General features: G+C 69.8%; 118 protein-coding genes and 1 tRNA gene (2 of these 119 cut by a window edge). 33 read left to right on the top strand and 86 right to left on the bottom strand.

Features of this window, described 5'->3' with window-relative positions:
• The 34 genes from rpmJ to rpsL all read right to left on the bottom strand — a co-directional run.
• Positions 1-7 carry the beginning of a 50S ribosomal protein L36 gene (gene rpmJ, locus ACH34R_RS05140; protein ID WP_003956441.1) on the bottom strand. 107 nt of this gene lie to the left of the window's left edge, so the window shows 7 of its 114 coding nt (coding positions 1-7); the start codon lies at positions 5-7; its stop codon lies off the left edge, out of view.
• A 23-nt stretch (positions 8-30) separates the two neighbouring features.
• A complete protein-coding gene (gene infA, locus ACH34R_RS05135; protein ID WP_093259037.1) occupies positions 31-252 on the bottom strand; it encodes a translation initiation factor IF-1 in 222 nt (73 codons plus the stop codon).
• A 607-nt stretch (positions 253-859) separates the two neighbouring features.
• Positions 860-1,222, bottom strand: coding sequence for a YybH family protein (locus ACH34R_RS05130; RefSeq protein ID WP_397560109.1), 363 nt, complete (start codon positions 1,220-1,222; stop codon positions 860-862).
• A 153-nt stretch (positions 1,223-1,375) separates the two neighbouring features.
• Positions 1,376-1,678 (bottom strand): hypothetical protein, encoded by a 303-nt coding sequence (locus ACH34R_RS05125; RefSeq protein ID WP_397560107.1) that lies wholly within the window; start codon positions 1,676-1,678, stop codon positions 1,376-1,378.
• A gap of 576 nt (positions 1,679-2,254) precedes the next feature.
• Entirely contained in the window at positions 2,255-2,707 is a 453-nt protein-coding gene (locus ACH34R_RS05120; RefSeq protein WP_397560106.1) for a hypothetical protein, read from the bottom strand.
• 151 nt (positions 2,708-2,858) lie between these two features.
• Positions 2,859-3,254 (bottom strand): DUF1707 domain-containing protein, encoded by a 396-nt coding sequence (locus ACH34R_RS05115; RefSeq protein WP_397560105.1) that lies wholly within the window; start codon positions 3,252-3,254, stop codon positions 2,859-2,861.
• A gap of 19 nt (positions 3,255-3,273) precedes the next feature.
• A complete protein-coding gene (gene map / locus ACH34R_RS05110; RefSeq protein WP_397560104.1) occupies positions 3,274-4,134 on the bottom strand; it encodes a type I methionyl aminopeptidase in 861 nt (286 codons plus the stop codon).
• A 186-nt stretch (positions 4,135-4,320) separates the two neighbouring features.
• Positions 4,321-4,971: an adenylate kinase gene (locus tag ACH34R_RS05105; protein WP_397560103.1), complete on the bottom strand. Its 651-nt coding sequence runs from the start codon at positions 4,969-4,971 to the stop codon at positions 4,321-4,323.
• Positions 4,971-6,182 (bottom strand): preprotein translocase subunit SecY, encoded by a 1,212-nt coding sequence (gene secY, locus ACH34R_RS05100; protein WP_397560459.1) that lies wholly within the window; start codon positions 6,180-6,182, stop codon positions 4,971-4,973. The genes ACH34R_RS05105 and secY overlap by 1 nt, the downstream gene beginning before the upstream one ends.
• A 316-nt stretch (positions 6,183-6,498) precedes the next feature.
• The gene (rplO, locus tag ACH34R_RS05095) at positions 6,499-6,960 is read right to left on the bottom strand and encodes a 50S ribosomal protein L15 (protein ID WP_397560101.1); all 462 of its coding nucleotides are present in this window, start codon (positions 6,958-6,960) and stop codon (positions 6,499-6,501) included.
• 2 nt (positions 6,961-6,962) lie between these two features.
• Complete coding sequence (rpmD, locus tag ACH34R_RS05090; protein WP_111166669.1) at positions 6,963-7,145, bottom strand: 50S ribosomal protein L30; 183 nt, start codon at positions 7,143-7,145, stop codon at positions 6,963-6,965.
• 2 nt (positions 7,146-7,147) lie between these two features.
• The gene (gene rpsE / locus ACH34R_RS05085) at positions 7,148-7,780 is read right to left on the bottom strand and encodes a 30S ribosomal protein S5 (RefSeq protein WP_111166668.1); all 633 of its coding nucleotides are present in this window, start codon (positions 7,778-7,780) and stop codon (positions 7,148-7,150) included.
• Between the two features lie 40 nt (positions 7,781-7,820).
• Positions 7,821-8,204, bottom strand: a complete 384-nt coding sequence (rplR, locus tag ACH34R_RS05080) for a 50S ribosomal protein L18 (RefSeq protein ID WP_397560099.1) — start codon at positions 8,202-8,204, stop codon at positions 7,821-7,823.
• 2 nt (positions 8,205-8,206) lie between these two features.
• Positions 8,207-8,749 carry a 50S ribosomal protein L6 gene (gene rplF / locus ACH34R_RS05075; RefSeq protein ID WP_397560098.1) on the bottom strand — a complete coding sequence of 181 codons (543 nt, stop codon included), beginning with the start codon at positions 8,747-8,749 and terminating at the stop codon, positions 8,207-8,209.
• Between the two features lie 19 nt (positions 8,750-8,768).
• The gene (gene rpsH, locus ACH34R_RS05070; protein ID WP_111166665.1) at positions 8,769-9,167 is read right to left on the bottom strand and encodes a 30S ribosomal protein S8; all 399 of its coding nucleotides are present in this window, start codon (positions 9,165-9,167) and stop codon (positions 8,769-8,771) included.
• A 117-nt stretch (positions 9,168-9,284) separates the two neighbouring features.
• A complete protein-coding gene (locus tag ACH34R_RS05065; protein WP_111166664.1) occupies positions 9,285-9,470 on the bottom strand; it encodes a type Z 30S ribosomal protein S14 in 186 nt (61 codons plus the stop codon).
• Between the two features lie 13 nt (positions 9,471-9,483).
• On the bottom strand, positions 9,484-10,053 hold the full coding sequence (gene rplE, locus ACH34R_RS05060; protein WP_397560097.1) for a 50S ribosomal protein L5: 570 nt from the start codon (positions 10,051-10,053) through the stop codon (positions 9,484-9,486).
• Positions 10,053-10,352, bottom strand: coding sequence for a 50S ribosomal protein L24 (gene rplX / locus ACH34R_RS05055; protein ID WP_199536821.1), 300 nt, complete (start codon positions 10,350-10,352; stop codon positions 10,053-10,055). Before rplX ends, rplE begins: the two co-directional genes overlap by 1 nt.
• Before the next feature lie 35 nt (positions 10,353-10,387).
• Positions 10,388-10,756, bottom strand: a complete 369-nt coding sequence (gene rplN, locus ACH34R_RS05050) for a 50S ribosomal protein L14 (protein WP_111166661.1) — start codon at positions 10,754-10,756, stop codon at positions 10,388-10,390.
• 178 nt (positions 10,757-10,934) lie between these two features.
• Entirely contained in the window at positions 10,935-11,231 is a 297-nt protein-coding gene (gene rpsQ / locus ACH34R_RS05045) for a 30S ribosomal protein S17 (protein WP_111166660.1), read from the bottom strand.
• A complete protein-coding gene (gene rpmC / locus ACH34R_RS05040) occupies positions 11,224-11,469 on the bottom strand; it encodes a 50S ribosomal protein L29 (protein ID WP_111166685.1) in 246 nt (81 codons plus the stop codon). Before rpmC ends, rpsQ begins: the two co-directional genes overlap by 8 nt.
• Positions 11,469-11,888, bottom strand: coding sequence for a 50S ribosomal protein L16 (rplP, locus tag ACH34R_RS05035; RefSeq protein WP_111166659.1), 420 nt, complete (start codon positions 11,886-11,888; stop codon positions 11,469-11,471). The genes rpmC and rplP overlap by 1 nt, the downstream gene beginning before the upstream one ends.
• A gap of 2 nt (positions 11,889-11,890) precedes the next feature.
• Positions 11,891-12,739: a 30S ribosomal protein S3 gene (gene rpsC / locus ACH34R_RS05030; protein ID WP_397560095.1), complete on the bottom strand. Its 849-nt coding sequence runs from the start codon at positions 12,737-12,739 to the stop codon at positions 11,891-11,893.
• Complete coding sequence (gene rplV / locus ACH34R_RS05025) at positions 12,739-13,107, bottom strand: 50S ribosomal protein L22 (protein ID WP_111166657.1); 369 nt, start codon at positions 13,105-13,107, stop codon at positions 12,739-12,741. The genes rpsC and rplV overlap by 1 nt, the downstream gene beginning before the upstream one ends.
• Positions 13,108-13,133: 26 nt before the next feature.
• The gene (gene rpsS / locus ACH34R_RS05020; RefSeq protein WP_101783544.1) at positions 13,134-13,412 is read right to left on the bottom strand and encodes a 30S ribosomal protein S19; all 279 of its coding nucleotides are present in this window, start codon (positions 13,410-13,412) and stop codon (positions 13,134-13,136) included.
• Positions 13,413-13,423: 11 nt separating this feature from the next.
• Complete coding sequence (gene rplB / locus ACH34R_RS05015) at positions 13,424-14,260, bottom strand: 50S ribosomal protein L2 (protein WP_111166656.1); 837 nt, start codon at positions 14,258-14,260, stop codon at positions 13,424-13,426.
• Positions 14,261-14,312: 52 nt separating this feature from the next.
• Positions 14,313-14,636: a 50S ribosomal protein L23 gene (gene rplW / locus ACH34R_RS05010; RefSeq protein WP_111166655.1), complete on the bottom strand. Its 324-nt coding sequence runs from the start codon at positions 14,634-14,636 to the stop codon at positions 14,313-14,315.
• Positions 14,636-15,283 (bottom strand): 50S ribosomal protein L4, encoded by a 648-nt coding sequence (gene rplD, locus ACH34R_RS05005; protein WP_397560093.1) that lies wholly within the window; start codon positions 15,281-15,283, stop codon positions 14,636-14,638. Before rplD ends, rplW begins: the two co-directional genes overlap by 1 nt.
• On the bottom strand, positions 15,280-15,933 hold the full coding sequence (gene rplC / locus ACH34R_RS05000) for a 50S ribosomal protein L3 (RefSeq protein ID WP_397560091.1): 654 nt from the start codon (positions 15,931-15,933) through the stop codon (positions 15,280-15,282). Before rplC ends, rplD begins: the two co-directional genes overlap by 4 nt.
• A gap of 14 nt (positions 15,934-15,947) precedes the next feature.
• Positions 15,948-16,256 carry a 30S ribosomal protein S10 gene (gene rpsJ, locus ACH34R_RS04995; RefSeq protein WP_111166652.1) on the bottom strand — a complete coding sequence of 103 codons (309 nt, stop codon included), beginning with the start codon at positions 16,254-16,256 and terminating at the stop codon, positions 15,948-15,950.
• Positions 16,257-16,491: 235 nt separating this feature from the next.
• A complete protein-coding gene (gene tuf, locus ACH34R_RS04990) occupies positions 16,492-17,685 on the bottom strand; it encodes an elongation factor Tu (RefSeq protein ID WP_397560090.1) in 1,194 nt (397 codons plus the stop codon).
• A gap of 62 nt (positions 17,686-17,747) precedes the next feature.
• The gene (fusA, locus tag ACH34R_RS04985) at positions 17,748-19,847 is read right to left on the bottom strand and encodes an elongation factor G (protein WP_397560089.1); all 2,100 of its coding nucleotides are present in this window, start codon (positions 19,845-19,847) and stop codon (positions 17,748-17,750) included.
• A gap of 75 nt (positions 19,848-19,922) precedes the next feature.
• On the bottom strand, positions 19,923-20,393 hold the full coding sequence (gene rpsG / locus ACH34R_RS04980; RefSeq protein ID WP_111166649.1) for a 30S ribosomal protein S7: 471 nt from the start codon (positions 20,391-20,393) through the stop codon (positions 19,923-19,925).
• 1 nt (position 20,394) lies between these two features.
• Positions 20,395-20,769, bottom strand: a complete 375-nt coding sequence (gene rpsL / locus ACH34R_RS04975) for a 30S ribosomal protein S12 (RefSeq protein WP_111166648.1) — start codon at positions 20,767-20,769, stop codon at positions 20,395-20,397.
• A 1,249-nt stretch (positions 20,770-22,018) separates the two neighbouring features.
• On the opposite strand from rpsL, the gene ACH34R_RS04970 reads away from it, so the two are divergent.
• From ACH34R_RS04970 to ACH34R_RS04955, 4 genes are all read left to right on the top strand, one after another.
• Positions 22,019-22,813: a class I SAM-dependent methyltransferase gene (locus ACH34R_RS04970; RefSeq protein WP_397560088.1), complete on the top strand. Its 795-nt coding sequence runs from the start codon at positions 22,019-22,021 to the stop codon at positions 22,811-22,813.
• Between the two features lie 53 nt (positions 22,814-22,866).
• Positions 22,867-23,172 carry a hypothetical protein gene (locus ACH34R_RS04965; RefSeq protein WP_397560087.1) on the top strand — a complete coding sequence of 102 codons (306 nt, stop codon included), beginning with the start codon at positions 22,867-22,869 and terminating at the stop codon, positions 23,170-23,172.
• A 175-nt stretch (positions 23,173-23,347) separates the two neighbouring features.
• The gene (locus ACH34R_RS04960) at positions 23,348-23,476 is read left to right on the top strand and encodes a hypothetical protein (protein WP_397560086.1); all 129 of its coding nucleotides are present in this window, start codon (positions 23,348-23,350) and stop codon (positions 23,474-23,476) included.
• 223 nt (positions 23,477-23,699) lie between these two features.
• The gene (locus ACH34R_RS04955) at positions 23,700-25,697 is read left to right on the top strand and encodes a M14 family zinc carboxypeptidase (protein WP_397560085.1); all 1,998 of its coding nucleotides are present in this window, start codon (positions 23,700-23,702) and stop codon (positions 25,695-25,697) included.
• Between the two features lie 55 nt (positions 25,698-25,752).
• On the opposite strand, the gene ACH34R_RS04950 is transcribed toward ACH34R_RS04955, so the two are convergent.
• The 13 genes from ACH34R_RS04950 to ACH34R_RS04890 form a co-directional block, all read right to left on the bottom strand.
• Positions 25,753-26,085 carry a MarR family winged helix-turn-helix transcriptional regulator gene (locus ACH34R_RS04950; RefSeq protein ID WP_397560458.1) on the bottom strand — a complete coding sequence of 111 codons (333 nt, stop codon included), beginning with the start codon at positions 26,083-26,085 and terminating at the stop codon, positions 25,753-25,755.
• An 815-nt stretch (positions 26,086-26,900) separates the two neighbouring features.
• The gene (locus ACH34R_RS04945; RefSeq protein ID WP_397560084.1) at positions 26,901-27,896 is read right to left on the bottom strand and encodes a cyclase family protein; all 996 of its coding nucleotides are present in this window, start codon (positions 27,894-27,896) and stop codon (positions 26,901-26,903) included.
• 419 nt (positions 27,897-28,315) lie between these two features.
• Complete coding sequence (locus ACH34R_RS04940) at positions 28,316-29,191, bottom strand: DUF3037 domain-containing protein (RefSeq protein ID WP_397560083.1); 876 nt, start codon at positions 29,189-29,191, stop codon at positions 28,316-28,318.
• A 6-nt stretch (positions 29,192-29,197) separates the two neighbouring features.
• Positions 29,198-29,614, bottom strand: a complete 417-nt coding sequence (locus ACH34R_RS04935) for a hypothetical protein (RefSeq protein ID WP_397560081.1) — start codon at positions 29,612-29,614, stop codon at positions 29,198-29,200.
• The gene (locus tag ACH34R_RS04930; protein WP_397560079.1) at positions 29,565-30,350 is read right to left on the bottom strand and encodes a HipA family kinase; all 786 of its coding nucleotides are present in this window, start codon (positions 30,348-30,350) and stop codon (positions 29,565-29,567) included. Before ACH34R_RS04930 ends, ACH34R_RS04935 begins: the two co-directional genes overlap by 50 nt.
• A 35-nt stretch (positions 30,351-30,385) precedes the next feature.
• Positions 30,386-34,261: a DNA-directed RNA polymerase subunit beta' gene (locus ACH34R_RS04925; RefSeq protein ID WP_397560077.1), complete on the bottom strand. Its 3,876-nt coding sequence runs from the start codon at positions 34,259-34,261 to the stop codon at positions 30,386-30,388.
• A 17-nt stretch (positions 34,262-34,278) separates the two neighbouring features.
• Positions 34,279-37,755 carry a DNA-directed RNA polymerase subunit beta gene (rpoB, locus tag ACH34R_RS04920; RefSeq protein ID WP_397560076.1) on the bottom strand — a complete coding sequence of 1,159 codons (3,477 nt, stop codon included), beginning with the start codon at positions 37,753-37,755 and terminating at the stop codon, positions 34,279-34,281.
• Between the two features lie 466 nt (positions 37,756-38,221).
• Positions 38,222-38,785, bottom strand: a complete 564-nt coding sequence (locus tag ACH34R_RS04915; protein WP_397560075.1) for a hypothetical protein — start codon at positions 38,783-38,785, stop codon at positions 38,222-38,224.
• A complete protein-coding gene (locus ACH34R_RS04910; RefSeq protein WP_397560074.1) occupies positions 38,782-39,261 on the bottom strand; it encodes a hypothetical protein in 480 nt (159 codons plus the stop codon). Before ACH34R_RS04910 ends, ACH34R_RS04915 begins: the two co-directional genes overlap by 4 nt.
• 195 nt (positions 39,262-39,456) lie before the next feature.
• Positions 39,457-40,368 (bottom strand): ABC transporter ATP-binding protein, encoded by a 912-nt coding sequence (locus tag ACH34R_RS04905; protein ID WP_397560073.1) that lies wholly within the window; start codon positions 40,366-40,368, stop codon positions 39,457-39,459.
• A 217-nt stretch (positions 40,369-40,585) separates the two neighbouring features.
• The gene (gene rplL, locus ACH34R_RS04900; protein ID WP_397560072.1) at positions 40,586-40,978 is read right to left on the bottom strand and encodes a 50S ribosomal protein L7/L12; all 393 of its coding nucleotides are present in this window, start codon (positions 40,976-40,978) and stop codon (positions 40,586-40,588) included.
• A gap of 72 nt (positions 40,979-41,050) precedes the next feature.
• Complete coding sequence (rplJ, locus tag ACH34R_RS04895) at positions 41,051-41,608, bottom strand: 50S ribosomal protein L10 (RefSeq protein WP_111168290.1); 558 nt, start codon at positions 41,606-41,608, stop codon at positions 41,051-41,053.
• Positions 41,609-41,842: 234 nt separating this feature from the next.
• Entirely contained in the window at positions 41,843-43,015 is a 1,173-nt protein-coding gene (locus tag ACH34R_RS04890; RefSeq protein ID WP_397560071.1) for an epoxide hydrolase family protein, read from the bottom strand.
• Positions 43,016-43,078: 63 nt separating this feature from the next.
• On the opposite strand from ACH34R_RS04890, the gene ACH34R_RS04885 reads away from it, so the two are divergent.
• A complete protein-coding gene (locus ACH34R_RS04885) occupies positions 43,079-44,038 on the top strand; it encodes a helix-turn-helix transcriptional regulator (protein WP_397560070.1) in 960 nt (319 codons plus the stop codon).
• A gap of 12 nt (positions 44,039-44,050) precedes the next feature.
• On the opposite strand, the gene ACH34R_RS04880 is transcribed toward ACH34R_RS04885, so the two are convergent.
• Complete coding sequence (locus ACH34R_RS04880) at positions 44,051-44,959, bottom strand: AraC family transcriptional regulator (RefSeq protein WP_397560069.1); 909 nt, start codon at positions 44,957-44,959, stop codon at positions 44,051-44,053.
• Positions 44,960-45,045: 86 nt separating this feature from the next.
• Here ACH34R_RS04880 and ACH34R_RS04875 point away from each other — a divergent pair, with 86 nt between their 5' ends.
• The 4 genes from ACH34R_RS04875 (at position 45,046) to ACH34R_RS04860 (ending at position 47,653) form a co-directional block, all read left to right on the top strand.
• Entirely contained in the window at positions 45,046-45,870 is an 825-nt protein-coding gene (locus ACH34R_RS04875) for an NAD(P)H-binding protein (protein ID WP_397560068.1), read from the top strand.
• Positions 45,871-45,908: 38 nt separating this feature from the next.
• Complete coding sequence (locus ACH34R_RS04870) at positions 45,909-46,262, top strand: MmcQ/YjbR family DNA-binding protein (protein ID WP_397560067.1); 354 nt, start codon at positions 45,909-45,911, stop codon at positions 46,260-46,262.
• Between the two features lie 2 nt (positions 46,263-46,264).
• Positions 46,265-47,107: an alpha/beta fold hydrolase gene (locus tag ACH34R_RS04865; protein WP_397560066.1), complete on the top strand. Its 843-nt coding sequence runs from the start codon at positions 46,265-46,267 to the stop codon at positions 47,105-47,107.
• A gap of 81 nt (positions 47,108-47,188) precedes the next feature.
• Positions 47,189-47,653: a nitroreductase family deazaflavin-dependent oxidoreductase gene (locus tag ACH34R_RS04860; protein ID WP_397560065.1), complete on the top strand. Its 465-nt coding sequence runs from the start codon at positions 47,189-47,191 to the stop codon at positions 47,651-47,653.
• A 139-nt stretch (positions 47,654-47,792) separates the two neighbouring features.
• On the opposite strand, the gene ACH34R_RS04855 is transcribed toward ACH34R_RS04860, so the two are convergent.
• Complete coding sequence (locus ACH34R_RS04855; protein WP_397560064.1) at positions 47,793-48,596, bottom strand: DUF1396 domain-containing protein; 804 nt, start codon at positions 48,594-48,596, stop codon at positions 47,793-47,795.
• A gap of 260 nt (positions 48,597-48,856) precedes the next feature.
• Between ACH34R_RS04855 and ACH34R_RS04850 the strand changes: the two genes are divergently transcribed.
• Entirely contained in the window at positions 48,857-49,447 is a 591-nt protein-coding gene (locus ACH34R_RS04850) for an SDR family NAD(P)-dependent oxidoreductase (protein WP_397560063.1), read from the top strand.
• 1,286 nt (positions 49,448-50,733) lie between these two features.
• Here the strand turns inward: ACH34R_RS04850 and rplA are convergent.
• The 5 genes from rplA to ACH34R_RS04825 form a co-directional block, all read right to left on the bottom strand.
• Positions 50,734-51,453: a 50S ribosomal protein L1 gene (rplA, locus tag ACH34R_RS04845; protein WP_397560062.1), complete on the bottom strand. Its 720-nt coding sequence runs from the start codon at positions 51,451-51,453 to the stop codon at positions 50,734-50,736.
• Positions 51,454-51,546: 93 nt separating this feature from the next.
• A complete protein-coding gene (gene rplK / locus ACH34R_RS04840) occupies positions 51,547-51,978 on the bottom strand; it encodes a 50S ribosomal protein L11 (RefSeq protein ID WP_111167750.1) in 432 nt (143 codons plus the stop codon).
• A gap of 90 nt (positions 51,979-52,068) precedes the next feature.
• Positions 52,069-52,857 (bottom strand): transcription termination/antitermination protein NusG, encoded by a 789-nt coding sequence (nusG, locus tag ACH34R_RS04835; protein ID WP_111167751.1) that lies wholly within the window; start codon positions 52,855-52,857, stop codon positions 52,069-52,071.
• Between the two features lie 77 nt (positions 52,858-52,934).
• Positions 52,935-53,183, bottom strand: a complete 249-nt coding sequence (gene secE, locus ACH34R_RS04830; protein ID WP_111167752.1) for a preprotein translocase subunit SecE — start codon at positions 53,181-53,183, stop codon at positions 52,935-52,937.
• 76 nt (positions 53,184-53,259) lie between these two features.
• A tRNA-Trp gene (locus tag ACH34R_RS04825) sits at positions 53,260-53,332 on the bottom strand.
• A gap of 268 nt (positions 53,333-53,600) precedes the next feature.
• On the opposite strand from ACH34R_RS04825, the gene ACH34R_RS04820 reads away from it, so the two are divergent.
• Positions 53,601-54,806 carry a pyridoxal phosphate-dependent aminotransferase gene (locus ACH34R_RS04820; RefSeq protein ID WP_397560061.1) on the top strand — a complete coding sequence of 402 codons (1,206 nt, stop codon included), beginning with the start codon at positions 53,601-53,603 and terminating at the stop codon, positions 54,804-54,806.
• A gap of 47 nt (positions 54,807-54,853) precedes the next feature.
• Here the strand turns inward: ACH34R_RS04820 and ACH34R_RS04815 are convergent, their stop codons facing one another.
• Both ACH34R_RS04815 and ACH34R_RS04810 read right to left on the bottom strand, forming a co-directional pair.
• Positions 54,854-55,933 (bottom strand): PASTA domain-containing protein, encoded by a 1,080-nt coding sequence (locus ACH34R_RS04815; protein ID WP_397560060.1) that lies wholly within the window; start codon positions 55,931-55,933, stop codon positions 54,854-54,856.
• Positions 55,930-56,430 (bottom strand): SigE family RNA polymerase sigma factor, encoded by a 501-nt coding sequence (locus tag ACH34R_RS04810; RefSeq protein WP_397560059.1) that lies wholly within the window; start codon positions 56,428-56,430, stop codon positions 55,930-55,932. The genes ACH34R_RS04815 and ACH34R_RS04810 overlap by 4 nt, the downstream gene beginning before the upstream one ends.
• A 78-nt stretch (positions 56,431-56,508) precedes the next feature.
• Here ACH34R_RS04810 and ACH34R_RS04805 point away from each other — a divergent pair, with 78 nt between their 5' ends.
• The 6 genes from ACH34R_RS04805 to ACH34R_RS04780 all read left to right on the top strand — a co-directional run bounded on the left by ACH34R_RS04805 (position 56,509) and on the right by ACH34R_RS04780 (position 63,815).
• Complete coding sequence (locus ACH34R_RS04805) at positions 56,509-57,546, top strand: adenosine deaminase (RefSeq protein ID WP_397560058.1); 1,038 nt, start codon at positions 56,509-56,511, stop codon at positions 57,544-57,546.
• A gap of 150 nt (positions 57,547-57,696) precedes the next feature.
• Entirely contained in the window at positions 57,697-58,440 is a 744-nt protein-coding gene (locus tag ACH34R_RS04800) for a class I SAM-dependent methyltransferase (RefSeq protein ID WP_397560057.1), read from the top strand.
• A gap of 29 nt (positions 58,441-58,469) precedes the next feature.
• Complete coding sequence (locus ACH34R_RS04795) at positions 58,470-60,341, top strand: acyl-CoA dehydrogenase family protein (RefSeq protein WP_397560056.1); 1,872 nt, start codon at positions 58,470-58,472, stop codon at positions 60,339-60,341.
• A 308-nt stretch (positions 60,342-60,649) separates the two neighbouring features.
• Positions 60,650-61,915, top strand: a complete 1,266-nt coding sequence (locus ACH34R_RS04790; protein ID WP_397560055.1) for an extracellular solute-binding protein — start codon at positions 60,650-60,652, stop codon at positions 61,913-61,915.
• 158 nt (positions 61,916-62,073) lie between these two features.
• Positions 62,074-62,970 carry a carbohydrate ABC transporter permease gene (locus tag ACH34R_RS04785; RefSeq protein WP_397560054.1) on the top strand — a complete coding sequence of 299 codons (897 nt, stop codon included), beginning with the start codon at positions 62,074-62,076 and terminating at the stop codon, positions 62,968-62,970.
• The gene (locus ACH34R_RS04780) at positions 62,970-63,815 is read left to right on the top strand and encodes a carbohydrate ABC transporter permease (RefSeq protein ID WP_397560053.1); all 846 of its coding nucleotides are present in this window, start codon (positions 62,970-62,972) and stop codon (positions 63,813-63,815) included. The genes ACH34R_RS04785 and ACH34R_RS04780 overlap by 1 nt, the downstream gene beginning before the upstream one ends.
• 430 nt (positions 63,816-64,245) lie before the next feature.
• Here ACH34R_RS04780 and ACH34R_RS04775 read toward each other — a convergent pair whose 3' ends face one another.
• The 8 genes from ACH34R_RS04775 to ACH34R_RS04740 all read right to left on the bottom strand — a co-directional run bounded on the left by ACH34R_RS04775 (position 64,246) and on the right by ACH34R_RS04740 (position 72,006).
• Entirely contained in the window at positions 64,246-65,391 is a 1,146-nt protein-coding gene (locus ACH34R_RS04775) for an acetyl-CoA C-acetyltransferase (protein WP_397560052.1), read from the bottom strand.
• A 72-nt stretch (positions 65,392-65,463) separates the two neighbouring features.
• Positions 65,464-65,847, bottom strand: a complete 384-nt coding sequence (locus ACH34R_RS04770; RefSeq protein ID WP_397560051.1) for a hypothetical protein — start codon at positions 65,845-65,847, stop codon at positions 65,464-65,466.
• Positions 65,844-67,136, bottom strand: coding sequence for a hypothetical protein (locus ACH34R_RS04765; RefSeq protein ID WP_397560050.1), 1,293 nt, complete (start codon positions 67,134-67,136; stop codon positions 65,844-65,846). The genes ACH34R_RS04770 and ACH34R_RS04765 overlap by 4 nt, the downstream gene beginning before the upstream one ends.
• Positions 67,133-68,191: a hypothetical protein gene (locus ACH34R_RS04760; protein ID WP_397560049.1), complete on the bottom strand. Its 1,059-nt coding sequence runs from the start codon at positions 68,189-68,191 to the stop codon at positions 67,133-67,135. Before ACH34R_RS04760 ends, ACH34R_RS04765 begins: the two co-directional genes overlap by 4 nt.
• Positions 68,192-68,313: 122 nt before the next feature.
• On the bottom strand, positions 68,314-68,961 hold the full coding sequence (locus ACH34R_RS04755; RefSeq protein ID WP_397560048.1) for a response regulator: 648 nt from the start codon (positions 68,959-68,961) through the stop codon (positions 68,314-68,316).
• Positions 68,952-70,646, bottom strand: a complete 1,695-nt coding sequence (locus ACH34R_RS04750) for a sensor histidine kinase (RefSeq protein WP_397560047.1) — start codon at positions 70,644-70,646, stop codon at positions 68,952-68,954. Before ACH34R_RS04750 ends, ACH34R_RS04755 begins: the two co-directional genes overlap by 10 nt.
• A gap of 46 nt (positions 70,647-70,692) precedes the next feature.
• Positions 70,693-71,559, bottom strand: coding sequence for a class F sortase (locus tag ACH34R_RS04745; RefSeq protein WP_397560046.1), 867 nt, complete (start codon positions 71,557-71,559; stop codon positions 70,693-70,695).
• A 15-nt stretch (positions 71,560-71,574) separates the two neighbouring features.
• Entirely contained in the window at positions 71,575-72,006 is a 432-nt protein-coding gene (locus ACH34R_RS04740; RefSeq protein WP_397560045.1) for a hypothetical protein, read from the bottom strand.
• 22 nt (positions 72,007-72,028) lie between these two features.
• Between ACH34R_RS04740 and ACH34R_RS04735 the strand changes: the two genes are divergently transcribed.
• A complete protein-coding gene (locus tag ACH34R_RS04735) occupies positions 72,029-72,340 on the top strand; it encodes a hypothetical protein (RefSeq protein ID WP_397560044.1) in 312 nt (103 codons plus the stop codon).
• A gap of 297 nt (positions 72,341-72,637) precedes the next feature.
• On the opposite strand, the gene ACH34R_RS04730 is transcribed toward ACH34R_RS04735, so the two are convergent.
• Together ACH34R_RS04730 and ACH34R_RS04725 are read right to left on the bottom strand one after the other, a co-directional pair.
• Positions 72,638-73,456 carry a class F sortase gene (locus tag ACH34R_RS04730; RefSeq protein WP_397560043.1) on the bottom strand — a complete coding sequence of 273 codons (819 nt, stop codon included), beginning with the start codon at positions 73,454-73,456 and terminating at the stop codon, positions 72,638-72,640.
• Entirely contained in the window at positions 73,453-74,727 is a 1,275-nt protein-coding gene (locus ACH34R_RS04725; RefSeq protein ID WP_397560042.1) for a hypothetical protein, read from the bottom strand. The genes ACH34R_RS04730 and ACH34R_RS04725 overlap by 4 nt, the downstream gene beginning before the upstream one ends.
• 203 nt (positions 74,728-74,930) lie before the next feature.
• Between ACH34R_RS04725 and ACH34R_RS04720 the strand changes: the two genes are divergently transcribed.
• On the top strand, positions 74,931-76,082 hold the full coding sequence (locus ACH34R_RS04720; protein ID WP_397560041.1) for an acyl-CoA dehydrogenase family protein: 1,152 nt from the start codon (positions 74,931-74,933) through the stop codon (positions 76,080-76,082).
• A 15-nt stretch (positions 76,083-76,097) separates the two neighbouring features.
• On the opposite strand, the gene ACH34R_RS04715 is transcribed toward ACH34R_RS04720, so the two are convergent.
• Positions 76,098-76,529, bottom strand: a complete 432-nt coding sequence (locus tag ACH34R_RS04715) for a hypothetical protein (RefSeq protein WP_397560040.1) — start codon at positions 76,527-76,529, stop codon at positions 76,098-76,100.
• 67 nt (positions 76,530-76,596) lie between these two features.
• Positions 76,597-77,895 carry a YibE/F family protein gene (locus ACH34R_RS04710; protein ID WP_397560039.1) on the bottom strand — a complete coding sequence of 433 codons (1,299 nt, stop codon included), beginning with the start codon at positions 77,893-77,895 and terminating at the stop codon, positions 76,597-76,599.
• A 175-nt stretch (positions 77,896-78,070) separates the two neighbouring features.
• Between ACH34R_RS04710 and ACH34R_RS04705 the strand changes: the two genes are divergently transcribed.
• Together ACH34R_RS04705 and ACH34R_RS04700 are read left to right on the top strand one after the other, a co-directional pair.
• Positions 78,071-78,238 (top strand): hypothetical protein, encoded by a 168-nt coding sequence (locus tag ACH34R_RS04705; protein WP_397560038.1) that lies wholly within the window; start codon positions 78,071-78,073, stop codon positions 78,236-78,238.
• A gap of 39 nt (positions 78,239-78,277) precedes the next feature.
• Positions 78,278-79,249 carry an SMI1/KNR4 family protein gene (locus tag ACH34R_RS04700; RefSeq protein ID WP_397560037.1) on the top strand — a complete coding sequence of 324 codons (972 nt, stop codon included), beginning with the start codon at positions 78,278-78,280 and terminating at the stop codon, positions 79,247-79,249.
• 7 nt (positions 79,250-79,256) lie between these two features.
• On the opposite strand, the gene ACH34R_RS04695 is transcribed toward ACH34R_RS04700, so the two are convergent.
• Together ACH34R_RS04695 and ACH34R_RS04690 are read right to left on the bottom strand one after the other, a co-directional pair.
• Entirely contained in the window at positions 79,257-81,488 is a 2,232-nt protein-coding gene (locus ACH34R_RS04695; RefSeq protein ID WP_397560036.1) for a SpoIIE family protein phosphatase, read from the bottom strand.
• Positions 81,489-81,605: 117 nt separating this feature from the next.
• On the bottom strand, positions 81,606-82,310 hold the full coding sequence (locus tag ACH34R_RS04690) for a metal-dependent transcriptional regulator (RefSeq protein ID WP_111168980.1): 705 nt from the start codon (positions 82,308-82,310) through the stop codon (positions 81,606-81,608).
• A 79-nt stretch (positions 82,311-82,389) separates the two neighbouring features.
• Between ACH34R_RS04690 and ACH34R_RS04685 the strand changes: the two genes are divergently transcribed.
• On the top strand, positions 82,390-83,070 hold the full coding sequence (locus tag ACH34R_RS04685; RefSeq protein ID WP_397560457.1) for a UdgX family uracil-DNA binding protein: 681 nt from the start codon (positions 82,390-82,392) through the stop codon (positions 83,068-83,070).
• 1 nt (position 83,071) lies between these two features.
• Here the strand turns inward: ACH34R_RS04685 and ACH34R_RS04680 are convergent, their stop codons facing one another.
• Entirely contained in the window at positions 83,072-84,268 is a 1,197-nt protein-coding gene (locus ACH34R_RS04680) for an MFS transporter (protein WP_397560035.1), read from the bottom strand.
• Between the two features lie 265 nt (positions 84,269-84,533).
• Here ACH34R_RS04680 and ACH34R_RS04675 point away from each other — a divergent pair, with 265 nt between their 5' ends.
• Complete coding sequence (locus ACH34R_RS04675) at positions 84,534-84,926, top strand: SHOCT domain-containing protein (protein WP_397560034.1); 393 nt, start codon at positions 84,534-84,536, stop codon at positions 84,924-84,926.
• A gap of 113 nt (positions 84,927-85,039) precedes the next feature.
• Here the strand turns inward: ACH34R_RS04675 and ACH34R_RS04670 are convergent, their stop codons facing one another.
• A complete protein-coding gene (locus ACH34R_RS04670) occupies positions 85,040-85,294 on the bottom strand; it encodes a hypothetical protein (protein ID WP_397560033.1) in 255 nt (84 codons plus the stop codon).
• Between the two features lie 129 nt (positions 85,295-85,423).
• A complete protein-coding gene (gene pdxH / locus ACH34R_RS04665) occupies positions 85,424-86,077 on the bottom strand; it encodes a pyridoxamine 5'-phosphate oxidase (RefSeq protein WP_397560032.1) in 654 nt (217 codons plus the stop codon).
• 169 nt (positions 86,078-86,246) lie between these two features.
• Between pdxH and ACH34R_RS04660 the strand changes: the two genes are divergently transcribed.
• A complete protein-coding gene (locus tag ACH34R_RS04660) occupies positions 86,247-87,353 on the top strand; it encodes a citrate synthase 2 (RefSeq protein WP_397560031.1) in 1,107 nt (368 codons plus the stop codon).
• A gap of 60 nt (positions 87,354-87,413) precedes the next feature.
• Here ACH34R_RS04660 and ACH34R_RS04655 read toward each other — a convergent pair whose 3' ends face one another.
• The gene (locus ACH34R_RS04655; RefSeq protein WP_397560030.1) at positions 87,414-89,858 is read right to left on the bottom strand and encodes an ABC transporter substrate-binding protein; all 2,445 of its coding nucleotides are present in this window, start codon (positions 89,856-89,858) and stop codon (positions 87,414-87,416) included.
• 250 nt (positions 89,859-90,108) lie between these two features.
• Here ACH34R_RS04655 and serC point away from each other — a divergent pair, with 250 nt between their 5' ends.
• The gene (serC, locus tag ACH34R_RS04650; protein WP_397560029.1) at positions 90,109-91,221 is read left to right on the top strand and encodes a phosphoserine transaminase; all 1,113 of its coding nucleotides are present in this window, start codon (positions 90,109-90,111) and stop codon (positions 91,219-91,221) included.
• Positions 91,222-91,248: 27 nt separating this feature from the next.
• Here the strand turns inward: serC and ACH34R_RS04645 are convergent, their stop codons facing one another.
• The 8 genes from ACH34R_RS04645 to ACH34R_RS04610 form a co-directional block, all read right to left on the bottom strand.
• On the bottom strand, positions 91,249-91,890 hold the full coding sequence (locus tag ACH34R_RS04645; protein WP_397560028.1) for a rhomboid family intramembrane serine protease: 642 nt from the start codon (positions 91,888-91,890) through the stop codon (positions 91,249-91,251).
• A 160-nt stretch (positions 91,891-92,050) separates the two neighbouring features.
• Complete coding sequence (locus ACH34R_RS04640; RefSeq protein WP_397560027.1) at positions 92,051-92,815, bottom strand: crotonase/enoyl-CoA hydratase family protein; 765 nt, start codon at positions 92,813-92,815, stop codon at positions 92,051-92,053.
• Between the two features lie 65 nt (positions 92,816-92,880).
• Positions 92,881-93,657 (bottom strand): SDR family NAD(P)-dependent oxidoreductase, encoded by a 777-nt coding sequence (locus tag ACH34R_RS04635; RefSeq protein ID WP_397560026.1) that lies wholly within the window; start codon positions 93,655-93,657, stop codon positions 92,881-92,883.
• A 56-nt stretch (positions 93,658-93,713) separates the two neighbouring features.
• Entirely contained in the window at positions 93,714-94,055 is a 342-nt protein-coding gene (locus ACH34R_RS04630) for an STAS domain-containing protein (protein ID WP_113979295.1), read from the bottom strand.
• A gap of 54 nt (positions 94,056-94,109) precedes the next feature.
• A complete protein-coding gene (locus tag ACH34R_RS04625; RefSeq protein ID WP_397560025.1) occupies positions 94,110-94,874 on the bottom strand; it encodes an energy-coupling factor ABC transporter ATP-binding protein in 765 nt (254 codons plus the stop codon).
• Complete coding sequence (gene cbiQ, locus ACH34R_RS04620; RefSeq protein WP_397560024.1) at positions 94,871-95,629, bottom strand: cobalt ECF transporter T component CbiQ; 759 nt, start codon at positions 95,627-95,629, stop codon at positions 94,871-94,873. The genes ACH34R_RS04625 and cbiQ overlap by 4 nt, the downstream gene beginning before the upstream one ends.
• A gap of 4 nt (positions 95,630-95,633) precedes the next feature.
• Positions 95,634-96,656, bottom strand: a complete 1,023-nt coding sequence (locus tag ACH34R_RS04615) for an energy-coupling factor ABC transporter permease (protein WP_397560456.1) — start codon at positions 96,654-96,656, stop codon at positions 95,634-95,636.
• A 108-nt stretch (positions 96,657-96,764) separates the two neighbouring features.
• Positions 96,765-98,525, bottom strand: a complete 1,761-nt coding sequence (locus ACH34R_RS04610) for a glycosyltransferase (protein ID WP_397560023.1) — start codon at positions 98,523-98,525, stop codon at positions 96,765-96,767.
• Between the two features lie 147 nt (positions 98,526-98,672).
• Between ACH34R_RS04610 and ACH34R_RS04605 the strand changes: the two genes are divergently transcribed.
• Positions 98,673-99,497, top strand: a complete 825-nt coding sequence (locus ACH34R_RS04605; RefSeq protein WP_397560022.1) for an MBL fold metallo-hydrolase — start codon at positions 98,673-98,675, stop codon at positions 99,495-99,497.
• A gap of 76 nt (positions 99,498-99,573) precedes the next feature.
• Here the strand turns inward: ACH34R_RS04605 and ACH34R_RS04600 are convergent, their stop codons facing one another.
• The 4 genes from ACH34R_RS04600 to ACH34R_RS04585 form a co-directional block, all read right to left on the bottom strand.
• Positions 99,574-99,918 carry a hypothetical protein gene (locus tag ACH34R_RS04600; RefSeq protein WP_397560021.1) on the bottom strand — a complete coding sequence of 115 codons (345 nt, stop codon included), beginning with the start codon at positions 99,916-99,918 and terminating at the stop codon, positions 99,574-99,576.
• A 129-nt stretch (positions 99,919-100,047) separates the two neighbouring features.
• Positions 100,048-101,013 (bottom strand): SDR family NAD(P)-dependent oxidoreductase, encoded by a 966-nt coding sequence (locus ACH34R_RS04595; RefSeq protein WP_397560020.1) that lies wholly within the window; start codon positions 101,011-101,013, stop codon positions 100,048-100,050.
• A gap of 10 nt (positions 101,014-101,023) precedes the next feature.
• Positions 101,024-102,886 (bottom strand): ABC transporter ATP-binding protein, encoded by a 1,863-nt coding sequence (locus ACH34R_RS04590; protein ID WP_397560019.1) that lies wholly within the window; start codon positions 102,884-102,886, stop codon positions 101,024-101,026.
• Complete coding sequence (locus ACH34R_RS04585) at positions 102,883-104,598, bottom strand: ABC transporter ATP-binding protein (protein WP_397560018.1); 1,716 nt, start codon at positions 104,596-104,598, stop codon at positions 102,883-102,885. The genes ACH34R_RS04590 and ACH34R_RS04585 overlap by 4 nt, the downstream gene beginning before the upstream one ends.
• Before the next feature lie 238 nt (positions 104,599-104,836).
• Here ACH34R_RS04585 and ACH34R_RS04580 point away from each other — a divergent pair, with 238 nt between their 5' ends.
• The 7 genes from ACH34R_RS04580 to ACH34R_RS04550 all read left to right on the top strand — a co-directional run.
• The gene (locus ACH34R_RS04580) at positions 104,837-105,244 is read left to right on the top strand and encodes a PadR family transcriptional regulator (RefSeq protein WP_397560017.1); all 408 of its coding nucleotides are present in this window, start codon (positions 104,837-104,839) and stop codon (positions 105,242-105,244) included.
• Positions 105,241-106,149, top strand: a complete 909-nt coding sequence (locus tag ACH34R_RS04575) for a hypothetical protein (protein WP_397560016.1) — start codon at positions 105,241-105,243, stop codon at positions 106,147-106,149. Before ACH34R_RS04580 ends, ACH34R_RS04575 begins: the two co-directional genes overlap by 4 nt.
• A gap of 31 nt (positions 106,150-106,180) precedes the next feature.
• Positions 106,181-107,077 carry a hypothetical protein gene (locus ACH34R_RS04570; RefSeq protein WP_397560015.1) on the top strand — a complete coding sequence of 299 codons (897 nt, stop codon included), beginning with the start codon at positions 106,181-106,183 and terminating at the stop codon, positions 107,075-107,077.
• 2 nt (positions 107,078-107,079) lie between these two features.
• Positions 107,080-108,525, top strand: a complete 1,446-nt coding sequence (locus ACH34R_RS04565; RefSeq protein ID WP_397560014.1) for a peptidoglycan-binding protein — start codon at positions 107,080-107,082, stop codon at positions 108,523-108,525.
• Positions 108,518-109,216: an ABC transporter ATP-binding protein gene (locus ACH34R_RS04560; RefSeq protein WP_397560013.1), complete on the top strand. Its 699-nt coding sequence runs from the start codon at positions 108,518-108,520 to the stop codon at positions 109,214-109,216. The genes ACH34R_RS04565 and ACH34R_RS04560 overlap by 8 nt, the downstream gene beginning before the upstream one ends.
• Complete coding sequence (locus tag ACH34R_RS04555; protein WP_397560012.1) at positions 109,217-110,395, top strand: ABC transporter permease; 1,179 nt, start codon at positions 109,217-109,219, stop codon at positions 110,393-110,395. It abuts the gene before it with no gap.
• Positions 110,396-110,478: 83 nt separating this feature from the next.
• A protein-coding gene (locus tag ACH34R_RS04550; RefSeq protein ID WP_397560011.1) for an NmrA family NAD(P)-binding protein crosses the window boundary here: on the top strand, positions 110,479-110,993 show its 5' portion. 307 nt of this gene lie beyond the right edge of the window; only the first 515 of its 822 coding nucleotides appear in the window; its start codon is at positions 110,479-110,481; the stop codon falls past the right edge of the window.

Genomic DNA, 110,993 nt, shown 5'->3' with positions numbered 1-110,993 from the left:
CCTTCATCGTCCCTGTCGTTCCTCAGACGCTTACTTGTATCGGTAGACGATCCGCCCACGACTCAGGTCGTAGGGGCTCAGTTCGACGACAACCCGGTCGTCGGGCAGGATCCGGATGTAGTGCATCCGCATCCTCCCGCTGATGTGGGCCAGGACCTTGTGCCCGTTGTCGAGCTCCACCCGGAACATGGCGTTCGGGAGCGACTCGACCACAGTGCCCTCGATCTCGATGGCGCCGTCTTTTTTGGGCATGTCCCTCGCGTTTCACTGATCGGTCATCTGAGGCATCGGATCACTTCGCAGCCGCGACCACGCGCACAGTGAGAGGGCGGCGCCCGAAGGCCGCCATGACGCCGTGGTCAGTAAGTGAACCGACAAAGAAGTGTACGCCACCGCCGCGGAAAACGCGAAACGCACGCGGGACCGGTGCCAGCACACCACCACAGCAAAGGATACCCCAACACGGCCCACCTCCGACGCACCCCGCGGGAACCCGTGTCCACCTGAGGAAATCCGTGTCCTCTTGCGGGAATCCGTGTCCACCCGCCCCAGCACCGCCGATACTCGGGCGGGCGGACACGGACCCTCACGAAAGATCCATTACCCGCACTCTTCCCCGCCAAATGCGATCATCGGCAAAGTGTGCGTCTGAGTACCCTCGTTGTCCTGCGAATCGGGCCCATAGCACTGGACCACCACGAAGCCACCCCCACCCACCGAGGCCCTGACCACACTGACCACCCTTGGGATGCGCGGGGGCAGGGCAATCGCCGCTCAACCACCCGGGGCGGCCGGACCAGGACGCTCGGCCGTACCGACCGCCGCCAGATCCCAAGCCGTAGGGCGGGGGGCTTGGCCGCTAAGAGACCCGGGGCTGGTCGAGGACCCAGAGCCAGGTTCCATCCGGCTGGCGGCGGGCCACTTCGACCGTGACGGCGCCGTCGCCCAGCCGTACCGACGTCATCGCCAGGTCACCGCTGCGCAACGTCGGCAGTTGCGTCCCGGGCGTGAACACCGGCCGCCCCGCCACGATCCGCGCATACGCCGCCCGGATCTCCGAACTCCCGGTGGCCGCCCCACCGCCGGGCAACGCGAGCACCGCGTCCGGCTCATAGAGCGCCACCAGCCCGTCCACATCGCCGGCGTTCAACCGTTCCACGACGAAGCGGCTGAGGTCTTCGGGCACCACGGCCCGTGCGTGCGATCGGCCTTCGTCGGTCATCTGCCTTCTCCTGTCAGATTGCATCTGCCGGGATCCTGGCAGAAGGGTCTGACAATCCGATGTCCGCGAGAGCCCGCCGATGACTTGGTGGGCCCCCCGATCGGCCGGGCCACGCCCGCGCCAGTGCCCACCAAGTCCGTCGATTTCGCCGGATCAGCCTTGCACGTTCGTGAAGACCCGCCTGGTCTCGTACGGCGGAAGCCGGACCGAGGAGACCTCACCGGCAGCCTTCCATGGCCCGGTCACCAGGATCACCCCGGCGTACGGGTGCCACTGCGTGACGGCGACGCTGTGCTGGCCGGTGCCACCTGTGCAGGAGCTGTGGGCATAGCCATTGGAGAGCCAGGCGGTGCAGCCGGTGGGGGCCGCCATGGCGGGCGAGGGGGCGAGGACGGCGGCACCGATGGCGAGAGCGGCCGATCCGGCGACGGTCGCGAGCTGACGACGAAGGCTCATATCGAGTCTCCCTGGAGCTTGGGGGGTTGCAGAAGGACGCGCCTTCTTTTAGGAAAGTTTCCTAAAAGAGAGGCTAGATCCTCACGATCACCTCGTCAATGGCCTCTGGACCGTTCTATGCCCTCACCACGCGTACGCCGAGCGGGCCCCACCCGGGCTAGCCGGTGCCAGGTACGCGAAACACCGGACACCAGAGCGCCACCAGACACAGACCAGCGGCGAGTAGCAGGCCCTGCCGTACCCCTACGCGCAACTCCCACCGGCACCGGGCCGGCTCGGGACGAACGACGCGCGGCCCGACGTCGGGCGAAGCCCGACACAAGAAAGCGACCGAGCGTCAGTGAGGCCCTTGGGGTGCGCGAAGCGCAGCCCAGCCAGAGGAACACGTCCGGGCGTCAGCGAGGCCCTTGCGGTACGCGAGACGCGACCCGCGGCCCCGACCGGAGGGGCGTGGCTGGCGCGCCCGCGTAAAGGAGACATGGAGGGCTCGGGCTGAGGCGGAGCCGGGTGAGCCCTCTCGATGTCGTATCCCCAGGTCAACCCCCCATGGATCCCCGGGATCATCGTGCGCCGAGATCAGAACACGTCGTGCCAGCCGCCGCAGCCGCTGGTCGGGGTGTCGCCCTCGCACACCCTCACGTCGAAGTCCCGCTTGAACGGGAACGGGTTGAAGTGCTTGTGCCCGAACGTCTTGTAGTAGCTCTTGTGGAACTTGCCGAACCGGTCATACCACTTGAACCACACATAGCTGTAGTCCCTGTCATTGCGGTGCCGATCCACCAGATCACCTGCGAAGTAGTACTTACCGCCCGCCTTGTACCAGTACCCCTTGAAGTACGACTCCCGCGCGAAGCTCTCGTGCCCCTGAGAGAAGTACGGCCCGAAGTGGTGCTTGGCACCCCATCCAGCCCATCCCGCAGTCGCCGCCGCACTGGCGTGAGCCGCCGGAGCGACCGTAATGCCGGCAGTGAGAACCGAGAGCGACCCGGCCAGCGCCGCGCCGGCCAGAAGATAGCGCGTTTTACCCATCGTTCTTCCTCCTGTGAGTGTTCGAGAGCCCTTCACCTTCCGGGCGACACTCACGTTAGGAAGCTTTCCGGCCACGTTCCGGGTAGGAATTCACATTCGCGGCCGAGCGCGCACTATTACCGTTTCAGCGAGTACCGTTTCAGCGAGCCGGCTACCCCTCCAGGCGCTTCCGCCGCTCCTGCCCGAAAACCGTGTTGACGAGCAGGATCACGCCCCACGGCCCCATGATCCACAATGGCCACGGATAGACCCCGTCTCCCCCGGTGACGCTGATAATGAGCCAGATGACCCAGTTGACGCCGCTCACCGCCGCCCAGCCTGCCCAGGCCCCCCGCAGGCCGTCCTTCTCCTTCTGGGCCCGCTTCTCGGCGCGCTTGGCCTGCTTCTCAAGCTCGCGCCCGGCGGTGTAGGAGCGCATGTCGATATCGGGCAGGTCGGCGGTGATGACCTGCAACTCCCCGTACGTCTTGCTGGCGTACAGCCGCTCCAGCCGCTCGTCGAACTCCTCCACGCTCAGCCGCCCCTGGGCGTAGTGCTCGCGCAGCATCCCTGCTATGCGGTCGCGGTCAGAGTCGGATGCCCTCATCTCCGGGCTTGACGCCATCTTCATCCACTCCCGAGCTGAGAAGTCCGCTGAGGCGCTCTTTGCCACCGTCCAGGGAGGTAAGCACCCAAGGCCCATTATGTGTCACCGCAACGCTGTGCTCGAAGTGCGCGGACGGCTTTCCGTCCATGGTGACCACGGTCCAGTCGTCGGCGAGTACGCGGGTGCGGTCGGTGCCCATGTTGACCATCGGCTCGATGGCCAGGCACATGCCCGCCTCGAACTTCGGGCCCCTGCCCGGCCTGCCGTGGTTGGCCACCCACGGGTCCATGTGCATCTCGGTGCCGATGCCGTGCCCGCCGTACTCCTGAGGTATGCCGTAACGGCCCTGAGAGCGCACGTAACGCTCGATCTCCCAACCGATGTCCGAGAGATGCCGACCGACCGTCAGCGCGGCTATACCGCGCCACATGGCCTCCTCCGTCACCCGCATCAGCTCGGTCAGCTCGGGCGCCACCTCGCCGACGGGGACGGTGATCGCCGAGTCGCCGTGCCAGCCCTCCAGGATCGCGCCGCAGTCGATGGAGATGATGTCGCCCTCGCGCAGTACGTGGGCGTCGGTGGGGATGCCGTGCACCACCTCGTCGTTGACGGACGCGCAGATCGTCGCCGGGAACCCCTGGTAGCCCTTGAAGGACGGGATCGCGCCGGCCTCCCTGATCGCCTTCTCGGCGATGGCGTCGAGATCGATCGGGGTCATGCCCGGCTCGACGGATTCGCGTAGGAGCTGGAGGGTCCGCCCGACGACCAGTCCGGCCGCCCGCATCTTCTCCAGTTGCTCGGGTGACTTGACCTGGATCCCATGCCGGTTCTTCCTGAACACTGCGACACCTCCTGGGGCTGTCATGAGGACGGTACGACCACGGCGGCGGCTCCCCGGGAGAACGGACATCAGGAGTCCCCAATTCCCCCCGATTGTGCCCTAAACGCCAACACGCCACTCACGGCGCCGGCCGATGAGTGGCGTGCCCGTCATCCGGACGGGTCGGTGAACCACATGATCCATGGGCTAGTCGATGAAGGGACGTAGGTGCTCCATCGCGCGCTGGGTGATCTCCTCGACCGGACCGGTCGCGTCCACCCCGGCGAGGATGCGCTCGTCGGCGTAGAAGGCGATCAGCGGTGCGGTCTGCTCCTGGTAGACCTCCAGACGGTGCCGGATGGTCTCCTCACGGTCGTCGTCTCGCTGGAAGAGCCGCCCGCCACAGGCATCGCACACGTCGTCCAGCTTGTCGTCGAACTCGACGTGCCAGATGCGCCCGCACTGGCTGCAGGTGCGCCGACCGGCCAGCCTGCGGACCACCTCGTCGTCATCGACGACGAGCTCCAGGACGATGTCGAGACCGGTGTTCCACTCGGCGAGCATCTTCTTGAGGATCTCCGCCTGTGGGACGTTTCGAGGGAAGCCGTCGAGCAGGAAGCCGTCCTGCGCGTCGTCTTCGGAGAGCCGGTCGCGCACCATCGCGATGGTGACCTCGTCGGGGACGAGGTCACCGCGGTCCATGTAGGTCTTGGCGAGCTTGCCAAGCTCCGTGCCGCCGGAAACGTTGGCACGGAAGATGTCACCTGTCGAGATCTTCGGGATGGACAGGTTGGATGCGATGAACTGGGCCTGCGTCCCCTTACCCGCTCCGGGGGGCCCTACCAGGACGACGCGCACTACTTCAGGAAACCCTCGTAGTTACGCTGCTGTAGCTGGCTCTCGATCTGCTTCACGGTGTCAAGCCCAACGCCAACCATGATCAGGATGCTCGTCCCTCCGAACGGGAAGTTCTGGCTAGCCCCGGCCACCGCGAGTGCGACGATCGGGACCATCGAGATCAGGCCCAGATAGAGCGCACCGGGTGCGGTGAGACGAGTGAGCACATAGTTGAGGTACTCAGCCGTCGGCCGGCCCGGACGGATGCCCGGGATGAACCCACCGTACTTCTTCATGTTGTCCGCGACTTCAGGGGGGTTGAAGGTGATGGACACGTAGAAGTAAGTGAAGAAGATGATCAGCACGAAGAACGTGGCCATGTAGACCGGTGTGTCACCGGTGACCAGGTGCTGCGAGATCCACTGGATGACGACGTTCTGCTGCGCCTGAGTCGCGAACAGCGTCGTGACGAGCTGCGGGAGGTAGAGCAGCGAGGAGGCGAAGATGACCGGGATGATGCCCGCCTGGTTCACCTTCAGCGGGATGTAGGTGGAGGTCCCGCCGTACATCCTGCGGCCCACCATGCGCTTGGCGTACTGGACCGGGATGCGCCGCTGGGCCTGCTCCACGAAGACCACCGCGGCGATCATGAAGATGCCGACCACCATCACGATGGCGAAGGTGAAGGCGTTGCGGCGGAAGATGTTCAGCAGCTCGGACGGGAAGACCGCGATGACCTGGGTGAAGATCAGGATGGACATCCCGTTGCCGACGCCGCGGTCGGTGATCAGCTCGCCCAGCCACATGATCACGGCGGTACCGGCCGTCATCGTGATGACCATGGTCACCACGGTGAAGACGTCGTCGTTGAGCAGGACCGGCTCGTTACAGCCCTGGAAGAGCTGGCCGCTGCGGGCGAGCGCCACGAAGGCGGTGGACTGCAGTACCGCGAGACCGATGGTCAGGTAACGCGTGTACTGTGTGATCTTGCTGGTGCCCGCCTGGCCCTCCTTCTTGAGGGCTTCGAGGCGCGGGATCACCACGACGAGAAGCTGCAGGATGATGCTCGCGGTGATATAGGGCATGATGCCCAGCGCGAACACCGACAGTTTCAGCAGCGCACCGCCGCTGAACAACTGCACCATGCCGTAGATGTTTCCTGCGTCGCCCGCCTGCGCCTGTTCCAGGCATCGGCGGACATTCTCGGCGTGGACGCCGGGGGTCGGAAGCACCGAGCCAAGCCGGAACAGCGCGATGATGCCCAGGGTAAAGAGCAACTTCTTGCGCAGGTCCGGTGTACGGAACGCCCGGGTAATCGCGGTCAGCACGGTCCCTCCTGCGCGCCTTTACGGCGGGTTCGGTCAGCGATGGTGCGGGGGTGATCCACGGTGGTCCATGGAGTGTCTGTCATTGAGATTGTCAGAGGCGAGGGCCCCCCGGGGAAAATCCCGAAGGAATTTCCTCGGCGGAAACTCCCCGCCGCCCAGCGAACTCTAACGCACTACGGGCGCGGAGGCCCATAACGAACCTCCGCGCCTCGCGCATACGTCACAGCTCGGTGGTCGAGCCCCCGGCAGCGGCGATCTTCTCCTTGGCGCTCGCGGAGAACGCGTGTACGGAAACGTTCACCGCGACGGAGATCTCACCGGTCCCCAGGACCTTCACGGGCTGATTCTTGCGGACCGCGCCCTTCGCCACCAGACCCTCGACGGTGACTTCGCCGCCCTCGGGGAACAGTTCGCCGAGCCGGTCCAGGTTGACGACCTGATAGGTCGTCTTGAACAGCGCGTTGGAAAAGCCCTTCAGCTTCGGCAGCCTGCGCTGCAGCGGCACCTGGCCGCCCTCGAAGCCGAGCGGCATGGTCTTGCGCGCCTTGCTGCCCTTCGTACCCCGGCCGGCGGTCTTGCCCTTGGAGCCCTCGCCCCGGCCCTTACGGACCTTGGGACGGTTGGCGCCCTTGGCGGGCCGCAGGTCGTGGATGCGCAGATGAGTGTTCTCGGACTCTGACATGACTAGTCGACCTCTTCCACCTCGACGAGGTGCGTCACCACGGCGATCATCCCGCGGATCTGCGGGCGGTCTTCCTTGATGACGACGTCGCCGATCCGCTTCAGGCCAAGCGAGCGCAGCGAGTCGCGCTGGTTCTGCCTGCCACCGATCTTCGACTTGACCTGCTTGATCTTCAGGCGCGCCATCGTCAGCTCACCGCCTTCGCCGCCGCGGCCGCCTCGGCCATGCCCTCGGCACGGGCCTTCAGCATGGCCTTGGGCACGACGTCCTCGATCGGCAGGCCACGGCGCGCGGCGATCTCCTCGGGGCGGGACAGCCCCTTGAGCGCCGCCACGGTGGCGTGCACGATGTTGATCGGGTTGTCCGAGCCGAGCGACTTGGACAGCACGTCGTGGATGCCGGCGCACTCCAGTACGGCGCGCACCGGGCCACCCGCGATGACACCGGTACCGGCCGAGGCCGGGCGCAGGAGGACGACGCCCGCGGCGTCCTCGCCCTGCACGGTGTGCGGGATGGTGCCCTGGATGCGCGGCACCTTGAAGAAGTGCTTCTTGGCCTCCTCGACGCCCTTGGCGATGGCCGCGGGCACCTCCTTGGCCTTGCCGTACCCGACGCCGACCATGCCGTTGCCGTCACCGACGACGACCAGGGCGGTGAAGCTGAAGCGACGACCGCCCTTCACGACCTTGGCCACTCGGTTGATCTTCACGACGCGCTCGATGTACGAGACGCCCTTGTCGGCGGCGCCACCCCGGCGATCGTCACGACGGTCCCGCCGCTCGCCACCGGTGCCGCCACCGCGACGCGGAGCTGCAGCCATCAGTGGTTCCTCTTCTCGTTGCTCATGGGACGGGAGACCATCAGAAGTCCAACCCGCCTTCCCTGGCGCTGTCCGCCAGCGCGGCGATACGCCCCGCGTAGCGGTTCCCACCACGGTCGAGGACGACCGCGGTGATGCCAGCGGCCTTGGCCCGCGCAGCGAGAAGCTCGCCGACCCTCTTGGCCTTGGCGGTCTTGTCGCCTTCCACCTCGCGCAGCGCGGCGTCCATGGTGGACGCGCTCACCAGCGTGTGGTGCTGGCTATCGTCGATGATCTGCACGAACATGTGCCTCGTCGAGCGGTTGACGACCATGCGCGGCCGAGCGGTGGTGCCCACGACCTTCTTGCGCACTCGGCGGTGCCGGCGGGCCCGCGAGACCGCGCGGGCGGCCGTGTGCTTGCCGAACGCGACCTTCGGAGCCATGCCTACTTACCAGCCTTTCCAACCTTGCGGCGGATCTGTTCGCCCTGGTAACGCACGCCCTTGCCCTTATAAGGGTCGGGCTTGCGCAACTTGCGGATATTCGCGGCGACCTCGCCGACCTTCTGCTTGTCGATGCCGTCCACGTGCAGCAGAGTCGGCCTCTCTACGCGGAAGGTGATGCCGTCCGGCGCGTTGACGATCACCGGGTGGCTGAAGCCGAGCGCGAACTCTAGCTGCGTCGGGCCCTTGGCCTGAACGCGGTAACCGACTCCGACGATCTCCAGCGCCTTGGTGTAGCCCTGAGTGACCCCGGCGACCATGTTGGCGATCAGCGTCCGCGAGAGGCCGTGCAGGGCACGGACCTTGTTCTCGTCGTTCGGGCGCGACACCGTGAGAGTGCCGTCCTCGTCGCGGGCCACCGTGATGGGCTCGACCACCGTGTGCGAAAGCGTGCCCTTGGGCCCCTTGACGGTGACGGCCCTGCCGTCGATGCTGACCTCGACACCGCCCGGAACGGGGATGGGCAGCCGTCCGATTCTCGACATGCTGTGATTCCTCCCCTCGTTACCAGACGTAGGCGAGGACTTCCCCGCCCACGCCACGCTTGCCGGCCTGCTTGTCCGTCATGAGCCCGCCGGACGTCGAGATGATCGCGATGCCCAGCCCGCCCAGAACCCGTGGCAGGTTGCCCTTCTTTGCATAGACCCGCAGCCCGGGCTTGGAGACCCGGCGCAGTCCGGCGATGGACCGCTCTCGGGTCGGCCCGAACTTCAGCTCCACCACGAGGTTCTTTCCGACCTTGGCGTCTTCGACGTTCCAGGCCTGGATGTAACCCTCCTGCTGGAGGATCTCGGCGATGTGCGCCTTGATCTTGGAATACGGCATGGCCACGGTGTCGTGGTACGCCGAATTCGCGTTTCGCAGACGAGTCAGCATGTCTGCGATCGGGTCGGTCATCGTCATGGCCGGTGGCCCTCCCCGCCGCGGTTTCCCCTAGGGACCTTCGGCGTGGTCGTGGGCGCCGCGTTCGGCGCCCGGTGAATATGAGTTACCTGTTGTCGTACGGCCGGCGCCCGGAGGCTACCAGCTCGACTTCGTGATGCCGGGCAATTCGCCACGGTGCGCCATCTCTCGGAAGCACACCCGGCACAACCCGAACTTGCGGTAGACGGCCCGCGGACGCCCGCACCGGGAGCACCGCGTGTACGACCGCACATTGAACTTCGGCTTTCGCGCCGCCTTGGCGATCAGCGCCTTCTTGGCCATGATCCGCTCTCTCCTATGCTTCCTTGAAGGGGAATCCGAGGAGCTTCAGCAGCGCCCGGCCCTGTTCGTCGTTGGTCGCGGTGGTCACGACGGTGATGTCCATGCCCCGCTGCCGATCGACCTTGTCCTGGTCGACCTCGTGGAACATGACCTGCTCGGTGAGCCCGAAAGTGTAGTTGCCGTTGCCGTCGAACTGCTTGGGCGACAGGCCGCGGAAGTCGCGGATACGCGGCAGCGCGGTGGACAGCAGCCGGTCGAGGAACTCCCACATCCGGTCGCCGCGCAGCGTGACGTGCGCGCCGATCGGCATGCCCTCACGCAGCTTGAACTGCGCGATGGACTTGCGGGCGCGAGCCACAGCGGGCTTCTGGCCGGTGATCGCCGCGAGGTCGCGGACCGCGCCCTCGATCAGCTTGGAGTCACGGGCCGCCTCGCCGACGCCCATGTTGACCTTGATCTTGACCAGGCCGGGCACCTGCATGACGTTCTGGATCTCGAACTGCTCACGCAGCTTGCCGGCGATCTCCGCGCGGTAGCGCTGCTTGAGGCGCGGAATGGTGCGCTCTTCGGTCGTGACGGTCATCAGTCCTCACCCGATTCGTCGGCCGCATCAGCCTTCTTCGCGGGCTTCTTCTCGTCGGCCGGCTTCTCATCCTTGAGCTTCTTGACGTTGCTCACGTGGATGGGAGCCTCCATGGTCTGCACTCCACCGGTCTTGGCGCCGCGCGGCCCCTGGTGGGTCTCCTTGGAGTGCTTCTTGACCAGGTTCACGCCCTCGACCACCACGCGCTGCCTGCGCGGGTAGGCGGCGATCACCCGGCCCTTGGCGCCCTTGTCGTCGCCCGCGATGACCTGGACCAGGTCGCCCTTCTTGACGTGCAGCGCGCCCGGCTGCACCTTCTTGGTGGCCTTCGGCATCACAGCACCTCCGGGGCGAGCGAAATGATGCGCATGAACTTCTTGTCGCGCAGTTCACGGCCGACCGGGCCGAAGATGCGCGTACCGCGCGGATCGCCGCTGTCCTTGATCAGGACGGCGGCGTTCTCGTCGAAGCGGATGTAGGAGCCGTCCGGGCGGCGCCGTTCCTTGCGGGTGCGCACCACGACGGCCCGGACGACCTCACCCTTCTTGACGCCGCCGCCGGGAAGGGCGTCCTTCACCGTGGCGACGATGATGTCGCCTATGCCCGCGTAGCGCCGGCCCGAGCCACCGAGCACCCGGATGCAAAGGATCTCCTTCGCCCCGGTGTTGTCGGCGACCTTGAGCCGCGACTCCTGCTGGATCACGTCTACTCCTGTGTGTCTCGCCGGTTCTCGCCCTGACCGGGCGAGCCTTGCGGAACCTGCTGTTGTCTTGATCCCCCGGCCTCAGTGGAGCCCCACCGCAGCCGCGGGCGGCGCGAAGCCGACCGGCTCCGCGCCCTTGGACGCCTCCGTGGGGCGGACCCCACGGAGCCGCGTATCGCTACTTGGCCTTCTCCAGGACCTCGACGACGCGCCAGCGCTTGGTCGCCGACAGCGGCCGGGTCTCCATGAGCAGGACCCGGTCGCCGACGCCGCACTCGTTGGCCTCGTCGTGCGCCTTGTACTTGGTGGTGCGCCGGATGACCTTGCCGTAAAGGGCGTGCTTGACGCGGTCCTCGACGGCGACGACGACGGTCTTGTCCATCTTGTCGCTGACGACCACGCCCTCGCGGGTCTTCCGGTAGTTCCTCGTGCGCGTCGTGCCCTGCACGGCGTCGCTCTCCGTGGCCTCAGCCATCGCTCGGCTCCTTCACGTCCGTCACGTCCGTGATGATGCCAAGCTCGCGCTCCCGCATCACGGTGTAGATACGGGCGATCTCCCGCCGGACGGCGCGCAGCCGCCCGTGGCTTTCCAACTGGCCGGTCGCCGCCTGGAAGCGGAGGTTGAACAGCTCCTCCTTGGCCTCCTTCAGCTTGGCGACCAGCTCGTCCTTGGTCTGGTCCCGCAGCTCGGCGGCGGTCACACCCTGTGCCATCACGCCTCACCCACTTCACGCTTGACGAACCGGCACTTCATCGGCAGCTTGTGCATGGCGCGGCGCAGCGCCTCCTTGGCGACCGGCTCGGCCACGCCGGACAGCTCGAACATCACGCGTCCGGGCTTGACGTTGGCGATCCACCACTCCGGCGAGCCCTTACCGGAACCCATGCGGGTCTCGGCGGGCTTCTTGGTCAGCGGCCGGTCGGGGAAGATGTTGATCCACACCTTGCCGCCACGACGGATGTGCCGGGTCATCGCGATACGAGCGGCCTCGATCTGGCGGTTGGTCACGTAGCTGTGCTCAAGCGCCTGGATGCCGTACTCGCCGAAGGAGACCTTCGTGCCGCCCTTGGCCATGCCGTGCCGGTCCGGTCGGTGCTGCTTGCGGTGCTTGACCTTACGCGGAACAAGCATGGTCAGCTCCCCTCAGCCGGCTGCTCCGCCGGGCCTGACTCGGGCGCCCCTGCGGGCGCGCTGGATTCGGTCTTCGGGCCGCCACCGCGACCGCCGCGCGGGCCGCCCTCACGGCCGCCACCGCCGCCGCCACCGCCGCGACCGCCACGGCCGCGCTGCGGGCGGTCGGAGCGGTCCCTGCGCTGCCCGGCGCGTGCGCCGGCCGCGGCCTCGCGCTCGGCGCGGGAGGTCGGGGCCTCGCCCTTGTAGATCCACACCTTCACGCCGATCCGGCCGAAGGTGGTGCGGGCCTCGTAGAAGCCGTAGTCGATGTCGGCGCGCAGCGTGTGCAGCGGCACTCGGCCCTCGCGGTAGAACTCCGAGCGCGACATCTCAGCGCCGCCGAGGCGGCCCGAGCACTGCACCCGGATGCCCTTGGCGCCGCTCTTCATCGCCGACTGCATGGCCTTGCGCATCGCCCGCCGGAAGGAGACCCGGCTGGACAACTGCTCGGCCACGCCCTGGGCGACGAGCTGGGCGTCGATCTCGGGGTTCTTGACCTCGAGGATGTTGAGCTGGACCTGCTTCTTGGTCAGCTTCTCCAGGTCGCCGCGGATGCGGTCGGCCTCGGCGCCGCGGCGGCCGATGACGATGCCCGGCCGGGCGGTGTGGATGTCCACCTGCACCCGGTCGGTGGTCCGCTCGATCTCCACCTTGGAGATGCCGGCCCGCTCCATGCCGCGCTGCAGCATGCGGCGGATCGACACGTCTTCGGCGACGTAGGACTTGTACAGTTTGTCGGCGTACCACCGGCTCTTGAAGTCGGTCGTGATGCCGAGGCGGAACCCGTGCGGGTTAACCTTCTGGCCCACTAGCGGGTCCTTCCCTTCGGCTTGCCCTGACCGTCCGGCCTGGGCTCGACGATCACGGTGATGTGGCTCGTCCGCTTGTTGATCCGGTACGCACGGCCCTGCGCGCGGGGACGGAACCGCTTGAGCGTCGGCCCCTCGTCCACGTACGCGCGGCTCACCACCAGCGTCTCGCGGTCGAGCTTGAGGTTGTGCTCGGCGTTCGCCACGGCGCTGCTGAGCACCTTGTAGACGGGCTCGCTCGCGGCCTGCGGGGCGAACTGAAGTACGGCCTGCGCCTCCGAAGCGGGCAGCCCGCGAATGAGGTCCACCACACGGCGGGCCTTCTGGGGCGTGACACGGACGAACCGCGCCTGAGCCCTGGCTTCCATCGCTTACTCCTCGTTTCTGAAAGGCGCTACCGCCGGCTACGCCGGTCTTCCTTGACGTGGCTGCGGAACGTCCGCGTCGGAGCGAACTCACCCAGCTTGTGACCGATCATCGCCTCGGTGATGAACACCGGGACGTGCTTGCGGCCGTCGTGCACGGCGATCGTGTGGCCGAGCATGTCGGGCACGATCATGGAGCGACGCGACCACGTCTTGATGACGTTCTTGGTCCCCTTCTCGTTCTGGGCGTCCACCTTCTTGGCCAGGTGGTCGTCCACGAAGGGGCCCTTCTTAAGGCTACGTGGCATCTTGGTTGCTCCTACCGCTTCTTCCGCTTGCTCCGACGACGGATGATCAGCCGGTCGCTGGACTTGTTGGCCTGGCGGGTACGGCCCTCCGGCTTGCCCTTGGGGTTGACCGGGTGGCGACCGCCCGAGGTCTTGCCCTCACCACCGCCGTGCGGGTGGTCGACCGGGTTCATGGCCACACCACGGACCGAGGGGCGCTTGCCCTTCCAGCGTGCGCGTCCGGCCTTGCCGAGGTTGATGTTGCCCTGCTCGGCGTTGCCGACCTGGCCCACCGAGGCCCGGCAGCGGACGTCGACCATGCGCATTTCACCGGACGGCATGCGCAGCGTCGCGTACTGCCCTTCCTTGGCCAGGAGCTGGATCTGCACCCCGGCGGAACGGCCCAGCTTGGCGCCGCCGCCCGGCTTCAGTTCCACCGCGTGGATGAAGGTACCGGTCGGGATGTTGCGCAGCGGCAGGCAGTTGCCCGGCTTGATGTCGGCCGTGGGGCCGTTCTCGATCCGGTCGCCCTGCTTGAGGCCGGCCGGCGCGATGATGTATCGCTTCTCACCGTCGGCGTAGTGCAGCAGCGCGATGCGCGAGGTGCGGTTGGGGTCGTACTCGATGTGCGCGACCTTCGCCGGTACGCCGTCCTTGTCGTTGCGCCGGAAGTCGATGATCCGGTAGGCGCGCTTGTGTCCGCCGCCTTGGTGGCGCGCGGTCACTCTGCCGTGGACGTTACGGCCGCCCTTGTTGTGCAAGGGGGCAAGCAACGACTTCTCGGGGGTGCTGCGCGTGATCTCGGAGAAGTCCGAGACACTCGCGCCGCGCCGACCCGGAGTCGTCGGCTTGTACTTACGGATGCCCATCTCTTTCGTTCATCCTTTGTCGGTGCTGGCTATGGCGGGTTCGCGGCGGCGCTCAGCCGACCTGACCGAAGATGTCGATCCGGTCGTCGCCCGCCAGGCTCACGATCGCCCGCTTCGTGTCGGGGCGCTTGCCGTAGCGCTGCGTCTGGTTGCGCTTGGTCTGCGGGGTCCGCTTGCGCTTGCCCTGCCGGTTGATGGTGTTCACGCCGGTGACCTTGACGCCGAAGATCTGCTCGACCGCGATCTTGATCTGGGTCTTGTTCGCCGTCTTCTTCACCAGGAACGTGTACTTGTTGAACTCATCGATCAGGCCGTAGCTCTTCTCAGAGACGATCGGCTGGATGATGATGTCGCGCGGGTCGTCGACCTTGTCCATCAGGCGTCCTCCTGCCCGCTCTGGCTCAGCCGTGCCACGACCTGGTCGTACGCCCCCTGGGTGAAGACCACGTCGTCGTTGACGAGCACGTCGTAGGTGTTGAGCTGCCCGGCGTCCAGCAGGTGGACCTCGGGCACGTTGCGCAGGCTCAGCCAGGTGAGCTGGTCGGTCTCCTCGACGACGACCAGGAGCTTGCCGGCCTGCGAGACCTTGCGCAGCGCGGTGAGCGCCGCCTTGGTCTTCGGCGTCTCGCCCTCGACCAGGCCGCTCACCACGTACACGCGGCCGTGCGAGGCGCGGTCGGACAGGGCGCCGCGCAGCGCCGCCGCCTTCATCTTCTTGGGGGTGCGCTGGGAGTAGTCGCGCGGCACGGGGCCGTGCACGACACCGCCGCCGGCGAACTGCGGCGCGCGGGTCGAGCCCTGGCGGGCCCGGCCGGTGCCCTTCTGGCGGTACGGCTTCTTGCCGCCGCCACGGACCTCGCCCCGGCTCTTCGCCTTGTGGGTGCCCTGCCGCCGGGCGGCGAGCTGGGCCACGACCACCTGGTGGATCAGCGGCACGTTGACCTTGGCGCCGAAGATGTCCTCCGGCAGCTCAACCGTGCCGACCTTGGCGCCGGCGCGGTCGAGGACGTCGACGGAAGTCACTTCGCGGCCCCCTTCTTAACGGCGGTGCGGACCAGGACCAGGCTGCCGTTGGCGCCGGGGATCGCACCCTTGATCAGGATGAGGTTCTTCTCGACGTCCACGGCGTGGACCTTCAGGCTCTGCACGGTGGTCCGGACGTTGCCCATCCGGCCCGCCATGCGCAGGCCCTTGAAGACCCGGCCCGGGGTGGCGCACCCGCCGATGGAGCCGGGCGAGCGGTGCTTGCGCTGCGTGCCGTGCGAGGCGCCGAGGCCGCCGAAGCCGTGTCGCTTCATGACGCCGGCGAAGCCCTTGCCCTTGCTCTTGCCGGTCACGTCGACGAACTGGCCGGCCTCGAAGGCGTCGGCGAGGATCTCCTGGCCGATGGTGTACTGCTCGGCGTCGTCGGTACGGACCTCGGTGAAGTAGCGACGCGGGGTGATGTCGTGCTTGCGCAGGTAGTCACCCAGCGGCTTGTTGACCTTGCGCGGGTCGACCTGTCCGAAACCGAGCTGGATGGCGGAGTAGCCGTCTCTGTCCTGGGTGCGGACCCTGGTCACCACGCACGGACCGGCCTCGACGACGGTCACCGGAACCATCCGGTTGTCCTGGTCGAAGACCTGGGTCATGCCGAGCTTCTTGCCCAGGACGCCCTTGATCTGCTTAGCCATGTCAGTGCGTTCCCTCAGTACTTGATCGAGATATCGACGCCGGACGGGAGATCCAGTCGCATGAGCGCGTCGACGGTCTTCGCGGTCGGGTCGAAGATGTCGATCAGCCGCTTGTGCGTCCGCATCTCAAAGTGCTCGCGGCTGTCCTTGTACTTGTGCGGCGAGCGGATGACGCAGTACACGTTCTTCTCGGTCGGCAGCGGCACCGGGCCTGCGACCTTCGCGCCGGTCCGTGTCACCGTCTCGACGATCTTCTTGGCCGAGCTGTCAATGACCTCATGGTCGTAGGCCTTGAGCCGGATGCGGATCTTCTGTCCCGCCATAGTGGCCTCGGTGTCCTTCGCTGTCGTCCTGTAAAAGCATCGTGCGGCGATGCGCCGCCTTCGGTGGCCCGCCGGCCCCATCCGTGATCTTGCAGGTGTTTCGAGCGAGTCGAAACCACTGCGAGATCACGGGCCGTGGGCCCGCGTGCCGAGGGACGCCCGCCGATGTGGCGGGCCCCCTCGTGGTTCGGCGGTCGGCCCCGATTCGGGGGCCGACCGCCACCCCGCGGTCGTGTTACTTGAGGATCTTGATGACGTTTCCGGCGCCGACGGTCCGGCCACCCTCGCGGATCGCGAACTTGAGGCCTTCCTCCATCGCGATCGGCTGGATGAGCGTGACGGTCATCTCGGTGTTGTCACCGGGCATGACCATCTCGGTGCCCTCGGGAAGCTGCACCACGCCGGTCACGTCCGTCGTCCGGAAGTAGAACTGCGGACGGTAGTTGTTGAAGAACGGCGTGTGCCGCCCGCCCTCGTCCTTGGCCAGGATGTAGACCTGGGCGGTGAACTCGGTGTGCGGGGTCGTGGTGCCCGGCTTGATGACACACTGGCCACGCTCGACCTGGTCGCGCTTGATACCGCGGAGCAGGAGCGCCGCGTTGTCGCCCGCGTGACCCTCGTCCAGCATCTTGTTGAACATCTCGATGCTGGTGACGGTCGTGGTGGTCTTCTCCTCCTGGATGCCGATGATGTCGACGGTCTCGTTGACCTTGACGACACCACGCTCGATCCGGCCGGTGACGACGGTGCCGCGACCGGTGATCGAGAAGACGTCCTCGATCGGCATCAGGAACGGCTTGTCGATGGCGCGCGGCGGCTCGGGCACGCTCTCGTCCACGGCGTCCATCAGCTCGATGATGGAGTCGGCCCACTTGGCGTCGCCCTCCAGCGCCTTCAGCGCGGAGACGCGGATCACGGGCAGGTCGTCGCCGGGGAACTCCTGAGCGGTCAGCAGCTCGCGGACCTCAAGCTCGACGAGTTCCAGAATCTCCTCGTCGTCCACCATGTCGGCCTTGTTCAGGGCGACCACGATGTACGGCACGCCGACCTGGCGAGCCAGGAGCACGTGCTCCTTGGTCTGCGGCATCGGGCCATCGGTGGCGGCGACCACGAGAATCGCGCCGTCCATCTGCGCGGCACCGGTGATCATGTTCTTCACGTAGTCGGCGTGTCCGGGACAGTCGACGTGCGCGTAGTGCCGCTTCTCAGTCTGGTACTCGACGTGCGCGATGGAGATGGTGATGCCGCGCGCCTTCTCCTCGGGCGCCTTGTCGATCTTGTCGAACGGAGTCGCCTTGTTGAGCTCAGGGAAGCGCTCGTGGAGCACCTTGGTGATCGCCGCGGTCAGAGTGGTCTTGCCGTGGTCGATGTGCCCAATGGTGCCGATGTTCATGTGCGGCTTGGTCCGCTCGAACTTGGCCTTGGCCACTGCTCTTTCTCCTTAGAGATTCTGACTTGACTTTCGTCTTCTCACTCAGGCTAGGGGGAGTACTACTCGCCCCGAGCCTTCGCGACGATCTCCTGAGCGATGCCCGGAGGCACTTCCGCGTAGGAGTCGAACTGCATGCTGTAGACCGCCCGGCCCTGGGTCCTGCTGCGCAGGTCGCCCACGTAACCGAACATCTCCGACAGCGGGACGAGGGCCTGGATGACCTTGGCTCCAGCCCGGTCGTCCATGGACTGGATCTGCCCGCGGCGGCCGTTGAGGTCACCGATGACATCACCCATGTAGTCTTCGGGCGTCGTCACCTCGACCGACATGAGCGGTTCGAGGAGCACTGCGTTCGCCTTGCGAGCGGCGTCCTTGAACGCCATCGACCCGGCGATCTTGAACGCCATTTCCGAGGAGTCGACGTCGTGCGCCGCCCCGTCCTGGAGCGTGACCTTGACGCCCACCATCGGGTAGCCGGCCAGGACACCGAATTCGGCGGCCTCCTGCGCGCCCGCGTCGACCGACGGGATGTACTCCCTCGGGACGCGGCCACCGGTGACCTTGTTCTCGAACTCGTAGCCGTCGTTGCCCTCGCCCAGCGGCTCCAGGTCGATGATCACCCGCGCGAACTGGCCGGAACCACCGGTCTGCTTCTTGTGGGTGTACTCGACCTTCTCCACCTTGCGGCGGATGGTCTCGCGGTAGGCGACCTGCGGGCGGCCGACGTTGGCCTCGACCCTGAACTCGCGGCGCATCCGGTCGACCAGGATCTCCAGGTGCAGCTCGCCCATGCCCCAGATGACCGTCTGACCGGTCTCCTCGTCCCTGCGGACCTGGAAGGAGGGGTCCTCCTCGGCCAGCCGCTGGATGGCGGTGCTGAGCTTCTCCTGGTCACCCTTGGTCTTGGGCTCGATGGCCACGTTGATGACCGGGGCCGGGAACGTCATCGACTCCAGGACCACCTGGTCGGACGGGTCGCACAGCGTGTCGCCCGTGGTGGTGTCCTTGAGGCCCATGACGGCGACGATCTGCCCGGCGGTCGCGGTGGGCCGCTCCTCACGCTTGTTGGCGTGCATCTGGTAGATCTTGCCGATCCGCTCTTTGCGGCCCTTGCCGGAGTTGATGACCTGCGAGCCGGCCTCCAGCGCGCCGGAGTAGATCCGCAGGTACGTGAGCTTGCCCAGGTGCGGGTCGCTCATGATCTTGAAGGCCAGCGCCGCGAACGGCTCCTTGGGGTCGGCGTGCCGCTCGACGATCTCCTCCTCATTGCCGACCGCGTGGCCCTTGAAGGCCGGGATGTCGGTCGGGGCGGGGAGGTAGGCGACGATGGCGTCGAGAAGCGGCTGCACGCCCTTGTTCTTGAAGGCGGTGCCGGTGAGGACCGGGTTGACGCTGCCGGACAGAGTGGCTCGCCGGATGGCCGCGACCAGCTGCTCCTCGGTCGGCTCGACGGCCTCGAGGTACATCTCCATCAGCTCGTCGTCGTTCTCGGCGATGGTCTCGACCAGCTTGTCGCGCCATTCGCGAGCGGCGTCGGCGTGGTCGGCCGGGATGTCGACGACGTCGTACATCTCGCCCTTGGCCGCCTCTTCGCTCCAGAGCAGGCCCTTCATCTGGACCAGGTCGATGACGCCGCGGAAGCCGGCCTCGACGCCCCACGGGAGCTGGAGGACGGCCGGGATCGCGCTCAGGCGGCTGACCATCATGTCGACACAGCGGTGGAACTCCGCACCGACGCGGTCCATCTTGTTCACGAAACAGATGCGCGGAACGTTGTAGCGGTCGGCCTGCCGCCAGACCGTCTCCGACTGCGGCTCAACGCCCGCGACCCCGTCGAACACGGCGACGGCGCCGTCGAGCACCCGCAGGTTGCGCTCGACCTCGATGGTGAAGTCGACGTGCCCCGGAGTGTCGATGATGTTGATGGTGTGACCGGCCCACTCGCAGGTCGTCGCGGCAGACGTGATCGTGATGCCGCGCTCCTGCTCCTGCTCCATCCAGTCCATCGTGGCAGCGCCATCGTGGACCTCACCGATCTTGTAATTGATACCGGTGTAGAACAGGATGCGCTCGGTCGTCGTGGTCTTGCCCGCGTCGATATGGGCAATGATCCCAATGTTGCGGACCTTGGCCAGGTCAAGAGCGGTCGTTGCGGCCACTTCTCTCGCGTCCTCGTCGTCTCGTCTCGTAGGGCCGGGCTCGAGTGGGTGACACTCGTGCCCGGCCTGTGGGCACTACCAGCGGTAGTGGGCGAAGGCCTTGTTGGACTCGGCCATCTTGTGCGTGTCCTCGCGCCGCTTGACGCTGGCTCCGAGGCCGTTGCTCGCGTCGAGCAGCTCGTTCATCAGCCGCTCGGTCATGGTCTTCTCGCGGCGGGCGCGGGAGTACTGCACCAGCCAGCGCAGCGCCAGCGTGGTGCTGCGCGCGGCGCGCACTTCGACCGGCACCTGGTAGGTGGCGCCACCGACCCGGCGGCTGCGCACCTCAAGAGTGGGCTTGACGTTGTCGAGCGCCCGCTTGAGAGTGACCACGGGGTCGTTGCCGGTCTTCTCCCGGCAACCCTCGAGGGCGTTGTAGACGATGCTCTGGGCGAGCGAACGCTTGCCGCTCAGCAACACCTTGTTGATGAGAGCGGTCACCAGCGGGGAGCTGTAGACCGGGTCGGCCATGAGCTGGCGGCGACCTGCGGGACCCTTACGCGGCATCTCAGCCCTTCTCCCTCTTCGCGCCGTAGTGGCTGCGGCCCTGCTTGCGGTTGCGGACACCCTGGGTGTCCAGCGAGCCGCGGATGATCTTGTATCGAACACCCGGCAGGTCCTTCACACGGCCGCCGCGCACGAGCACGATCGAGTGCTCTTGGAGGTTGTGGCCGACACCCGGGATATACGCGGTCACCTCGATGCCGTTGGTGAGCCGGACACGAGCCACCTTCCGCAGGGCGGAGTTGGGCTTCTTGGGCGTGGTCGTGTAAACGCGCGTGCAAACGCCCCGCCGCTGCGGGCTTCCCTTGAGGGCCGGGGTCTTGGTCTTACTGACCTTGTCCTGGCGGCCCTTGCGGACCAACTGCTGAATCGTGGGCACCGCGTCTCCGTTCGTGCAATCTGGCCGGTGTTTCGGTTAATGCATTGCTGCATTCGCAGGCCCTGCCGGTGTCTTGACCTGCTGTTCTGCTTGCTTCGCCGCCCCCCGCGCTCGGGCGTGTCGCGCACTTTCGCGGGCAACACGCACGGCCATAGGCCGGACTGTGGGGAGAGACCATGCCTGGCCCCGCGCTCCCGAGAACAGGAGCCTTGCCGAGCGCATGCATGAGAGCCCATGTAGCCATGGGCACGAACGCATAGCCTACCCAGGCCCGTGTAGCACGTCAAAACGGCCGGTCACACGGGCCGTGGCGCCAAGCGACCACCGTGTTGACCATGGTCCCCGGACGACTCCGCGCCGTGCGGCGCGGCGTCACCTATTCCGGGCTCTGTGCCAAGTATAACGGCGCTCGCCACTGCTCATCGCGCTTTCATGGTAGGGGCGACGGTCGCCGCGGCCGTCCGGCCGGGTGAACGTGATTGATCAAGAAGACGTCCTAAAGGCAGTACATCCCGACAGGAGCACCTATGACCCAGCCGCCTCCACCCTCACACTCCCCCGACCCCGGCCAGCCTCCCCACCCGCCCTATCCACCGCAACGCCCCGGCGGCCCGGCAGGCGCGGGAGGCGGGGGCCGGCCCGGACCCGGCGGTGCGGGCGGCCCCGGACGGCCCCATGGCCCAGCCGGTCCGGGCGGTCCGGGGGCCCCAGGCGGTCCGAGCGGCCCAGGGGCCCCAAGCGGTCCGGGCGGGCCGCGGACCCCAAGCGGTCCGGGCGGCCCAGGCGGTCCGGGCGGTGCTGCTGGTCGTGGAGGCGCCGGCGGGCCGGGGCCAGGTGGTCCCCTTGGTCCGGGCGGGCCTGGAGGGGGGCAGCGGGGGTACGGCGGGCGGGCGCCCGGGGGGCCGTACCGGCCGCGCAAAGCGCTTCGGGGACTGCGGTTCTGGCTGGTCGTGGTCGGCGTGCCCCTGCTGGTGTTATTCGGATGCACCGCGCTCGTGATCAGTTCCGTGCGCTCACCCGGCCAGGACCGCAACGACCTCCCCCCGTACACCGGACGGCCGTCCACCCCCGCGACCTCGTCCCAGGCCCCGCCCCCGGGCGCGTACCGGCACCCGGGCGCATCGCTTCAGCCGCCCAGGACGCCGCACGGTCCCGCGGCGAACCCCTCCGGCTGGACGACGTAACCCTTGTGCCCGCCGATGGTTCGGGCGCCGCGACCTCCGCCCGGCCGCCGCTAGGCTCCGGGATCATGGCCGACGACCAGCGCGAGAAACTGCGCGCGACCTTCACCGAGGACCCCGCGCTCTACGACCGGGTCCGTCCGGGCTACCCCGAGGCGATGTTCGACGACCTGGCGGGCGTGGCGGGGCTCGGTACCGGCTCCCTGGTCCTGGAGATCGGACCGGGGACCGGGCAGGCGACCGTCCCGATGGCCCGGCGCGGCTGGGAGGTCGTGGCGGTCGAGCTGGGCGCCGCGATGGCCGAGCGCGCCCGCCGCAACCTGCGCGTGTTCCCGCAGGTCGAGGTGGTGACATCGGCGTTCGAGGACTGGCCGCTGCCCGCCCGGCCGTTCGACGCGGTGGTGTCGGCGACGGCCTTCCACTGGATCGATCCCGACGTGCGGATCGCGAAGTCCGCGCAGGCGCTGCGCCCCGGCGGCGTGCTGGCCACGGTCGCCACCCACCATGTCCTGGGCGGCAGCGTCGACTTCTTCCACGAGGTGCAGGCGTGCTACGAGCGGTTCGACCCGGCGACGCCGCCCGGGCTGCGCCTGTCCCCCGCCGCCGAGATCCCCTATGACCGGGAAGAGGTGGAGACCTCGGGGGGCTTCGACCCGCCGGCGTTCTTCAGGTACGAGTGGGAGCTGGCCTACTCGACCGAGCACTACATCGACCTGCTGCGCACCTACTCCGGGCACCGCGCGCTGGGGTCCGCCGCCCGCTCGGGCCTGCTGAACTGCGTGGCCGCGCTCGCCGACGCGCGGTACGGCGGGCGCGTGGTCAAGCGGTACCTCACCGAACTGCGGGTCTCCCGCCGCCGGTAGTTTCATCCCCGCAGGTGGGGCAGGTGGGCGGGGACGCAGGATCGGGGGGGAACATGATCCGAACACTCCACAAGATGGGCGTCCGTTCAGGTGCCATGTACGCGGCCGGGATCATCTCGGTCGGCCTGTCGTTCGCCACGTGGCTCACGTCCCGGCAATTGGAGGGCGCCGGCCTGGATCGGGCGGACCGCTGGGGGATCTTCATCGGGGAGTGGGCGCCCACGTTCGTCGCCATGGGGGTCGCACTGCGCGTCGAGGAGACGCACTGCGAGGAGTCGGGCGGTACGCACGACTTCACCCACGAACACCGCCACCAACGCCGCCAAGAACAGCGGGAGCCGTCCATCACCGGTACCTGACCGCCCACAGGTAAAGCCAAGAACGCCCACGTGAGTTCGCTCGCCCGATCTCACGTGGGCCCCGTCATGTGTTCCGGGCCGCATATCCCGTAAGAAACCGGCTGATCCGCCCACTTCCCCTATTAGTGGCGCATCCAGGGAAGAAGATCCCAGGTGTGCCGATATCGCCGGGACGGTGGCGGCACGCGCCGCCGTACCGCGCGTCCTGGCGATCCTGCCCGAGGACGACCGCGCCGCGAGCCGCCCGCTCTCAGCGGCGTACGCGCCCGGGCCGTACGGGCTGCCCCGCCTCCACCGGCGGTGAGCGAGCCGAAAACCACAAGTAAGCAGGCATTCGCCGAAGAATGCTTGAATAGTTGTTCAGGTGATATCCCAAGAAAGCCGGTCAAATGACGCTGTCCGGCTTTCTTCACATTTTCCTTAGTGAGGGCTTGTAGGTCCCGCCGCGTCGGCTTTCAATGATCTCCATAGCGGTGATCCAGGAGGAGCCGATGCGTGCATTGCGGGTATCCGCAGTCGTTTTGACAATGGTTCTCACCACATTTCTGACCTCGGAGCCGTCGATCCCGGCGGTGGCCGGGCCGGCCGATCCGGAGCCGGCGTCCATCGTCGTGCTCTCCGTCCCCGACCGGGCCGCGCTGGAACGGCTGGTCGCCTCGGGCACCGACCTGACCGCGCGGGTGCGGCCCCAGGCCGACGGCAGCATCCAGGTGGACGCGGTCGTCACACCGAGCGAACTGGCCGGTCTGCGTTCGCTGGGCGCGACGCTCGCGCCCGGTACTCCGCCGCCCGCCAAGCGGGCCCCACAGACCTCGGCCGCACCCGACCAGATCGTGATCGAGCGGGCGGTCTGGTACAAGTCCGGCGGCCGGCACTTCCTGTCGGTCGAGGCGTCCAGCAGCGGCGGGGCGGCGGCCTCGCTCAGCGTGGCCTGGAAGGGCAAGAAGGGCACCAGCGGGGAAGCACCGCTCGTCGGCTTCGAGAACTTCGGGGTCTACCTGGGCCATGAGGTCGTGTCGCCGGTCCTGGCCGAGCAGGAGCCCCTCTGGGTGACCGTCACCTCGGCGAGCGGCGGTAAGGCGCAGGCCAAGGTCACCCGGTGGCCGGGCGGCGAGCGTCCCGACCGCCACGGCCGTGGTTACGAGAAGGACTTCATCAGCCAGTACATGCCGCCCGCGCAGCTCAACGAGCGGATCAAGGCGCTGCACCGGCGCTACCCCAAGCTCACCGACATCATCGCGCTGCCGAACCTCACCAACGGCTACCGCCGGCACGCCCAGGCCCAGCTCGGCACCCCGCCCAACGCCCTCACCCTGACCTCGCACGCCTACGGCTCCGAGGGCGGCAACGACCTGTCCGCCGAGATCGTCACCCCCGGCACGCCCGACCGGGCGCTCGCCGTCCAGATGAACGGCAAGCAGCTCACCGTCAGCCTGGCCACCGACGCCTCCGGCGCCCCCGCCAGCACGGTCGCCCAGGTCGTCGCGGCGATCAACGCCACCAAGGGCACCCGCATCCAGGCGTCGCCCTATCGCACGGACCCGGGCGCGGGCATCCTGGCACCGGTACCGCTCACCCAGCTCACCGACTCCCTCAAGGCCCCCGCCGACGTCTCCCGCGACCCCGCGCGGGTGCTGGCGCTGCGCATCGGCGTGCACCGCGACGGCTCGCGCACCGGCGTGCTCGCCTACTCCCAGGAGCACGCCAGGGAGTGGGTGACGCCGCTGGTCACCATCGAGGCGGCGGAACGGCTGCTGCGCAACTACGACAACGACCGCGCCACCCGCCGGCTGCTGCGCGAGACCGAGGTCTTCATCGTGCCGACGGTCAACCCCGACGGGGCCAACTACAGCTTCTACGACTACAACTTCCAGCGTAAGAACATGACGAACCACTGCCCCGCGCAGCAGTCCGACCCGGCGCAGCGCGACACCTGGGGCGTGGACATCAACCGCAACTATGCCGCGGGCTCCCTCCATGACGGATATTTCGGGGCGTCGAGCAACTGCCAGTCCGGGACCTTCGCCGGCCCCGCCGAGCATTCCGAGCCCGAGAGCCGTAACGTCATCTGGCTGGCGCAGACGTTCCGCAACATCAAGTTCGCCCTGAACGTGCACAGCTACGGCGGCTACTTCATGTGGCCGCCCGGCTCCTACAAGCAGGAGGGCCGCGTCACCCTCCCCCGTCCGACCGCCGAACAGGAGGCGTACTTCCTGCGCTCCGCGCGCACCATCGAAGAGGCCATCGCCGCCGAACGGGGCACCGTCACCTGGCCGCAGAAGACCGGCCCGGTCACCGACGTCCTGTACTCCGCGGCGGGCAACTCGGCCGACGAGCTGTGGTACGACTACGGCATCTTCGGCTGGGACTTCGAGGTCGGCAACGACATCTACAACCCCGAGACCGGCCGCTGGGAGGGCGTGGGCTTCCAACCGGCGTTCGAGGAGGCCCATGCCGAGGCGATGGAGTTCGCCTCCGGCCTGATCTCGCTGGTCGGCGTCGCCGCCGACTATCGGGAACGCTGACGCGTAGGTCTTTCTGAGCGTTCACCCGGGCGTACGGCCCGGGTGAACGCTTTGATCACTCCGCCGGGTCTTGCAGCGGGGGAGCCACCGCACGGTTGAGCAGCTCGTGCAGGGTGCGCTGCTCCTCGACGCTCAGTCCGCCCAGCGGTGACCGCTCGACCAGGAGTTCGAGCAGGCGGGCCCGCAGCTCCATGCCCGCCGGCGTGAGGAAGAGCTGCTTGGTACGCCGGTCCGTGGGGTGCGGGCGACGTTCGATCAGGCCGCCCTGCTCCAGCTTGTCCACGATGAACGTGGCGTTGGACGGCTCACAGCCCAGCCGGACGGCCAGTTCCCGCATGGCCATCGGCCCCGTCATCTCGCGCAGCGCGGTGGCCTGCGGGGCGGTCAGACCAAGCGTGGCGGCCCGCTGGCGTACATGATCTATACCTTGACCTCATCGCCGACCGCCCCGATCATGACCGCGAAGGAAGCGTCCCAGTGCCGAACACCCCGTCGATCTCCGACGACCGCCTGCGCCGGCACTCGGACAGCCTGCCGGAGTACTTTCCATGCCCGAGAATCCACGTATGGCGATCATGATCGCCACCCCACGTCTGCACTCGCCGCTCCCGCCGGTTGAGCGCGCGAAGCACGGCCTACATGCGGCCCTGACGCGCGGCGAGAGAGGGCTTGCCGTACGTCGCCGCCCCGACCGCCGTTCTAGGTCTGCCATCCGCATGCCGCCAATGAACAGGCAGACCAACGATCGAGGGGCGGACATTCATGAGATCCCCCGAACCTGACCCGCCGCGCGAGGGCCCGCAGCCGCCACGTCTTCGACCAGGTGAACGCCCGCGTGCGGCATTCGGAACACCTGATCCGCCGCTCACCCGCCTCCAAACGAGCCGCCCGGTCCTATCAGGGCGGGCCGCCAGACGGTGGATCCAACGTCAGTGCGGCCGTTTCCTGACCGGTCTGGGCATCGGGGGGCCGTACCGGGGTGCACCGATTCGTCTTCGCCACCGGCGCCTGCACTCGGCACTCGGCTACCGGTCACCCCTGGCAGTACTCAACCAGTACCTTTCCCCCCAAACAGCCGCATAGGCTCGGCCCATAAAATGGCGGTCCGCAATTTCCGTGGCCCCTCACAGCCATCGCACGCCGGCCCCCTTAGGCACTCGTGCCGCCTGGCTCCCGACCAGCTCGCCGGGTATGACCACGCGGTCAGAATGTGGCGATCGGGTTGACCGGGCTGCCGGACGTACCGGCGAAGCGGACCGGCGCGACGGCGAGGTGGAAGTCCCATTGACCGAGCTGGGCGGCCGTCGTCGCGCACGCCTCCAGGTCGCAGTTGTCGAGCATCCACAGCCCCATGGCGACGAGGCTCACGGCGTGGACCGGCATCAGCACGTCTTCGTACCCAGATGGCTGAACGTCCTGGGGGGTGTCAGCGCCGATCAACGCGACCTCCCGTTCATGCAGCCACGGCAGGCAGGACGCGTGCCACCCGGCCTGCGTGAAATCGCTGGCCGCACCGCTCTCGTGCCGGACGCGGCCATAGCCGGTCCGCAGGAGTACCGCATCGCCGGATCGCACCCGCACACCCTGGCGACGCTCGGCCTCTTCGAGGTCGTCGGGAAACACGCCCTGCCCCGGTTCCAACCACGGCACACCCCGCACACTGGCGATGTCCAGCAGGACACCACGCGTGATGATCCCGTTCGCCGCCGCCGTGACGGACGCCCACGACGATCCCGTTGCGGCGTCGACCAGCGAGTGCGACCGCCCGTTGTACATCGTGCCGTCCCAGTAGATGTGGCACGGCGAGTCGATGTGGGTGAGGGTGTTGCCGTGGAACGTGACGCCGAGCCGCTCGGTCGAAAAGCCCCAGCGCCGGTCATTGCGGAATCCGGGCACCGGCATGTTCTCGGCCCCCGGCATGTCGGCGGCACACGGGCATGTCGTCGTCGACCGCTCCATGTCCTCCGGTACGGCGACCTCCCATGCGCACGACACGCTCCTGCCATGGCGCACGGCCCGCGCCGCCGCCAGCCGGACCTCGTCGGTGATGTGGTTCAGGGTGCCGAGTTCGTCGTCGTCGCCCCATCGTCCCCAGTTCGACAACGTGTCGAAGTACCCGAGCACGTCGTCCTGTGTGGGCATCGGCCGCCCTGCCGTCATCCCGGCATCGACTCCTCCGGTCACGTGGTTCCGAGGCATCGCAGGCAGGGTATCCCGCTTTCTCATTTGACATGACCTCGCGGGGCCGGAGAGATGGCTTGCACCCATCGCACCTGCTGCGGCAGCGCCGCCAGAGGGTCGGTACGCGCTCTTGGCCCGCTGTTGCCATTGCCAGTGCCGCCTTGAGGCTGATGCCTTCCCCGCCGGTAGCGGCCCAAAGCAGACAGCTCACAGTGGAGTGAGGGCCTTTGGGCGCGGGAAGCGCGGCCTGTGAGAGGCGGGGCGGCAAGGTACGGCGGGCGGGATGACGCACGCGAAACGCCGGGCACCGGGGCCTGAAGGGAAAGAGCAGGCGGCGAGTGAAAGGCTTGCCGTACGTCGCGCCGCGACCGCTGTTCTAGGTCTGCCATCCGCATGCCGCCAACGAACAGGCAGGCCGACGATCGAGGGCCGGCCTTTCAGGAGATCCCCCGAACCAGACCCGCCGCGCGAGCGCCCACAGCCGCCACGTCTTCGACCGGATGAACGCCCGCATGCAGCATTCGGAAGACCTGATCCGCCTCCTCGTATGCGGCCTCCTGCTCAGATGTCTCGGGCGTGGCGATCACGATCTGCAGATCGACGTCCCTGGCAACGGAACTGAGCCGTCCTTCAGTGTCCACGAGCCGGGCCTCGTCACCGATGCGCAGTCGCTCCAGAGCGAACCCCCAGGCCTTGACCTGCGTGATCACTCGATCAAGATGGGTGACCCGAAACGACCAGCCCTGCGCCAGTTGCATCACCTCTCCGTTGGCGATGGCAATGTCCACATTCGAGTGAAGCTTGTCGCCAATGAAGACTTCTGATCGCGGCCTGAGTAGATGAGCCGGAATCTGCGCGTCCACGTACGCCTTGCGCAGATCCTCGATCACCTCACTCTTCCTGATCGTGACCGGCCGCTGCTGGGAGGCCGGATCAATGATCATGTGTCGAAAGATGATGTCCAGGGCCGCTTCGGCATGATTGGCAACGATCGGTGCCGGCGGGCTGAGTTGCACGATGTTGCGGTGATCGTGATGCAGTCGCTGCAGCCACTGTTCGTCGAACGGCAGGCTGTCGCTGGTCTCCAGCGCTTCTCGCGCCTCGGCGATCTGGCTGGTCAACCGGACGATGAACCGATCGGTCACGTCGATGGCCGCATTGGGCGCGAACCGCTTGATGCGTTCGGTGTTGCTCACCCGGCGCACGGCCCAGTCACCGGTCCGAGGATCCCCGGCGATGGCCCCGACATTGACGAACTCACCGGTCCGCGGATCAGGGAGACAGCGAACGATGGAGTAGAGGTACTTGCTCACGGAGGTTCACACTCCCTTCTTGACCAGTGCTCGAAGACGATCTGCGACAGCGTACGCCCGGTGCTCTAGGAACCAGCCCAATGTGGCCAGGGCCTCATCCGTCACTGGCCACGATGCTGGCACGGCGCACAGGACCTTGGCGAGCGCACCACGTTGAATTCTCTCAAGCGCGGTCGCGACACTTGCGACGGCTTCGACATCAAGCCCGTCGGCAGCATCAGGGAGCGGGTTCGGCTCGTCGACACACTGCTCGAGGATGCCTGCGTCGATGGTGCCGGTGTGAGGCGGCAGATAGAGCCCATGATCATGGGAGTAGATGCATCGATCCTGATCACGGTCGTACAGCCATTGCGGATCGTCTCCGTAGCACCAGTCATAGAGAGCGTATACCCCCCGCATGACGAGCGCGATTGTGGTCGTCACTGCGGTAGGCCAAGTCGTCCCGCTGCTCCTCAGCGTGTGCAATGGCCTTGCTGGCGTGGGCGACCCCGGGCACCAGAACGACCCCAGGGGCGATCTCGTAGTCTGCGAACTCATCCGGTATACGGATAAGAGCGCTCTCACAGACCGGCGCACCGATGAGGGTACCGACTTGACCCACTATGTACTCGACGGCGAGCGATCCTCGCGCCCAGTCCCGCTTACACCCCTCCAGGGTCTTTACGAAATAGTCCTGCCCATCGTCGGCGATGCCTCGGAAGGGACTTGCCCAGCTCTGCCCGCCGGGAGCGGTGACTGCGATGAGATTCAGATCGTGGTAGTCATCAGCTCGTCCATAGATCAGGCCGCGCCAGTCGGCCAATCCGACCAAGACTCCTCCGCCCTTGCCATTGATTCGCACGTCAGTATAGGTCGGTGGGGACTCGCTCCTGCTGCGATTGCAAGGATGCCGCCGCCGATTCGAGCAGCTCCGGATCCTGGACTGCGCCGTAATAGCCGGAGCGGCATTTAGGGGCTTTAACGGGGAATCGGCATCGTGTCCAACAGTTAGGATCTCTCGCCTATTTGGAATGACACGACCGGTAGCGGCAGCGTCGGGCGAAGCCCGACGCACAAAGAAGATCGTCCGAGCGGAGCGAGGGCCTTTGGGCGGGGGAAGCGCGGCTGAGTAGTGGGCGGGGAAGGGTGGGTGGAAATGGGACGGCCGCCCCGCGGCCATTTGGCTGCGGGGCGGCCGTCTCGGTGGAGCAGGGGTTAGCGGTTGTACTGGCCGAAGTCGTACTCCTCCAGCGGAACGGCCTCGCCGCTCCCTGTGCCGAAGGTGTAGTCGGCCGCGCTGCCGTCGTAGCCGCCGACCGTGTACATCGCCGCCTTGGCCTCCTCGGTCGGCTCGACCCGGATGTTGCGGTACTGGGGCATGCCCGTACCGGCCGGGATGAGCTTACCGATGATGACGTTCTCCTTGAGGCCGAGCAGGGAGTCGGACTTGGCGTGGATCGCCGCGTCGGTGAGGACCCTGGTCGTCTCCTGGAAGGAGGCCGCCGACAGCCACGACTCGGTGGCCAGCGACGCCTTGGTGATGCCCATGAGCACCGGACGTCCGGAGGCCGGGGAGCCGCCCTCGGCGACGCACTCGCGGTTCATCGCCTCGAAGCGCGGACGCTCGACCAGCTCGCCGGGCAGGAGGTCGGTGTCGCCCGACTCCAGCACGTTGACCCGCTTGAGCATCTGCCGGACGATGATCTCGATGTGCTTGTCGTGGATCGACACACCCTGCGACCGGTAGACCTGCTGGACCTCCGCCACGAGGTGGAGCTGCACGGCCCGGGGGCCGAGGATGCGCAGCACCTCGTTGGGGTTGATCGCGCCGGCCACGAGCTGCTGGCCGACCTCGACCCGCTGGCCTTCCGACACCTGGAGCCGCGCACGCATCGACACCGGGTAGGCGACCTCCTCGGAGCCGTCGTCCGGGGTGATGACCACCTTGCGGGTCTTGTCCGTCTCGTCGATCCGGACGCGACCGCTGACCTCGGTGATCGGGGCGACACCCTTGGGGATGCGCGCCTCGAACAGCTCGGTCACACGCGGCAGGCCGTGCGTGATGTCGGCGCCCGCCACACCACCGGTGTGGAAGGTCCGCATGGTGAGCTGGGTGCCGGGCTCGCCGATGGACTGCGCGGCGATGATGCCGACCGCCTCGCCGACGTCCACCAGCTTGCCGGTGGCCAGCGAACGGCCGTAGCAGGTCGCGCAGACACCGATCTTGGCCTCGCACACCAGCGCGCTGCGGGTGCGCACGGTCTCCACGCCGGCCGCGACCAGCGCGTCGACCACGGGGTCGTTGATGTCGACGCCGGAGGCCGCGATGACCTTGCCGTCCACCTCGACGTCCTCGGCCAGGATCCGGCCGTGCACGTTGGTCTCGGCGTTCTCGGCGCGGACCAGGTTGCCGGCCGAGTCGCGCTCGGCGACGTGCAGCGGGACGGTACGGTCGGTGCCGCAGTCGATGTCGCGGACGATGACGTCCTGGGCCACGTCGACCAGTCGCCTGGTCAGGTAACCGGAGTCGGCGGTCCGCAGCGCGGTGTCCGCCAGACCCTTCCGCTGGCCGTGGGTGGAGATGAAGTACTCCAGCACCGACAGGCCCTCGCGGAACGAGGACTTGATCGGCCGCGGGATCGTCTCACCCTTGGTGTTGGACACCAGGCCGCGGATACCGGCGATCTGCCGGACCTGCATCTTGTTACCGCGGGCGCCGGAGTTGACCATCATCCAGACCGAGTTGGTGTTCGGGAACGCGTTCACCAGGTCGGTCTCGACGTCGGCGGTGGCGTGGGTCCAGATCTCGATGAGCTCCTGACGGCGCTCCTCGTCGGTGATCAGACCGCGCTCGTACTCGCGCTGGACCTTCTCGGCCCGGCGCTCGTAGTCCTCCATGATGGTCGCCTTGTTCGGCGGGGCCACCACGTCGTCGATGGAGATGGTCACGCCGGCGCGGGTCGCCCAGTGGAATCCGGCGTCCTTCAGCGCGTCCAGCGCGGTGGCCACGTCCACCTTGGGGTAGCTCTCCGCCAGCTCGTTGACGATCGCCGAAAGCTGCTTCTTGCCGACCTGGTAGTTGACGAACGGCAGGTCGGCGGGCAGCGTCTCGTTGAACAGGCAACGGCCCAGCGTGGTGGTCAGCCGCAGCGGGTCGCCGGGCTCCCAGCCCTCGGGCGCGGCCCAGCCGCGCGGCGGGGCCACTTCCTTGAACCGGATGTTGATCTCGGCCTGGATGTCCAGCTCGCGCCGGTCGTAGGCCATCAGCGCCTCGCTGACCGAGCTGAAGGTACGGCCCGCGCCGGGCGCGTCGTCCTTCTGCGTGGTCAGCCAGTAGAGCCCGATGACCATGTCCTGGGTGGGCATCGTCACCGGCTTGCCGTCGGCCGGCTTGAGGATGTTGTTGGTGGACAGCATCAGGATGCGGGCCTCGGCCTGCGCCTCGGCCGACAGCGGCAGGTGGACGGCCATCTGGTCACCGTCGAAGTCCGCGTTGAACGCGGTACACACGAGCGGGTGGATCTGGATGGCCTTGCCCTCCACGAGCTGCGGCTCGAACGCCTGGATGCCCAGGCGGTGCAGGGTCGGCGCCCGGTTGAGCAGCACCGGGTGCTCGGTGATGACCTCTTCCAGGACGTCCCACACCACGGCGCGGGCGCGCTCGACCATGCGCTTGGCCGACTTGATGTTCTGTGCGTGGTTGAGATCGACCAGGCGCTTCATCACGAACGGCTTGAACAGCTCCAGCGCCATCTGCTTGGGCAGGCCGCACTGGTGCAGCTTGAGCTGCGGGCCGACGACGATGACGCTTCGGCCGGAGTAGTCGACGCGCTTGCCCAGCAGGTTCTGGCGGAACCGGCCCTGCTTGCCCTTCAGCATGTCCGACAGCGACTTCAGCGGCCGGTTGCCGGGGCCGGTCACCGGACGTCCGCGGCGGCCGTTGTCGAACAGCGCGTCCACGGCCTCCTGGAGCATCCGCTTCTCGTTGTTCACGATGATCTCGGGCGCGCCGAGGTCGAGCAGACGCTTGAGGCGGTTGTTCCGGTTGATGACCCGGCGGTACAGGTCGTTGAGGTCGGAGGTGGCGAACCGGCCACCGTCGAGCTGCACCATCGGGCGCAGGTCCGGCGGGATGACCGGGATGCAGTCCAGGACCATGCCGTTGGGCGAGTTGCGGGTGTTGAGGAACGCCGAGACGACCTTGAGCCGCTTGAGCGCGCGGGCCTTCTTCTGGCCCTTGCCGCTGCGGATGGTCTCCCGGAGGTTCTCCGCCTCGGCGTCGAGGTCGAAGTTGACCAGACGCTCCTGGATGGCCTGGGCGCCCATGCCACCGCGGAAGTAGCGGCCGAAGCGGTCGCGCATCTCGCGGTAGAGGAGCTCGTCGCCCTCAAGGTCTTGGACCTTGAGGTTCTTGAAGCGGGACCAGACCTCCTCCAGCCGGTCCAGCTCGCGCTGGGCCCGGTCGCGGAGCTGGCGCATCTCGCGGTCGGCGCCCTCACGGACCTTGCGGCGCTGGTCGCCCTTGGCGCCGGCGGCCTCAAGCTCGGCGAGGTCGGCCTCCAGCTTCTTCTGGCGGCCCTCGATGTCGGCGTCGCGGCGCTGCTCGATGTGCTGCCGCTCCACGGAGATCTTGGCCTCCAGGGACGGCAGGTCACGGTCACGCGTCTCGGTGTCCACCTGCGTGATCATGTAGGCCGCGAAGTAGATGACCTTCTCCAGGTCCTTCGGGGCCAGGTCGAGCAGGTAGCCGAGCCGGGACGGCACGCCCTTGAAGTACCAGATGTGGGTGACCGGCGCGGCCAGCTCGATGTGGCCCATCCGCTCACGACGCACCTTGGCACGGGTCACCTCGACGCCGCAGCGCTCACAGATGATGCCCTTGAACCGGACCCGCTTGTACTTGCCGCAGTAGCACTCCCAGTCCCGGGTCGGGCCGAAGATCTTCTCGCAGAAGAGCCCGTCCTTTTCCGGCTTGAGAGTCCGGTAGTTGATCGTCTCCGGCTTCTTGACCTCACCGTGCGACCACTGGCGGATGTCGTCAGCCGTGGCGAGGCCAATTCGCAGCTCGTCGAAGAAATTGACGTCGAGCATTTCTTACCCCCTTTGAATTAGACCTCGTCGACGCTCATGGCACCCTCGTTAGGGCGCCTGGCTAGATCGATCCCGAGCTCCTCTGCCGCGCGGAAGACGTCTTCGTCGGTGTCGCGCATCTCGATGGACATACCGTCGCTGGAGAGCACCTCGACGTTGAGGCACAGCGACTGCATTTCCTTGATCAGCACCTTGAAAGATTCCGGGATGCCCGGCTCGGGGATGTTCTCGCCCTTGACGATCGCCTCGTAGACCTTCACCCGGCCGGTCACGTCGTCGGACTTGATGGTCAGCAGCTCCTGCAGCGCGTAGGCCGCGCCGTAGGCCTCCAGCGCCCACACCTCCATCTCACCGAACCGCTGCCCGCCGAACTGCGCCTTACCGCCCAGCGGCTGCTGGGTGATCATCGAGTACGGGCCGGTGGAACGCGCGTGGATCTTGTCGTCCACCAGGTGCAGCAGCTTCAGGATGTAGATGTAGCCGACCGAGATCGGGTGCGGGAACGGCTCGCCGGAACGGCCGTCGAACAGCCGTGCCTTGCCGTTGACCCCGACCATCCGCTCGCCGTCCCTGTTGAGCAGGGTGTTCGCCAGCAGACCGGTGATCTCTTCCTCGTCGGCGCCGTCGAAGACCGGGGTGGCCACGTTGGTGCGCGGCTCGACCTCGCCGAAGCCCTTGTCGCGCAGCCGCTCGGCCCACGCCTCCTCGACGCCGTTGAGGTCCCAGCCGCGGGCGGCGATCCACCCCAGGTGGGTCTCCAGCACCTGGCCGACGTTCATCCGGCCGGGCACGCCCAGCGGGTTGAGGATGATGTCCACCGGCGTGCCGTCCTCCAGGAACGGCATGTCCTCCACCGGCAGGATCTTGGAGATCACGCCCTTGTTGCCGTGCCGGCCGGCCAGCTTGTCACCATCGGTGATCTTACGCTTCTGCGCCACGTAGACGCGGACCAGCTCGTTCACGCCGGGCGGGAGCTCGTCGCCCTCCTCGCGGCTGAAGACACGGACGCCGATGACCTTGCCGGACTCGCCGTGCGGCACCTTCAGCGAGGTGTCGCGGACCTCCCGGGCCTTCTCCCCGAAGATCGCGCGCAGCAGCCGCTCTTCCGGGGTCAGCTCGGTCTCACCCTTGGGGGTGACCTTGCCGACCAGGATGTCGCCGGGGGTCACCTCGGCGCCGATCCGGATGATGCCGCGCTCGTCGAGGTCGGCCAGGACCTCCTCGGAGACGTTGGGGATGTCCCTGGTGATCTCCTCGGGCCCCAGCTTGGTGTCCCGGGCGTCGACCTCGTGCTCCTCGATGTGGATCGAGGACAGCACGTCGTCCTGGACCAGCCGCTGGGACAGGATGATCGCGTCCTCGTAGTTGTGACCCTCCCAGGGCATGAACGCCACCAAGAGGTTCTTGCCCAGCGCCATCTCACCCTGGTCGGTACAGGGCCCGTCGGCGATGACCTGGCCGATCTCGACCCGCGCGCCCTCGTCCACGATGGGCTTCTGGTTGTAGCAGGTGCCCTGGTTGGACCGCTTGAACTTGGCGACGCGGTAGGTGGTCCGCGTGCCGTCGTCGTTCATCACGGTCACGTAGTCGGCGGAGACCTCCTCGACCACGCCGGCCTTCTCGGCGATGATCACGTCACCGGCGTCGGTGGCCGCGCGGTACTCCATGCCGGTGCCGACCAGCGGGGCCTCGCTCTTCAGCAGGGGCACCGACTGGCGCTGCATGTTGGAGCCCATCAGGGCGCGGTTGGCGTCGTCGTGCTCCAGGAAGGGGATCATCGCGGTCGCCACCGACACCATCTGGCGCGGCGAGACGTCGATGTAGTCGACCTCCTCGGCACGGGCCAGCTCGGTCTCACCGCCCTTGGTGCGGACCAGCACCCGGCTCTCGGCGAACGAGCCGTCCGCGTTCAGCGGCGTGTTGGCCTGCGCCTTGACGTAGCGGTCCTCCTCGTCGGCGGTGAGGTAGTCGATCTGCTCGGTGACCTTGCCGTCGACGACCTTGCGGTAGGGGGTCTCCACGAAACCGAAGGAGTTGACCCTGCCGTAGGAGGACAGCGAACCGATCAGGCCGATGTTGGGGCCTTCCGGCGTCTCGATCGGGCACATCCGGCCGTAGTGGGACGGGTGTACGTCACGGACCTCGAACCCGGCGCGCTCACGGGAAAGACCACCCGGGCCGAGCGCGGACAGCCGCCGCTTGTGCGTGAGGCCGGCCAGCGGGTTCTCCTGCGCCATGAACTGCGAGAGCTGCGAGGTGCCGAAGAACTCCTTGATCGACGCGACGACCGGGCGGATGTTGATCAGGGTCTGCGGCGTGATCGCCTCGACGTCCTGGGTGGTCATCCGCTCGCGGACCACGCGCTCCATCCGGGCCAGACCCAGCCGGACCTGGTTTTGGATCAGCTCGCCGACCGTGCGCAGGCGGCGGTTGCCGAAGTGGTCGATGTCGTCGACCTCGACCACGACCTCACCAGAGGCGCCGGGCATGGAGTCCTCGCCGGCGTGCAGCCGGACCAGGTACTCGATCGTGCCGACGATGTCTTCCTCGGTGAGCGTGCCCTGGTTGATCTCGGAATCGACGCCCAGCTTCTTGTTGATCTTGTACCGGCCGACCTTCGCCAGGTCGTACCGCTTGTGGTTGAAGTAGAGGTTCTCCAGCAGCGTCTGCGCCGACTCCTTGGTCGGCGGCTCACCCGGCCGCAGCTTGCGGTAGATGTCGAGCAACGCGTCGTCCTGGCCGGCCGTGTGGTCCTTCTCCAGGGTCGCCCGCATCGACTCGAACTGACCGAACCGCTCCAAAATCCGGTCGTTCGTCCAGCCGAGCGCCTTCAGCAGCACCGTCACCGGCTGCTTGCGCTTACGGTCGATGCGCACGCCCACGGCGTCGCGCTTGTCGATCTCGAACTCCAGCCAGGCGCCCCGGGAGGGGATCACCTTGCATCCGTAGATGTCCTTGTCCGAGATCTTGTCGACGTTGCGCTCGAAGTAGACGCCGGGGGACCGCACCAGCTGCGAGACCACGACACGCTCGGTGCCGTTGATGATGAAGGTGCCCTTGGAGGTCATGAGCGGGAAGTCGCCCATGAACACCGTCTGGCTCTTGATCTCACCGGTGGTGTTATTGATGAACTCCGCCGTGACGAACATCGGGGCGGAGTAGGTCATGTCCTTGTCTTTGCACTCATCGACGGAGTACTTCGGCGGCTCGAACCGGTGATCGCGGAACGACAGGGACATGGTTCCGGAGAAGTCCTCGATGGGACTGATCTCTTCAAAGATCTCTTCGAGACCGGACTGGGCCGGAACGTCCTTGCGCCCGGCCTGGCGAGCCGCCTCGACCCGGGCCTTCCACTTCTCGTTGCCGAGCAACCAGTCGAACGACTCGGTCTGCAGGGCGAGAAGATCAGGAACCTCGAAAGGCTCCTGGATACGCGAGAATGACACTCGACGGGGACCAGCGGGTACGGCGGAGGCGTTGCGCGAGGCTGCCAACAGATGTCCTTCCGAGGGCTCGCGGCGGACTGATCTACACGCACGCCAGACAACCTCGCAAGACTACGGAGAGAAGCGAGGTCGTCAAAGGGCAGCGCAAAGGAGCAGTGTAGCCCAATGGCATACACCTGTCCACTCTACGTCCGCTGCATGCTCCACGTTGTTCGCAGCATCGCCCGTCTGAGCCGAAACGTCAAGCCCGAGAGCCGACATTCCAGCCACTTGATAGCCAGCACGCTGGGAAATCCCCTCCGTGTGCCTCGCCCGCGCTGCCGGACCCCAGACGATACCCACGAGCGCCCTGGGGTAACGCTGAGTGACACGGAGGTTCTAACCCTTGCCGCCGGTTGGAACTCTTGCGGCATCCATCCCCCTTGTCACACCTTACTCAAACGCTTTCTTTGCTAACAATTGGGTAACACGAACACGCCCGGGAGGTGACAGGCAGGCTTCACCGGCCTCGCGATCAGTGCGAAGGAACGCTCCCGATCAGGGTGGACATCTCCGCCACCAGCCAGCGCGACCCCGACTTGACCATGACGAACCTGGCCCGGTCCTGGGTCACCTGCCGCTGCGGTTCGTCCTCCCCTGGAACGGTCTTGGTGGTGGTCGTGTCCACGAACAACAGCACCTCCACCCGGTCGGGGGTGGCCGACTCCACGGCCGCGTTGACGACCTCGGCCTGCCGTACGGTGTGCTCCTGCCGCACGGACGGGACCAGCACCTGGAGCAGGCGGCTGTAGTGGCCGGTCAGCTCGCCCGTGGTGTGGTCGCGACCGCGGGCGAGGTCCTGCTCGACGGTGGCGTGGTTGTAGGAGAGCATGTCCGGGGCCACCGACCGGGCCGCCTCCGTCGCCTCCTTGGCCGCCTCCGTGCCCTGGCGCAGCCAGCGCAGGTTCGCGTGCAGTACCAGCACGACGCCCGCCAGGGCCAGCGCGAGGGCGGTCAGCAGCGACACCACGACCACGAAGGCGCGCGATCGGGAGCGCATCCGCGACCGGGCCCGCCAGGAGCCGTCGCGCCGGCTCACGGGACCTCCTCCCAGCGCGACACCAGCCAGCTTCCGCCGGACTTGGTGAGGTCCATCGTCCAGCGGTGGAAGCGCTCCCGTGGCGCGGCCTTGCGGCCCTCCCACTGGATGACGCCGTCCGCGACGACCAGCGCCCTGGCCTCGTCGCCGCTCAGGGAGACCAGGCCCACCGAGCGGAGTACACCGATCTGCACCACCTTGTCGGCCACCGTGGTCTGCCGCAGCTTCGCCACGCCCGCCTCGTAGGCGTCGCGCGCCGGTCCGGTGGAACTGCTCAGCACCCGCCGGATGTCCTCCTCGACGCTGTCGTGGCTCACCGACAGGAGGTTCACCGCGTGGGCCCCCGCCGCGCGGATGACCGCCTCGCGTTCGGCCGCGACGGCCTGCTCGTCGCCGAGCCACCGCGTGAGCAGCACCGCCAGCAGCCCCAGCGCCACGACCACGGTGGTCAGCACCCCGATCACCACCGCCCTCATCCGCCGCACCCCTCGGATACGGCGGGCGGTCCGGGTCGCTGCATGCGTCCACCCTCCTGCGCACGGTCGCCGGCGGACCTCACGGACCATACGGCGGCGGTGGTCCACACCGGTGAGCCCTCTGGTCGCCGGATCATAACCCGCGATGGTGACCGGCATACCCGTCTTCACGGGCTAAGTCGGCAGATGCCGGGATCAGCGGGCCAGCAGGCGCCGGTACTCGGCCCGCCAGTCGCGCCCGTGCTCGTCCAGGAACGAGCCGGGCGGCGGTACGACGCCGTTGGCGGCGAGCCAGGCCCCCGGCACCGGCTGGGTCCGGCGGACGCGCCCGCCGGTCGGCATGAGCTGCGGCGGGATCGGCGGCAGCCCGCCCGGCCCGCGCGCGTTGAGGAACCGGCGCACCACCGGCTGGTCGCTGGACAGCAGCATCTCGCGCGGCCCGAACATGACCAGCTCGCGGCCGTCCATCAGGCCGATGTCGTCGGGCACGGTGCGGGCGGTGTCGAGGTCGTGGGTGACGATCAGGAACGTGGCCCCGGTCTCGGCGTTGAGGTCCACGATGAGCTGGTTGAGGTAGGCGGTCGGTACCGGGTCGAGCCCGGAGTCCGGTTCGTCGAACAGGACGACCTCCGGATCGAGCACCAGCGCCCTGGCCAGCCCGGCGCGCTTGCGCAGCGCGCCGGAGATCTCGCCGGGCCGCTTGCCCTCCGCGCCGAGCAGCCCGACGCGTTCGATCTTGTCCATCGCGATCCGGCGGACGCGGGACTCCGGCAGCGCGGTGTGCTCGCGCAGCGGCAGCGCGATGTTGTCGTACACGGTCAGCGAACCGAGCAGCGCGCCGTCCTGGAACAGCACGCCGACGCGGCGGCGCAGCTCGGCCAGCCTCGGCTCCCCGGCTCCGGTGAGGTCGTGGCCGTCGATCCGGATGCGGCCACGGTCCGGGGGGAGCAGCCCGACCAGGGTCTTGAGGAAGACCGACTTGCCCGCGCCGGACGGGCCGAGCAGCACCGAGATCTCGCCGGGCGGCAGGGTGAGCGAGACGTCCTGCCAGATGACCTGCCTGCCGAACGACTTGCTCAGCCCTTCGACCACGACCTCGACTCCCACGACCCACCTACCGTCGTCGCGCCGATCGCCCGGCGCGCGTGTTACTTGCCGGCGCAACCACCGTAAACCGCGTTCCGGCCGGGCCGATGGAACGTTACGGCCCCGTTACCCCGCGTCCCGCCGCGAAGCGGGCCCCCGGCAGACGCGAAGCGGGCGGCCCACCCGGCACCTGGGTGGACCGCCCGCTTCGATCGGGTCGTGCTTACGCCTCAGAACGTCACTTGACGGTGACGGTGGCGCCGGCGCCCTCCAGGGCGGCCTTGGCCTTCTCCGCGGCCTCCTTGTTGACCTTCTCCAGCAGCGGCTTCGGCGCGCCGTCGACGAGGTCCTTGGCCTCCTTCAGGCCGAGGCTCGTGAGGGCGCGGACCTCCTTGATGACCTGGATCTTCTTGTCGCCCGCGGCCTCCAGGATGACGTCGAACTCATCCTGCTCCTCGGCCTCGGCGGCAGCGGCGCCCTCACCGCCGCCGGTGGGGGCGACGGCGACGGCGGCCGGGGCAGCGGCCTTGACGTCGAAGGTGTCCTCGAAGAGCTTCACAAAGTCGGCGAGCTCAAGAAGGGTCATCTCCTTGAACGCGTCGAGCAGCTCGTCGGTGCTGAGCTTCGCCATGGTGGTGTTCCTCCGTTTAGGTCGTTGTCTGAGAATCGGGACCGCGGTGTCTGCGGCAATCCCCCGGTGGCGCTACTCGCCCTCGCCCGCGGCGGCGTCCGTGGACGCGTCGCCGCCTTCGGCGTTCTTGGCGCGCAGGGCCTCGGCGAGCCTGGCCATCTTGGTGGGCAGCGCGTTGAGCACGGCGGCAGCGTGGCTCTGCTTCGCCTTCATCGCGCCGGCCAGCTTCGCGAGCAGGACCTCGCGGGACTCCAGGTCGGCGAGCTTGGTGATCTCGGCGGGGGTCATCGACTTGCCGTCGACGACACCGCCCTTGATGACCAGGAGGGGATTGGCCTTGGCGAAGTCACGCAGCCCCTTGGCCGCCTCGACCACGTCGCCCTTGACAAAGGCGATGGCCGACGGGCCCTGCAGCAGGTCGTCCAGGCTGGAGATCCCGGCCTGGTTCGCCGCCAGCTTGGTCAGCGTGTTCTTCACCACGGCGAACTTCGCATTCTCACCGAGCGAAACGCGCAGCTCCTTGAGCTGAGCGACGGTGAGACCGCGGTATTCGGTCAGAACGGCAGCGCTGGAGCCATCGAACTCACTCTTGAGCTCGGCAACAGCAGTCGCCTTTTCCGCCCTCGCCATGGGCCTCCTTCCAGATGTGCCGCCGGAGAAGGCTCCCGGAGAAACGAAACAAGCCCCGGCGCAGGCGCACGGGGCTCGCACATCGGACGTCAGGGACGGCCAATATGAAAACTCACATCCACCTGCGCAGGTCGCCCGCTTCACGGGGCCTTGGGTCACCGAGCTTGCCTCGGCGACGACCGGCGGTCTTCGGCATCCACCAGAGTACCCCACCTCAGGGCATGCTGCCGCACGTCACCGCAGCGGCCGGAAGAAGTCCCGCAGGTCGCCGCTCAGCAGCTCCGGCACCTCCATCGCCGGGAAGTGCCCGCCGCGGTCGTACTCCGACCAGTGCCCGATCCGGTCCGCCGGGTCCATCAGGCTCCTGATCGTGTCGTCGCCCGCGAAGACCGCGACCCCGGTGGGCACCGACGGCGCCGCCTCGGAGCCCCCAGAATCCCCGGCCATCTCCCGGTACGCCCGCATGCCCTCGTAGGTGCCGTGCGCGGACGAGGCCCCTGAACCGGTGAACCAGTAGACGCTGATCGCGGTGAGCAGGTCGTCCCGGTCGACGGCCTCCTCGGGCAGCGCGGACGCCGGATCGGTCCACTCGGCGAACTTCTCCACGATCCAGGCCAGTTGCGCCACCGGGGAGTCGTTCAGCCCGTAGCCGAGCGTCTGGGGGCGGGTGGCCTGTATGTGGAGGTAGCCCAGGCCGTCGCGCTGCACCCGGTTGAAGCGTTCGGCGCGCGCCCGGTCGGCCGCGGGCACCGCCTCGACGTCGATCGGCGGCCCGAACGGCATGCCCGCCGACGTACCGGTCAGGTGGACGCCCGCCGTCCGGCCGGCGGCGATCATGCCGAGCAGGCTCGCCACGCCGGCCCCCGCGTCGGTGCCGTGGACGCCGTAGCGCTCGTACCCGAGGCGGGCCATCAGCTCCGCCCACGCCGACGCGACGCGGAACAGATTCCCCCACCCCTCCTCGCGCACCGGCGTGGAGAACCCGTAGCCGGGCAGCGACGGCAGCACGACGTGGAAGGCGTCGGCCGGGTCGCCGCCGTGCGCCCTGGGGTCGGTCAGCGGCCCGATCACCCTGCGGAACTCCAGCGGCGAACTCGGCCAGCCGTGGGTGAGCACGAGCGGCAGCGCGTCCGGCTCGGGCGAGCGTACGTGCATGAAGTGGACGTCCTGGCCGTCGAACGTGGTGACGAACTGCGGGATCTCGTTCAGTTCCGCCTCCTGGGCCCGCCAGTCGAACTCCTCCGCCCAGTACCGGGCGAGGTCGCGCAGGTACCCGAGGGGGACCCCGCGGGTCCAGTTCGTGCTCGGCACCCCGTCCGGCCAGCGGGTACGGCCGAGCCGGTCCACCAGGTCGTCGAGGTCGGCCTGCGGAACGTCGATGCGGAAGGGACGGATGTCGTTGTCCATGCCCCCGACACTAGGAAGGGATGCGGAAAGGATGGTTCCGCGTCTACTGCCAGACTGAAGTACATGCTCGAAACCTCCGCCCGGCTGCTGCGCCTGCTCTCCCTCCTCCAGACGCCGCGCGACTGGTCCGGTCCGCAGCTCGCCGAACGCCTGTCGGTCACCACCCGCACGGTCCGCAACGACATCGAGCGGCTGCGCGAACTCGGCTATCCGGTCCACGCCACGCCCGGGCCGGGCGGCGGTTACCGGCTCGGCGCGGGGGCCGCGCTGCCGCCGCTGCTGCTGGACGACGAGGAGGCGATCGCCGTGGTGGTGGGCCTGCGCACGGCGGCCACCGCCGGAGTCACCGGGATCGAGGAGACCTCGCTGCGCGCGCTCGCCAAGCTGGAGCAGGTGCTGCCGGCGCGGCTGCGGCACCGGGTGGAGGCGCTGGAGTCGGCCACGGTCGCCGTACGCGGGGCCGAGGGACCCACGGTGGACGCCGACGTGCTCGCCGTACTGGCCGGGGCCTGCCGGCGGCGCGAACGGCTGCGGTTCGACTACACCGGGCACGACGGCGGCACCACGCGGCGGCTGGCCGAGCCGTACCGGCTGGTCCACATGAGCCGCCGCTGGTACCTGGTCGCGTGGGACGTGGACCGCGACGACTGGCGCACCTTCCGCGCCGACCGGGTACGGCCCCGGCCGCCCACGGGGCCGCGGTTCGCTCCCAGGGAGCCTCCGGAGGGCGATGTGGCCACTTACGTCCAGCGCGGCGCCGGGGCCGCGCTGTGGCGGCACCGGGCCCGGGTACGGCTGCACGCCCCGGCCGAGGCCGTGGCGTCCCGGTTGCCGCCCGCCGTGCTCGTCGAGGCGGTGGACGAACGTACCTGCCTGGTCCAGACCGGTGCCGACACCCTGCAGATGCTCGCGCTGTACCTGGGCCTGCTGGACGTCGACTTCGAGGTGGTCGAGGGCGCGGAGTTCGCCGGGCACCTGCGCACCCTCATCGGCCGCTACGAGCGGGCCGTGCGGCCCGTCTGAGCGGCGCGGGAGTCAGGAGGTGACCGCGCGGGCCGTGCCGTTGGCCCGAGTACGGCCGGCGTCCCGGCGGTAGGCGCTGGGGCTGACCCCGAGCGTGCGCTTGAAGGCCGCGCTGAACCCGAAAGCGTCGGAATATCCCACCTTGCGGGCCACCGCCCCCACCGTCGCCGCCGGTTCGGTGAGCATGTCGGCGGCGAGCGCCATCCGCCACTCCGTCAGGTAGGTCAGCGGCGGATCGCCCACCAGGTCGGTGAACCGCCTGGCGAACGTGGTGCGCGAGACGTTGGCCGTGGCGGCGAGGGAGGCCAGGGTCCAGGGCCGGGCCGGATCGTCGTGGATCGCGCGCAGCGCCGGGCCCGCCACGTCGTCGCCCAGCGCCGCGTACCACGCGGGCCTGGTCGCCTCCGGCCGGTCGAACCAGTCGCGCAGCGAGCAGACCAGGAGCCAGTCCAGCAGCCGGTCCAGTACGACCTGGCGGCCGGGGCGGCCCTGGACGAGCTGGGCCTCCAGGTAGGTCCGCATCCCGGAGCAGTCGTGGTCGTCCGGCACGACGGCCACCGGCGGCAGCACGCGTATCAGGCGGCGCAGCACCTCTCCCCCGGCCTGGTACGAACCGGCGAGCAGGACCGTGTCACCGGCCAGTTCGGCCGGCGCGTCGTGCGCGGCGGTCCGTACCGGGCCGGGTGTGGCGCTCTCGGCGAACACGAAGGGCTCGGGCCCGCGCACGACGGCGGCCTCGCCGACCCGCACGCGCTCGGCGGTCTCACCCTGGACGATCCACCCTTCGCCGCGCAGCGGCAGGCACAACGTCAGGGACGCGCCGCGATCGAACTCAAGCGCCCACGGCGGCGAAAGCGCCGAAGCGCCGAAGACCGCCCCCTCGCCGCGCACCCCACGCAACAGATCGTCATATGGGTCCATACGGCTCACGATAACGGGACGATCGGACAGCCCCCACGGACGCTCGGCCATGTCCGCACGGGCCTTCCGGCGGTTGGCTGTCAGGCATGGACGACATTCTGGTTCTCGGTGCGACCGGCAAGACCGGACGCCGCTTGGTACGACTGCTGCGCGAACGCGACCTCCCGGTACGCCCGGCGTCCCGCTCCAGCGCGGTCCGCTTCGACTGGTCCGACCCGCGGACGTGGGAACCGGCGACCAAGGGCGCCCGCGCGGTGTACCTGGTCGCCCCCGACGACCCCGCCCCCATCGCCGGTTTCGTCGAACAGGCCCGCGGCAACGGGCCGGTCGAGCGCTTCGTGGTCCTTTCCGGGCGCGGAATCGAGCACGTCGAAGGCGACTTCGGGGTCGGCATGGCCACCGCGGAGCGGGCCGTGGCCGCCTCCGGGGCGGAGTGGACCGTGCTGCGCCCCAACGAGTTCGCCCAGAACTTCGACGAGGACCTGTGGCACGCGCCGGTACGGACCGGGCGGCTGGCCCTGCCGATGGGGGACGTGCCCGAGCCGTTCGTCGATGTGGAGGACGTGGCGGCGGCCGCCGCGGCGCTGACCGAGGACGGGCACGCCGGGCGGATCTATGAGCTCTCCGGGCCGGCGGCGCTGAACTTCCGCGAGGCCGTCGAGATCATAGGGCGGGCGGCGGGGCGGACCATCGAGTACGTGGATCTGACCCCGGCCGCCTACCGGGCCGAACTGATCGCCGAAGGCTATCCCGAGGCCGTCGCCGACGCGCTCGGCGAGTTGTTCGCGGTGCACCGCGCCGGGCACACGGTCGAACCGACCGGCGACGTGCGGCGCGTCCTGGGGCGGGAACCGATCGCCTTCGCCGACTACGCCGCCCGCGCGGCGGCGGCGGGCGCCTGGTCGGCGTAGCTCAATTCTGTCGGTGCCGTTCGCTAGGTTGCCTGTTCATGAGCAACATGGCGAGACTCGAAGAGATCGTCGCCCGGCTGCCCGAGACCACTCGGGTCGACGTCGAAGCCTGGGACGGCGAGCCGACCTTCCGGGTGCGCAACAAGGCGTTCGTGTTCACCGACCCCGAGGCCAGGGCCATACGCGTCAAGCTGTCCAAGGAGGAGGCCGACGCGGTGGTGGCCACCGATCCGGGGGCCGAGCCCGCGGGGTACGGGCTGGGGCGGCACGGCTGGGTGCACATCCAGGTCGGCGACCGGCCGGGCGATGACCGCTGGCAGGAGATCACCGAGTGGGTCCGCACCTCCTACACCCTCGTCGCCCCGCGCCGTCTCGCCGAGCGGGTCATGTGAGGGTGCCCGGGCCCCCGCGCACCGGGCGCACCCGGCTTCCGGACGGGCGGTGGCTCGGGTGGGCGGAATGGGGGCCGCGTGACGGCACACCGGTCGTGTTCTGCCCGGGTGCGGGGACCGGCCGGTCGCTGGGGTTCGGCGGCGACGTCGTGGACCGGCTCGGCGTCCGGCTGATCTCGCTCGACCGGCCCGGCCTCGGAGCCTCCGACCCCGCCCCCGGCCGTACGCTCGGTTCCTGGCCCGCCGACGTCGCGGCGCTCGGGCTGACCCGGCCGCGGATCGTCGGTTTCTCCCAGGGCGCGCCGTTCGCCCTGGCCTGCGCCCCGATCGCGGCCCGGCTGGCGATCGTGTCCGGGGCCGACGAGGTGGCCTTGCCCGCGTTCGCCCCGGCCCTGCCCGCGCCGCTGCGCGACCTGGTACGCCTGGCCGCCGCCGACCCGGAGGCGGCCGAGCGATCCTTCCAGGCCATCACGCCCGCCGCACTGTGGGACATGATCGTGCCCAACGCGCCCGCCGTTGATCGCGCGGTCTACGAGTCGCCGGAGTTCGCGCGCGCCTATCGGGCGGCCATGGCCGAGGCGTTCGGCCAGGGTCCGGGCGGTTACGCCCGTGACACGCTGCTGGCGATGTCCCGCTGGCCGTACGACCTGGGCGCGATCCAGATCCCGGTCGACCTCTGGTACGGCGAGCACGACACCGGCCACTCCCCCGACCAGGGCCGTACCCTTGCCGCCCGTATCCCCGGCGCCCGCCACCACCTCGTCCCGGACACGGGCGGCGCCGTTCTGTGGACACACGCCGAGCCGATCCTGCGCACCCTGCTCGGCGCCCCGGACGCGCCCTGAGCAGGATCGGAGAAGCGTGCCGGGCCACCGCCGTCCTACGTTGGCGGGGTAGCGAACGGACCCCGGCCCCGGAGGTGGCTCATGGCACAGCAGCAGACGAGCAGGCGCAGGCCCGGCACGCCGGGTGCGTTCTCCCGGTGGATGCAGCGCACGATGAACGCCCGGATGAACCGCAAGATACGGCGGGGCCGCGGCCACATGATGGGCATGGACGTGCTGATCCTGAACACCGTGGGCCGCCGCAGCGGGCAGCCCCGGGAGACGCCGGTGGCGTGGTTCGCCGATGACGCGGACGGCGGGCGGCTGATCATCGCGTCGGGCGGCGGGAGTCGGCACCCTGACTGGTACGTCAACCTGATGGCCCACCCGGACCGCGCGACGATCGAACTGCCCGGCCACCCTCCGCTGCCGGTGACCCCGCACCGCCTCGACGGCGCCGACCGCGAACGGGCCTGGCAGCGCATCGCCGCCGCCCAGCCCCGGATCGCGAAGTACCAGAGCAAGTCCGACCGCCGGTACCCGGTGATCCGGCTCACCCCACGCTGAACGAGGTCCTGGGAGTCGCGAGCGGGTCCGGGGCGGCGGGAGCGGGTGCGGGTGCGGGGCGGAAAGGGCGAAGGCCCGCGCCGGTGGCAGGCGCGGGCCTTCGGGTGGGTGGAAAAAAGGTCTGTTGACCAGAAATGCCTTAGTTGAACACGTGCTTCTGCTGCGGGATCTCGCCGACCTCGCTCGCCGGCGGGGCCGAGATCTCGACCGGCTCGTTGTAGCCCTTGAACAGCATGGTGGCGTTGAACGTGCCGCCCTCCGCCGAACCGCTCATGGTGATCTTGCGGGGCAGGCTCTGCGCGTCCGCCCACAGGTCGAACTTGATGTCCTTGACCTTGCCGAACTGGTCGGCGGCCCGGGCGCGCTTGTCGTCGTCCAGCAGCTTGACGGCCTCGTCCACCGGGAAGGTGCCGGAGTAGTGCGTGGTGTCGACGCCGCCAGCGCTCTCGGTGCCCACGGCCTTGATGTCCTTGGACGCGGTGACCAGCTTGACCGCCGCGGCCAGGTCGAACTGCTGCACCCGGCCGAGCGCGTCGTTCGCCTCGTTCTGGCCTTCCCCGTCGAGGTCGGCGACGGACGCCTTGATCCACGGCTTGGTCGCGCCGGTGGCCGACTTCAGGGCGTCCACCTTGACGTACGCGGTGTCGCCGAGCAGGATCGCACGGGCGCCACCGGGCAGGCTGTTCGAGCCGAAGGCGACGGTGTCGAGGGTGAGGTCGACCGCGAGCTGCGGCTTGCTCTGGTACACCATCCGGCCCTGCACCTTACCGGTGTCACCCTCGGGGTGAGAGAATTCGGCCACGGCGTCAACGGTGTAGCTGTTGACCGCCTCGGCCTTCTGGGCCGTCTGCGCCACGGCTTCGGCCGCGGCCAGCTTGACATTGCCGAGCTGCGGACTCGTCGATCCGCACCCGGTGAGGGCGACCACACTGGCTGCGCTCACGGCGGCGATCGCGAGTGAAATCCGGCGCATTTATTTGAGTCCCTTCATATCCCCTGCACTGACTCCGACCCTACGCGCTCGCGGGGTGTTCGGGCCGGGATCCCCCGGGACCTCCGGGTTATCCCCGGGTTTACCCTGAGGGTCCGCCTTTATCAGGGAAGTACCGATACTTCAGCAGTAAACGCACCTTTACCTCGCCAAACCTGCACATTCGCCCCCGCTGTTGATCACGTACCGCACACGGACCAGGAGAGCCGATCATGGGGAACGTACTGGTGACCGGAGCCACCGGAGGGATCGGCAGGCCACTGGTCAACGCCCTCACCGCCGCCGGACACCAGGTGACCGCCATCGGCCGCGACGTCTCCCGGCTCGACGTACCGGGCATCGAGGCCGACCTGTCCGAACCGGCCACCCTCGCCACCGCCTTGGCGGGTGGACCGCAAGACGTCCAGGCCCTGGTGTATTGCGCGGGGATCTCCCCCATCGCATCCGTCGCCGACACCGACCCAGAGACCTGGCGACGAACCCTGGCCGTCAACGTGGCCTCCGCCGCCGAACTCCTGCGCCTGACACTGCCCGCCCTGCGCCGGTCCAGAGGCCACGTGATCTTCGTCAACGCCTCCCCGGGAATGACCGGAGTCCCCCGCTGGTCGGCCTTCGTCGGCAGCAAGGCGGCTCTGCGAGAACTGGCCGACTCCCTCCGCGAGGAGGAGTCCCCCACGGAATACGCGTCACCACGATCTACCCCGCGGCCACCGCCACCGCCCTACTGGCCGAGGTCCGAACCACCTTCGGCCGCCCCTACGACCCCGCCCAGTGCATCCAGCCAGAGTCCCTGGCCGCCATGATCACCTGGACCCTCTCCACCCCACCCGACGCCTACCCCACCGAACTCTCCATCCTCCCCTCCCCACCCTGACCCCCAATCACCACCGGCCCATGCCCCCGCCCCTGCGCCCATAGGAAGCACCACAGATCGGAAAGGGGCCGCCCGTCGCTCCCTTCCCGCGACGGCCGGTGAGGGGCCGTACTCATCACACTCAAGACCCCCGCGCGCAGGGCACATGGGCCCGGAGGGCCAGGCGTTCATAAACGGGAACCTCCCCGCGCGTGCGGGGAGCGCAGCCCCGAGACGTTGTCGGTGTACTGGGACAGGGGACCATCCCCGCGCGTGCGGGGAGCACTTCCGGGTGATCTCCTCGTCGGTGAGGCTCACCGGACCATCCCCGCGCGTGCGGGGAGCACCGGCCGCCAGGCGGTCGGCGGCGGGGGGAGGGGGGACCATCCCCGCGCGTGCGGGGAGCACGCCACCGCTCACGCTCGCGGGGAAGATTTGCCGGGACCATCCCCGCGCGTGCGGGGAGCACACTTGCTGACCTGCGGGTTTTCCTGGCGCTGGTGGCGATTTCATTCAGTTCGAAAACGGTGACCTCGCTAGCTGGCCTCGGAGCATCGCGATTCGCGAGGACGACCCTCTCAACGACTGTGGGGATACGGCTGGGAACCCAGGAACGATATCTCGCAAAGGCGTGCAGGCCGAGCGGCTTGCCTGGAGTTGGTGAGGTTCACGGTCATCAAGGGCGCGTGGGATGGGTTCCTGAGGTCTTGGTCGGAGCTGGTGGCCGTGGTGGGTTGAGGTGGGTATCGGTGTGCTGGTGGTGGTAGCGCCGGGCGGAGCCCGGCCTTAGGAAAAGCAGGCCGAGCGTCAGCGAGGGCGAATGCGCGCGGTAGCGCGTATTGGGGCGACGCGCGGTAGCGCGGGGGCCGGGGAACACAGGCCGAGCGGAGCGAGGTCCATTGGGCGTACGCCGCGTGGGTGGGGGTGGGGGCGCGCCGGAGGCGGGGCGTACTGCTTGGAGGGTGTTGAGGGGTAATGGCGGGAGAGTTTAGGGCTGGGATGAGTCCCGTTATGTGGTGCTGGGGTCGGTGGGCGGCTAAGGCATATGCGGAATGCCGGGGGCGGGGCGCAGGGGTACGGCGGCGGGGTACGAGCGGCGGGGTTTGTTGGGGGTGGCGTACCTCGATGGCGGCGCGATCATCTGGGGTTCAAGCCCTCTGGCGGGTTTGACGCATCGGAGGAACGACGAAGCCCACCCCATGCCTCATGTGGGCGGGGTGGGCTGCCGGGTTTGGGTCAGGCCGGGGTTTCGGCGACGAGGCCGCGGACGATGTTGGGGTCGACCGGGATGCCCGGGCCCATGGAGGTGCTGAAGGTGACCTTCTTGAGGTAGCGCCCCTTGGCCGCGGACGGCTTGAGCCGGAGCACCTCGTCGAGGGCGGCCGCGTAGTTCTCCACGAGCTGGCGCTCGCTGAACGACGAGCGGCCGATGATGAAGTGCAGGTTGGCGTGCCGGTCGACGCGGAACTCGATCTTGCCGCCCTTGATGTCGCCGATGGCCTTGGTCACGTTGGGGGTGACCGTGCCGGTCTTCGGGTTGGGCATCAGGCCGCGGGGGCCGAGCACCCGGCCCAGCCGACCGACCTTGCCCATCAGGTCGGGGGTGGCCACGACCGCGTCGAACTCGTTGAGCCGGTTGCCCTTGGAGATCTCATCGATCAGCTCATCGGCCCCGACGATGTCGGCGCCCGCCTGGCGGGCCTCCTCGGCGCGGTCACCGGTCGCGAAGACCAGGACCCGGGCGGTCTTGCCGGTGCCGTGCGGGAGATTGACGGTGCCGCGCACCATCTGGTCCGCCTTGCGGGGGTCGACGCCCAGCCGCAGCGCCACCTCGACGGTGGCGTCGAACTTGGTGGCAGAGGTGTCCTTGGCCAGCTTCGCCGCTTCGGCGGGGGCGTAAAGGTGCTCTCTGTCGATCTGGCTCGCCGCGTTGCGGTAGCCCTTGCTGCGCTTCACTGCTCACTCCTGTGTCATGGACGAGTGGTCGTGGTGTGGGCCAGCGCTCGGCCCTCCCACTGGCTGACCGGCCGACCGGGTCGGTCGGCGTCGTCAGTCGGCGACGGTGATGCCCATCGACCGGGCGGTGCCGGCGATGATCTTCTCGGCGGCCGCGATGTCGTTGGCGTTGAGGTCCTGCATCTTGGTCTCGGCGATCTGCCGCAACTGCTCCTTGGTGAGCTTGCCCACCTTGTCGCGGTGCGGGTTGGCGCTGCCCTTGTCGAGACCGGCGGCCTTCTTGATCAGCTCGGGCGCCGGAGGCGTCTTGGTGATGAAGCTGAAGGAGCGGTCTTCGAAGATGGTGATCTCGACGGGGATGATGTTCCCCCGCTGGGCATCGGTGGCAGCGTTGTACTGCTTCACGAAGTCCATGATGTTGACGCCGTGCGGGCCGAGCGCGGTACCGACGGGCGGGGCGGGCGTGGCCTGGCCAGCGGGGAGCTGGACCTTGACCAATGCCGCGATCTTCTTCTTAGGAGGCATCTGTCCTTCTCCGGGTCCTTTTACGATCCCTCGCGGGCGCGGCTCATCGCTACGCGACCGAGGGGACGAATGGCAAGTCTACGCGATGACTCAGATCTTCGAGACCTGGTTGAACGACAGCTCGACCGGGGTCTCTCTGCCGAAGATCGAGACGAGCACCTTGAGCTTCTGCGACTCGGCGCTGATCTCGCTGACCGTCGCGGGCAGCGTGGCGAACGGCCCGTCCATGACCGTGACGGACTCGCCGACCTCGAAGTCGACCGTGGCGGGCGCGGCCTTGGCCGACGCCTTCTTGGACTCCTCGGCCGGCTCGGGCGCGAGCAGCTTGGCGACCTCGTCGAGGTTGAGCGGGCTCGGCTTGTTGGACAGGCCGACGAACCCGGTGACGCCGGGCGTGTTGCGGACCGCCGCCCACGACTCGTCGGAGAGGTCCATCCGGACCAGCACGTAGCCGGGCAGCACACGCTCCTTGACCGGGACCTTCTTGCCGCTCTTGAACTCGGTGACGGTGTGCGTGGGCACCTCGACCTGGAAGATGAAGTCTTCCATGTTGAGCGAGCCGATACGGGTCTCGATGTTGGACTTCACCCGGTTCTCGTAACCGGCGTAGGAGTGGATGACATACCACTCACCCGGGAGGCCGCGCATCTGGCGCTTGAACTCCTCGACCGGGTCGACGTCCGACAAATCCGGAAGGACGTCACCGTCTTCATCGACGGCCGACTCATCGGCGCCATCGGCCTCATGCGCGGCCTCAGGCTCTTCCGACGCCTCGGACTCCGCCGCCTCAGGGCTCTCGCCGACGGCCTCGATCACCTCGTCGGGCTCGCCGTCCCACTCATCGCGGGATCCGCCGGCCGACAGTGGGGTCTCGGACACGGTGACTCTTTCTCTTTCCTTGGATGGGCTGCTGGCAACACCGGCGGGTGTGCCCGCCGACGTTGACTCCGGATCGCTCAGGAGGACCCGAAGACCGCCAGCACACCCTCCGTAAGCAGGAAGTCTAGCGCGGACACGATGCCCACCATGATCAACACGAAGACCAAGACGACCGTGGTGTAGGTGATCAGGTCCTTGCGCGTCGGCCAGATGACCTTACGCAGCTCAGCGACCACCTGCCGGTAGAACAGGGCTGGTGTGGTGCGCTTCTTCTTTGGGCTGGGAGCCGGCTTGTCCGAAGTCTCGCCGCGCGTGTCGATCGCCACAATTAATCACCTGATCCGTCGTGTCCTCGCCACCTGCGGTGCGCTGTAACACGCCTGCCGCGCGGACCGCTTCTCGCAGGGCACGAGGGACTCGAACCCCCAACCGCCGGTTTTGGAGACCGGTGCGCTACCAATTGCGCCAGTGCCCTAGGTCGTGCAACCAACCATACCCCGACTGAGCCGGAGTCTGGCCAGGACTCGCTCGGCCGACCACGCGACGAACGGTGGCCACGGCCATGCCGCAGTCTACGGCGGTTTCGGCTCCACGTCGAACCGCACAAGAACCACCGGCCACACCGCACGCCGCACCGCACGCCACGCCGCAGACCAGGCCACGAGCCGCCACACCCCGCGACGCCCCGTCCAAGGGGCGGATAAGGGGAGGTGACGGCCCTGCGCGTCTGGGAACATGGGGGTATGACCCGACCTCGCATATCAGCGCGTATCGCAGCCATCTCCGAGTCCGCGACCCTCGCGGTGGACTCCAAGGCCAAGGCCATGAAGGCCGCCGGCCGTCCGGTGATCGGCTTCGGCGCGGGCGAGCCGGACTTCCCGACGCCCGACTACATCGTCGAGGCCGCCGTCGAGGCCGCACGCAACCCGCGCTTTCACAAGTACACCCCTGCGGGCGGCCTGCCCGAGCTCAAGCAGGCGATCGTCGACAAGACGCTCCGTGACTCGGGCTACCGCACCGAAACCTCCCAGGTGCTGATCACCAACGGCGGCAAGCAGGCGGTATACGAGGCGTTCGCCACCCTGCTCGACCCGGGTGACGAGGTCATCGTCATTGCGCCCTACTGGACCACCTACCCCGAGGCGATCAAGCTGGCGGGCGGGGTCCAGGTCGACGTCGTCACCGACGAGACGACCGGCTACCTGGCGAGCCTCGACCAACTGGAGGCGGCCCGCACCGAGCGCACCAAGGCGCTGCTGTTCGTCTCGCCGTCCAACCCGACGGGCGCGGTCTACGGCCGCGCCGAGGTCGAGGCGATCGGCCACTGGGCGGCCGAGCACGGGCTCTGGGTGGTCACCGACGAGATCTACGAGCACCTGGTGTACGGCGGAGCGGAGTTCACCAGCATCGCCACCGCCACGCCCGAGCTGGCCGACCGCGTGATCATCCTGAACGGCGTGGCCAAGACCTACGCGATGACCGGCTGGCGGGTGGGCTGGATGATCGGCCCCAAGGACGTCGTGAAGGCCGCGACCAACCTCCAGTCGCACGCCACATCCAACGTGGCCAACGTGTCCCAGGCCGCCGCGCTGACCGCGCTGACCGGCGACCTGTCGGCGGTGGCGACCATGCGTGAGGCGTTCGACCGCCGCCGTCAGACCATGGTGCGGATGCTCAACGAGATCCCCGGCGTGGTCTGCCCCGAGCCGCTGGGCGCGTTCTACGCCTACCCGTCGGTCAAGCAGCTCCTGGGCAAGGAGCTGCGCGGCCACCGCCCGGCCACGACCGCCGAGCTGGCCGAGCTGGTGCTCGAAGAGGCCGAGGTCGCGGTGGTGCCCGGCGAGGCGTTCGGCACTCCGGGCTACTTCCGGCTGTCCTACGCGCTGGGCGATGACGACCTGGTGGAGGGCGTCAGCCGGATCGGCAAGCTGTTCTCAGAGCTCCGCTGACGCGAGCGGCAAGGGCCCGCTCCCGCAGGGCGGGCCCCCTCGCCGGCTCACGGCACGACGGTGAGCGATTCGGCGATCTTCTTCAGCTCGGCGTCGGCGCCCATCTTTCCGGCGAGCTCCGCACTGATCATTACTTCGATCGCCAGCTCCGGCGATTCCTGCCAGAGCATTAGGCGGCTGCCGGACTCCCCTGACGGCGTAGCCTCAGGTTCGCTCGGTTCGGTCGCCTCAGGTTCACTCGGTTCGGCGGACTTCTCCCCGTCCTCGGACGGCATCATGGTGGGCTCCGCGGACAGCGACTCAGCGGGCAGCTCGGTGAAAGTCGCGGTCGGCGCGGGCTCCGACTCGTCCCCGCCCAGCACCCAGTCCTTCTCGCCCACATCGACCAGGTACGCCTTCCGGTCGTTCCTGACGGTGATCGACTCGGCGCCCTCCTTGCCATAGCGCGTCAGCCGGTCGGCGGCCTCCGCGGCCGAGCCCCCCCGATAGACGACCACGTTGACCCCGGGCGGCTCCCCGGTGTCGGCCGGGATGTTCCATGAGGTGGCCAGGCTGTCGGCGCCGAAGCTGTCCTCGACGTACCAGCCCTCCCACTTCAGCCCGTCCGGCAGGTACTTCCACTCGATCCCGGCGAACCGCCTGCCGCCCTCGTCCAGGTCGCCCAGTTCCGGCGGAAGCTTGTCCTTGGTCCCGTCCGACACGGTGACCGTGACGCGGGCCCCCGGTTCCAGGGCCATGCCCGCGGCGGGCGACTGCGAGATCACCGTGCCGCCCCGCACCGTGCTGGAGGGCGCGCTCTTGTAGTCGGCCGTCAGCCCGGCGCGGTCCAGTGCCCGCTCCGCCTGTTCCATGGTCATCTTGGCCAGGTCCGGCATCACCACACCCGGCCGTACCGTGGCGCCCAACGCCGCCCCACGCTCCGGACCCGGCTGCTGGCCGGGGCTCATCGCCAGGTAGAGCGGCACCGCCCCGGCGACCGCCGCCGTCACCAGCGCCGCGCCCGCCGTACGGAGCCGGACGGCACGGCGGCGGTGCAGCCTGCGCACGGCCGCCGCCGTGCCCGCCCCCGCCCGCACGTCGCCGACCTGCGTGGACATGGCGTCCTTGAGTTCGTCCTCGATGGTCATGCGCTCACTCCCTCCAGCCTCGTCATGCGTTCGCGGATGCGGCCGAGCCCTCGGGCCGCCTGGCTCTTCACGGTCCCGACCGAGCAGCCGATCAGTGTGGCCGTCTCGGTCTCCGAGAGGTCCTCCCAGTAGCGCAGCACCACGACCGCGCGCATCCGCGCGGGGAGCCTGCGCAGTTCGCCCAGCATGACCTCGCGCAGATCGAGGTCGGCCGCGGTGGCGGCCGTGTCCGGCGGGCGGGCGAAGGAGATCTCCCTGATCACCTTCGCCCGCCGCGCGGCGGAGATGGCCGCGTTCACCACGACGCGCCTGGCGTAGGCGCCGGGGTTGTCGTGCCGGATACGCGGCCAGTGCCGGTAGACCTTCTCCAGGGCGTGCTGGACCAGGTCCTCGGCGTCATGCTGGGACGCGCCGCACACCAGGATCGCGGTGCGCAGCAGAGCCGTACTTCGGGCGGCCAGGAACTCGTCGAAGGCCGCCTCGTCTTCGTCCGTCATCAGCGAGGTCCCCTTTCGCCCCTCCCAACGCGCCGGGGTCCGCGCAGGTTGAGATCGAAGTTACGGCACCATGGGGAAATGCCACGGCCACTCCACACCCTCCCGAAAGCGCACCTGCATCTGCACTTCACCGGTTCCATGCGGCATTCGACGCTGATCGAACTGGCCAGGGAGCAGGGCATCCACCTGCCCGACGCGCTGGAAGAGGACTGGCCGCCCCAGTTGCACGCGACCGACGAGCGGGGCTGGTTCCGGTTCCAGCGGCTGTACGACATCGCGCGTTCCGTGCTGCGCCGGCCGGGCGACGTCTACCGGCTGCTGCGCGAGGCCGCGCAGGACGAGGCGGCCGAGGGGTCGGCCTGGCTGGAGATCCAGGTCGATCCCTCCGGGTACGCGACGCGGTTCGGCGGGCTGACGGCGACGCTGGACCTGGTGCTGGACGCGGCACGTCAGGCCGCCGCCGCGAGCGGGATCGGCATCGGGGTGGTCGTCGCGGCGAACCGCACCCGGCATCCGCTCGACGCCAAGACGCTGGCCAGGCTCGCCGCACAGTACGCGAGCGAGGGCGTGGTCGGGTTCGGATTGTCCAACGACGAACGGCGGGCCAGGGCGCGCGACTTCGACGGCGCGTTCCGGATCGCCAAGCGGGCCGGGCTGCTGGCCGTGCCGCACGGCGGGGAACTGGCCGGGCCGGTGAGCGTGGCCGAGTGCGTGGACGACCTGGCCGCCGACCGGATCGGGCACGGCGTGCGCGCGGCCGAGTCGCCGCGCCTGCTGGAACGGCTGGCCGACCGGCAGATCACCTGCGAGGTGTGCCCGGCCTCCAACGTCGGGCTGGGGGTCGCCGAGCGCGCCGAGGACGTGCCGCTGCGGCGGATGTTCGACGCGGGGGTGCCGATCGCGCTGGGCGCGGACGACCCGCTGCTGTTCGGCTCGCGGCTGCTGCGGCAGTACGAGCTGGCCAGGGAGGTGCACGGGTTCCGTGACGCGGAGCTGGCCGAACTGGCCCGCCAGTCGATCCGATCCTCCTCCGCGCCCGAGCACGTCGCCAAGGATCTGCTGCGGCGCGTCGACGCCTGGCTGGCCGGCCATGACGACGACTCCTCCGCCCGCTGACGCGGAGCTGAGGCAGACTGGAGGGGTGCGGGGTCCGGAGATGGGGCGGAGTTTGAGAACGGCCGCCATTGATCCCACTAGACTCGGCCGAGTCCGTACCGTGGCCGACCGGCCACGGTTTTGTGTAATCAGCGAGCTGGACGGAATCGCATGTCTGGGTATGACCGTGTAGTACAACCGGCCGCCGGAGACGAAGCCCTGGAAAACCACCTGGGCGGCGATGAGGCCAGAAACTACCGCCAGTACGAGATCGACATGGTGGCCCCGCACGTCGGCCGGTCGATGCTGGAGATCGGTTCGGGGCTCGGCCACTTCGCCGAGCAGTTCCTGCCCCGGCTCGACCGCCTGGTGGTCAGCGACTTCGACCCCTACTGCGTGGAGCAGTTGCGCAAGCGGTTCGACGGGCACGAGAAGGCGATCCAGGTCCTGCAGTTCGGGCTGCCGACGGAGATCCCGCTGGAGGGCGACGACCGGGTCGACACGGTCGTGATGATGAACGTCCTTGAGCACATCGAGCAGGACGTCGAGGCGCTGCGCTCGCTGGCCCAGGTCACCGTGCCGGGGGGCCGGATCATCATCTGGGTGCCCGGCTACATGCAGCTTTATGGCGACTTCGACCGCAAGGTCGGGCATGTCACGCGATACACGCCGACCACGCTCGCCCGCACGGTGACCGCGGCGGGCCTGAAGATCCGCACGCTCAAGCCGATCAACTTCCTCGGCGGCATCGCCTGGTGGCTGGCCGTGCGCCGGGGCGGTGTGGGCTATCCCGACCCGCGGCTGGTCAAGATCTACGACCGCACGGTGGTCCCGATGACGCGGCTGATCGAGCGGTTCGTCCGCCCGCCGTTCGGCCAGACGGTGTTCTGCGTGGCCGAGGTCCCCAAAGTCTGACCCGCCCGCGCGCGGGTACGTCCATCGGCATGACGGACTACGCGCGCGCCCGCGAGGTCGCCGAGCAGGCCAGGGAGACCGAGTGGACCCGGCCCAGTTTCGGCAGGCAGCTCTTCCTCGGTGACTTCCGGCTGGATCTGGTGCATCCGCCGCCGCCGGTGTCCGGGGCGGCCGAGGGCGAGAGGTTCCTGCGGTCGTTGCGCCGCTTCCTGTCCGCCCGGGTCGATCCGGCGCTGATCGAGCGTACGGCGCGCATCCCCGACGAGGTCGTCAAGGGGCTGGCCGAACTGGGCGCGTTCGGGATGAACATCCCCGAGCGGTACGGCGGGCTGGGGCTCGGCCACGTCCACTACGGCCGTGCCCTGTCCATGGTCGCCTCCTACGTCCCGTCGCTGGCCGCGCTGCTGTCGGCGCACCAGTCGATCGGCGTGCCGCAGCCGCTGAAGCTGTTCGGCACCGAGGAGCAGAAGCGCGCGTTCCTGCCCCGCTGCGCGGCCGGGGACGTCTCGGCCTTCCTCCTGACCGAGCCGGACGTCGGCTCCGATCCCGCCCGCCTGGCCACCACCGCCACGCCCGACGGCGGTGACTACGTGCTCGACGGCGTCAAGCTGTGGACCACCAACGGCGTGATCGCCGACCTGCTGGTGGTGATGGCCAGGACCGCCCGGGGCATCTCGGCGTTCGTCGTCGAGGCCGACACGCCGGGCATCACGGTCGAACGGCGCAACGCATTCATGGGGCTGCGCGGCATCGAGAATGGCGTGACCCGGTTCGACCGGGTACGCGTACCGGCCGCCAACCTGATCGGCCGGGAGGGGCAGGGCCTCAAGATCGCCCTCACCACGCTCAACACCGGCCGCCTCTCGCTGCCCGCGACCTGCGCGGGTAATGCCAGATGGGCCGCCAAGATCGCCCGGGAGTGGTCCGGGGCCAGGGAGCAGTGGGGGCGGCGGATCGGCGCGCACGAGGCGGTGGCCGGCAAGCTCGCGTTCATCACGGCGACCGCGTACGCGATGGGCGCGGTGGTCGACCTCGCCGGACGGCTGGCCGACTCCGGCACCAGCGACATCAGGATCGAGGCGGCCCTCGCCAAGCTCTACGCCTCGGAGATGGGCTGGCGAGTGGTGGACGACCTGGTCCAGATCAGGGGCGGGCGCGGGTACGAGACCGCCGAGTCGCTGGCCGCGCGGGGCGAGCGGGGCGTCCCCGCCGAGCAGATCCTCCGGGACATGCGGATCAACCGGATCTTCGAGGGCAGTTCGGAGATCATGCACCTGCTCATCGCCCGCGAGGCGGTGGACGCCCACCTCGCGGTGGCCGGGCAGCTCGTCGATCCCTCGGCCGCCGCCACCGACCGCGCCCGCGCGCTGGCCAGGGCGGGCGGCTTCTACGCCCGCTGGCTGCCCACGCTGGTGGTCGGGGCGGGTGTGCGGCCGGGGGCGTACGCGGAGTTCGGGCCGCTGGCCGGGCACCTGCGCTTCGTGGAGCGGACCAGCCGCAAGCTGGCCAGGTCCATCTTCTACGGCATGTCCCGCTGGCAGGCCCGGCTGGAGCACAAACAAGGCTTTCTCGGGCGCGTCGTGGACATCGGCGCGGAGCTGTTCGCGATGACCGCCGCCTGCGTCCGCGCCCAGGAGGACACCGCCGACCTGGGCCGCAGGCCGCAGGAGCTGGCCGACGTCTTCTGCCGCCAGGCGCGGCTGCGCGTGGCGGAGCTGTTCGGGCGGCTGTGGAGCAACACCGACGGCGACGACGTACGCCTGGCCCGGTACGCCCTCACCGGCCGCTACACCTTCCTGGAAGAGGGCATCCTGGACCCCTCCCTGGACGGCCCCTGGGTCGCCTCCGCCGAGCCCGGCATGTCGGTCACCGAGGACGTGCACCGGGCCGTCGCGCACTGAACAGGCATCGCCACCACGACGCCTGAAACTGGTCTATACCGCGCAATGACATGCACCGCGATTCCGGTGGTTGGCGACCGGGGGCAGGGGGCGGCTGACATCGATCGTTTCCAACCGGTCTAGACCGGCGACGTCTATTCGCCACCTACTCGTTGCAGATCCGATATTTCCCGGTATGGACCGGCTATCAAGCACGCGCTTACGCTGGCCTCGCCGTACTTGGACGCAGCCGTCTACACGGGGCCCCGCAGACGGCCGGCGGACCGGTACGGACCAGAGGTTCCCCCAGGTCAAGGTGGTATTCACTGATGAGAACGAGGATCGCGGGCGCCCTCGGCTTGGCGGCCGTCTTGGCCCTGGCCGGTTGCGGCTCGTCCGGAACAGGCGAGGGCGGCGGCCAGAACACCTCCTCGGGTGGCGGCGCGGTGACGCTGAAGATGGTGGCCGCCGACTACGGCTCCGACCCGAACGCGGAAAACGCGGGGGCGAAGTTCTGGAAGGGCATCGTCGATGAGTTCCAGGCCGCCAACCCGAACATCAAGATCGATGTCCAGGTGATCAACTGGAACGACATCGACAAGCAGGTCGCCACCATGGTGCAGAACGGCCAGCCGCCGGACATCCTGCAGACGGGCGGCTACTCCGGCTTCGTCCAGGACAGGCTGCTGCACAAGGTCGACGAGGTCCTCTCCCCGAACGTTCAGCAGGACCTGCTGACCAAGTTCGCCGACTTCGGCAAGGTGGACGGGGTCGCGTACGGCATCCCGTTCGTCTCCTCGGCCCGCGGGCTCTTCTACAACAAGGAGCTGTTCGACAAGGCCGGGATCGCCGAGCCGCCCAAGACCTGGGACGAACTCAAGGCCGCCGCGGAGAAGCTGAAGAAGTCGGGCGTGAGCCAGCCGTTCGGCCTGCCGCTCGGCCAGGAAGAGGCGCAGGGCGAGTCGTTCCTGTGGTTCCTCGGCGCCGGTGGCGGATACAAGGACGCCTCCGGCAAGTGGGCGATCAACTCGCCCCAGAACATCGAGGCTTTCACCTTCATGAAGGGCCTGGTGGACGCGGGTCTGACCACCCCCAACCCGGGCACCAAGGACCGCAAGACGGTCTGGGAGGACTTCGCGGCGGGCAAGGTCGGCATGGTCAACGGCGGCCCGATGTCCATCCCGATCTTCGACGAGGGCTCGGTAAAGGACAAGTACGGTGTCGCGCCGATCGCCGGCAAGACCGGTGCGCTCGACACCACGCTCGGCGTCATGGACTGGATCATGGCGTTCAACAAGAACAACCACCCGGCCGAGATCAAGAAGTTCTTCGACTTCTTCTACACCGGCAACGCGGTGCAGAAGATCGTGGACAACTACAAGCTGCTGCCCGTCACCAAGGGCGGCATCGAGAAGCTGTCCGGCGACGAGAAGCTGAAGCCGTTCCTGGACGGACTCCCGAACGCCAGCTTCTACCCCTTCACCGACCCCAAGTGGCCCGCTGTCCAGGACACCATCAAGCAGACCATCGGCGGCGCGGTCGAGGACCCGGCCAAGGTGCTCGGTGAGCTGCAGAAGGCCGCTGAGACGGGCTGACCCCGGCTGACCCCGGGCACACCGGTACGGCCGGCGCCTCGACACCCGGCGCCGGCCGTACCTCCCTGCGGAACCCTGCAGATCCCTAAAAGTCCCCGCAGGTCCCCCAAAAGACCCCCCGGGCCCCTTTCCAGGACCCTCCCTAGGAAGCAGGACAGATGCGGCATAGATCGAGGGGATTGCGCGCCCTCGAACCCCTGGCCTGGGTCGGACCGGCCATCGTGCTGATCGCACTCGTGGTGCTCTGGCCGGTGGTCGAGATGATCCGGTCGTCGTTCCTCAAGATCAGCAAGTTCGGCATCGTCCAGGGCGGCAACGGGACGGCCAACTACAACAAGCTCTTCGCCGAACCCGACTTCGCCAGCATCATGGGGCGCACCCTGATCTGGGTGGTCGCGGTGGTCGGGCTCACGGTGATCATCTCCCTCGCCCTGGCCCAGCTCTTCAACCAGCGCTTCCCCGGCCGCAAGATCGCGCGTTGGGCGCTGATCGCGCCGTGGGCGGCGTCGGTGCTGATGACGGCGATCATCTTCCGGTGGATGCTCGACCCCGAGGTCGGGGTGATCAACATGATCCGGCGCGACCTGGGCTTCCTCGACGCCCTCGGCGGCGCGTCCGCCGACCCGCTGGGGCAGTCCGCGACCGCCATGCCCTGGCTGATCTTCGTCGCGGTGTTCGTCTCGGTGCCGTTCACCACGTACGCGCTGATCGCCGGGCTGTCCACCATCCCCGGCGACATCTACGAGGCGGCCAGGATGGACGGCGCCTCCAAGATGCGGATCTACTGGTCGATCACGTTCCCGCTGCTCCGCCCGGCGCTGACGGTCGCGGCGCTGATCAACGTGATGAACGTCTTCAACAACTTCCCGATCATCTGGGCGATGACTCGTGGGCAGCCCGGCTACTCGACCTCCACGTCCACCATCTTCATGTACATCCTCAAGAACCGGGACATCGGGGAATCGGCCGCGATGTCGGTGGTCAACTTCGGCATGGTGATCATTCTGACCGTGGTATTCCTCAAGGTCACGCGGTGGAGATCGGAGGTCGTGTGATGGCGCACTCCGCTCCCGCCCCCTCCCGGGCGCTCCCCCGCCTGAAGAGCGTGGTCATCGCCGGGTCCGCCTATGTGATCGCGCTGATCTTCCTCTTCCCGTACGTGATCATGCTGCTCACCGCGGTGCGCCCGCAGGAGACGCTGCGCGAGGCGACCTACCTGCCCAGCGCGTTCGAGTGGTCCAGCCTGGTCGAATTCTGGAGCGGCGGCCTGGCCGGGAACCTGGTGGTCACCCTCCAGGTCGCGGCCGGTTCGACGCTGCTGGTACTGCTGGTCGCGCTGCCGGCCGCCTACTACACCTCCCGGCACAACTTCAGGTTCCGCACCGGCTTCCTGTTCCTGGTGCTGATCACGCAGATGTTCCAGCCGACCGCGATGCTCGTCGGCATCTACCGGGAGTTCTTCCAGTTCGGCCTGGTGGACACGGTCTGGGCGCTGATCCTGGTGAACGGCGGATTTAACCTGGCCTTCGCGGTATGGATCTTGAACGCGTACTTCTCCTCGATTCCCCGCGAGCTGGAGGAGGCCGCGTTCATCGACGGCAACGGCCGGTTCGGGACGCTGTTCCGGATCACGTTGCCGCTGGCCATGCCCGGTGTGGTGACCGCGCTGATCTTCACCTTCATCGCCGCCTGGAACGAGTTCGCGGTGGCGCTGATGCTCAGCACGACCCCGGAGAACCAGCCGCTGACCGTGGCGCTGAACTCCTACATCGGTCAGTACCAGGTGGACTGGCAAGGGCTGTTCGCCGGATCGGTGATCGCCACCATCCCGGTCATCATCCTGTTCGCGCTGATCGAGCGGAAGGTGGTGAACGGGCTCACGGCCGGGTCTATCAAATAATCGATTGCGCGTGACCGGCCCGCTGCATAGGGTCGGTGACATGTGGATCAACTCCTGACCGCCGGCAGCCGGCCCCGTCCCGCGTCCTCGCGGCGACAGGCCCGCACCGCTCAGCTTTCTGACCCCGTTTCTCCGACGCGGTAGCTGAGACCAGGCACGGTTCGACCTTTTCCGGTCGCCGCGTCGCCGTCCACTTCGAGGAGGTCCGCATATGCGCAATCGCCATGCCAGAAAGACCGGTAAGAACCCCGCCGTCCCACAGCGGGGCTACCCCAGGCAGACACCGATGCCCCGGATGCCACAGCGCCCGATCCAGCAGCCGCGCCGGCTGCCCAAGGGCCGCTAGACACCCGCAGGGCAGGCGCGGTGGCCCGGCTCCGGCTGGAGCGGAGTCCGGGTCACCCCGCCACTGGTGTCGCCCGTAATGGGTTCAGAGTCGTTCGATGATGGTCACGTTGGCCTGGCCGCCGCCCTCGCACATGGTCTGCAGGCCGTACCGGCCGCCCACGCGTTCGAGTTCGTGCAGCAGCTTGGTCATCAGGATCGCGCCGGTGCCGCCGAGCGGGTGGCCGAGGGCGATCGCCCCGCCGTTCGGGTTGGTGGTCGCGGGGTCCGCGCCGAGTTCGCGCAGCCAGGCCAGCGGGACCGGCGCGAACGCCTCGTTGATCTCGGTCACATCGATGTCGCCGATGGACAGCCCCGCCTTGGCCAGCGCCTTGCGGGTCGCCGGGATCGGCGCGGTCAGCATGTAGACCGGGTCGTCGCCGGTCAGGGCCAGCGTCACGATCCGGGCCCGGGGCGTCAGCCCGTGTTCGCGTACCGCCGCCGCTGAGGCGATCAGCAGCGCGCCCGCGCCGTCGGAGATCTGGCTGGCGGTGGCCGCGGTGATCACGCCGCCCTCACGCAGGGTCGAAAGCCCGGCCATCTTGTCCAGGGTGGTGTCCGGGCGCGGCCCCTCGTCGGCCTCGACGCCCGCGAGCGGCGCGATCTGCGTGCGGAAGTGGCCGTTGGCGATGGCCTTCGCCGCCCGCTGGTGGCTGTCGTAGGCGTACTGTTCCAGCTCCTCGCGGGTGAATCCCCACTTCTCGCACATCAGCTCCGCGCCGCGGAACTGCGAGATCTCCTGCGTGCCGTACCGGTCGGTCCAGCCCTTGCCGTACGGCGCCGGCATGCCCTGCTGCATGGCGAGGGTGACGCTCGACCCGATCGGTACCATGCTCATCGACTCCACGCCCGCCGCGACCACGAGATCCTGGGTGCCGGACAGCACGCCCTGCGCGGCGAAGTGGATCGCCTGCTGGGACGAGCCGCACTGGCGGTCGATCGTGACGCCCGCGACGCTCTCCGGCAGGCCCGCCGACAGCCAGGCGTTACGCGCGATGTCCACGCTCTGCGGGCCGATCTGCATGACACAGCCCATGATCACGTCGTCTACCGCCGCCGGGTCCACGCCGGTGCGTTCGACCAGCGCCCGCAGCGTGTGCGCGGCCAGATCGACCGGGTGTACGGCCGACAGCCCGCCCTTCTTCTTCCCCACCGGGGTACGGACCGCCCCGACGATGTACGCCTCTGCCACAGTGCCTCCCGACCGGTGCCGCCGATGCGACCGAGCATTGTTCGGTTTCTCTTCGGAGGCTACCACCCGGGCCTATCCGCTGATCAGCGCGCTCGCCCCCAGGGTCTCCTCGCCCGCCCTGCCCGTGACGCGGATGGAGAGCTGCCACACCCCGGTCATCGAGAACAGGTCGCCCTGGGCCAGGAAGCGGCCGGGGCCGGGCTTGCGCGCGGCGACCTCGGGCATCGCGTGGCCCATGGTCGGCATCACCGCGGAGAACGTGACGGCGTCCGCGTCGCCGGAATCGAGCAGGATCTCGACGGTGAAGTCGCGTTCGGCCGTCTTGTCGATCACCACGGTGACGCCGTAGTGCGTCCCGGTCGTGGTCACCCGGACCGGCTCGCCGCCACCCCGGCCGAGCACGAAGATCGTCACGGCGACGGCCACCAGGGCCGCCGCGATCAGCGCCTTCCTCATCGGGCGGACTCCCCCGTGACCTCCACCGTGAACGGCACGGTCACGATCCCGCCGGACGTGGCGTACTGCGCCCAGGCGAGATACCGCCCGGCCGTGGGAAAGGCGTAGGTGAAGCGCAGTCCCTGCGCGGAGACCTGCCCGGCCGGGCTCATCTCGTGCACGTGACCGAAGAACTCACCGTCCGCGCTGCGCACGATCAGGTGGCCGGCCATGCCGAGCCAGGGACGTACCGCGCCCGTCGGGCGGACCTCGATCGTCGCGGCCCGCCCGGCCACCGGTACGGCGGGCCGGGTCACCGCCGCGCCGGACCGCACCTCGGCGGTCTCGGGGCTCGCGGCCTCGCCGCCGACGGTGAAGCCCGCGGAGATGAGCTGCCCGCCGGAGTCCTCGCGCTCGAACTCGGTGTAGGTCCGGTAGCGGCCCGCCCGGTCGGCGCGCAGCCGGATCTCCAGCCGCCCCGGCGCGGTGCGCAGCGAGTGGACGTGCCGGAAGTAGCGGCCGTCCTCGCTGGTGACCACCACGTGGGCGAGCGCCTCGTGGTGGACGGTCAGGTCATCGACAGGGCTGCCGGTGGACCCGTCGAGCAGATCGATGCGCAAGGTGAACTCCTCCCCGGCCGCCGGTCGTTCCGGCAGCGTCGTCACCCGTCCCTGCACGTACGGCCGCCCGGCCTGCTGCTGGTCGGTCGCGGTGGGGGCGGCGCCGTCCGGCGGGCCCGTGGGGAGCTGCGGTTCGAGGATGACCATCATGGCCGCGACCGTGACCCCGGCCGCGGCGCCCGCCACCAGCAGGGCCGCCCGGCCCGGACGGGACAGCGCACCGGTCAGCAGGCCGCCGACCAGCACGACCCCGGCCGCGAACAGCCCCCCGTAGATCAGCAGCTCCCACATCGACCCGCGGTCCACCAGGACGCGGAACGGCACCACGGCGACCTCGCCGCCCGCCCGCAACGTCAGCTCGTGCGGGCCGGTCGTCTCCAACCGGAGCCGGGTGTACCGGTCGCCCGGCCCGGCCGTGAGCCGCCCGGTGACCGTACGGCCGTCGGCCACCGAACGCAGCTCCAGCGCGATCGGCAACTCGCCCGCCGCCTGGTAGGTCTCCACGCCGATCCGCAGCGGCCCCGGCACCTGCTCGGTCCCCTTGATCACCAGCGTCAGCTCCGCGCCGGCGATCGTCTGGGCGATCCGCAGATCCGCCCCCACCACGACGTTGTGCGCCGCGGCCGGGCCCGCGCCGGCCAGCAACAGCACGGCGGACAGACCGAGGACCAGGCAGAGCGCCCGGATCATGCCCGCTGGGCGTTGGGCAGCAACAGCGCCCCGAGGGCGAGCCCGATCAGCCCGGCGACGATCGGCGCGCCGGTCCACAGCTCAGGAACGGCCGGCAGCCTGCCCGCCGAGACCGAGGCCACCAGGATGTACAGCGCCCAGGTGGCGAAGGCCGACAGCCCGGCGAACGCCCAGTAGGCGCCGCGGCGCTCCGCCGATGGATTCAGCCACCGGATCAGCAGGTCGCTGACCAGGCCCCCGGCGACGAAGCCGAGCAGGATCGGCACGTTGTCAAAGGCGGTCTGCGCGCCCGGCATCAGGACCCCGACCAGGTACATGACGGTCACGCTGCCGAACGGCAGCCGCCACCGGCGCAGCAGGAACAGCACCGGGAGGAGCAGCACCGCGTTGGTGATCAAGATCGAGGAGGCCAGGTCGCCGGTCCGGGGACCCTCCATCTCGGAGAGCGCGGCGACGATGCCGCGCCCCTCCCACTGCATCGCGTTGCCGTAGGAGACGAACAGCGAGACCAGCGTGCCCGCCAGCGCCAGCCCGAGCAGCGCGGGGAACAACCGGCCGAGCGAGGGCCGCTCGGCGATGTCGGGCGCGTTCCACGCCGAACGCAACGGCGTGGTGAGAATGAGCAGCATCGTAGAGATCAGCCCCAGATGGGAGGGGCTGAACAGGATGTCGATCGTGGTCTCAATGCCGAGGAACGTGTGCCACATCATGTCCACGAAGCCGAACGCGGCGAACGCCGGAATGGCGACCAGCCCCGCCAGGTAGCCGGTCGGCACCGCCGCCAGCCCCTGCCGGCCCGCCCGGACGTTGCGCCACACCTGCCAGATGATCCACCCGGAGACGGCGGCGAAGCCGGAGTAGAACGCCGCGTGCCACGGGGTGAAGAACGTCTCCAGTTCGGCGAGGTTGCTGTGCGCCCACGCGTCGATCATCAGACCGATGCCGAACCAGACCCCCAGCAACGCCGTGACCAGGTCCGTCCGCGCCGAGACCCATGTCCGCGGCTCCCCCGAATCGATCACCATCCGCCGTAAGCCGGCGTTTGCCACTGCCACGGTCAAGACTCCCTTCGTCGCCTGCATCCTCCCCCGTGCCGCCCACACGCGGAAGCCGGGCAACCGCACCGGGAAAGGTACGGGTAACCGCACCTTCCGCATTGCGTGTCCGCAGGTGATCGTCAGGCGTTCAGGTAGCGCAGTACGGCGAGCACCCGCCGGTGGTCGTGCGGCCCGGCGGTGAGGCCGAGCTTGCCGAAGATGCTCGTGCAGTGCTTCTCCACCGTGCGCTCGGCGATGGCCAGCCGTTCGGAGATGGCCAGGTTGGTCCGGCCTTCGGCCATCAGGCGTAGTACGTCGCGCTCCCGCCCGGTGAGCCGGCTCAACGGGTCGTCGGGCTGGCTGTGCCTGCTCACCAGCCGCTCGACCACCACGGGATCCAGCGCCGACCCGCCCGAGCCCACCCGGCGGATCGCCGCCGCGAACTCCGCCAGGTCGGAGACGCGGTCCTTGAGCAGGTAGCCGATGCCCTCCACGCCGCCTTCGAGGAGTTCGACCGCGTAGCTGACCCGCACGTACTGGGAGAGCACCAAGACCCCGACCTCCGGATGACGCCGGCGCAGGGTCAGCGCGGCGCGCAGTCCCTCGTCGGTGTGCGTGGGCGGCAGCCGGATGTCCAGGATGGCCACGTCGGGCGGGTTCGCCGCGACGCTGGCCAGCAGCTTGTCGGCGTCGTCCACGGCCGTGACGACCTGGTACCCGGCCTCGGCCAGCAGCCGGGTCATGCCTTCCCGGAACAGGGCGGAATCCTCGCAGATCGCTACTCGCACGGCAGCTCCACCATGATCACTGTGCCCCGGCCGGGCGGGCTGACCAGCGTCAGCCGGCCGCCGTTGGCCTCGGCGCGGTGGTTGAGGCCCTCCAGCCCCGAACCGAGGGCCGGGTCCGCGCCGCCGCGCCCGTCGTCGCCGATCTCCACCACGAACCGCCCGGTGCCGCGGGCCAGCCGTACCCAGGCCCGGCTCGCCCCCGCATGCTTGGTCACGTTGGCCAGCCCTTCGTTGACGATGTAGTAGGCCGCGCTCTCGACCGCCTGCGGCAGCGGCCCGGCCATCTCGATCACGCACTCGACCGGCACCGGCGCGACGGCGGCCAGCTCCTTGACCGCGCCGGGCAGGCCGCGCTCGGTCAGCACAGGCGGGTGGATGCCGTGGCTGACCGCCCGCAGGTCGTCCAGCGCGCCGAGCACCGCGTACTTCGCCTCGCCGACCAGCGCCCGCGCCCGCGCCGGATCGGTGGTCGCCTCGGCCAGCCCGAGGGTCATCGCGACCGACAACAGCCGCTGCTGGACGCCGTCGTGCAGGTCGCGTTCGATCCTGCGGCGTTCGGCCTCGCCCCACTGGAGCATCCGCGCCCGCGACGCCGCGAGCTGCCGCACCCGCGCCCGCAGGTCGGCGGTGAGCCGTTCGTTCTCCAGCGCGAGGGCCGCCGCCGCGCACGCGGCGTCGACCAGCAGCGGCTGTTCCAGCAGCGCCGCGTCGTGCAGGAGCACGGCCAGCCGCGCCTCCCCCTGATCGACGCGGGTCATCACCCGGCCGCTGCCCCGTGGCGGCGGCAGCGTGACCGGGTTGCCGTCGGCGTCGACGTACCGGCCCTGGTCGGCCATCCAGTAGGCGACCTTGAGCGTGGGGTCCTTCAGGGTGGCCGCGAGCGCGCTCTCCAGGCCGTCCCGCTGCCGCCTGCCGCGCAGCCGTACGACGAGGTCGGCGACCCTGCCCCGGTCGATCCGGCCCCGCATCATGCTGCCCAGATAGGCGATCGGCACCCCCACGAACGCCCCGAACAGCGAATCGGCGGGAAACCCCAGGGCGACGATGTCGCAGACGTTGAGCACCCGGTCGGCCATGAACGCCATCGTGGCGACCATCGAGGCGGCCACCACCGGCGTCACGGCCCGCCGCTGGGCGGCGGTGCCCTCCAGCCAGCGCACCGCCGCGAGCCCGATCACCGCCACGCCCGCCGCGATGATCAGACCCCAGGAGGTGCGGTCCACGAACGTCACGATCGTGTGCCACGGCTCCTCCGGCCGCAGCTCGGCGAACACCGACGCGCCCGGGATGCAGAGCGACTCCGCGTAGGCGATGCCGACCACGATCCTGGCCGGCAGGCCGTCCAGCCGCCCGGTGGGAAAGGCCAGGAACAGGTGACAGGCGACGCCCGCCCACAGGCCGACGCCCAGATCGAGCAGGTCCAAGGCCCCGTGCTGCTCGCCGAGGGCGAACTTGAACTGCTGCGGAATCCAGGCCACGCCAAGGGCGACCATCAGCGGGCCGACCCGGTTGTGCGGGTGGCCGCGCCACGCCACGACCCCCGCGTAGATGAACGACATGCCCACCAGCAGGCCCATCCCCCAGGCCGGGGATCGCCACAGATCGGGTAACTCCACTATCGACAACCAGGCCGCCGCCGCGACGGCGGCCAGCATCGAGGTGCTGATGGTGGGCCGCCTGCTCATCGTTCACCCCTGCCGGGGATTCTAAAGCTTCGCGCGCCGCGGATGCCTAGGAAGCGCGGGAAATGCGGTGGCTGCTGGTCAGGGTGGCGTAAACGATGACGTTGTCGGTGTAATGGCCGGTGACGCGGTTGTAGGTGCCGCCGCAGGTGATCAGGTGGAGCTGGGCGTTGTCCCGGTCGCCGTACACGCGCTGGGTGGGGAAGGTCCGCTTGTCCGCCTGCTCGACGCCGCCCACCGTGAACACCGCGACCGTACCGTCCTGGCGGTGCACCTCGATCTGGTCGCCGTAGCGCAGCTCGGGCAGCCGGCTGAACACCGCGCTGCGGGTGGCGGTGTCCTTGTGCCCCAGCATGATCGACGGCCCGGCCTGGCCCGCCGTGGGGCCGAGGCGGTACCAGCCCACCAGGTTGGGGTTGTTGGCGGGGGGCACCTGGATCGTGCCGTCCTTGGCCAGGCCCACGGAGCTGATCGGGGCGTTGACCTTCAGTTTCTTGATGACCAGCCGCTTGGGGGTGGACGGCTGCATCGGCGGGGCCGGGGTGATCGGCGGCAGCGGTGGCGGCACGCTGGGCGCGGCCTGGAAGAACTCGCCCGCCGCCGACGGCTGGACCTTGGCCGGAAGCTGCGTGCGGCCGTCGGACAGGTTGTAGGCGGCGGGATCGGTCAGCATGAAGACCAGGCCGACCACCACGGTGACCACTCCGGCCACCGCGGCCAGCACAAGGATCGAGAACAGCGCCCGGCCGCCGTCCTTCTTGGGCGGCTCGGGGGGGTGCGGCGGAGACGGCGGGGTGTAGTAGACCTGTCCCGGCTGCGCGTAGTACTGCTGCGGCTGGCCGTAGGGGACGGGCTGGCCTGGGTGGGGATAACCGCTCTGCTGCGGATATCCCTCCTCCGGAGGCTGGGTCGTCACCGCCGGCCCGCCCGATCAGCCCTTGGACGCCTGGGCCCGGCGGCGCATGAACAACCCGCCGACCCCCGCACCCAGCACCAGAACCGAGCCCACCAGCACGAACATCCGCCCGTCCGGCCCCATCTCGCCACCGCCTCCAGTGGCCGCGCCGTCCTTGGGGGTCTTGTCGATCTGGGTGTCCGCCGTGATCGTCGCCGTCCTGGTGTTGGTCTTCTTGGGCGTCGGGGAGGGCGTGTCGGAGGGGGTGGGGGTCGGGGCGGTGGGGGTGCCGGACGGCGTGCCGGCCGCGCCGATGGGGAGGTTCAGGGACGGGCCCACACCGGAGCAGTTGTAGTAGACGGTGTTGGAGCCGGTGCCCGCCTTGAGGACGAAGCCCCCGCCTTGGATGGCGAGCGTGCCGGAGGCGGTGGGTTGCAGGACCACGGCCATCGACGTGGGAATCGGCATCGGGCTGCCTGATGGGACGGCTGTGGCGACCACGACGGCACCCGTCGCGGTGGGAGTGGAACTGGCGATCGGGCCGCTGGCCGACACGGTGCCCTGCGCCACGACCGTCGCGTTCGCGGAGATGGACGCGGGGGCGGGCAGCGGAGTGCTGCTGTTCGTGGGAGTGACCGTGGGCGATGGCGTCGCCGTTGACGTGGCGGTCGGGGAGGCCGAGCCGCCGATCCGCCAGGTGATGGTCACCGCCGTGTTCGGGGAGGGGGTGCCGGAGGGGCCCACCAGTTCCATCGGGAACGTCACGGTGGTCGGTTGGCCGTTGGGAGGCGTACAGGAGTAGACGACATCGATCGGCGTAGCCAGGGCGGGGATCGCTCCGAAGATGAGACCTCCCCCGATGGCTCCCAGGGCGGCGGTCTTCAGGGCGACGCGACGCCGCGCCTTGGACTTCAGCACTGTCCCGTTCTCCGTTTCGATGCGGTCTACCGGGCCGACAGGCGCACCAGCATGCCAGTCATTACTGATGTTTCGACTCAGATCCTATGAACAGTTCATGAGAATCTGCACCCATATGCCGAAATCGGGCATAGATTCAGTCTCGCAACGGTAGATCGTCACGAGCGGTGATCGCGCCGTCTCAGCGGGTCCGCTTGGAGAGGGTCGCGTAGACGATGATGTTGTCCGTATAGCTGTGCCGGCGGGGGTCATAAATGCCGCCGCAGGTGATCAGGCGCAGGCTGGCGTCGTTGAGGTTGCTGTAGACCCGGGCGGTCGGGAACCGCGCCTTGCGGATCTTCTCCACGCCGTCCACGGTGAACTCCAGGACCTTGCCGTCCGTCCGGGTGACCCGGATCTTCTGCCCGCGCTTGACCTGGTGCAGGCGGGCGAAGACGGCGGGGCCCTGCCGGTTGTTCACATGACCGAGGATCACGGCCGGGCCGATCTGGCCGGGCACCGGGCCGTGCTGGTACCACCCGGCCAGTTTGGGCTTGCTCAGCGGCGGGACGGCGATCTCGCGGTTCTTCTGGACGCCGAGCGACATGAGCCCGGCGGAGACCCCGATGGCCGGGATGGAGATCTTCGTCGGGCGGGTCCGCGCGTCGGTACGGACCGGCGGCGGGGCCTTGACCGACGGCATCGGCGGCGGTGCGGCCGGTTCGGCGGCGGTGAGCGGCACGCCGGGGCCGCCAGGCCCGACGGTGGGCAGCATCGCAGGCTCGGCGGCCTGCTGGACGACGTCCGCGGCGGGCCTGTCCTGCTGCTGTGGCACGGGGGCGGCGGCCAGGACACCCTCTTGCGTCCGGTCCGGCTCGACGGGCGGGGCGAGGTACGTGAGCAGACCGGCCACGATCGCCGCGATCCCGCCGAGCGACCCGGCCACGAGCACGGCGGGCAGAGCAGCCGCCCGCAGCCGCTCTTTGGCCCCCTTACCGCCAGGGTGCGGTGGTGCGGTCACTGCCCGGCTCCGACATGCGCTGCCCTGCGTCTGCGCAGCGCCACACCACCCATGATCGCGCCCGCCAGCATGGCGGAACCCGCCCCGATCAACGCCGCTCCAGAGGGCGGCACGGGCGACTCTCCGGTCTGCGGAGCGCCTACCGGGGTGATCTCGACCTGCGGGGTCGCGGTGGCGGTCACCGTCCGGGTGCTGGTGGGGGCGGGGCTCGGCGACGCCGTGACAGTGGCGGTCGCCGTGGTGGTGGGAGTGGACTGGCCGCCGTTGCCGTTCTGGCCGCCGTTGTTGGTGTTGGTGCTGCTGGGGGTCGGAGTGTGGGGGGTCGGCGACGGCTGGTCGCCTACGGTGATCCTGAAGGTCACGTTCTTCTGGACGGGCGTGCAGACCGCGCGGAACATCGACGGCGGGGCCTTGAACTCCTGCGTCACCACCTTGAAGGCGTCCACAATGGCCCACTTTGCTTCGAGGTTCTTGACGGTGAGCTTGTGGTCCATCTGGTAGGGCAGGTCGCGCACCTTCCACAAGGTGTGGCCGCCGATGTTCTCTCCGGTGACCGGCGAGTTGTCCTCGTTCTTGGACGGATCGGCCTTCTCAACAGGCCGGTCGTCGATCTCGAACTCCAGGGGACCTGCCCGATGGTCCCGCTCGGTGATGAAGTCCACGCCAGTGCCCGCGAAGGTCAACGCCACGCTGGCGTTCTGCTGCTCGGTCCCGTGTACGTCCTGGCCGATGTTGTTGAGCGGCGGCTTGCGGTCGTTGAAGTCTTGCCAAGCCGGGAGGTACTGCAAGCTGGGATCGTCGTCGTTGATCGTCTTCTCGCCGACGGCCGGGGTGAAGTCCACCACGAGCTTTCGCGGCGTGATCCTGATCTCGCCCGGCTTGGTCGCGCCCACCTCGCCCGTCACCAGGGACGGCGGTGCCAGCGGGTCGCCCTTCTTCAGCGCGAACTGCTTGAGGGAGCCCTCGGCCACGTCCCTGCCGCGCCACGGCCCCTCGATGTGCAGGGTGCCCCTGGCCGACAGCACCGACCCCGTCAGCTGCTCATCCGGCGCGGTGAAGGCCGTCTGGTCGCGGTAGGCGATGGCCCATTTCACATCGATGGGCCGCCCCACGCTCATCGTGGTCGGCGCGGTGACCGTCACCCTCAGCTTCGTGCCCTGGCCGATACCGCCAGTGCAGTTGTAGTCCAGATCCACGCCTACCGTGTTGGCCTCGGCCGGGGTACTGGATATCGCGAACAGGCCCCCGCCCACCAGGCTTAACGCCGACATGAGGATGGCCTTACGCAGCCCTGCTCCCGACCCGCTCACCGCACACTCCGATCACAAGTCCCAGAAAAGCGTACTGAGCGGGCGAACGCCGCCGAGGTCGATTTCCGCACTGTGGCGCACTTGTGATGTCCACCGGAACCTGTACCACGGCGCGAATAGAACACTATTCTGTTAGACAGGAGCGGGCATACAGGAGGCGAAGCATGCGACGTGACCTCTACGACGAGGAACACCTGCTCTTCCAAGAGACCGTCAGAGACTTCCTGGCCCGCGAGGTCGTACCGCACCACGCCCAGTGGGAGAAGGACGGCATCGTCCCCCGCGAGGTCTGGAAGAAGGCCGGCGAGCTGGGCATGTTCGGCTTCTCGGTGCCCGAGGAGTACGGCGGTGCGGGCATCACCGACTTCCGCTACAACATGGTGATCGTCGAGGAGATCATCAGGGTCGGCGCCACCGGTCTCGGCTTCGGCCTGCACAACGACATCGTGGCCCCCTACCTGGTGAACCTGACCGACGACGAACAGAAACAACGCTGGCTGCCCGGGTTCGTGTCCGGTGAGCTGGTGACCGCCATCGCGATGACCGAACCCGCCGCGGGCAGTGACCTCCAGGGCATCCGCGCCACCGCGATCAGGGCGGACGGCGCGGACCACTACCTGCTCAACGGCCAGAAGACCTTCATCACCAACGGGATCAACGCCGACCTCGTCATCGTGGCCGCCAAGACCGACCCGAAGGCCGGGGCCAAGGGCACCACGCTGCTGGTGGCGGAACGCGGCATGGACGGCTTTACTCGGGGCCGGAACCTGGAGAAGGTCGGCATGCACGCCCAGGACACCGCCGAGCTGTACTTCGACAACGTCAGGGTGCCGGTGGCCAACCGGCTCGGCGACCGGGACGGCCAGGGGTTCGTCCAGCTCATGCGCAATCTTCCGCAGGAGCGGGTGTCCATCGCGGTGGCGGGGGTGGCCGCGGCCGAGACCGTGCTGGAGAGCACGATCGAATACTGCAAGACCCGCACGGCGTTCGGCCACAACCTGGGCGGCTTCCAGAACACCCGGTTCGTGCTCGCCGAACTGGCCACCGAAGTGGAGATCGCCCGGCACTACCTGGACAAGTGCGTCCTGGCGCTCAACGCCGGGCGGCTCGACGCCGTGGACGCGGCCAAGGCCAAGTGGTGGACCACCGAGTTGCAGAACAAGGTCATCGACCGCTGCCTGCAACTCCACGGCGGGTACGGCTACATGCAGGAGTATCCGGTCGCCAAGGCGTGGCTGGACAGCCGGGTGCAGACGATCTACGGCGGCACCACCGAGATCATGAAGGAGATCATCGGCCGTTCCTTCGGCTTCTAGCGCGGCGATCGGGGCCTAACGCACCTCGCGCAGGATGCGCGACCGCCTCGGGCACCAGATGCGGCCGGGCAGGAACGTGTCGCCCACCTCGGCGAGCCGCCGTTCGACCTCGGCCGGCGGCGCGTCGCACGATCGGCTGCCGCGGGCGATGAAGGTGATCGAGTGGGGGTCGTAGTGCCAGCTCCACTTGTCGTTGTGCGGCACGCGGACCTTCACGATCCAGCCCTTGACGTGCGGGTCGGCGTCCGTCGCGCCGCTCAGCAGGTCTCTGGCGTGCTGGATCTTGGCGGGCTCGACGAGCTTGATGACCCACTTGCCGGGGTGCGGCGGATAGTCGAACTCGAAGTACGCCTTCACCTCCGCGCCGGCCGGTGGGGCGAGCGTGCCGGCCAGCACGAGCGCCGCGAGCGCGGCACCGGCCCTGCCTGCGATACGTCGCACGGACATGCGGAAGCCTCCTCGAACCGTCACCACCATGAGTACCCGATCATATTCGGAGAGTGACGGTCGTCGGCTATAGCCCCCGGGTGAGCTCGCCGTTGCCGCGCGCCCTGCCGTACCCGGTGCGGCGGTGGCGGGCGGAGCGGGGGACGTGCCGGTCGTGGCCGGTTTCATCGTGGTCGGTTTCGTGGTGATCCGTACCGGCCGCCCGGCGGGTGGCGGTGAAGGCCGCGAGGGCCGTGGTGATCGGTACGGCGGCGATCAGGCCGATGGTGCCGACCACGCTGCGGACGATCTCCTGCACGATGACCGGGGTGTTGACGATTTCGCCGAGCGGCTGCCGGCCGACGCTGATGAGCAGCAGCAACGGCAGCGACGCGCCCGCGTACGCCAGGATGATGGTGTTGATCACCGAGGCGATGTGCGCCCGGCCCACCCGCGCCCCGGCGCGGTAGAGCTGCCGCACGGTGTAGCCGGGGTTGGCGTGCGCGAGTTCGGCGACCGTGACGGCCTGGGTGACGGTGACGTCGTCGAGCACGCCGAGCGAGCCGATGATGATGCTGGCCAGCAGCAGCCCCTGGGTGTTGATCTGGAGGCTCATGTCCAGGTTGAAGGAGCTCTCGTCGGTGATCCCGTTGAGGTGGGCGATCCCGATCGCCGCCAACGCGAGCACACCGGTGAGGGTCAGGCTGAGCAGCGTGCCCATCACCGCCATGGACGTGCGCACGCTGAACCCGTGCGTGAGGTACAGCACGGTCAGCATGATCGCCGCCGCCCCGACGACGGCCACCAGCAGCGGCTGATGCCCCTCCAGGATCGCCGGGATGACGAACATCAGCAGCAGCACGAACGTGATCGCCAGCCCGGCCAGCGCGCTCACTCCGCGCCACCGGCCGAAGGCGATCACCGCCAGCGCGAACGCCGCGCCCAGCAGCCCGAGCGGCAGCGAACGGTCGTGGTCGGAGATCTGGTACGGCGACGCGCCCAGTTTCTCGTCGCCGGGCGTGTGGAGGAGCACGATGTCGTCGCCCGCCGAGAAGACCTGCGCGCCCGGCCCGCTGGGCAGCGCCACGGTGATGCTCTCGCCCTGCTGCGGCCCTCCGGTCAGTTCGACTGCGGCGTCGCCGCAGGTGGCCGGGTCGGGCGTGGGCTGCTGTCCGGGCGCCTGCCCGTCCGGGGGCGGCTCCTCCTGGCAGGGCTTCAGGGTGACCGCGGCGATCGTGCCGGTCACCCGCTCGGGGGCGGGGCCCGCCTCCGGTACGGCGCCGGCCGAGCCGCCCGGCCAGAGCCAGACCAGCGCGGCGAGGGTGGCCAGCGCCAGCGGGACGATCACGGCCAAGGTGGCGATCACCGCGCCACGGGAAGCGGGCACGGCGGGGCCGTGCGAATGGTCAGCGCCCATGATCCGGTGGAAGGCCCTCCCCTAGCTCTCGGACTAGAGAAGTACCACACCGGGCGTCCGGCTTCGTACCGATTCACCACGATGGACTGCGGTCACCGGCCCCGGATTCCCCACGCGGGCGGCCGGGAGGGCGCATACTGGTCGTGTGGCGATCGACAGCGGTCTCATCCTGCTGGTGTTCCTGGCGCTGCTGTTCGCCTGGGGCCTCAACAGAGTGCGCCGGATGCTGCGCCTCGGGCCGCTCGCCTACGGCGGTGTCATGATCGTCTTCATCATCGTCGTGCTGGCCATCTGGACCCAGACCTTCCGCTGACCCGACGGCGGTCCGCCGCGCCCGGATAGTGTGCCCGACATGAGCCGCAAATCCGGCTTATCGGGCAGGCGCGGTATCGGGGCCGCCCTCGCCGTCACCCTGCTCACTGGAACCTGCACCGCCGCCGCCGGCCCGATGGCCCACGGACTGGTCGCGTGCGGCATCGTCTCCGACGGCACCACGGTCTCGCTCACCTGCGAAGGCCCCGACGGCAGGCGCGATCGGAAGGCCGAGGCCGCGTTCCGGGCCAGGAGTCTCACTCCGGAGCAGGCCCGGGCCGCCGGCTGCCTGCCCGTCCATTTCACGGAAGGCGGCGGGCTCACCACCTCCGAAACGATCGGGCCGATCGCGAACGCCGAGCCGACGTTCACGCTGCCGGTGCGGCCGATCGACCCGCAGGTGTCCGCACGGATCAACGCCGCCTGGGACCGGATCGAACGCCGGCTCGCCGCGAACGCGCCGACCACGCTGGGCAAGCTCGGCCGTCCCGCCACCGAGCAGCAGATCGCCGCCTGGGAGCACGACAACGCCAACCGGCTCCCCGACGACCTGCGCGCCTCCCTGCTCCGCCACGACGGGGCGGACGACGGCTTCGGCTCAGGCTTCCGGGTGCCCCCGGAGCACCGCCTGGCGGGCCTTTCCGGCATCACCGAGATGCACCGCGCCAACTGCCGGGACCTGGTGGTGGACGGACCGCCGGAGGCCGCCGACCCGCTCACCGGCTCATGGCACGGCAGCCTGGTGCCGTTCGCGGCGGGCGGCAGCCGTCAGCTCTTCCTCCGCCCGGGCGACGGCCGGATCGGCGTGAAGAAGTGGAATGCGAACGTGCGCTACGACGGGCCGACGGGCTGGACGTCCTATCTGGCGCTGCTGGAGGCGGTCGCGGGCGCGCTGGAGTCCGGTACGGCGCTGCACGGCCTGTACCCCGTCGTCATCCGCTGCGAACTGCACTGGGCCGACCGGCCCGCCGCCGCCCCGCCCGCCGGGTGCGCGGACGCGCCCGGAAGCTGACCCGCCGCTAGCGGCCTCGGGTGGGGATCTCGAACCAGACCGCCTTGCCCTCCTGGGTGGGGCGGGAGCCCCACCGGCTGGCGAGCTGGTCGACGAGGTAGAGGCCGCGGCCACCTTCGTCGTTCTCGCCCGCGCTGCGGATGCGCGGCAGCCGGAGGTCCTGGTCGAAGACCTCGACCCAGACCGACTCGCCGCCGCGGCGCAGCCGGAGCGTGAACTCCTTCTCGCCGACCGCCTCCTCCTCAAGGCCCGGGAGGTCCCATGACTCGTCGAAGGGGATCGGCGGCCCGTCCATGGTCAGCTCGCGGCGTGGTACCGAGGCGGTGGCCGCGTGCAGGACCACGTTGGTGACCACCTCAGAGACCAGCAGGCAGGCCAGCTCGGCGCGCTCCTCCGGCACGTTCCACCCGGAAAACGCCTCGGCGGCCATCCGGCGGGCCTCGCCCACCATGATCGGCTGGGCCGGGAAGGTGCGCTCCTCGACTTCGAGATCGGCGGGGCTGGAGCGGATGACCAGGATGGCCATGTCGTCGTCGATCTCGCCGGGGACGGCGACGGTCGCCGCGTCGGCCAGCTCCTCGACCGAGATGTCGCCGATCTTGGCGAGCTTGTCACAGAGGAGCTGGAGGTTTTCCTCCTGGCTCGGGATGGTGCCGTCGGCGTCGCGCGCGGGGCGGCGGTCCACCAGGCCGTCGGTGTAGAGGAGCAGCGACGCGCCCGGGGGCAGCGTGCGGGTCTCCTCCTTGTAGACGAGGTCGGCGTGGATGCCCTTGGCATGGACGCCGAGCGGCTGGCCCACCTCGTGGATGTCGAGTTCCTGGCAGGTGCCGTCGACCAGCAGCAGCGGCGGGGCGTGCCCGGCGTTGGCGAAGGAGAGCGTCCGTGACCAGGCGTCGTAGACCATGTACTGGCAGGTCACGATGGGCGACACGGCGATGTCGTCGCCCCCGGGGCCGGGCTCGGGGGTGGCCACCAGGCGGGTCCATTCGTCCAGCCGGGCCAGGATGTCGGCGGGCGACTTGTCGTCCTGGGCGAAGGCGCGCAGCGCGGCGCGGAGCTGGCCCATGATCGCGGCGGCCTTCGCGCCGCGGCCCTCCACGTCGCCGATGACGATGCCGACCCGGCCGGCCGAGAGCGGGATCACGTCGTACCAGTCGCCGCCCACCTGCGTCTGGATGCCCTGGCCGTGCGAGGCGAGCGGGGCGGCCGGGTAGTAGCGCACCGCGATCCGCAGGCCGTCGAGCTGCGGCAGCGCGCGGGGCAGCAGGTGCTTCTGGAAGGACTCGGCGGTGTGCCGCTCCTCCTCGAACAGCAGCGCGTTGTCCACGGCCAGGGCGACCCTGGTGGCGATGGCGCCGACGAAGTCGCGGTCGAAGGCGTCGTAGTGCGGGTTGCGCCGGTCGGTGAGGTTGGACAGGCCGAGGTACATCAGGCCGAGGATCTCGCCGCGCACGCACAGCGGGGCGACGATGGCCGAGGTCATCCCGATCTCGCCGCACAGCTTGGCGCTGGCCACGCTCGCGCTCGGGTAGCTGACCTGCGAGAAGTCCTCCACCAGGATGGTCTCCTGGCGGCGCATGGCCGACTCGGCGTAGTGGCCGGGCGGGTAGTGGATCTCCGCGCCGACCGGGCGCCAGCTGTCCGGCGGCGGGGCCCAGTTCTGGACGTGGGTGGACACCCTGCGGATCAGCCGGTCGTTCTCCATCAGCTCGATGAAGCAGTGGTCGGCGAACTGCGGGACCAGCATGTCGGCGACGCGCTTGAGGGTCTCCTCGACGTAGAGGGACCCGGCCAGCCGTTCGCCGATGCGTTCCAGCAGGCCGAAGCGGTCTTTCTCCCGCTCGTTGCTGCGCATCGCCTCGCGGGCGGTGATCACGATGCCGGTGACCGACCCGGAGGAGTGGCGCAGCGGCACGGCCTGCGCCCTGACGTAGATCATCGTGCCGTCGGACCGGGTGACGTCGAAGGTGCCCTCCCACACGCCGCCGCGCAGCACGTGCTTGGCCAGCTCGACGGCCAGCGGGTGGTCCTTCTCCATGATGCCCATGGACAGGGCTTCCGGATCACGGGACCCCGCCGGCCGGCTGGGCCGCCCGAACAGCTTCTCGGCGAACGGGTTCCAGTAAAGGAGGTTGCTGAACCGGTCGGTGACCACGACGGCCATCTCCGCGTGGTCGAGGACCGACGCGGGCGAGAGGTGGTCCGCGGCGTCCTGCGAGAGATCCCCCCAGCGTTTCATCCGGCGATCACCACCTCGTACGGGTGGTCATGCGGGTAGCGAACCACGGATGCTCCTGCGTTGATCGAGCAGTAGGGAGTCTCCCTGGAGGGATTCAACCAAGCAGCCGCGCGGCGATCAGCGCTTTGCGACAAAAACATGCGCGGCGACCTCACGTGGCAGCTCCGCGCTCGTGTTGTCAGCCTGATCGTCACCTGTCACCCGCACACCGTCGTCGCTCGCCGCGAGCGTCACCTCGCGTCCGGGTTGTATCCCAACTTGCTTGAGTTTAAGCATCACAGCAGGATCGCTTTGCACTTGTTCGCTAATTCGTCGCACCACGACGGCCATGTCACGCGCGCCCGCGAGGTCGGACATCGCCAGCATGGCATCGTCGTCGACCAGAACCGAGTCGCTGACGCCCAGTTCGTCGAGGCCCGGGATGGGGTTGCCGTGCGGGCAGACCGTGGGCTTGTTGAGCAGCGTCACGAGCCTGGCCTCGACGGACTCCGACATCACGTGCTCCCAGCGGCACGCCTCGACGTGGACCTCCTCCCAGGGCAGCCCGATCACCTGGGTGAGCAGGCACTCCGCGAGCCGGTGCTTGCGCATCACGCGCATGGCCAGGGTGCGGCCCAGCTCGGTCATCGTGAGGTGGCGGTCGCCTTCCACGCGCACGAGGCCGTCGCGCTCCATGCGCGCGACCGTCTGGCTGACCGTCGGCCCGCTCTGCTGCAGGCGCTCGGCGATACGCGCGCGAAGAGGGACGATCCCCTCCTCTTCCAACTCGTAGATCGTCCGGAGATACATCTCCGTCGTGTCGATCAGGCCATGTGCGGTCAAGGGCTCCTCCCGTCCTTCCACGATGCTACGCCCATCGGGCCCTGGACTGAGACGGCTCGGCGAGGGCAGTGGCGGCAATGTGCCGGACGAAGCCGAATCGACCGCCTGGCAGGAGTTGACGAGCGTGGCAAAGCAGGCCAACACCGGAGCAGAGCATTTCCTTCCCGACCGATCCGGCATGAGCGACATCGCGGCCCTCCGCGCAGCCGCGGCCCACTGCCAGGGCTGCGACCTGTACCGCGACGCGACGCAGACCGTCTTCGGCGAGGGCGGCGCGGACGCCCGGTACGTGTTCGTCGGGGAGCAGCCGGGTGACCAGGAGGATCGCCAGGGCCATCCGTTCGTGGGACCGGCCGGCCGGGTGCTGGATCGGGCGATCGCGGAGGCGGGCATCGAGCGCGACGCGGTGTACCTGACCAACGCCGTGAAGCACTTCAAGTTCACCTACAAGGGCAAGCGCCGCATCCACCAGAAGCCGAGCGCCGCCGAGGTGTCCGCGTGCGCGCCCTGGCTGGACGCCGAACTGCGGCTGCTGCACCCCGAGGTCACGGTCATCCTCGGCGCGACGGCGGCCAGGGCGCTGCTCGGCCCGTCGTTCCGGCTGACTCGGCACCGGGGCGAGCCGATGCCGCACGGCGAGACCACGCTGGTGGCCACGGTCCACCCGTCCGCGGTACTGCGGGCGCCCGACCGGGACGAGGCGTACCAGGAGTTCCTGGCGGACCTGATGGTGGCCGCCCGGGAGGGGGTCACCCGGTGAGTCAGCGGCCTGCGGGCCGGTAGGTCCGGAAGGCCGGTACGGCGAGCCCGACCACGACCACCAAAATCGCGCACACGATCCCGCCGCCCACCCACGCGGGCATGACGCCCACCACGGCGGCCGTCGCCCCGGCCCGCAGGTCGCCCAGGCGCGGCCCGCCCGCGACCACGACGTGGAACACCCCCTGCAGGCGCCCGCGCATCTCGTCCGGCGCGTACGTCTGGAGGATGGTCTGCCGCCACACGGCCGACACCATGTCCGCCGCGCCGCCCAGCGCGAGCAGCGCCACCATCAGCCAGAGCTGCCCCGCGAGCCCGGCGGCGGCCACGGACAGGCCCCACAGCGCGATGACGATGGTCAGGGCCACCCCCTGGCGGCGCACCCTGCCGACCCAGCCGGAGAACAGCCCGCCGATCACCGAGCCGATCGCGATGCTGGCCGAAAGCCAGCCGAAGGCCATCCCCGAGTTGCCGAACCGCTCGGCGGTGATCTCCGGGAACAGCGCCCTGGGCAGTGCGAAGGCCATGGCGATGATGTCCACGACGAACGACATGAGCACCACGGGGTGCCGCGCGATGAAGCCCAGGCCCTCGTTGACCGACCGCCAGCCGGGACGCCGGGTGATCTCGCTCAGCGGCGGCAGCGGCGGCAGGCGCAGCGCGGCGTAGAAGCCGCCGGTGAACAGGATGAAGTCGATCAGGTAGGCGGTGGCGAAGCCGCCCCGGTCGAGCACGATACCGGCCAGCAGCGGGCCGATGACCGTGCCGAGGTTGCCGACCAGGAAGTTCAGGGTGTTGGCGGCCGGGACCTCCTCGACGGTCACCAGCCTGGGGATGATCGCGCCGCGGGTGGGGCCGGTGACGGCGAAACCGGCGGAGTGGACGGCCACCGTCCCCAGCATCAGCGCGACGTTGTCGATCCGGAGTACGGCCTGGAGGAGCAGCGCGCCGGTCGCGACCCAGGCGATCAGGGACCCGGCGAGCAGCAGCCTGCGGCGGTCCATCGCGTCGGCGACCGCCCCGCCCCACAGGCCGAAGACCACCAGGGGCACCAGGCTGGCCGGGCCGATCATGCCGACCCAGAACGACGACTCGGTGATCGAGTAGATCTGCGCGCCCATGGTCACCGACGTGAGCTGGAAGCCGATGAAGGAGACGCCCTGGCCCCACCACAGCCGCCGGTAGGCGACGTTCCGCAAAGGGGTGGTATCGACGGCAATCCGCTGCCACAACCGCCCAGCCACCCATTTACCCCCGGTCAAGTTCGTATTTGTCCCCTCAAAGGGAACCATGTGCCGTCCGGCAGGGGACACCCGGGCCATATGCGGGCAAGAGATCGTAAATTGTCCGTCCCGATGTGATCCGGCCGGATTCGCGGGCTGACCTGCGGGCACGGGGGGCCATCTGGCCCGCACCGACGCGCGAAGCGCCGCCCGGCGCTCCGATCACAGGAGGGGACGACCGATGGACGATTACCCGCTGCTCAACATCTTCCTCACGATGATGTGGTTCTTCCTCTGGGTGCTCTGGCTGATGCTGCTCTTCCGGGTCATCGTGGACATCTTCCGCGACGACTCGCTCAACGGATGGGTCAAGGCCGGCTGGTCGATCTTCGTGATCGTGCTGCCGCTCGTCGGGGTCTTCGTGTACCTGGTCGTCCGCGGCAAGGGGATGGGCAGGCGCGAGGTCGCCGCGCTGGCCGAACGCGAGTCCCGCTACTACGAGGCCGCCGAGCGGCGCGCCTTCCAGGGCACCGGCCAGGCCGACGAACTCGCCCGGCTGGCCGACCTCAGGAACCACGGCGACCTCACCCCGCAGGAGTTCGAGCACGCCAAGGCCAAGGTCCTGGCCCGGTGAGCGGGGCCTTCGGAATCAGGCCAGGATCAGGCCGCTGAACAGCGGGCACACCACGATGTTGATCAGCCGGCCGTGCGAGCCCATCCAGTCCCGGACCCGGGGCATGACGGCGGTCACCCGCCGCCGGAAGGCCAGGTAGCCCAGCAGCGGCATCCGCCGTCGGCGGGATCGCCGAGTGGCAGGACGCCGGAGAGCAGGGCCGCGATCCGCCGGGCCAGCGCCACCCCCGCGACGGTCGCGATCGTGACCCCGGCGAGGTACGCCAGCGGCACCCGCACCACCTGCCGGTGCGTGAGCAGGATGATCGCCGACATGATCTGCGGCCCCGCGACCATGGTGACGGCCAGCGGAAGCACCTGAAGAGCCATGGCCGTCCTCCCGTGGCGGCGCTCGAAGACCCTTCGGCTACCCGGCAGCCCCCGCCTCCCCCGTAAAACGGATCAATGAATCCATAGATCGGTCACTGCCCCGGCTTGGCCTTACCCGCCACGGGACCATCACGGGGCCAGGCGTTCCAGCACCCAGCCACCGCCCGACCTGCGGTACCGCAGCCGGTCGTGCATCCGGTCGGTCTGCCCCTGCCAGAACTCGACCTCCTGCGGGACCACCCGGAACCCGCCCCAGAAGTCGGGCACGGGCGGATCTTCGGGCCAGCGCGCGGCCAGTTCCTCGTAGCGGGCGTCCAGGTCCTCCCTGGAGGCCACCACGGCGGACTGGCGGGAGGCCCAGGCGCCGATCCGCGAGCCGTACGGCCGGCTGTGGAAGTACGCGGCCGTCTCCTCCCTGGACAGCCGTACCACGGACCCCTCCACGCGGACCTGGCGGCGGATCGGATGCCAGGGGAACAGCAGGCACGCCCTCGCGTTCTCGGCGAGGTCGCGGCCCTTGCGCGACTCGTAGTTGGTGTAGAAGACGAAACCCTGTGTGCTGTACCCCTTGAGCAGCACCGTCCGCGCGCTGGGCCGGCCGCCCGCCGAGGCGGTGGCCAGGACCATGGCGTTGGGTTCGGGTAGCCCGGAGTCCAGGGCGTCGGAGAACCACGTGGCGAACTGCGCCACCGGCTCGGCGGCGAGGTCCGCTTCGAGCAGCGGCTCGCCCTGATACGTACGGCGAAGCCCCGCCAGAGAAGGGGGGCGCGATGCGGCGTCCACGGGACGCTATTCTTCCCCGCCCGGGTACATGACCTGCGCAGGCCCCCCTACCTGGCACTATTGCTCTTCGACATGCCCGGCGGCGGGGTGGGGCCGGACAGGGGGTTGAATAAGACCCGCCGGTATCTCGACATCAAGGCTTTGACTCAGGAAAGGGAGGCGGCCGAGAATGTCCGACTTCAAACCCGGGCTCGAAGGTGTAGTGGCTTTCGAGTCCGAGATCGCGGAACCGGACAAGGAAGGTGGCGCCCTGCGCTATCGGGGCGTCGACATCGAAGAGCTCGTCGGCAAGGTCACCTTCGGCCACGTCTGGGGCCTGCTGGTGGACAACGACTTCCAGCCGGGGCTGCCCCCCGCGGAGCCGTACCCGATCCCCGTCCACTCCGGTGACATCCGCGTCGACGTGCAGAGCGCGCTGGCCATGCTGGCGCCCGCGTACGGCTTCCGGCAGTTGCACGACATCGACGAGAAGGAGGCCCGCGAGGACCTGGCCAGGGCCAGCGTCACCGCGCTGAGCTTCGTCGCGCAGTCCGCCCGGGGCCTGGGCCTGCCGATGGTCCCGCAGAGCCGGGTGGACCAGGCCGAGAGCATCGTCGAGAGATTCATGATCCGCTGGCGCGGTGAGCCTGACCCCAAGCACGTCAAGGCCATCGACGCGTACTGGACCTCGGCCGCCGAGCACGGCATGAACGCCTCGACCTTCACCGCCAGGGTCATCGCCTCCACCGGCGCCGACGTGGCCGCCGCGCTGTCCGGCGCGGTCGGCGCGATGTCGGGGCCGCTGCACGGTGGCGCACCCGCGCGGGTGCTGCACATGGTCGAGGATGTCGAGCGGATCGGCGACGCCGAGACCTACGTCAAGCAGGCGCTGGACCGCGGCGAGCGGCTGATGGGCTTCGGCCACCGCGTCTACCGCGCCGAGGACCCGCGCGCCCGCGTGCTCCGCCGTACCGCCCAGGAGCTGGGCTCACCGCGCTACGAGGTCGCCGCGGCGCTTGAGCGGGCCGCGCTGGCCGAGTTGCACGCCCGCAAGCCGGACCGCGTGCTGGCCACCAACGTGGAGTTCTGGGCGGCCCTGCTGCTCGACTTCGCCGAGGTGCCCCCGCACATGTTCACCTCGATGTTCACCTGCGCGCGTACGGCCGGCTGGGCCGCGCACATCCTTGAGCAGAAGCGGACCGGCCGCCTGGTCCGTCCCAGCGCACGTTACGTCGGACCGCCCCAGCGGTCGGTCATGGACGTGCCCGGGGCGGCTCAGGTCCTCGACAACCGCTGACCCCTTCCGCCCCCGCGGAGCCGCGGTGCGTACCGCCCCGCTCACGGCACGGGCCGCGGCTCACTTCGGGCGCGCACACGCCGCCGCGTCATCGGTCGGCGTGCACACGTGGTGGACGGCGAAGTTCTCCCCCTTCTCGATGCCCACCAGCCACACCTGCCGGTCGAGCGCGTCATGCCCCTTGGCATCGGCAGAGAAGGTGATCTTCCCGGTGACCCCCACCACGGACAGCCCGCGCAGGTTGTAGTGGACCCCGGTACGCACGGGGGTGGCGCCCCATGTCTTCTGGAAGTCGCCCATGGCCAGGAAGTCGTCCAGCGCCTCGGTGACCACGAGGGCCGCGTCATAGCCGAGCGCCGCGTTGCCCGCCGCGTAGTACGGCAGCGCCACCTTGCCGGCTTTGGACTTCTCCACCCAGCCGTCCAGGACCGCCCGATGCCCGGACTTCGCCTCCCGGTCATCCGCTCCGGCCTTCACCTCGCCGCGCGGGTCGGTCAGCGCGACCAGGAAGATGTCCAGCCCGTGATCGGGGCCGTGTTCACGGATCTCCTTGGTGATGTCACTCGTCACGTCGTCGCTCGCCATCACCAAGACCCTGCGGTCCGCGCAGTGCCCCCGCCAGGCGTCGGTGAGCGTGGCGAGCTGGGGAGAACGGCCGGCGAAGTAGATCAGTTCCGAGCCGTGCTGGCAGGCGTTCCGCACGGCCTGGGTGAGCGTGGTCCCGTCCGAGAACCGGTACTCCGACACGCCCGGGAGCAACCGGAGGAACCGGTCGGTCAGGTCCGCGCTGTACAGCTCGTGCGGCGCGACCTGGTAGATGACCGCGACCTGCTCACCGCGGAACCTCCGCCCGCCGGCCGCGGGCACGCCCAGCTTGGTGATCCACTCCACGGTGGCCCGCGCCTGCCTGGAGTTGGCGGCGGGGAGCCGGAAGAACCACGCCGACGACCCACCCGGCACGGTCGTCAGGTTGTCGGCGGTGCTCGTGGTGCCGACCATCGGCAACTGGGCCGAGCCGAGCACGCCGATGGCGTCCCTGACCTCCGTGCGGGACCAGCCCAGGCCGATGACCGCCGCGAAGGTCTCGTCCTCCACGGCCCGCCGCTTGACGTGCTCGGCGGCGGTGACCGCGTAGACGTAGTCCTGTCCCGTGTTCGCGAACTCCACCCGCATCTTGGGCAGGTCGCCGAGCATGTTGTAGCCGGCCTGACGGGCGGCGATGCCGACCAGTTCGCCCGCGGCGCCGACGAGCGGGCTCACATCGGTCGTGGTGGGCCGTTGGGTGAGCGGGCCGAAGTAGACGACGGTGAACGACCTGGCGTCCTGGTGGATGGCCTTGTTCTGCCGGTCGATAAGGGCCAGCAAGGACGCGAGGAACGGATCGAAGCTCTCCACCGACGCGGTCAGTCCGACGCACTGCCCGCCCTTCAGCTCCAGCCCGTCCGCGCAGGCGGAGGGCAACAGGGCTTGGGCGGTGGCGAAGAACGGGAGCCCGATGGCCAGGATCACCGCCGCCTGGTAGGTCAGGGCGAGGCCCCGCCCGCCCACCCGGCGCGGCGGGCCGCCGCCCTGCGGCCCGGGGGCCACGGCCTCGACGACGAGGTAGGGGCAGGGGGTGGGCCGTTTGGCCCGTTCCCGCCATTGTTCGTGGGCCGTGTCGAAGTCCGCCAAATCCGTGTGGACGACGCCCGTGCGCTTGTGGCCGTCGCAGTCGGGTGGCTCCTTCGTCGCGGCCACCACGAGCAGCGGTACCGGCCGCCCCGTCTCCTCCTGGACGTCGTGCATGATCGTGATCAGCCGGGCGCACACGCCGCCCGGTTCCGCGTCGTTCAGCACGAGCACGGCGTGCGCGCCGCGTGCCCAGCCCGGCCACAGCAGCCACGGCCGCAGCCGCCGGTAGGCGATCCGCAGGTCCTCGTGGAACGCGTTGACGAGGAGCTTCTCCACCTCAGGCTCGTCCTTGGCCCTGTGGATCCTGGCGACGTAGTCCGCCAGGGCCTCCCCCTTCCCGCGGCGCAGGAACGGCTGAGACCGTGACTGGAACCAGCGGTAGCGGAAGTGGCCCGTGGACCAGTTTGCGGCGCCCAGCGTGGCCAGGGCCACGGCGCAGAGCAGGGCGACGCCCCAGAGCAGGCCCGCTCCCCACAGCGCGATGTCATAGGCCTTGCTGATCACGGCGGACACCGATCCGGCCGCCAGCGCGGGGACGGCCAGGAACCGGGTGATGTACTCCGCCTTGTCGAGAGGGTACTTCCAGGAGGGGCCGCCACGCCGCAGCCAGGCGCGCAGCGGCTGATCCAGCCGCTCGTTCTTGGGGTCGGCCTCGTTCAGCGCCCACAGCACGAACTGGGCGAGCGGGAAGCGCGGCGGTGGCAGGAACGACCAGGGCATCCCCTTGCCCAGGGCGCCGTCCTTCCCGGCCACCCGTTCCATGAGGGTGGTCAACCGGTCGCCGGAGACGGGCGTGATCTCGGCCAGCGGAACCTTCCAGCGAACGTCGTTCACGAACCGGCTCGCCGTGTCATGGGACTTCGGCCCCACGAAAAGCACGAACGGGAGAAACCGAGCGCGTAGCCCACGCCGCACCATACCGGCGCAGATCTCGGCCAATGATCGCGTAGCTGTCATGGCTCTGCCTTGGTCACCGGATAAACGGAATCGATCTCATGATGGCACCACGGCGTGATCATTAGATTACGTTCTCAATATCCGGACCCGCGTCTTGCCGCACTCGCCGCCTGACTACTCTTGTGGTGTGGCTGACATCGTGATTCCCGCTGACATCAAGCCCGCCGACGGCCGCTTCGGCTCCGGGCCCTCCAAGGTGCGCCCCGAGCAGCTCGCGGCCCTGGCCGCCTCCGGCGCCTCGGTGATGGGCACCTCGCACCGGCAGCAGCCGGTGAAGCGCGTCGTCCGGCGCGTACGCGAGGGGCTGGGCTCCCTGTTCGGCCTGCCGGAGGGCTACGAGGTGGTGCTCGGCAACGGTGGCACCACGGCGTTCTGGGACATCGCGTCCTTCGGCCTGATCCGGGAACGTTCCCAGCACCTCAGCTTCGGCGAGTTCTCCTCCAAGTTCGCCACGGTGGCCGCCAAGGCGCCGTGGCTGGGCGACCCGACGGTGATCAAGTCCGACCCGGGCACGCACCCGCAGGCGCGGCCCGAGGAGGGCGTCGACGTCTACGCGCTCACCCACAACGAGACCTCGACCGGCGTGGCGATGCCGATCCAGCGGGTGACCGACGACGAGTCGCTGGTCCTGGTCGACGCGACCTCGGGGGCGGGCGGCCTGCCGGTCCAGGCGAGCGAGTTCGACGTCTACTACTTCGCCCCGCAGAAGAGCTTCGCCGCCGACGGCGGGCTGTGGATCGCGCTGTTCTCGCCCAAGGCGCTGGCCAGGGTGGCCGAGATCGCCGGTTCGGGGCGGTTCGTGCCCGAGTTCTTCAGCCTGCCCACGGCCATCGACAACTCCGCCAAGGACCAGACCTACAACACGCCCGCGCTGGCCACGCTGATCCTGCTGGCCGACCAGATCGAGTGGATGAACTCCCACGGCGGGCTGGCCTGGACCACGGCGCGCACGGCCGAGTCGGCGCGGCACCTCTACACCTGGGCCGACAAGTCGTCCTTCGCCACGCCGTTCGTGACCGACCCGGCGCAGCGCTCCAACGTGGTCGGCACCGTCGACTTCACCGACGACGTCGATGCCGCGGCGGTGGCCAAGGTGCTGCGGGCCAACGGCATCGTGGACACCGAGCCCTACCGCAAGCTGGGCCGCAACCAGTTGCGGGTGGCGATGTTCCCGGCGGTCGACCCGGCCGACGTCGAGGCGCTGACCGCCTGCGTCGACTACGTGGCCGAGCGTCTCTAGCCACCCCTCCGCCGGGGCCTGGCGCTGTCAGGCCCTGGCCAGGGCGCCCTTCCTGCGCAGCAGCCACGCGGCCAGCACGCCGCCGATGAGCCCGAACAGGTGGCCCTGCCAGGAGATGCCCTCCTGGGAGGGCAGCACGCCCCACAGCAGCGAGTAGTAGGCCACCGCGACCGCCACGCCGAGCACGATGTCGAGGATCCTGCGGTCGAACAGGCCCCGGGCGACCACGTAGCCGAAGTAGCCGAAGACCAGGCCGCTCGCGCCGATGGTCACGTAGTAGGGCGGGGTGGTCAGCCACACGCCGACCCCGCTGACCACCACGATGATCAGGCTGGCCAGCAGGAACCTGCCGATGCCGCGGATCGCGGCGACGAAGCCCAAGATGAGCAGCGGCACCGAGTTGGCCATCAGGTGGCCGAAGCCGCCATGCAGAAAGGGCGCGAAAAGGATGCCCGACAGCGAGTCGGGGTTCCAGCCCACGATGCCGTAGGCGTCGAGCCCGCCGCCGGTGGTGTAGTCGATGACCTCGATCAGCCACATGGCGCCGACGAGCAGGGCCAGCAGCAGGGCGCTGCCGAGCGCCCCGGTGAGGAATTCGCGCAAACCCCGCTTGAACTGCTCGCCACCGGGCGAGTGCGACGATCCGTAGCCGGTCGGGAAGTCGTTCATCTGGTCTCCTGGCGCAGCCGACGAGGTGCGCGGACCCTGCCCTGAAGGAGACCGCGCACACCTTTACCGTACGCAGGAACGGGCGTGGGCGCGCCCCTCCCCGGCAAGAACGAACCAGGGAGAGGCCATCGCAAACCGCTTTACTCGCCTATATCTTGCTTTACTCGCCTTTCCAGACCGGCGCCCGCTTCTCCGCGAACGCCGCCGCGCCCTCCTTGGCGTCCTTGGAGTTGAAGACCTCGTCCACGGTGGCGGCCTGCCTGGAGAAGATCTCGTCCAGGCTCCAGTCCGCGGACTCGATCATCAGCCGCTTGGTGGCGGCGACCGCGAGCGGCGCGTTCTTGGCGATCCTGCGGGCCAGCTCGACCGCCGTCGCCAGCGCCTCGCCCGCCGCGGTGATCCGGTTGACCAGCCCCAGTTCATGCAGCCTGGCGGCCGGGTAGTGGTCGCCGGTGAGCGCCACCTCCAGCGCCACGTGGTACGGCAGGCGCCGGGGCAGCCGCGGGATGCCGCCGGCCCCGGCGATCAGCCCCCTGGTCGGCTCGGGCAGGCCGAACTTCGCCGTGTCGGAGGCCACGATCAGGTCGCAGGACAGCGCCAGCTCGAAGCCCCCGGCCAGGGCGTAGCCCTCCACCGCCGCGATGATCGGCTTCTTCGGCGGGGCCTCGACGAGCCCGCCGAACCCGCGGCCGGGGATGTGCGGGAAGTCGCCGGACAGAAACCCCTTGAGGTCCATTCCGGCGCTGAAGGAGTCGCCCGCGCCGGTCAGCACGTAGACCGCGACGTCCTTGCGCTCCTCCAGCTCGTCGAGCGCCGCCGCGATCCCGCGCGCCACCTCTCCGTTGATCGCGTTCTTGGACTTGGGACGGTTGATCGTGATGACGGCGACGCCACCGTCCACCTCGACCAGTACTTCATCGGACACGCTCACGGCTCCAATCGGGCAGGCCGGAAAGGCAGGGCGGGAAGAACGGTCATGCGGTCACATGGTCACTTGGGCTGGAAGCGGATGCCCCCGTCGAAGCGCACGACCTCGGCGTTGACGTAGTCGTTCTCGATCAGGGAGCGCACCAGGTGGGCGAACTCGGACGGCCGGCCCATCCGCTTGGGGAACACGACCGGGGCGACCAGCCGGGCCTTGAAGGCGTCCACGTCGCCGCCGCCGAACCCGTAGATCGGGGTGTCGATGATGCCGGGGGCGACGGTGTTGACACGTACGCCGATCACCGCGAGGTCGCGCGCCGCGGGCACGGTCATGCCGACGATGCCGCCCTTGGAGGCGGAGTAGGCGATCTGACCGGTCTGTCCCTCCAGCGCGGCCACCGAGGCGGTGTTGATCACCACGCCGCGCTGGCCGTCCTCGTCGGCGGGCTCGGTCTTGGCGATGGCGGCGGCGGCGATGCGCATCAGGTTGAAGGTGCCGACCAGGTTGACGTCGATCACCTTGCGGTAGGCCGCCAGGTCGTGCGGCGAGCCGTCCTTGCCGACGGTGCGGGCCGCCCAGCCGATGCCGGCGCTGTTGACCACCGCGCGCAGCGGCCTTCCGGTGGCGACCGCGGCCTCGACGGCGGCGGTGACCTGGCCCTCGTCGGACACGTCGCACCTGGCGAACACGCCGCCGATCTCGTCGGCGACGGTCTTGCCGCGGTCCTCGTTGAGGTCGGCCACGACCACCGTGGCACCGTGCGCGGCCAGGTCGCGGGCGGTCGCCTCACCGAGGCCGCTTGCGCCGCCCGAGACGATTGCTGCTACTCCATTCAGCTCCATGAGCGGACCATAACCGGTCACCGAATGAAGTTCTACGCGGGGGCCGCCCTTGGCCGTCAGACCTCGGTGGACACCGCGGTGTCGACGTCGGGATAGACCTTGATCCGCCGGTCCAGGCCGGTGGTGCGCAGGATGCGGGCCACCGGGGCCTGCGGCGCGGCCAGGCAGACCCCGCCGCCCTCGCCGGTCGCCAGCCGCCATGCCTCGATGAGCACCGAAAGACCGCTGGAGTCCATGAACGAGAGCGAGGTGAGGTCGAGCACGAGCCTGGAGCCGTCCTGCTTGATCGCGTCACGGACCTCGTCGCGCAGGAACGGGGCCGTGAACAGATCGAGTTCGCCCTCGACCGCCACCACCACGGCATCGCCGACGGCGTGCCGTGCCAGCCGTAGCTTCATGTGCTCATCCCTAGTCGCCCTCGACACGCCCTACTATCCCACCGTATCCCGCACTCACGGCGCGGGAACCGCGAAGCCGTACGGCAGCTCCAGGCGGTGTTCCGCGAGGAGCGCGCGGGCGGAGAGGATATCCCGGATCGGGCCGTCGGCGGCGATCACTCCGCCGGAAAGGATCAGCGCCCGTTCGCACAGCTCCAGCGCGTACGGCAGGTCGTGGGTGACCAGAAGCACCGTGACGTCCAGGGAGCGCAGGATCTCGGCCAGCTCCCGGCGGGAGGCCGGGTCGAGGTTGGAGGAGGGTTCGTCGAGGACCAGGATCTCCGGCCGCATGGCCAGCACGGTCGCCACCGCGACCCGTCGCCGCTGGCCGAAGGACAGGTGGTGCGGCGGCCGGTCGATCGCCTCCAGCATGCCGACCCGCTCCAGCGCGCCGGTGACCGCGCGGTCCAGCTCCGCGCCGCGCAGCCCGAGGTTGGCCGGGCCGAAGGCGACGTCGTCGCGCACGGTGGGCATGAAGAGCTGGTCGTCGGGATCTTGGAAGACCAGGCCGACGCGCCGCCTGATCTCCTTCAGGTTGCCCCGTTCGACCGGGAGCCCGGCCACGGCGACACTTCCGTGACCAGGGGTGAGAATGCCGTTGAGGTGCATCACCAGGGTGGTCTTGCCCGCGCCGTTCGGGCCGAGCAGCGCCACCCGCTCACCCCGGGCGATCGTCAGGTCCACCCCGTAGAGGGCCTGAGTGCCATCAGGATAGGCGTACGCGAGCCGGGTGACCTTCAGTGACGGCGGGCCACCAGACGACCCCTGAGCGTCGTTCACAGCACTCCCGCCACGAGCACGGCCAGTGCCGGGCCGGGCAGCAGGGCCGCCGTCGCCCACTGTCCCCCGGTCGCCGTCAGGTCGCCGGTGACCGGCATCGTCCCGGTGTATCCGCGGCTCAGCATCGCCAGGTACACGCGCTCTCCCCGTTCGTAGGACCTGATGAACAACGCCCCCGCCGAGCGCGCCACGGCGGGGATGTGCCGGACGTCCCTGGCGGTGAACCCGCGCGACTCGCGGGCGATGCGCATCCTGCGCATCTCCCCCGCGATCACGTCCAGGTACCGCAGCATGAACATCGCGATCTGCACCAGCGGCGCGGGCAGCCGCAGCAGCCGCGCCCCGATCAGGATGTCGCGCGGCGGCGTGGTCGCCGCCAGCAGGACGCTGGTCAGCACCCCGAGCGTGGCCTTGGCCAGGATGTTCCAGCCCGCCCAGAGGCCCTCGGCGCTGAGCGCCAGCCCGGCCACCTGCACCCGCGGGCCCGTCCCGATGAACGGCAGCGCCACCGCGAACACCACGAACGGCACCTCGATCGCCATCCGCCGCAGCGCGAAGCCCGCCGGCACCCCGGCCACCGCCGCGACGCCCGCGAGCAGCGCCAGGTAGGCGGCGAAGGCCCAGAACAGCTCCCGGGGCGTGGCCACCACCACGACGACGAACCCGGCCGCCGCCGCCAGCTTGCACTGCGGCGGCAGCCGGTGGACGGCCGAGTCGCCCGCCCGGTGGATCGCGGGGCCGTGTCCGGCGCCCATCGGCTCAGTCCTCCGCGTACGCGCGGGCGCGCCGCCGTCCCACCGCGTAGGACAGGCCGCCGCCGACCAGCGCCGTCACCCCGACGCCGATCAGCCCGGCGATCCCGACCGGGATGCCGCCCGCCTCGCCGTAGTCGGCCAGCGGCTGCCCGCGCAGCGGGTGATCGGTGGCCGAGGAGATGAACCCGGCATCTTCGGCGACCCGCTCCAGGCCGTCGGGCGAGGCCGAGGCGAAAAAGCTGACGACCCCGGCGAGCAGCGCGGCGACCACGATGCCGGCGAGCAGGAAGCCGCCCGGCCGGGAGGCCCGGGGCCGGGCCATCGGCCGGGTCTCCTGCCCCGCCTCGGTGGTCTCGCCGTCCGCGCCGCGCAGGACGAGGCGGCCGGTCAGGCCGCGCGCGCCGTACACGAGGTCGGGCCGCACGGCCAGCACCGTGCTCACCGTCACCGCGGTGATCAGCGCCTCGCCGATCCCGATCAGCACGTGGACGCCGCCCATCGCCGCCGCCACCGTGCCCGGCTCGATGGGCGCGTTGCCGCCGATCCAGAACAGCAGCGTGAACACCAGCGCCGACACCGGCACGGAGATCAGCGCCCCGGCGGACGCGCCCGCCACGATCGCCCCTCTCCCACCCCCGAAAAGCCGCCTGACCAGCAGGAAGACGCCCCAGCCGACGACCACGGTGACGATGCCCATGAGCGTGATGTTGACGCCGAGCGCGCTCAGCCCGCCGTCCGCGAAGGCGAGCCCCTGCACCAGCAGGACCACGGCCATGCACAGCACCGCCGTGTACGGGCCCACCAGTACCGCGGCCAGCGCGCCGCCGAGCAGGTGGCCGCTGGTGCCCGCGGCGACCGGGAAGTTGAGCAACTGGACGGCGAAGACGAAGGCGGCGACCAGGCCGGCCATGGGGGCGGCCCGGTCGTCCAGTTCGCGGCGCGTCGCGCGCAGGCAGACGGCGACGCCGGCGGCGGCGACCACGCCGGCGCTCACGGATACGGGAACGTTGAAGAAGCCATCGGGCACATGCACGTTGAGCCTCCCGACGTGGGGAAATATCCCCGAGAACGGGAATATGCCACCAACTTTAAAGGACTGAATTGCAGGTGCAAGTGTGTGGCAACTGAGGACTCACTATCCCAGTAGCCGGCGCACCGCACGGCGTACCGGAACGTTCCTGACCGCCACGCTCAGCCGCCCCCTCCCGGACGTCGAGTAGGGCCGCACCGTCCGCCTGACCGCCCATCGCCACCAGGCGTGCGGCGGGACCGGCGCGCCCGCGTCGATCCGGCACCGCACGGGCGGCCCGCCGAGGTCCAGCTCCAGGAAGGCGTCCCACACCCCGCCCGCGAAGCCCTCCCAGCCCTGGGACACCGCGAACCCGCCGCCGGGCAGGTCGGTGACCGCCCGGCCGCGCTCGTGCCCCGACCGGCGTTCCCGCCACACCAGCCTGCGCACCGTCCCGGACCCCGGGGCCGCGCCGCCGACCGTGACGCGCCCGCCGAGCAGCAGCCGGTTGCCCCGGCCCCACCCGGCCTCGGTGATCTTCGCGGCGCAGGGCACCGCGGCCACGTGCCCGCCCAGGTCGATGCTCAGGTTGCCCTGCACGCGGGTGAAGTAGGGCACCGCCGCGCGGTCGCCGAGCAGCCGCGGGCCGGGCGCGGCGTCCGTACGCTCCGGGCGCAGCCTGCCGAGCCTGGTCACGCCCTCGCAGGTGATGGCGACATGCACGTTCCAGACGCCGGACGGCACGTCGCGCAGGTCGATCACCCCGGCGAACCTGCCGCCGCCCGACCACACCGGGAAGGACCGCTCGCCGTGCGCGGCGGGCCCGCGCGGGCGGAGCAGCACCGACACCGTGAAGTCCAGGTCAGGGCCGCCGTCCAGGGCCGCCTCGCCGCGAAGGGTGAGCAGGTCGCCCGCCCAGGCGACCTCGGTGAGCCGCCTGGTCACCGCCGACGCCTCGACGCGGGCCAGCCGTACCAGTTGGTCGATGTCGTCGAGGGCGGCCAGCTTGCGGCGTTCCGGCGCGCTGAGCCGTTCGCGCACGCCGTCGGTCAGCCAGCGTTCGCACAGCGCGGCGATCTCGGCGGCGATCTCCTTGCGCGCCACGTCGCCCGCGGCCAGGAACGGCGCGCCCAGGTGGGCGAGCGCGTCGTGCCGGAAATGGCGGCGCATCAGGTGGTCGCGCAGCGGCCCCGGCGGTACGTGCCCGGCGACGAGTTCCATCGGCCGCCTGATCATCCGCAGCCAGTGGACGGGGTCGCGGTCGCCGTTCTTCTGCGCGACGCCGGTGGAGGGGTGGTGGCAGTCGTGCCCGGCGACCACGGAGATCACCCCGGCGTGGCAGTAGGCGTGGCTGGTGAAGACGATGTCCTCGCCGACCCGGAGGTCTTCGGCGAAGGTGATGTCGTGCGCGGTCAGCATCTCCCTGCGGAACAGCTTGCAGCAGCTCAGGCTGTTGTAGACGGGGCTGTCGCCGAGCGGCGCGCGATCGGTGTCGGCCTCGAACATCACGGGGCCGGGGCCGGCGCCCCGGCCGAGCACGATGTCGGAGCCGTTGCGGTCGGCCATCGCGATCATCCGCTCCAGCGTCCCGGGACCCAGGTGGTCATCGGCGTCGCAGAAGAAGACGTACCGGCCGTGGGCGTTGGCCAGCCCCAGGTTGCGGGCGCGCCCCGCGCCCATGGGGCGGTCCAGGCGCAACACCTTGACCACCCCGGGGTGGTGCGCGGCGTACAGGTCGAGCAGCTCGCCGCCACCGTCGGCCGACCCGTCGTCCACCGCCACGATCTCCACCGCCACCCGCTGGACCAGCAGCGACGTCAGGCACCTGTCCAGGTGCGGCCGGCGGTCGCGTACCGGCACCACCACGCTCACATCGATCTGCCTCACCACCGGGGCCGCTCCCACTGGCCCTGCGACACGCCCGCGCACCGACTCCATGGCGCTCCAGTATGTGTCCGGACGGTCGCACGGCGTGGCGGTTCCGCCGAATCGAGGTGTCTGGCCGCCCCGAGGCCACCGTGAGATCATGAGCCGATGAGCCATCCTTGGGTGTGCGCCACCTGCGCGAACCACTACCCGGAGGCGGAGTCGCCGCCGTCCGCCTGCCACATCTGCGCCGACGAGCGCCAGTGGGTTCCGCCGGGCGGCCAGCGCTGGACGACCCTGGCCGAGCTGTCGGCGGCGGGTCACCGCGCCGACATCAGGGAGATCGAGCCCGGCCTGCTGGGCATCGGCGCGGCTCCGCAGGTCGCCATCGGGCAGCGGGCGCTGCTGGTCCGCACCGCGGAGGGCAACCTGCTGTGGGACCCTTCCGGGTTCATCGACGACGACGCCGTGCGGGCGGTTCGGGAGGCGGGCGGGTTGCGCGCGGTGAGCGCGAGCCATCCCCACTTCTACGGCTCGATCGTGGAGTGGAGCCGGGCCTTCGGGGCGGAGATCCTGCTGCCCGAGGCGGACGCCGCCTGGCTGCCGCGGCCTTCGCCGGCCGTACGCACCTGGTCGGGCGTGCTGGACGTGCTGCCCGGCGTCACGCTGATCCAGTGCGGCGGCCATTTCCCTGGCAGCTCGGTGGTCCACTGGGCCGAGGGGGCGGGTGGGGCGGGGGCGCTGTTCACCGGTGACACGATCTTCGTCACGCCCGGCGAGGACCGGCTGACGTTCGTGTGGAGCGCGCCCAACCGGCTGCCGCTGCCCGAGCGCGACGTACGGCGGGTGGTGGACGCCGTGGCGCCCTACGATTTCGACCGCATCTACGGCGGCTGGTGGACGCCCGTGCTCCGGGAGGGAGCCAAGGGCGCGCTGCGGTCCTCGGCGGACCGCTACATCGAGTTCTTGAGAGGCGAGGCCCAGACGGGCTGAAACCGACCACCACCCTCCCCCCGGTTCCGGCCCCCGGAAAACGCTCCGGAGGGAGGGGGCGGACAGTCTCAGAGGATTACGAGGTGCAGACCTCGCCGGGGGCGATCCGGGTGATGGGCTGAACCTCGTCGCGGTACCAGCCCGACTTGAGCTGGAAGTCCGGGGTGCCGTCAACGCAGTAGTCGTAGGCCGAGCCGTTGGTGATGCCGACCATGGTGGCGGCGGGGCTGTAGGTCCGAGTGGTGCCACCCACGATCGCCTCGACGGCGCCATTGGTGAACTGCACACAGACGTAGCCGACCACACAGTCCGGCGCGGGCTTCGGAGCCGTCGCCGAAGCGGGAGCGGAGGCGGCGAACAGGGCCGCGCCCGCGATGGGCAGGACCGCGACGGTCGCCAGCAGCTTGCTCCTGATGCTCATCTGAATCCTCCGTTTGTTGAGAATCCGGTCCGGCGGGGGCCGCCGCACCGACACGAGAAGCGTCGCAGCCGGGGTGGACAAAGCTCGGACGCATTGCGGACATGCCACCCGAAGCCTCGCGCGGAGCGGTCAGCGGGCGAACGCGTCCACGCCGGTCAGCTCGGCCGAGAGCGTCCACAGCCGGGCCGCCTGCTCCCGGTCGATCGCGTATCCGCGCACGCCCGCGGTGAAGTCGCCCTCATCCGGGACCTGCTCGGCGATGTCGCAGTCCTCGCAGTAGACCCCGCCCATGTCCGCCAGGCGCGGCGAGGTCGCCGCCCAGACCTGTGTGGCGGCGCCCTGTTCCGGCGTCTTGGAACTGGGGTCGGCGACGTTGCCGTCCTCGTCGATCCAGCCCATGGCGGCCATCTCGGCCTTGGGCACGTGCCGCTGCAACGGGGTCATGATCCCCCCGGGGTGCAGCGAGAACGCCCGCACGCCCGCGTCCCTGCCCAGCTCGTCCAGCCGTACGGCGAACAGCACGTTGGCCGTCTTGGCCTGCCCGTAGGCGCGCCATTTGTCATAGCCGCCGGTGAAATGGACGTCGTCCCAGCGGATCGGGCTGCGGCGGTGGCCCCTGGAGGAGACCGAGATCACCCGCGCGCCGCCCGCCTCGATGGCCGGCCAGAGCAGGTTGACCAGCGCGTAGTGCCCGAGGTGGTTGGTGGCGAACTGCGCCTCCCAGCCGGGGCCGACAAGGGTCCGCTCGGGCAGGGCCATGATCCCCGCGTTGCCGATGAACATGTCGATGCCGCGCCCCGAGGCCAGGAAACGCTCGGCGAACCCACGCACGCTCGCCAGGTCGGCGAGGTCGAGTTCGTCCACTTCGACACCGCCGATCCCCGCGACCGCCTCCTCCGCCGCGCCCTTGCGCCGCGCGGGCACCACGACACGCGCGCCGGCGCGGGCGAGCGCCCGGGTGGTCTCCAGTCCGAGCCCCGAGTAGCCGCCGGTGACGATGGCGAGCCGCCCCGACAGATCGACGCCGCGCACCACCTCCTCCGCCGTGGTGCGCGCGCCGAACCCTGATCCGATCTTGTGTTGTGCGGTAGTCATGAAGCGGAGCCTACGAAGTGGAGCGCGCTCCAGGCCAAGGCGGGCGGTGTGCCGGACCTGCGTCCTCCGCCTCGGCGAGCCGTTCCCCGCCCCACAGGCGGCGCATCTCCGGGCAGGTGGCGAGCAGTTCGGCGAGCGTGCCCTCCCCGGCGATCCGGCCGCGGTCGAGGACCACGATCCGGTCGGCGCGTTCGAGCGCGGCCCTGCGGTGGGAGACCACCAGGAGGGTGTCCGGGCCGCGCCCGTCGCGGGCGGCGGCGGCCACGCGCTCCCAGAGCTGTTCCTCGGTCTCGACGTCCAGCGCGGAGGACAGGTCGTCCACGACGAGCAGGTCGGGCGACCTGACCAGGGCCCGCGCGGCGGTGGCCCGCTGCACCTGCCCGCCGGACAGCCGTACGCCGCGCGGCCCGATCACCGTCGCGAGGCCGCCGGGCATCGCCGCCACATCGCGGTCGAAGACGGCCAGCTCCAGTGCCAGGGCGATACTTTCGTCGTCCGCGGGCCGGCCGAGCAGCAGGTTCTCCCGCAGGGTGCCGGAGAACAGGCGGGGTACCTGGCCCGCGTAGGCCACCCGGCCGGGGACCATGAACGTGCCGGGGTCATCGACGCGGCGGCCGTTCCAGGTGATCGAACCGGCGTCCAGCGGCACCAGGCCGAGCAGCGCGCGGACCAGGGTGGTCTTGCCCGCGCCGACCGCGCCCGTGATCACGGTGAACGAGCCCCTGGCGATGCGCAGGTCGATGCCGTGGACGCCGCGGTCGCCGCCCGCGTGCCGTACGGTGAGGCCGCGCGCCGCGAGGACCCGCAGCGGGTCGGTGTGCGGCGGCGCGGGCACGGCGGGCGGCGGATCTTCGCGGAACCACAGGCCCGAACGGCGCGACAGGTCGCGGGCGTCCTCGTGCGGGGCCATCAGCTCGCCGAGGCGTTCGATGGACACCGCCGCCTGCGGAATCCGGTGCAGGATGCCGCCGATCGCGCGCGGCAGCGTGGCGAGCCAGCCGACGTAGCCGGTGAACAGCGCGAGGTCGCCCACCGTGAAGTCGCCGCGGCGCATGGCGGGCGCGGCGAGCAGCAGCACCAGGCCGATGCCGATCTCCACGGTGGCCCCGGTCGCGGTGTCCAGCAGGTCGGTGGCCAGGCGGTCCTTGACGGCGGCGGCGCGGCGGTTTCGGTTGTGCTCGCGCAGCCGGGTCAGCACGGCGTCCTCCGCGCCCGCGGTCTTGATCGCCAGCGTGCCCGCGAACGTCTCGCCGATGAAGGCGGTGACGACCGAGCCGAGGACGCGGGCGCGCCTGCGCAACCGCCGTACGACCTCGCTCAGGGCCCGGCTCAGCACCCCGATCACCAGCATCGGGACCAGCAGGACCAGCGTGATGACGTGGTCGATGGACGCCATGATGCCGAGGGCTCCGGCGGCGAAGGCGATCGAGCCCGCCAGGGGCACGCTCTCGTCGGTGAAGTCGACGAGGTCGCCCACGTCGTCGCGGAGCCGGGCCATGGACTCGCCCGGCGAGTGCGGCTGCCGGTCGGCGGCGGCGCCGGGCGCGGAGAGGATCGAGCGCAGTACGTTGGCCCGCAGCACGGTCGCCGCGCCGTCCCACCAGTAGACCCCGTGCGTCCAGGCCACGACGAGGACCAGGCCGCGCAGCACCTCCACCCCGACGAACGCCGCGCACAGCCACACGACCTGGTCCATACCGGCGGCGGCGTGCCCGCTCATCTGGTCGAACAGCAGCTTGAGCAGCAGGCCGCCGGCCAGCGGCAGGACCGGGTGGGGCAGCCACAGCAGCATCCCGGCCAGGAACCGGCCCAGTCCGGGGGTGACGGCCACCCGCCAGGCCACGCGGAGCACCGAGCGCCGGTCGCGGCTCATCGGGTCACCCCCGCGGCGTCGAGCAGGCGGGCGAACCGGCTGCCGGGGTCGGCTGCGAGGTCGGCGCGGCGGCCGTATTCGGCGATCCGGCCGTCCTCGATCACCGCGATCTTGTCCACCTTGGCCAGCGAGGACAGCCGGTGCGCGATGATCACCCCGGTACGGCCGGCCAGCAGCCGGTCCACGGCCCGCTCGACGCGTCGCTCGGTGGCCGGGTCGAGCCGCCCGGCCGCCTCGTCCAGCACCACCAGCCCCGGGTCGATCAGGAACGCCCTGGCGAACGCCAGCAGTTGCGCCTCCCCCGCCGACAGCCCCGCCGCGGCGGCGGTGAGGGGCGTGTCGAGTCCGGCGGGCAGCCCGGCCAGCCAGCCGGCCAGCCCCACGTCGGTCAGCACCTCGCGCAGCCGCGCGTCGTCCGCGAGCGGCCGGAACAGGGTGAGGTTGTCCCTGACGCTGGCCGCGAATATCTGCACGTCCTGGGTGACGACGCCGATCCGCCGCCGCACCGAGGCCGGGTCGGCGTCGCGCAGGTCCACCCCGCCGGCCAGCACCGCGCCCCGCGTGGGGTCGTACAGGCGCAGGGTCAGCCTGCCGATCGTGGTCTTGCCGCTGCCGGTACGCCCGACCAGGCCCAGGGTCTCGCCGGGCGCGAGCGCGAGATCGATGCCGGTCAGCACCTCGGTGTCGTCGTCGGCGTAGGCGAAGCCCACGTCGTCGAACCGCAGCGCCAGCGGCCCGGCGGCGGGCAGCGGCACGGGCCGCGCGGGCTCGGGCAGGGTGGGGCGTTCGGCCAGCAGGACCCCGATGCGGGCCATCCCGGCCAGCGCCGCCTGGTAGTGCTGCAACTGGTCGATCAGCCGCTCGAACGGCGTGCGGACCATCTGGGCGTACTGGAAGAGCAGCACCGCCGTACCGACGCTCAGCGCGCCCGAACGCCCGATCCACACGGCCAGGCCGAGCACCAGCGCGGTGCCCGCGGCGAACGCCACGGACGTGCCCGCGATCACCACCGTGCCCACCCGCGCGTCGCGCGCCTCGGCCCGGTACCAGGCGGCGCTCACCTGGTGGAAGCGGCCCACCATGTGCGCTCCGGCCCCGTTGGCGCGGATGTCCTCCACGGCGGCCAGCCGTTCCTCCAGGTGGCCGTACATGACCGCGCCCGCCTCACGCGAGCGGGCCGCCGAGGGCACGGCCAGCTTCTGGGCGCGGGCCATCAGGAACCCGGCCAGGGCGCAGTAGGCCAGCAGCGCCCCGCCGACCCGCGGGTCCACGGCCAGCACGACGGCGACCACACCGGCCAGCAGCAGCACGCTCGCCACCACGTCCAGCAGGAACGCCACCGTGAAGTCGGCGACGGCGACCACGTCGCCGTCCACCCGCTCGATCATCTCGCCGGGCGGGTGCCCGGCGTGGAAGGCCATGTCCAGGCCGAGGGCGTGCCCGGCGAGCCGTTCGCGCAGCCGGTCGGTGCCGTCCCAGGCCAGGATGCTCGCCAGCCACGCGGTGAGCACCCGCGCGCCCTGCCCCGCGACCGCGAGCGCGAGATAACCCGCCGCGACCAGCGTCAGATGGGCGATACCCGCCCCGGCGACGGCGTCGTCCACGAAGATCCGGGTGAGCTGCGGAGCCGCCAGCGGCAGCGCGGTGGCGGCGACGGCCGCCCCGGCCAGCGCCAAGGCCGGCCGCGGCCCAGGGCGCAGCTCCCTGAGCACCGCCCGCCGGACGCGGGCGTCAGTGTTCGTTACATGGGTCTGAGGTCTCGATGCGACGGAGGTCGGCAAGCGTCATGTCCTTCGGGTAGGTGGCGACGACCGCTGAGTTGGACACGACGGTTGCTCGCATGACGCCTCCCGAAATTCCGACGCTTCTCCGTCCGGCAGTACAACAGATCGCCTGTGGGCGGAGCAACCGAATTGACGATACCTCGCGCGGCGAAGTATGGTCGGCGGCATGGCTAAGGGATCTGGGCCGGTCAGTGAGTCGACGTACTTCATCTTGGCCGCGCTGCTGGACGGGCCGTTGCATGGGCACGGGATCATCAAGCATGTGCTCGGGCTGTCCGAGGGGCGGGTCAAGCTGCCCGTGGGCACGTTGTACGGCGCGCTCGACCGGCTGGCCGGCGGTGGGCTCATCGCGGTCGAGCGGGAAGAGGTGGTGGACGGACGGCCACGGCGTTACTTCAGGCTCACCGACGACGGCACCAGGCTGGTGCTGACCGAGGCCGAGCGGATGCGGCAGGCCGCCTCGGTGGTGACCGGACGGGCGCTGCCCGGGTCGGCGTTCGTGCCGCTGACCTCCCGGGCCGCAGTGGGTCTGGCACTCGGGCGGCGGGCCGCGTGGTGGCCCGCGCCGACATGACGACGCCCCCGTCAGGTCCTCTGGAACGCAGGTACCGGCGGATGCTGCTCGCCTACCCCCGCGGTTACCGCGCCGGGCACGGCGAGGAGCTGATCGCCACGCTCCTGGCGACGGCCGAGCCGCATCGTTCGACGCCGCCGCTCACCGAGGCGGTGGCGCTGCTCGCCGGGGGCCTGCGGACGCGGGCCGTCCAGGCCGCGCGGGGACCGGCGTGGGCCGACGCCGTACATCTGGCGATCACCGCGCTGTCGGTCGCCAACGTCGCCATGCTGCTGCCGTACGCCGGGACGATCCCGCTGTGGACCGGCCTGGCGGTGTTCACGGCGGTGGCCGTGGCCCGCCGCCGGTTCTGGCTCGCGCTCCCGGCGGCCGGGCTGACCTGCGTCAAGGTGGCCGCGATCGGCCTCGGCCTGCCATGGCTGGACGGCACGCTGCTACCCGTGTTCGCCGACCCGCTGCCACGGGAGTGGGGGGTGCCCGCGCTGCTGTCCGCGGGCGGCCCTGCGGCCCCGGCGACCGCGCACGCGATGGTCTTCCTGGGCGCGGCGGTGCTCGCCGTACGACGGGCCGCCCCCCGCGCCCGCTCCTGGCGGTGGGCCCTGGCCGTACCGCTGCTGATCGGGGTCAACACCGACATGCGGGCCCTCACCGACCCCACCGCGACGCCCGGCAGGACCGCCCTGGAGATCGGCCTGCTGCTGCTCGCCGTATGGGCCGGGCACGTCGCCGCGGACCCCCGCTGGGCGCTCGCCGCCCTGCTCTACCTGCCCGTAGAGGTCGTCGAACAGGCGGAGAACATCGGCACCGCCACCCGGGGCGACTACGCGCACCTGGCCCTGCTGGTCTTCCTGACCGCAGCCGCGGCAACGGCCGCCCACAGGGCGAGCCGGCACACCCTGCTCTGACCGAGCCTTTTGCCCGACATTGAGGTGGACCATGCCCAAATCCATTCGTGCGGCCTGCGCCGCCGTACCGCTGGCGCTGCTGGCCGCGTGCGGCTCCGCCGCGACGCCGACCGCCGCGTCCCCCGCGGCCACCGGCTCGGAGACCAAGCGGAAGATCGAGAACATCATCGCCGACTGCATGAAGGGGCGCGGCTTCCAGTACGTGCCCTTCGTGGCCCCGCCGTTGCAGCCGACCAGTGAGGCGGCGGGCAAGGCGCTGACCGGCGACCACGCCGCGATGCTCGCGCACCGGCAGAAGCAGGGGTACGGGGTGTTCGCGATCTACGTCTACCCCCAGGAACTCGGCAACCCCATGGTCGAGCCGGACGAGACCGCCAAGCCGAAGGTCGTCAATCCGAACCACAAGTTCATCGCGTCGTTGTCCAAGAGCCAGTACGCCGCCTACCGGGAGGCGGAGGACCGGTGTTACGCCGACACGATCAAGCAGGTCACCGGGAAGCGGATCGAGGGCCGGTTCGACCACTTCGAGCAGGCCGAGGAGACCGCCCAGCGAACGGCCGAACAGGAACTCGACGGCGACGCCGAACTGGTCGAACTGGCCGCCGCCACCGCGTCCTGCCTGAAGGCCAAGGGGTACTCCGTGCCGTCCACCAAGCCGACCGCCATCGCCTCCCGGGGCAGGGAACGGTTCGAGGCGGTGAAGCGCCCGATGGGCGAGAAGATCCCCGACGACGTCGCCGAGGGGCTCGGCACCAAGAAGGTCGAGCGCTACGAACCGAACCTCACGGTCGAGCAGGCCCGCCCCTACCTGGACAGGGAGGTCAAGGACGCGCTCGACGACCTCGCCTGCGGCAAGGACTTCTACGCCGCCTTCCTGCCCGCCCAGCGGGAGATCGAGCAGCGTGTCCACCGGGACTTCGGGCTGTAACGGTGACGGTGAAATCCCCGCGCCGGCTACTCGCCGGGATCGTCGGCGGGGTGGTCCTGATCGCGGGCGCCGGGTGGATCGTGGGCGGCTCGCTGCGCTCCCCCGCCGACGAGGCCGCGCTGCGCGAACCGCCCCGGCCCTCACTGGTCACCGCCCCGGTACGCAGACAGAAGCTCACCAGCGCGGTGGCGCTCAACGGCACCCTGGAGTACGGCTCGCCGCTGACGATCACCCTGGCGGGAGCGGTCGGCCCGGCGACCGAGGGCGCGGCCCCCCAGCGCGTCACGCGGGCGCCGCGCCCGGGCCGGATCGTTGCGGGCAGGCCGCTCATGGAGGTGAACGGCCGCCCGGTCTTCGCCCTGGCCGGGAAGGTGCCGATGCACCGCACGATCGCGCCCGGCACCCGGGGGGCCGACGTGCGGCAGTTGCAGCGGGCGCTGCGCCGCCTCCGGTTCGGCGCGCCCCGCTCGGGCGTGTTCGACGCCGGGACGGCGGCGGCGGTCCAGCGGTGGTACCGCGCGCGGGGGTACCGCGCCCAGGAGCCCGGCCTGGACGCCCGGCAGGCGCTCGGCGAGCTGCGCGCGGCGGTGCAGACCGCCGAGGAGACGCTGGCGGCCGACCGGGCCGCGCTGCGCAAGGCCGAGGACGTCGGCTCGCTGCGCAAACGGCTGGCCAACGCGCGCGCCGACCTGCGCGCGGCGCGGAAGGCCGGGGACGGCAAGGCGATCCGGACCGCGGAGGAGGCGGTGCTGGCGGCCGAGGAGGCGTTGCGCGACGCCCGGCGTACCGGGCCGCTCCGGCTCAAGATCACCAACGGCCGGGACAAACTGGCCAGGGCCCGGGCGAACCTGCTGGAGTACCAGGCGGCGTACGGGATCAGCATCCCGCCCGGCGAGATCGTGTTCCTGCCCGAGCTGCCCGCCAGGCTGACCAAGACCGCGCTGCGAGCGGGCGAACCGGTCGCGGCCACGGTCGGCACGGTGACCGGCACGGCCATGGTGATCAACGGTTCGGTGGACGACCAGGAGGCCGGACTGCTGCGCGAGGGCCTGCCCGCCGTCATCGAGACCGGCGCGGGCAAGACGCACCCGGCGCGGCTCACCGCGATGGGCGCGGACGCCCGCGTCCCGACCGAGAAGAGCGACGAACAGGCCGACCCGGGCAGCGTCCCGGTGCGGATCACACCGGCCGGCACGGCGAAACTGCGCGAGCAGGCGGGGGCCGCGGTGACGGTCCGGATCACGGTGGGCGAGACCGAGGGCGAGGTGCTGACCGTGCCGGTGGCCGCGGTGATCACGGCGGCGGACGGCAGGCCGCGCGTCCAGGTGGAGTACGCGACCGACCGCACCCGCGCGGTGGAGGTGCGCACCGGGCTCACCGCCGACGGCCGGGTCCAGGTCAGCGGGGCGATCAAGGAGGGCGACCGGGTCGTGATCGGCAATGGCTGAGCCCGGGGCCGCCGAGCCGGTGATCCGGCTCGTGGACGTGGACCGGGTCTTCCCGGCCGAGCCGCCGGTACACGCGTTGCGCGGCGCGTCGCTGCGGGTCGCGGCGGGCGACTACGTGGCGGTGATCGGTCCTTCGGGGTCGGGCAAGTCCACCCTGCTCAACACGCTGGGGCTGCTGGATCGGCCCACGTCGGGACGGTACCTGCTGGACGGCATCGACACGACCACACTGCCCGACGGCGAGCGCACCCGGCTGCGCGGCGGGCGGATCGGGTTCGTCTTCCAGTCCTTCCACCTGCTCCAGCACCGGCCGGTACTGGAGAACGTCATGCTGGCCGAGGTCTACCGGCAACCGCCCACCGGCCTGCGCAAGGGGCGGCGGGCGCGTGCCGTACAGGCCCTGGAACGGGTCGGCATGGGGCACCGCGCGGAATTCCCGCCGAACCGGCTGTCCGGCGGCGAACGCCAGCGCGTCGCCGTCGCCCGCGCGCTGCTCGGCCGCCCGTCGCTGCTGCTGTGCGACGAGCCCACCGGCAACCTGGACGGCCACAACACCACGCTGCTCCTGGACCTGTTCGACGAGCTGCGCGAACAGGGGCTCACCATCGTGGTCATCACCCACGAGGACGAGGTCAGCTCCCGCGCCGGGCGCAGGGTGCGGATCATCGACGGCCTGCTGAGGGAGGAATGAGTGGACCCGCGCGACCTTTGGGCCGAGGCGGTGGCCGGGGTGCTCGCCCGGCCGCTGCGCACGGCCCTTACCACCCTCGGCACCGTGCTCGGCATCGCCACCCTGGTGATCACGCTGGGCGTGGCCGCCACGGCGGGCAACCGGATCGTCGGCCGGTTCGACGAGCTGACCGCGACGGCCATCACCGTGGAGGTGCCGCAGACCGAGGACGGCCCGCTGGTCGGCTGGGACGCCCCGGCCGAGCTGACCCGGCTGCGCGGAGTCGCCTCGGCCGCCGCCGTCGCGCAGAACGAAGGGGACACCGACCTGACCGTCACCGCCAACCGGCTGGTGGACCCGACCAGGGTCACCGGCCGCAACCTCGCCGTGGTCGCCGCGACGGTGGACCTCCCGGCCGCCGTGCGCGGGCGCGTCTCCGCGGGCCGCTTCTACGACGAGGGCCACGTACGGCGGGGCGACCGTGTCGTGGTGCTCGGCGCGGACGCCGCCCGCATGCTCGGCGTGTCCCGGCTGGCCGACGGCCCCGCCGTGTTCATCGGCGAGCGCGCTTACAGCGTCATCGGCATCCTGTCCGGCCTCGGCCGCGACCAGGCGCTGTCCACGGCGGTGATCGTGCCGCCCGGCATCGGGGCCGACTTCGGGCTCAAGGACGTCACCCGCGTCCTGGTCAACACCCGCCTGGGCGCGGCCGAGCTGATCGCGGGGCAGCTCCCCCGGGCGCTCAGCCCGGCCAGGAGCGGCGAGCTGCACGTGATCACCCCGCCCAGCCCCACCCGGGCCAGGGACGCCGTCGAGGGCGACGTCAACGGGCTGTTCCTGATCCTGGGCCTGGTGTCGCTGGTGGTGGGCGCGGTCGGCATCGCCAACGTCACGCTGGTCACGGTGCTCGAACGGACCTCCGAGATCGGCCTGCGCCGCGCGCTGGGGGCCGCCCGGCGGCACGTCGCGGCGCAGTTCCTGGTGGAGTCCACGCTCATCGGGCTGACCGGGGGCGTGATCGGGGCGAGCGTGGGCGTCGTCGCGGTGGTCGCGGTGGCCGCCGTACGGCAGTGGACACCGGTGCTCGACATCGCGCCGGTACTCGCCGCCCCGGCCGCCGGGGCCCTGGTCGGCCTGCTCGCCGGGCTCTACCCGGCGCTGCGCGCGGCCCGCATGGAACCGGTGGACGCCCTGCGCTGAGGGCCCGGACCGGCGGCGAGTGGCGGACATCAAGTGTCCTCCAGTGCTCATAACGTGCGGGTCCGAGAGAGAGGAGATTCCCCATGACGATTCTCGTGACGGGTGCGACCGGCAACGTCGGGCGGCCCCTGGTGGCCGAACTGCTCGCGGCCGGGCACCGGGTACGCGCGCTGACCAGGAACCCGGCCAAGGCCGATCTCCCGGCCGGGGCCGAGGTGGTGGCGGGCGACCTGGCCGGTGGTTCCGGGCTGGAGGCGGCCTTCGAGGGGGTCACCGCCGCGCACCTGATCTGTTTCGGTGGGGACGACTACGCGCCGCTCACCAACGGCGAGCAGATCGTGTCCACGGCGGTACGGGCGGGCGTGCGCAGGGTGACGGTGCTGAAGGGCGACGTGGACAAGAGCCCGCTGGAAGCGGCGATCGAGGCCGGCGGGCTGGAATGGACCTACCTCGCGCCGGTGGAGTTCATGTCCAACACGCTGGAGTGGGCGGCCTCCATCCGGGAGGAGGGGACGGTACGCGAGGGGTTCGCCGAGGCCAGGAGCGCGATGATCCACGACTCGGACATCGCCTCGGTGGCGGCGGTCGCGCTGACCGG

The sequence above is a fragment of the Spongiactinospora sp. 9N601 genome, from assembly GCF_044326295.1.
Taxonomy (GTDB): domain Bacteria; phylum Actinomycetota; class Actinomycetes; order Streptosporangiales; family Streptosporangiaceae; genus Spongiactinospora; species Spongiactinospora gelatinilytica.
Note: the sequence above shows the minus strand (reverse complement) of the source record. Positions and strands in the feature narration are given on the sequence as shown.

Excerpts from the sequence above, each read along its gene's own strand:
- rpmD (WP_111166669.1), bottom strand. The coding sequence starts at position 7,145 with ATGGCGCGCCTGAAGATCAAGCAGGTCAAGTCGAAGATCGGTGGCAGG.
- ACH34R_RS04715 (WP_397560040.1), bottom strand. The coding sequence starts at position 76,529 with ATGTCCGTGCGACGTATCGCAGGCAGGGCCGGTGCCGCGCTCGCGGCG.
- rplL (WP_397560072.1), bottom strand. The coding sequence starts at position 40,978 with ATGGCGAAGCTCAGCACCGACGAGCTGCTCGACGCGTTCAAGGAGATG.
- ACH34R_RS04955 (WP_397560085.1), top strand. The coding sequence starts at position 23,700 with ATGGTTCTCACCACATTTCTGACCTCGGAGCCGTCGATCCCGGCGGTG.
- ACH34R_RS04700 (WP_397560037.1), top strand. The coding sequence starts at position 78,278 with ATGAGCCGCAAATCCGGCTTATCGGGCAGGCGCGGTATCGGGGCCGCC.
- ACH34R_RS04870 (WP_397560067.1), top strand. The coding sequence starts at position 45,909 with ATGAGCAACATGGCGAGACTCGAAGAGATCGTCGCCCGGCTGCCCGAG.
- infA (WP_093259037.1), bottom strand. The coding sequence starts at position 252 with ATGCCCAAAAAAGACGGCGCCATCGAGATCGAGGGCACTGTGGTCGAG.
- ACH34R_RS05065 (WP_111166664.1), bottom strand. The coding sequence starts at position 9,470 with ATGGCCAAGAAGGCGCTGATCGCCAAGGCGGCGCGAAAGCCGAAGTTC.
- ACH34R_RS04660 (WP_397560031.1), top strand. The coding sequence starts at position 86,247 with ATGTCCGACTTCAAACCCGGGCTCGAAGGTGTAGTGGCTTTCGAGTCC.
- ACH34R_RS04810 (WP_397560059.1), bottom strand. The coding sequence starts at position 56,430 with ATGACGGACGAAGACGAGGCGGCCTTCGACGAGTTCCTGGCCGCCCGA.
- ACH34R_RS04890 (WP_397560071.1), bottom strand. The coding sequence starts at position 43,015 with ATGGACAACGACATCCGTCCCTTCCGCATCGACGTTCCGCAGGCCGAC.
- ACH34R_RS04600 (WP_397560021.1), bottom strand. The coding sequence starts at position 99,918 with ATGAGCATCAGGAGCAAGCTGCTGGCGACCGTCGCGGTCCTGCCCATC.
- rplB (WP_111166656.1), bottom strand. The coding sequence starts at position 14,260 with ATGGGCATCCGTAAGTACAAGCCGACGACTCCGGGTCGGCGCGGCGCG.
- ACH34R_RS04795 (WP_397560056.1), top strand. The coding sequence starts at position 58,470 with ATGACGGACTACGCGCGCGCCCGCGAGGTCGCCGAGCAGGCCAGGGAG.
- ACH34R_RS04590 (WP_397560019.1), bottom strand. The coding sequence starts at position 102,886 with ATGAGCCGCGACCGGCGCTCGGTGCTCCGCGTGGCCTGGCGGGTGGCC.
- ACH34R_RS04820 (WP_397560061.1), top strand. The coding sequence starts at position 53,601 with ATGACCCGACCTCGCATATCAGCGCGTATCGCAGCCATCTCCGAGTCC.
- rplJ (WP_111168290.1), bottom strand. The coding sequence starts at position 41,608 with ATGGCGAGGGCGGAAAAGGCGACTGCTGTTGCCGAGCTCAAGAGTGAG.
- ACH34R_RS04595 (WP_397560020.1), bottom strand. The coding sequence starts at position 101,013 with ATGACTACCGCACAACACAAGATCGGATCAGGGTTCGGCGCGCGCACC.
- rplE (WP_397560097.1), bottom strand. The coding sequence starts at position 10,053 with ATGACCGTCACGACCGAAGAGCGCACCATTCCGCGCCTCAAGCAGCGC.
- ACH34R_RS04570 (WP_397560015.1), top strand. The coding sequence starts at position 106,181 with ATGCCCAAATCCATTCGTGCGGCCTGCGCCGCCGTACCGCTGGCGCTG.
- ACH34R_RS04580 (WP_397560017.1), top strand. The coding sequence starts at position 104,837 with ATGGCTAAGGGATCTGGGCCGGTCAGTGAGTCGACGTACTTCATCTTG.
- rpsS (WP_101783544.1), bottom strand. The coding sequence starts at position 13,412 with ATGCCACGTAGCCTTAAGAAGGGCCCCTTCGTGGACGACCACCTGGCC.
- ACH34R_RS04720 (WP_397560041.1), top strand. The coding sequence starts at position 74,931 with ATGCGACGTGACCTCTACGACGAGGAACACCTGCTCTTCCAAGAGACC.
- ACH34R_RS04970 (WP_397560088.1), top strand. The coding sequence starts at position 22,019 with ATGGCCGACGACCAGCGCGAGAAACTGCGCGCGACCTTCACCGAGGAC.
- ACH34R_RS04800 (WP_397560057.1), top strand. The coding sequence starts at position 57,697 with ATGTCTGGGTATGACCGTGTAGTACAACCGGCCGCCGGAGACGAAGCC.
- ACH34R_RS04885 (WP_397560070.1), top strand. The coding sequence starts at position 43,079 with ATGCTCGAAACCTCCGCCCGGCTGCTGCGCCTGCTCTCCCTCCTCCAG.
- ACH34R_RS04860 (WP_397560065.1), top strand. The coding sequence starts at position 47,189 with ATGGCACAGCAGCAGACGAGCAGGCGCAGGCCCGGCACGCCGGGTGCG.
- ACH34R_RS04930 (WP_397560079.1), bottom strand. The coding sequence starts at position 30,350 with ATGGCCGCGGGGCGGCCGTCCCATTTCCACCCACCCTTCCCCGCCCAC.
- cbiQ (WP_397560024.1), bottom strand. The coding sequence starts at position 95,629 with ATGGGCGCCGGACACGGCCCCGCGATCCACCGGGCGGGCGACTCGGCC.
- rpsQ (WP_111166660.1), bottom strand. The coding sequence starts at position 11,231 with ATGGCTGAGGCCACGGAGAGCGACGCCGTGCAGGGCACGACGCGCACG.
- ACH34R_RS04770 (WP_397560051.1), bottom strand. The coding sequence starts at position 65,847 with ATGAGGAAGGCGCTGATCGCGGCGGCCCTGGTGGCCGTCGCCGTGACG.
- ACH34R_RS04695 (WP_397560036.1), bottom strand. The coding sequence starts at position 81,488 with ATGAAACGCTGGGGGGATCTCTCGCAGGACGCCGCGGACCACCTCTCG.
- ACH34R_RS04575 (WP_397560016.1), top strand. The coding sequence starts at position 105,241 with ATGACGACGCCCCCGTCAGGTCCTCTGGAACGCAGGTACCGGCGGATG.
- rpsJ (WP_111166652.1), bottom strand. The coding sequence starts at position 16,256 with ATGGCGGGACAGAAGATCCGCATCCGGCTCAAGGCCTACGACCATGAG.
- ACH34R_RS04605 (WP_397560022.1), top strand. The coding sequence starts at position 98,673 with ATGAGCCATCCTTGGGTGTGCGCCACCTGCGCGAACCACTACCCGGAG.
- ACH34R_RS04765 (WP_397560050.1), bottom strand. The coding sequence starts at position 67,136 with ATGATCCGGGCGCTCTGCCTGGTCCTCGGTCTGTCCGCCGTGCTGTTG.
- ACH34R_RS04645 (WP_397560028.1), bottom strand. The coding sequence starts at position 91,890 with ATGAACGACTTCCCGACCGGCTACGGATCGTCGCACTCGCCCGGTGGC.
- ACH34R_RS05130 (WP_397560109.1), bottom strand. The coding sequence starts at position 1,222 with ATGACCGACGAAGGCCGATCGCACGCACGGGCCGTGGTGCCCGAAGAC.
- ACH34R_RS04635 (WP_397560026.1), bottom strand. The coding sequence starts at position 93,657 with ATGGAGCTGAATGGAGTAGCAGCAATCGTCTCGGGCGGCGCAAGCGGC.
- ACH34R_RS04805 (WP_397560058.1), top strand. The coding sequence starts at position 56,509 with ATGCCACGGCCACTCCACACCCTCCCGAAAGCGCACCTGCATCTGCAC.
- ACH34R_RS05125 (WP_397560107.1), bottom strand. The coding sequence starts at position 1,678 with ATGAGCCTTCGTCGTCAGCTCGCGACCGTCGCCGGATCGGCCGCTCTC.
- rplK (WP_111167750.1), bottom strand. The coding sequence starts at position 51,978 with ATGCCTCCTAAGAAGAAGATCGCGGCATTGGTCAAGGTCCAGCTCCCC.
- ACH34R_RS04785 (WP_397560054.1), top strand. The coding sequence starts at position 62,074 with ATGCGGCATAGATCGAGGGGATTGCGCGCCCTCGAACCCCTGGCCTGG.
- rplW (WP_111166655.1), bottom strand. The coding sequence starts at position 14,636 with ATGGACAAGGTCGACGACCCGCGCGACATCATCATCCAGCCGATCGTC.
- ACH34R_RS04725 (WP_397560042.1), bottom strand. The coding sequence starts at position 74,727 with ATGTCGGCGTTAAGCCTGGTGGGCGGGGGCCTGTTCGCGATATCCAGT.
- ACH34R_RS04670 (WP_397560033.1), bottom strand. The coding sequence starts at position 85,294 with ATGGCTCTTCAGGTGCTTCCGCTGGCCGTCACCATGGTCGCGGGGCCG.
- ACH34R_RS04925 (WP_397560077.1), bottom strand. The coding sequence starts at position 34,261 with ATGCTCGACGTCAATTTCTTCGACGAGCTGCGAATTGGCCTCGCCACG.
- ACH34R_RS04780 (WP_397560053.1), top strand. The coding sequence starts at position 62,970 with ATGGCGCACTCCGCTCCCGCCCCCTCCCGGGCGCTCCCCCGCCTGAAG.
- ACH34R_RS04875 (WP_397560068.1), top strand. The coding sequence starts at position 45,046 with ATGGACGACATTCTGGTTCTCGGTGCGACCGGCAAGACCGGACGCCGC.
- rplF (WP_397560098.1), bottom strand. The coding sequence starts at position 8,749 with ATGTCGAGAATCGGACGGCTGCCCATCCCCGTTCCGGGCGGTGTCGAG.
- ACH34R_RS04850 (WP_397560063.1), top strand. The coding sequence starts at position 48,857 with ATGGGGAACGTACTGGTGACCGGAGCCACCGGAGGGATCGGCAGGCCA.
- ACH34R_RS04790 (WP_397560055.1), top strand. The coding sequence starts at position 60,650 with ATGAGAACGAGGATCGCGGGCGCCCTCGGCTTGGCGGCCGTCTTGGCC.
- ACH34R_RS04910 (WP_397560074.1), bottom strand. The coding sequence starts at position 39,261 with ATGAGGGCGGTGGTGATCGGGGTGCTGACCACCGTGGTCGTGGCGCTG.
- rpsH (WP_111166665.1), bottom strand. The coding sequence starts at position 9,167 with ATGACGATGACCGACCCGATCGCAGACATGCTGACTCGTCTGCGAAAC.
- rplP (WP_111166659.1), bottom strand. The coding sequence starts at position 11,888 with ATGCTTGTTCCGCGTAAGGTCAAGCACCGCAAGCAGCACCGACCGGAC.
- rplV (WP_111166657.1), bottom strand. The coding sequence starts at position 13,107 with ATGGAAGCCAGGGCTCAGGCGCGGTTCGTCCGTGTCACGCCCCAGAAG.
- ACH34R_RS04560 (WP_397560013.1), top strand. The coding sequence starts at position 108,518 with ATGGCTGAGCCCGGGGCCGCCGAGCCGGTGATCCGGCTCGTGGACGTG.
- ACH34R_RS05120 (WP_397560106.1), bottom strand. The coding sequence starts at position 2,707 with ATGGGTAAAACGCGCTATCTTCTGGCCGGCGCGGCGCTGGCCGGGTCG.
- rplR (WP_397560099.1), bottom strand. The coding sequence starts at position 8,204 with ATGGCTCCGAAGGTCGCGTTCGGCAAGCACACGGCCGCCCGCGCGGTC.
- ACH34R_RS04675 (WP_397560034.1), top strand. The coding sequence starts at position 84,534 with ATGGACGATTACCCGCTGCTCAACATCTTCCTCACGATGATGTGGTTC.
- rpsG (WP_111166649.1), bottom strand. The coding sequence starts at position 20,393 with ATGCCGCGTAAGGGTCCCGCAGGTCGCCGCCAGCTCATGGCCGACCCG.
- ACH34R_RS04740 (WP_397560045.1), bottom strand. The coding sequence starts at position 72,006 with ATGCCGATTCCCACGTCGATGGCCGTGGTCCTGCAACCCACCGCCTCC.
- ACH34R_RS04815 (WP_397560060.1), bottom strand. The coding sequence starts at position 55,933 with ATGACCATCGAGGACGAACTCAAGGACGCCATGTCCACGCAGGTCGGC.
- ACH34R_RS04945 (WP_397560084.1), bottom strand. The coding sequence starts at position 27,896 with ATGCCTCGGAACCACGTGACCGGAGGAGTCGATGCCGGGATGACGGCA.
- ACH34R_RS04880 (WP_397560069.1), bottom strand. The coding sequence starts at position 44,959 with ATGGACCCATATGACGATCTGTTGCGTGGGGTGCGCGGCGAGGGGGCG.
- ACH34R_RS04750 (WP_397560047.1), bottom strand. The coding sequence starts at position 70,646 with ATGAGCAGGCGGCCCACCATCAGCACCTCGATGCTGGCCGCCGTCGCG.
- ACH34R_RS04630 (WP_113979295.1), bottom strand. The coding sequence starts at position 94,055 with ATGAAGCTACGGCTGGCACGGCACGCCGTCGGCGATGCCGTGGTGGTG.
- rpmC (WP_111166685.1), bottom strand. The coding sequence starts at position 11,469 with ATGGCACAGGGTGTGACCGCCGCCGAGCTGCGGGACCAGACCAAGGAC.
- rplO (WP_397560101.1), bottom strand. The coding sequence starts at position 6,960 with ATGTCAGAGTCCGAGAACACTCATCTGCGCATCCACGACCTGCGGCCC.
- ACH34R_RS05115 (WP_397560105.1), bottom strand. The coding sequence starts at position 3,254 with ATGCTGCGCGAGCACTACGCCCAGGGGCGGCTGAGCGTGGAGGAGTTC.
- rpsE (WP_111166668.1), bottom strand. The coding sequence starts at position 7,780 with ATGGCTGCAGCTCCGCGTCGCGGTGGCGGCACCGGTGGCGAGCGGCGG.
- rplC (WP_397560091.1), bottom strand. The coding sequence starts at position 15,933 with ATGGCTAAGCAGATCAAGGGCGTCCTGGGCAAGAAGCTCGGCATGACC.
- ACH34R_RS04965 (WP_397560087.1), top strand. The coding sequence starts at position 22,867 with ATGATCCGAACACTCCACAAGATGGGCGTCCGTTCAGGTGCCATGTAC.